General features: G+C 53.9%; 75 protein-coding genes and 1 rRNA gene (1 of these 76 cut by a window edge). 49 read left to right on the plus strand and 27 right to left on the minus strand.

Annotation, left to right across the window (positions count from 1 at the left end; genetic code table 11):
• Nucleotides 1–228 carry the end of a SusC/RagA family TonB-linked outer membrane protein gene (locus tag B051_RS0117735; RefSeq protein WP_018479568.1) on the plus strand. Its footprint begins 2,724 nt before the window's first position, so only the last 228 of its 2,952 coding nucleotides appear in the window; its start codon lies beyond the left edge, outside the window; the stop codon is at nucleotides 226–228.
• Between the two features lie 11 nt (nucleotides 229–239).
• A complete protein-coding gene (locus tag B051_RS0117740; protein WP_157579061.1) occupies nucleotides 240–1,682 on the plus strand; it encodes a RagB/SusD family nutrient uptake outer membrane protein in 1,443 nt (480 codons plus the stop codon).
• A 104-nt stretch (nucleotides 1,683–1,786) separates the two neighbouring features.
• Here the strand turns inward: B051_RS0117740 and aspS are convergent, their stop codons facing one another.
• On the minus strand, nucleotides 1,787–3,547 hold the full coding sequence (gene aspS, locus B051_RS0117745) for an aspartate--tRNA ligase (RefSeq protein WP_018479570.1): 1,761 nt from the start codon (nucleotides 3,545–3,547) through the stop codon (nucleotides 1,787–1,789).
• Between the two features lie 162 nt (nucleotides 3,548–3,709).
• Here aspS and B051_RS0117750 point away from each other — a divergent pair, with 162 nt between their 5' ends.
• A complete protein-coding gene (locus B051_RS0117750; RefSeq protein ID WP_083919474.1) occupies nucleotides 3,710–4,633 on the plus strand; it encodes a retroviral-like aspartic protease family protein in 924 nt (307 codons plus the stop codon).
• Nucleotides 4,634–4,653: 20 nt separating this feature from the next.
• Here the strand turns inward: B051_RS0117750 and B051_RS0117755 are convergent, their stop codons facing one another.
• A complete protein-coding gene (locus tag B051_RS0117755; protein WP_018479572.1) occupies nucleotides 4,654–5,559 on the minus strand; it encodes a glycerophosphodiester phosphodiesterase in 906 nt (301 codons plus the stop codon).
• Between the two features lie 88 nt (nucleotides 5,560–5,647).
• On the opposite strand from B051_RS0117755, the gene B051_RS0117760 reads away from it, so the two are divergent.
• A complete protein-coding gene (locus B051_RS0117760; RefSeq protein ID WP_018479573.1) occupies nucleotides 5,648–7,273 on the plus strand; it encodes a glycosyltransferase family 39 protein in 1,626 nt (541 codons plus the stop codon).
• A gap of 8 nt (nucleotides 7,274–7,281) precedes the next feature.
• Here the strand turns inward: B051_RS0117760 and B051_RS0117765 are convergent, their stop codons facing one another.
• Nucleotides 7,282–7,677, minus strand: a complete 396-nt coding sequence (locus B051_RS0117765; RefSeq protein ID WP_018479574.1) for a GtrA family protein — start codon at nucleotides 7,675–7,677, stop codon at nucleotides 7,282–7,284.
• Nucleotides 7,678–7,912: 235 nt separating this feature from the next.
• Between B051_RS0117765 and B051_RS0117770 the strand changes: the two genes are divergently transcribed.
• Together B051_RS0117770 and B051_RS0117775 are read left to right on the plus strand one after the other, a co-directional pair.
• The gene (locus tag B051_RS0117770; RefSeq protein WP_018479575.1) at nucleotides 7,913–8,824 is read left to right on the plus strand and encodes an ABC transporter ATP-binding protein; all 912 of its coding nucleotides are present in this window, start codon (nucleotides 7,913–7,915) and stop codon (nucleotides 8,822–8,824) included.
• A 57-nt stretch (nucleotides 8,825–8,881) separates the two neighbouring features.
• The gene (locus B051_RS0117775) at nucleotides 8,882–12,514 is read left to right on the plus strand and encodes a M1 family aminopeptidase (protein ID WP_018479576.1); all 3,633 of its coding nucleotides are present in this window, start codon (nucleotides 8,882–8,884) and stop codon (nucleotides 12,512–12,514) included.
• A 101-nt stretch (nucleotides 12,515–12,615) separates the two neighbouring features.
• On the opposite strand, the gene B051_RS21605 is transcribed toward B051_RS0117775, so the two are convergent.
• On the minus strand, nucleotides 12,616–13,059 hold the full coding sequence (locus B051_RS21605) for a hypothetical protein (protein ID WP_018479577.1): 444 nt from the start codon (nucleotides 13,057–13,059) through the stop codon (nucleotides 12,616–12,618).
• A 205-nt stretch (nucleotides 13,060–13,264) separates the two neighbouring features.
• Here B051_RS21605 and B051_RS0117785 point away from each other — a divergent pair, with 205 nt between their 5' ends.
• From B051_RS0117785 to B051_RS0117795, 3 genes are all read left to right on the plus strand, one after another.
• Nucleotides 13,265–13,819 (plus strand): hypothetical protein, encoded by a 555-nt coding sequence (locus B051_RS0117785; RefSeq protein WP_018479578.1) that lies wholly within the window; start codon nucleotides 13,265–13,267, stop codon nucleotides 13,817–13,819.
• 119 nt (nucleotides 13,820–13,938) lie between these two features.
• Nucleotides 13,939–14,388 carry a nucleoside deaminase gene (locus B051_RS0117790; protein ID WP_026236499.1) on the plus strand — a complete coding sequence of 150 codons (450 nt, stop codon included), beginning with the start codon at nucleotides 13,939–13,941 and terminating at the stop codon, nucleotides 14,386–14,388.
• Nucleotides 14,389–14,475: 87 nt separating this feature from the next.
• Nucleotides 14,476–15,084: a superoxide dismutase gene (locus B051_RS0117795; RefSeq protein WP_018479580.1), complete on the plus strand. Its 609-nt coding sequence runs from the start codon at nucleotides 14,476–14,478 to the stop codon at nucleotides 15,082–15,084.
• A gap of 172 nt (nucleotides 15,085–15,256) precedes the next feature.
• Here the strand turns inward: B051_RS0117795 and B051_RS0117800 are convergent, their stop codons facing one another.
• The gene (locus B051_RS0117800) at nucleotides 15,257–17,482 is read right to left on the minus strand and encodes a protein-disulfide reductase DsbD family protein (protein ID WP_018479581.1); all 2,226 of its coding nucleotides are present in this window, start codon (nucleotides 17,480–17,482) and stop codon (nucleotides 15,257–15,259) included.
• A 461-nt stretch (nucleotides 17,483–17,943) separates the two neighbouring features.
• Between B051_RS0117800 and B051_RS0117810 the strand changes: the two genes are divergently transcribed.
• The 3 genes from B051_RS0117810 (at nucleotide 17,944) to B051_RS0117820 (ending at nucleotide 20,246) form a co-directional block, all read left to right on the plus strand.
• Nucleotides 17,944–18,255, plus strand: a complete 312-nt coding sequence (locus B051_RS0117810; RefSeq protein WP_018479583.1) for a hypothetical protein — start codon at nucleotides 17,944–17,946, stop codon at nucleotides 18,253–18,255.
• 207 nt (nucleotides 18,256–18,462) lie between these two features.
• Complete coding sequence (locus tag B051_RS21610; protein ID WP_018479584.1) at nucleotides 18,463–19,794, plus strand: hemolysin family protein; 1,332 nt, start codon at nucleotides 18,463–18,465, stop codon at nucleotides 19,792–19,794.
• Nucleotides 19,791–20,246: a hemerythrin domain-containing protein gene (locus B051_RS0117820; protein ID WP_018479585.1), complete on the plus strand. Its 456-nt coding sequence runs from the start codon at nucleotides 19,791–19,793 to the stop codon at nucleotides 20,244–20,246. Before B051_RS21610 ends, B051_RS0117820 begins: the two co-directional genes overlap by 4 nt.
• A 1-nt stretch (nucleotide 20,247) precedes the next feature.
• Here B051_RS0117820 and B051_RS0117825 read toward each other — a convergent pair whose 3' ends face one another.
• Complete coding sequence (locus tag B051_RS0117825) at nucleotides 20,248–20,769, minus strand: gamma carbonic anhydrase family protein (protein WP_026236500.1); 522 nt, start codon at nucleotides 20,767–20,769, stop codon at nucleotides 20,248–20,250.
• A 110-nt stretch (nucleotides 20,770–20,879) separates the two neighbouring features.
• Complete coding sequence (locus B051_RS0117830) at nucleotides 20,880–21,857, minus strand: radical SAM protein (protein ID WP_018479587.1); 978 nt, start codon at nucleotides 21,855–21,857, stop codon at nucleotides 20,880–20,882.
• A gap of 178 nt (nucleotides 21,858–22,035) precedes the next feature.
• Between B051_RS0117830 and B051_RS0117835 the strand changes: the two genes are divergently transcribed.
• A complete protein-coding gene (locus tag B051_RS0117835) occupies nucleotides 22,036–22,431 on the plus strand; it encodes a RidA family protein (protein WP_018479588.1) in 396 nt (131 codons plus the stop codon).
• Between the two features lie 66 nt (nucleotides 22,432–22,497).
• Here the strand turns inward: B051_RS0117835 and B051_RS0117840 are convergent, their stop codons facing one another.
• Nucleotides 22,498–22,956 carry a hypothetical protein gene (locus B051_RS0117840; protein ID WP_018479589.1) on the minus strand — a complete coding sequence of 153 codons (459 nt, stop codon included), beginning with the start codon at nucleotides 22,954–22,956 and terminating at the stop codon, nucleotides 22,498–22,500.
• Between the two features lie 363 nt (nucleotides 22,957–23,319).
• Here B051_RS0117840 and B051_RS0117845 point away from each other — a divergent pair, with 363 nt between their 5' ends.
• Nucleotides 23,320–23,922 carry a porin family protein gene (locus B051_RS0117845; RefSeq protein ID WP_018479590.1) on the plus strand — a complete coding sequence of 201 codons (603 nt, stop codon included), beginning with the start codon at nucleotides 23,320–23,322 and terminating at the stop codon, nucleotides 23,920–23,922.
• 70 nt (nucleotides 23,923–23,992) lie between these two features.
• On the opposite strand, the gene B051_RS0117850 is transcribed toward B051_RS0117845, so the two are convergent.
• The gene (locus tag B051_RS0117850) at nucleotides 23,993–25,531 is read right to left on the minus strand and encodes an AbgT family transporter (protein ID WP_018479591.1); all 1,539 of its coding nucleotides are present in this window, start codon (nucleotides 25,529–25,531) and stop codon (nucleotides 23,993–23,995) included.
• Nucleotides 25,532–25,694: 163 nt separating this feature from the next.
• Here B051_RS0117850 and B051_RS0117855 point away from each other — a divergent pair, with 163 nt between their 5' ends.
• From B051_RS0117855 to crcB, 5 genes are all read left to right on the plus strand, one after another.
• A complete protein-coding gene (locus B051_RS0117855; protein WP_018479592.1) occupies nucleotides 25,695–26,600 on the plus strand; it encodes a S66 peptidase family protein in 906 nt (301 codons plus the stop codon).
• A gap of 75 nt (nucleotides 26,601–26,675) precedes the next feature.
• The gene (locus B051_RS0117860) at nucleotides 26,676–27,446 is read left to right on the plus strand and encodes an arylamine N-acetyltransferase family protein (protein ID WP_018479593.1); all 771 of its coding nucleotides are present in this window, start codon (nucleotides 26,676–26,678) and stop codon (nucleotides 27,444–27,446) included.
• A gap of 115 nt (nucleotides 27,447–27,561) precedes the next feature.
• Nucleotides 27,562–28,062: a DUF421 domain-containing protein gene (locus B051_RS0117865; protein WP_018479594.1), complete on the plus strand. Its 501-nt coding sequence runs from the start codon at nucleotides 27,562–27,564 to the stop codon at nucleotides 28,060–28,062.
• 357 nt (nucleotides 28,063–28,419) lie between these two features.
• Complete coding sequence (locus B051_RS21615) at nucleotides 28,420–29,940, plus strand: potassium/proton antiporter (protein WP_018479596.1); 1,521 nt, start codon at nucleotides 28,420–28,422, stop codon at nucleotides 29,938–29,940.
• Between the two features lie 46 nt (nucleotides 29,941–29,986).
• Nucleotides 29,987–30,358 carry a fluoride efflux transporter CrcB gene (gene crcB, locus B051_RS0117880; RefSeq protein WP_018479597.1) on the plus strand — a complete coding sequence of 124 codons (372 nt, stop codon included), beginning with the start codon at nucleotides 29,987–29,989 and terminating at the stop codon, nucleotides 30,356–30,358.
• A gap of 10 nt (nucleotides 30,359–30,368) precedes the next feature.
• On the opposite strand, the gene B051_RS0117885 is transcribed toward crcB, so the two are convergent.
• A complete protein-coding gene (locus B051_RS0117885) occupies nucleotides 30,369–31,076 on the minus strand; it encodes an endonuclease III domain-containing protein (RefSeq protein ID WP_018479598.1) in 708 nt (235 codons plus the stop codon).
• 210 nt (nucleotides 31,077–31,286) lie between these two features.
• Here B051_RS0117885 and B051_RS0117895 point away from each other — a divergent pair, with 210 nt between their 5' ends.
• A complete protein-coding gene (locus B051_RS0117895; RefSeq protein ID WP_018479600.1) occupies nucleotides 31,287–31,976 on the plus strand; it encodes an MBL fold metallo-hydrolase in 690 nt (229 codons plus the stop codon).
• 142 nt (nucleotides 31,977–32,118) lie between these two features.
• Nucleotides 32,119–32,778, plus strand: coding sequence for a DUF2238 domain-containing protein (locus B051_RS0117900; protein WP_018479601.1), 660 nt, complete (start codon nucleotides 32,119–32,121; stop codon nucleotides 32,776–32,778).
• A gap of 111 nt (nucleotides 32,779–32,889) precedes the next feature.
• On the opposite strand, the gene B051_RS0117905 is transcribed toward B051_RS0117900, so the two are convergent.
• The 4 genes from B051_RS0117905 to B051_RS0117920 all read right to left on the minus strand — a co-directional run bounded on the left by B051_RS0117905 (nucleotide 32,890) and on the right by B051_RS0117920 (nucleotide 37,052).
• Nucleotides 32,890–33,555: an OmpA family protein gene (locus B051_RS0117905; RefSeq protein ID WP_026236501.1), complete on the minus strand. Its 666-nt coding sequence runs from the start codon at nucleotides 33,553–33,555 to the stop codon at nucleotides 32,890–32,892.
• A 327-nt stretch (nucleotides 33,556–33,882) separates the two neighbouring features.
• Nucleotides 33,883–34,650, minus strand: coding sequence for an OmpA family protein (locus B051_RS0117910; RefSeq protein WP_245539659.1), 768 nt, complete (start codon nucleotides 34,648–34,650; stop codon nucleotides 33,883–33,885).
• Between the two features lie 272 nt (nucleotides 34,651–34,922).
• Nucleotides 34,923–35,822 carry an acetyl-CoA carboxylase, carboxyltransferase subunit beta gene (gene accD, locus B051_RS21620; RefSeq protein ID WP_051080685.1) on the minus strand — a complete coding sequence of 300 codons (900 nt, stop codon included), beginning with the start codon at nucleotides 35,820–35,822 and terminating at the stop codon, nucleotides 34,923–34,925.
• Between the two features lie 171 nt (nucleotides 35,823–35,993).
• Nucleotides 35,994–37,052, minus strand: a complete 1,059-nt coding sequence (locus tag B051_RS0117920) for a class I fructose-bisphosphate aldolase (protein ID WP_018479605.1) — start codon at nucleotides 37,050–37,052, stop codon at nucleotides 35,994–35,996.
• Between the two features lie 351 nt (nucleotides 37,053–37,403).
• Here B051_RS0117920 and B051_RS0117925 point away from each other — a divergent pair, with 351 nt between their 5' ends.
• Complete coding sequence (locus B051_RS0117925) at nucleotides 37,404–38,093, plus strand: DUF4136 domain-containing protein (RefSeq protein WP_018479606.1); 690 nt, start codon at nucleotides 37,404–37,406, stop codon at nucleotides 38,091–38,093.
• Nucleotides 38,094–38,121: 28 nt separating this feature from the next.
• On the opposite strand, the gene B051_RS0117930 is transcribed toward B051_RS0117925, so the two are convergent.
• The 3 genes from B051_RS0117930 to B051_RS0117940 form a co-directional block, all read right to left on the minus strand.
• On the minus strand, nucleotides 38,122–39,129 hold the full coding sequence (locus tag B051_RS0117930) for a M28 family peptidase (RefSeq protein WP_026236504.1): 1,008 nt from the start codon (nucleotides 39,127–39,129) through the stop codon (nucleotides 38,122–38,124).
• On the minus strand, nucleotides 39,119–40,609 hold the full coding sequence (gene cysS, locus B051_RS0117935) for a cysteine--tRNA ligase (RefSeq protein ID WP_018479608.1): 1,491 nt from the start codon (nucleotides 40,607–40,609) through the stop codon (nucleotides 39,119–39,121). Before cysS ends, B051_RS0117930 begins: the two co-directional genes overlap by 11 nt.
• Nucleotides 40,610–40,724: 115 nt before the next feature.
• On the minus strand, nucleotides 40,725–41,858 hold the full coding sequence (locus B051_RS0117940) for an endonuclease/exonuclease/phosphatase family protein (RefSeq protein WP_018479609.1): 1,134 nt from the start codon (nucleotides 41,856–41,858) through the stop codon (nucleotides 40,725–40,727).
• A 310-nt stretch (nucleotides 41,859–42,168) separates the two neighbouring features.
• Here B051_RS0117940 and B051_RS0117945 point away from each other — a divergent pair, with 310 nt between their 5' ends.
• The 3 genes from B051_RS0117945 to infB all read left to right on the plus strand — a co-directional run bounded on the left by B051_RS0117945 (nucleotide 42,169) and on the right by infB (nucleotide 47,140).
• On the plus strand, nucleotides 42,169–42,642 hold the full coding sequence (locus tag B051_RS0117945) for a ribosome maturation factor RimP (RefSeq protein WP_245539660.1): 474 nt from the start codon (nucleotides 42,169–42,171) through the stop codon (nucleotides 42,640–42,642).
• 7 nt (nucleotides 42,643–42,649) lie between these two features.
• Nucleotides 42,650–43,903, plus strand: coding sequence for a transcription termination factor NusA (gene nusA, locus B051_RS0117950; protein ID WP_018479611.1), 1,254 nt, complete (start codon nucleotides 42,650–42,652; stop codon nucleotides 43,901–43,903).
• 120 nt (nucleotides 43,904–44,023) lie between these two features.
• Complete coding sequence (gene infB / locus B051_RS0117955; protein WP_018479612.1) at nucleotides 44,024–47,140, plus strand: translation initiation factor IF-2; 3,117 nt, start codon at nucleotides 44,024–44,026, stop codon at nucleotides 47,138–47,140.
• Nucleotides 47,141–47,288: 148 nt separating this feature from the next.
• Here the strand turns inward: infB and B051_RS0117960 are convergent, their stop codons facing one another.
• A complete protein-coding gene (locus B051_RS0117960; RefSeq protein WP_018479613.1) occupies nucleotides 47,289–47,633 on the minus strand; it encodes a hypothetical protein in 345 nt (114 codons plus the stop codon).
• A 92-nt stretch (nucleotides 47,634–47,725) separates the two neighbouring features.
• Nucleotides 47,726–48,685 carry a DUF3078 domain-containing protein gene (locus tag B051_RS0117965; RefSeq protein ID WP_026236505.1) on the minus strand — a complete coding sequence of 320 codons (960 nt, stop codon included), beginning with the start codon at nucleotides 48,683–48,685 and terminating at the stop codon, nucleotides 47,726–47,728.
• A 194-nt stretch (nucleotides 48,686–48,879) separates the two neighbouring features.
• Between B051_RS0117965 and B051_RS0117970 the strand changes: the two genes are divergently transcribed.
• The 17 genes from B051_RS0117970 to B051_RS0118050 all read left to right on the plus strand — a co-directional run bounded on the left by B051_RS0117970 (nucleotide 48,880) and on the right by B051_RS0118050 (nucleotide 74,818).
• The gene (locus B051_RS0117970; protein ID WP_018479615.1) at nucleotides 48,880–49,662 is read left to right on the plus strand and encodes an enoyl-CoA hydratase/isomerase family protein; all 783 of its coding nucleotides are present in this window, start codon (nucleotides 48,880–48,882) and stop codon (nucleotides 49,660–49,662) included.
• Nucleotides 49,663–49,693: 31 nt separating this feature from the next.
• Nucleotides 49,694–51,187 (plus strand): lipopolysaccharide biosynthesis protein, encoded by a 1,494-nt coding sequence (locus B051_RS0117975; protein ID WP_018479616.1) that lies wholly within the window; start codon nucleotides 49,694–49,696, stop codon nucleotides 51,185–51,187.
• 15 nt (nucleotides 51,188–51,202) lie between these two features.
• Nucleotides 51,203–51,652, plus strand: a complete 450-nt coding sequence (dut, locus tag B051_RS0117980) for a dUTP diphosphatase (RefSeq protein WP_018479617.1) — start codon at nucleotides 51,203–51,205, stop codon at nucleotides 51,650–51,652.
• Between the two features lie 144 nt (nucleotides 51,653–51,796).
• Nucleotides 51,797–52,804 (plus strand): sugar phosphate nucleotidyltransferase, encoded by a 1,008-nt coding sequence (locus tag B051_RS0117985; RefSeq protein ID WP_026236507.1) that lies wholly within the window; start codon nucleotides 51,797–51,799, stop codon nucleotides 52,802–52,804.
• Between the two features lie 5 nt (nucleotides 52,805–52,809).
• The gene (locus tag B051_RS0117990) at nucleotides 52,810–54,582 is read left to right on the plus strand and encodes a tetratricopeptide repeat protein (RefSeq protein WP_157579031.1); all 1,773 of its coding nucleotides are present in this window, start codon (nucleotides 52,810–52,812) and stop codon (nucleotides 54,580–54,582) included.
• Nucleotides 54,575–55,318: a DUF4292 domain-containing protein gene (locus B051_RS0117995; protein ID WP_018479620.1), complete on the plus strand. Its 744-nt coding sequence runs from the start codon at nucleotides 54,575–54,577 to the stop codon at nucleotides 55,316–55,318. Before B051_RS0117990 ends, B051_RS0117995 begins: the two co-directional genes overlap by 8 nt.
• An 81-nt stretch (nucleotides 55,319–55,399) precedes the next feature.
• A complete protein-coding gene (locus tag B051_RS0118000) occupies nucleotides 55,400–56,635 on the plus strand; it encodes a murein hydrolase activator EnvC family protein (protein WP_018479621.1) in 1,236 nt (411 codons plus the stop codon).
• A gap of 747 nt (nucleotides 56,636–57,382) precedes the next feature.
• Nucleotides 57,383–57,595, plus strand: a complete 213-nt coding sequence (gene tatA, locus B051_RS0118005; protein WP_018479622.1) for a twin-arginine translocase TatA/TatE family subunit — start codon at nucleotides 57,383–57,385, stop codon at nucleotides 57,593–57,595.
• Nucleotides 57,596–57,615: 20 nt separating this feature from the next.
• On the plus strand, nucleotides 57,616–57,828 hold the full coding sequence (locus tag B051_RS0118010) for a Sec-independent protein translocase subunit TatA/TatB (protein ID WP_018479623.1): 213 nt from the start codon (nucleotides 57,616–57,618) through the stop codon (nucleotides 57,826–57,828).
• 1 nt (nucleotide 57,829) lies between these two features.
• The gene (gatA, locus tag B051_RS0118015; RefSeq protein WP_018479624.1) at nucleotides 57,830–59,266 is read left to right on the plus strand and encodes an Asp-tRNA(Asn)/Glu-tRNA(Gln) amidotransferase subunit GatA; all 1,437 of its coding nucleotides are present in this window, start codon (nucleotides 57,830–57,832) and stop codon (nucleotides 59,264–59,266) included.
• A gap of 6 nt (nucleotides 59,267–59,272) precedes the next feature.
• Nucleotides 59,273–60,799, plus strand: coding sequence for a lytic transglycosylase domain-containing protein (locus tag B051_RS0118020; RefSeq protein WP_026236508.1), 1,527 nt, complete (start codon nucleotides 59,273–59,275; stop codon nucleotides 60,797–60,799).
• A gap of 298 nt (nucleotides 60,800–61,097) precedes the next feature.
• Nucleotides 61,098–63,371, plus strand: a complete 2,274-nt coding sequence (locus tag B051_RS0118025; RefSeq protein WP_018479626.1) for an NADP-dependent malic enzyme — start codon at nucleotides 61,098–61,100, stop codon at nucleotides 63,369–63,371.
• Nucleotides 63,372–63,965, plus strand: a complete 594-nt coding sequence (gene ruvA / locus B051_RS0118030) for a Holliday junction branch migration protein RuvA (RefSeq protein WP_018479627.1) — start codon at nucleotides 63,372–63,374, stop codon at nucleotides 63,963–63,965.
• A gap of 13 nt (nucleotides 63,966–63,978) precedes the next feature.
• Nucleotides 63,979–71,154 (plus strand): T9SS outer membrane translocon Sov/SprA, encoded by a 7,176-nt coding sequence (gene sov / locus B051_RS0118035; protein ID WP_157579034.1) that lies wholly within the window; start codon nucleotides 63,979–63,981, stop codon nucleotides 71,152–71,154.
• Between the two features lie 56 nt (nucleotides 71,155–71,210).
• A complete protein-coding gene (gene gcvH / locus B051_RS0118040) occupies nucleotides 71,211–71,591 on the plus strand; it encodes a glycine cleavage system protein GcvH (RefSeq protein ID WP_018479629.1) in 381 nt (126 codons plus the stop codon).
• Between the two features lie 69 nt (nucleotides 71,592–71,660).
• Nucleotides 71,661–71,987, plus strand: coding sequence for a VanZ family protein (locus tag B051_RS0118045; protein WP_018479630.1), 327 nt, complete (start codon nucleotides 71,661–71,663; stop codon nucleotides 71,985–71,987).
• A gap of 185 nt (nucleotides 71,988–72,172) precedes the next feature.
• Entirely contained in the window at nucleotides 72,173–74,818 is a 2,646-nt protein-coding gene (locus B051_RS0118050) for a S8 family serine peptidase (protein WP_083919476.1), read from the plus strand.
• 152 nt (nucleotides 74,819–74,970) lie between these two features.
• Here the strand turns inward: B051_RS0118050 and B051_RS0118055 are convergent, their stop codons facing one another.
• The 3 genes from B051_RS0118055 to B051_RS0118065 form a co-directional block, all read right to left on the minus strand.
• On the minus strand, nucleotides 74,971–75,771 hold the full coding sequence (locus tag B051_RS0118055) for a M57 family metalloprotease (RefSeq protein WP_018479632.1): 801 nt from the start codon (nucleotides 75,769–75,771) through the stop codon (nucleotides 74,971–74,973).
• A gap of 314 nt (nucleotides 75,772–76,085) precedes the next feature.
• A complete protein-coding gene (locus B051_RS0118060; protein WP_026236509.1) occupies nucleotides 76,086–76,886 on the minus strand; it encodes a M57 family metalloprotease in 801 nt (266 codons plus the stop codon).
• A 370-nt stretch (nucleotides 76,887–77,256) separates the two neighbouring features.
• Nucleotides 77,257–78,138, minus strand: coding sequence for a YicC/YloC family endoribonuclease (locus B051_RS0118065; RefSeq protein WP_018479634.1), 882 nt, complete (start codon nucleotides 78,136–78,138; stop codon nucleotides 77,257–77,259).
• A 131-nt stretch (nucleotides 78,139–78,269) separates the two neighbouring features.
• Between B051_RS0118065 and purQ the strand changes: the two genes are divergently transcribed.
• Nucleotides 78,270–78,962, plus strand: coding sequence for a phosphoribosylformylglycinamidine synthase subunit PurQ (gene purQ / locus B051_RS0118070; protein ID WP_018479635.1), 693 nt, complete (start codon nucleotides 78,270–78,272; stop codon nucleotides 78,960–78,962).
• Between the two features lie 369 nt (nucleotides 78,963–79,331).
• On the opposite strand, the gene B051_RS22770 is transcribed toward purQ, so the two are convergent.
• The 4 genes from B051_RS22770 to B051_RS0118085 form a co-directional block, all read right to left on the minus strand.
• The gene (locus B051_RS22770) at nucleotides 79,332–79,529 is read right to left on the minus strand and encodes a hypothetical protein (protein WP_211214355.1); all 198 of its coding nucleotides are present in this window, start codon (nucleotides 79,527–79,529) and stop codon (nucleotides 79,332–79,334) included.
• Between the two features lie 270 nt (nucleotides 79,530–79,799).
• A complete protein-coding gene (locus B051_RS0118075) occupies nucleotides 79,800–80,951 on the minus strand; it encodes a serine hydrolase domain-containing protein (protein ID WP_018479636.1) in 1,152 nt (383 codons plus the stop codon).
• 9 nt (nucleotides 80,952–80,960) lie between these two features.
• Nucleotides 80,961–84,164: a WD-40-like repeat-containing protein gene (locus B051_RS0118080; RefSeq protein WP_033317013.1), complete on the minus strand. Its 3,204-nt coding sequence runs from the start codon at nucleotides 84,162–84,164 to the stop codon at nucleotides 80,961–80,963.
• 4 nt (nucleotides 84,165–84,168) lie between these two features.
• Nucleotides 84,169–85,257 (minus strand): NAD(P)/FAD-dependent oxidoreductase, encoded by a 1,089-nt coding sequence (locus B051_RS0118085; RefSeq protein WP_018479638.1) that lies wholly within the window; start codon nucleotides 85,255–85,257, stop codon nucleotides 84,169–84,171.
• A gap of 82 nt (nucleotides 85,258–85,339) precedes the next feature.
• Between B051_RS0118085 and B051_RS0118090 the strand changes: the two genes are divergently transcribed.
• The 6 genes from B051_RS0118090 (at nucleotide 85,340) to B051_RS0118115 (ending at nucleotide 93,403) form a co-directional block, all read left to right on the plus strand.
• Nucleotides 85,340–85,978, plus strand: a complete 639-nt coding sequence (locus tag B051_RS0118090) for an MBL fold metallo-hydrolase (protein WP_018479639.1) — start codon at nucleotides 85,340–85,342, stop codon at nucleotides 85,976–85,978.
• A 9-nt stretch (nucleotides 85,979–85,987) separates the two neighbouring features.
• On the plus strand, nucleotides 85,988–86,692 hold the full coding sequence (gene pssA / locus B051_RS0118095) for a CDP-diacylglycerol--serine O-phosphatidyltransferase (protein ID WP_018479640.1): 705 nt from the start codon (nucleotides 85,988–85,990) through the stop codon (nucleotides 86,690–86,692).
• Nucleotides 86,689–86,940 (plus strand): phosphoribosylformylglycinamidine synthase subunit PurS, encoded by a 252-nt coding sequence (purS, locus tag B051_RS0118100; protein ID WP_018479641.1) that lies wholly within the window; start codon nucleotides 86,689–86,691, stop codon nucleotides 86,938–86,940. The genes pssA and purS overlap by 4 nt, the downstream gene beginning before the upstream one ends.
• Before the next feature lie 108 nt (nucleotides 86,941–87,048).
• Nucleotides 87,049–90,927 carry a type IX secretion system sortase PorU gene (gene porU / locus B051_RS0118105; RefSeq protein ID WP_018479642.1) on the plus strand — a complete coding sequence of 1,293 codons (3,879 nt, stop codon included), beginning with the start codon at nucleotides 87,049–87,051 and terminating at the stop codon, nucleotides 90,925–90,927.
• 50 nt (nucleotides 90,928–90,977) lie between these two features.
• Complete coding sequence (porV, locus tag B051_RS0118110) at nucleotides 90,978–92,099, plus strand: type IX secretion system outer membrane channel protein PorV (RefSeq protein ID WP_018479643.1); 1,122 nt, start codon at nucleotides 90,978–90,980, stop codon at nucleotides 92,097–92,099.
• Nucleotides 92,100–92,116: 17 nt separating this feature from the next.
• Nucleotides 92,117–93,403 (plus strand): M16 family metallopeptidase, encoded by a 1,287-nt coding sequence (locus B051_RS0118115; RefSeq protein WP_018479644.1) that lies wholly within the window; start codon nucleotides 92,117–92,119, stop codon nucleotides 93,401–93,403.
• A 351-nt stretch (nucleotides 93,404–93,754) separates the two neighbouring features.
• Here B051_RS0118115 and rrf read toward each other — a convergent pair.
• Nucleotides 93,755–93,866 (minus strand): 5S ribosomal RNA (gene rrf, locus B051_RS0118120).
• Nucleotides 93,867–93,982: the final 116 nt, after the last annotated feature.

The following is a 93,982-nucleotide window of genomic DNA, read 5'->3' on the forward strand; positions in this document are numbered from 1 at the left end:
GATGGGGACTTCCTGCGCCTACGCAACCTGAACATCTCTTACGCACTGCCTGCAAGCCTTATCTCCCCTTTGAAAATGAGTACTGTGCGGGTGTTTGCTCAAGGACAGAACTTGGTGACCTGGACGGACTTCAGAGGCTTTGACCCTGAGGTGTCAACAGGTGTGCTGGTTGGTTCACAGTACCCTGCCCTGCGCACTGTAACATTTGGTATAAATGTAGGATTCTAAAAACGAAGATGATGAAATTCAAACATATATTTATCGGACTGAGCCTGGGGTGCGCGTTTGTGCTGCCTTCCTGCGACGATATATTGGACGTAGAACCGGAATTCCAGCGGGACGTTTCCGACACCTTCCAGACACTGGAGGATTATGAGTTTGCCTTGACAGGCGCTTATGCCAGATTCCGCCAGAGTGGATACTATAGTACTGGTGGCAATGGCACGGGCTCCTACTCTCAATTGCCGGATATGCTGACTGATAACGTAGCCGAGACAAACGAATCGTTGGCTAACTTCATCTCTCTCACGGACTGGGTATACACGGCAGATAACTCGCTGGTGGAGGAAACCTGGCAAGATGCCTACTCCGTCATCAACCAGGCCAACATCGTATTGCGTGATATTGACCGTTTTGCAGAGGAAGACCCTACCGGCGTAAATAGAATCAAAGGACAGGCGCTGGCCATTAGAGGCTTCGTGCATTTTGATATCCTGAGGTACTGGGGTGTGGAGTTCGAGCGTAACTCATCAGAGCTCGGTATACCTTACAAGACAACTCCAGACTTTGAGGAACGCCCAGCCAGACTGACGGTAAAGGAATCGTATGACAGAATCTATGCTGACCTGGAGGAGGCAGAGGCCCTGTTAGCGGACGTAGACAGGCCAATTAATTCGGCTACAAATAGGTCTCGCATTGACGATGTTGCCGTGAAGGGGATGCTGGCGAGAATCAACCTGTATGCAGAGCAGTATCAGGCAGCTGAGGCCTATGCAACCCAGGTAATCGACTTAGTGCCTTTGGCGACCAGAGCTGAGTTTCCTGGCATCTGGTCAGATGCAAACCAGGCTGAGGTATTATGGGCGGTTGCGTTCAATGCGGGTGAGGGAAGCCCTTCCCAGAACACGTACTTCGCGAGCGGTAACCGCAACACCTATCGCCCTTCGCTGGACCTGCTGCAGGAGTATAACCAGACGGCAGACATACGCTACAGCGCTTATTTCGCTACCAGAAACAGCCGGGGAGGTACTCCTCGAGTGGTTTTGAGTAAATTTATAGGACGAGGCACGGCGCTTGACAACGTAGTCAATTTCAAAGTGCTCCGGGTTGCAGAAATGTATCTGATTCGTGCGGAGGCCCGAGCGATGCAAGGAAACACGGCTGGTGCATTAGCGGATTTAAATGCCTTGCGGGCCGCCAGAATTCAAGGTTACACTCCTGTTGCCTTGACGGGCCAAGCCTTGTTGGATGCCATAGCATTGGAGCGCCAAAAAGAGCTGATTGGCGAAGGCCACAGATGGTTTGATTTGAAGCGCACCACACGCACCATTGTTCGTGAGGATTGTACAGTAGCATCTTTCTGCGAACTGGAGCCTACTGCCCGCGAATGGGTATGGCCTATCCCTCAGAGCGAGCTGATTGCTAACCCTAACATGCAGGGTCAGCAATCGCCTGGTTACTAATCAAGACGCACCGTAAAACAGAAGGGGCTGCCGGTATCGGCAGCCCCTTCTGTTTATACCTGTCCTTACCCGCTTTTCAACAGTTCAAGGTATAGTCGCTATACCTATTTGGCTGGCAGGTCCTTCATCCGGATATGCAGTTCATCCAGTTGGGCATGAGCGATAGGAGCGGGCGCGTCTATCATCACGTCGCGGCCAGAGTTGTTCTTCGGGAAGGCGATGAAGTCACGGATGGAGTCTGCGCCGCCGAAGAGGGAACAAAGCCTGTCGAAACCGAAGGCGATGCCGCCATGCGGAGGAGCGCCGTACTCAAAAGCGTCCATCAGGAAGCCAAACTGTGACTTCGCCTCATCGTTGGAGAAGCCCAACAGGCGGAACATCTGCTCCTGCAAGCGGCGGTCGTGTATACGGATAGAACCTCCGCCCACTTCCACACCGTTGATGACCATGTCGTAGGCATTGGCTCTGATGTCACCTGGTCGGTCATCTATCAACTCCAGGTCCTCTGGCTTAGGCGACGTGAACGGGTGGTGCATGGCGTGGAAGCGGTTGCTGTCCTCGTCCCACTCCAGCAGCGGGAAGTCCACTACCCACAGCGGCGAGAACACGTTTTTGTCGCGCAAGCCCAGTCGCTCTCCCATTTCCAGGCGAAGCTCGTTCAGTGCCTTACGCGTTTTGTCTCGGCCACCGGCTAGCACCAACAGTAAATCGCCGGGCTGCGCGTTGAAGGCAGCGGCCCAAGCCTGCAGGTCTTCGGAGGTATAGAACTTGTCAACAGATGACTTCACGGAGCCGTCTTCCTGCACGCGCGCGTATACCAGACCGGTAGCACCAATCTGCGGACGCTTCACGAAATCGGTCAGTTCATCGAGCTGCTTACGGGTATAGCTGGCGGCTCCTTTGGCATTTATACCTACTACCAGTTCGGCATCGTCGAATACCTTGAAGCCTTTGTTCTTCACCAGCGGGTTCAGTTCCACAAAGTGCATATCGAAGCGCGTATCGGGCTTATCGGAACCGTATAGCCGCATGGCATCGGCGTACGTCATGCGCGGCAGGTGCGGGATGTGTATGCCTTTCACCTTCAGGAACAGGTGGCGAATCAGACCCTCAAAGGTGTTCAGGATGTCTTCCTGCGTCACGAAGGAAAGTTCGCAGTCAATCTGGGTGAACTCCGGCTGGCGGTCGGCGCGCAGGTCCTCGTCGCGGAAGCATTTCACAATCTGATAATACTTATCAAAACCGGACACCATCAGCAGCTGCTTGAATGTCTGCGGCGACTGCGGCAGGGCGTAGAACTCACCTGGGTTCATACGGCTCGGCACCACAAAATCGCGGGCGCCCTCCGGCGTGGACTTTATCAGCACTGGCGTCTCCACCTCAATGAAGTAATGTTCGTCGAGGTAGGCGCGTACGGCGCGCATCATCTGGTGGCGCAGCTCCAGGTTGCGGCGCACGGGTGTGCGGCGCAGGTCCAGGTAGCGGTACTTCATGCGCAGGTCATCGCCACCGTCTGTCTCGTCCTCTATCATAAATGGCGGCAGCTTGGCGGGGTTCAGCACCTCCAATTTCGTCACCTTTATTTCAATCTCCCCTGTCGGAATTTTGTCGTTTTTGGAGTAGCGCTCAATCACACGGCCTATCGCCTTCAGCACATACTCGCGGCCCAGGCCACGGGCCTGCTCAAACAGGTGAGCGGGCGTGACGCCATCCTCGAAGGTGAGCTGCGTGATGCCGTAACGGTCGCGGAGGTCAATCCAGAGCATGCCGCCCTTGTCGCGCAGGCGCTGTACCCAACCTGTCAGTACAACCTCCTCGCCTACGTTATCTATTCTTAGTTCGCCACAAGTGTGTGTCCGGAGCATAGCTTTATATGAGTATGATAGGATGCAAAAGTAATAATTGTTTTACTGTCGTGCGCTAAAAAACAAAGCCTTCCCACAATGGGTTTAGGTATAAGAAACCTAAATTACCTTCTAAAATGTTTTCAAGGCTGCGCCCGCCGCTATTTCTAAATCCAAGAACCCATGAAAACAAGAATCAGAAACTTATCCTTCGCTATGCTGCTGCTGGCGCTGTTGGCCATGCTCGCTGTGCGGGCCACTCCGCCTGCTGCTACTCCACCGGCTACGCCGACTGTGGCCGCTGTCCTGGTGCAGGTGCCCTTTGAGCTAAAGGGCGGATTGGTGTTTGTGAAGGTGAAGGTGAATGGCAAGCCCGCCGACTTTATACTCGACTCTGGTGCCCCTTCCCTGGTGCTCAACTCCCGGCTGGGCGATGTGGCAGGTGACACGATTCGCGGTAAAGGTATAGGTGGCACGTTCGCGATGCAGGAGGTAGTGGTGCCGGAGCTGGAGATTGGCAACCTGAAGCAGCGTCAGGTACCTGCCATCGCCATGGAGCTGTCGCACGTCGAGAAGATGACCAGACGCCCCATCGGTGGCCTGATTGGGTATAGCACATTGAGTCAGTATGAGATGCTGTTGGACTACAAGACCAAGACCTTAATGTTATTTGAGCCGGACGCCACGGATTATCATCGTTCCATCAAGCCCAGCTCTGAGATGCCTTTTGAGTTGCAGGCGCACCTGCCTGTGCTGCGCGTGCAGATAGGGGACCAGACACTACAGTTGGGGCTCGACACTGGCGCTGAGGCCAACCTCCTGGACCTCACCAGCCAGGCCAGGCTCCGCGCCACAGATTACCAGAATGGAAAAAAGATACCTGTTTTAGGGGCTAGCCAAGGTATGACAAGTGCCAGCACGGCCAAGGTGAAAAACACCAAAGTCAACGGCCACAGCTACACCGACATGGCCTATGTGTTTTCGGACATATCGCACTTGAAGAATGGCTATGGGCTGCGCATCGACGGGCTGCTGGGTTACCCTTTCCTGAGCGCCCGCAAAATATCGGTGAACTACCCGCAGCGCAAGGTATACTTCTGGGACTAAGCAGGTATAGCTGTTATAGTCTACTCCCCCACCAGCGCCCGCATGCGCTTCATGTTGTTCACCTGGATGCCGTTTGGCTCCATCTCCAGCATTTTCCGGATACTGGAACCTGACTTGCCCCCGAACAGCATGATTTGAAGCCCCTGCTGCCGGGCACGCTGCACCTGCTCCTTGTTTACTTTTTTGCCGTTGGCCGTCACACCATCTAGTTTCTGGTTGAGCGCCTCCTGAACGGTCACCTCAAAATCATCGCCAGCATCCAAAAACAGAATCGCCTGGGGCTCTTGTTCGCGTATGGCATGGAGTATGTCTGCATTGGGATAGATGAAAGCGATTTTCTCCTGTGGGTACTTGTACTGGCGCAGCAGCTGCAGCACCGATTGGGCGTAGAAGGTATTGCGGGTGGCATCGTGGTTGCGCACATCGATGTGCAGGTATGGGAGCTCCGGGTAGGTCTGGAACCGCTGCAGCACAGCCTCCAGCGTGACGAGCCGCTCATCATGAAACAGGTCGTAGAGGATGCCGCCTTTGTACTTCAGCCCCACCACTTCGGCCGCCGGCAGCTGCTCAATCATGCCGGTGCCTTCGCTCATGGTCTCCAGACTGGTATCGTGGTAGAGGATGGGCACCCCGTCCTGGCTCACGTGCACGTCCACCTCCACGCCATCGGCTCCGTCCTCTTCCATCGCCTGCACAATGGAAGCCATGCTGTTGGCGGGCAAGGGGTTGTAGGGGTTGATTGGGGAGAAAAAGCCCGAGCCAGCGTGGCCTATCACCAATATACCTTTTGCATATTTTCCATCGCCTTCCTGTAGTAAGTTATACAAGCTGACTGCCAGTGTGAGTATTCCGAGCACCAGTAGCAGCAAGGTGGCTTTCTTGCTTTTCAGAAAAGAAGGCCTAGAGGTTTGTTTCGTGAAATTCATACACAAACTTAGCCCCATATAGCTTAAATTTGCAGCAGATTCCCAAAAAAATTACAGGCTACAGGCCGATAGTCAATCATTTATAAAGATGCGAGCAGCCACAGGTACCACTCCAGACACAGACACCTCCGCGATAACGGCAGACAAGGCAGGCATCCACAACCGCGTGATGATTCCGCTGTCCATGATTCTGTTGGTTGCGTTCGTGATTCGGATGCTGGCGGCTTTCTTCTCCAAGGGCTTCGCATTTCATGATGACCACTTTGATGTGATAACGATTGCGCAGAACTGGGTATACGGCCTGCCCTCCTGGCTGAATGAGCCGATGCCGCCGCGCCATAGCATGTTCTACGCCGGCATACACTACGTGCTCTTCTACCTGCTGGAAGGTATAGGCATCACCAATCCTGACACGAAGATGACGGTGGTGCGGGTGCTGCACGGACTGTACTCCCTCCTGATTGTGTACTATGGCTATAAGATTACCGAGCGGCTGTCGAACCAGGCCAATGCCCGCATTGTGGGGCTGATGCTGGCGCTGATGTGGTTCATGCCCTTCATGAGCGTGCGCAACCTGGTGGAGATGGTCTGCATTCCTCCTTTCCTGGCGGCGTTCTACCTGATGCTGAAAGCGGAGGACGGCAAGCGCGCCTGGCGCTATTTCGCAGCGGGGGCCTTGTTTGCCGTGGCCTTTGTATTCCGCTACCACACGGCGCTCTTTCCGGCAGGAGCCGGCCTGGTGCTGCTCTACCGCCGCCAATGGAAAGAGATTCTCTGGCTCAGCCTGGGTTTCCTGGCCATGGCCACGCTCATCCAGGGCACTATCGACTACGTGTTCTTCGACTACCCGTTCCACTCGGTGGTGACCTATTTCCTCTACAACACCGAGAACGCCTACGAGTATAGCACGGGCCCGGTGTATCGCTTCGCCCTGACCATACTCGGGTTCATGGTGCCGCCGCTGAGCGTATACCTGGTGCTGGGGTATAGCCGGACCGCGAAAATAGCGCCTATGCTGTTTTGGGCTGGTGTGGTGTTCTTTGTGGCGCACTCGCTGTTCCCTAACAAGCAGGAGCGCTTCATCCTGCCGCTTTTTCCGCTCATCATGATATTGGGTGTCATCGGTTGGCAGGACTTCGTGCGGCAGTCGCGCTTTTGGCAGGGTCGCAAAAAACTGCTGGCGGCCAGTTGGACCTTTTTCTGGATTCTCAACATCGCGGTAGCTATAGGTATGGCAATCACCTATACCAAGAAAAGCCGCGTGGCCCCGCTGGTATACCTGTCGGAGAAGCAGGAGATGGACGCGATTCTGCTCGAGTTCGGCAATCACAGCCTGAAGCAGCCGCCCCTCTTCTACCTCAACCGCATGGCCGCCGAGTACGAGGACTTCCACCTGAACCGCAAACGCAACTGGGATGCCTATAAAGCCGGCAAGCCGCTCCCACAGGACTTCGTGATGACCTACAGCCTCAACGGTGACAAGTCAATCGACAGTCTGAAATCCGAAATCAGCGGGTATAGCTACAAACCGGACTACGTGGTTGTGGTGGGGCAGAAGGACATGGAGGAGCGTATGGCGAAACTCCACGGACTGTACCCGAACCTGGAGCTGGAGACGACGCTGAAGCCCTCGCTGTACGACGATGTGCTGCACTTCCTCAACCCGCGCGTGCACAAGGACGAGCGCGTGAGCATCTACCGAATCAAAGATTAGTTTGAGTCCTACCTGGTGAAGGTATAGAGGTAGTTGAGCAGGAAGTTCCAGACGAACACCACCACGATGGCGATGAATTTGGCGAGGTAGAAGTTGAGTTTCGCCTTTTCGGTGAGCAGGTATACAATCAGGTTGTTGAGCAGCAGCCCGGCCAGGGCCACCCCCAGGAACTTGGAGAATTGCCAGCCTATATCCGGGTCGGCGCTGTGGAATGTCCAGAGGCGGTTGAGGATGTAGTTGTTGACGCTGGCCACAATAAAGCCCAGGCTGTTGGCGATGTACTTGTTCCAGCGCAGCCGCTCCTTTGCAACAAACGTCACCCCGAAGTCCAGCACCAGGCCAGAGAAACCCACCAGGCCAAACTTCAGGAATTTCAACAGGAAAGCTTCTATACTTTCGGACATGCCGGATGGGGGTCTGTGCTCCTATTCTAGTGTTGTGCGAAGGCGTAAAATTAAGCACTTTCCGGCTCCTACCAAAGCACCAAAGACAACTGCCGTACTATACTTCCAAACACTGTAGCGCCCAAACCCGCCTTTGTCGAGAAAAGCCTGAGGTTAGTATAGTTTATTTTGATGCCACTTGTTGATTAATTTACTTCATAGGCTCAACATCTACTCACGCTAAATCCTTAGTCACATGGAGCTTATCATACAGAACCTTTCCAAGACCTACCCCAACGGCACCAAAGCCCTCCAGAACATCAACCTGACCATCCCGACAGGTATGTTTGGCCTGCTTGGCCCGAACGGTGCCGGCAAATCGTCGCTGATGCGCACCATCGCCACCCTGCAGGAGGCTGACAGCGGCAGCATCATGCTGGGCAATATGGACGTGCTGCGCCAGAAAGAAGATATGCGTAAAGTGCTGGGCTACCTGCCACAGGAGTTCGGGGTATACCCGAAGGTGTCTGCTGAGGAGATGCTGGACCACTTCGCCGTGCTCAAAGGCATTAGTAACTCCAAGGAGCGCAAGGAGGTAGTAGCGTCCCTGCTGCAGCAGACCAACCTGTACGATGTGCGCAAGAAGAACCTGGGTGGCTACTCGGGTGGTATGAAGCAGCGCTTCGGCATCGCGCAGGCCCTGTTAGGCAATCCCAAACTGATTATCGTGGATGAGCCGACCGCGGGTCTGGACCCGGCCGAGCGCAACCGTTTCCACAACCTGTTGAGTGAGATTGGCGAGAACATGATTGTGATACTTTCCACGCACATTGTGGAGGACGTGACGGACCTGTGCCGCAACTTCGCCATCATCAACAAAGGCCAGGTGCTGCTAACAGGCGACCCGCTGCAGGTGATTGACGAACTGAAGGGACGCATCTGGCGCAAGTTCATCCACAAGGACGAACTGGTGGAGTACCAACTGCAGCACGAAGTGATTTCCTCGCGTCTCTTTGCTGGCAAAACCATCATCCATGTGCTGAGCGACGTGCAACCGGGCGCTGAATTCGAACCAGTAGCCCCAGACCTGGAGGATGTGTACTTCAGCAAGATACATGAAGCAGCACGCAGTGAGAAAGACGAGCAGCGCGAACTGGTTGCAAACTAGAAGCACTAACTCCAAGGTCTTTCGGATTCATTCCCCATCATTCCTAATTCTTTAGAGATGTTCAAAGAGATATTCCTGTTCGAGTTGCGGTACCGCATGAAGCGGCCTGCTACTTACATATACTTCGCCCTGCTGTTCCTGATGGCCTTTTTCACCATGCTGGCCCTGGGCAGCGCCTTCGGCGGCGGTGTGATTATCGGCGATGCCAGCGGCGGCAAGGTATACGCCAACTCCCCTTACCAAATCAATTGGATTGTCACGCTTATGAGCTGGTTCGGGGTGCTCATCACCTGTTCCATGATGGGCACGCCTATCTTCCGCGATTTCGAACATAAGACACATTCCCTCTACTACACCACCCCGATTACCAAGGCAGGCTACCTGTTTGGCCGCTTCACGGGCTCGTTTTTGGTCACGCTGTTCGTGTTCCTGGGCGTGGGGCTGGGCGCTATGTTTGCCACCGTCATGCCCTGGATGGAACCTGATAAGCTCGGTCCGTTCAACCTGATGTGGTACATCCAACCTTACCTGACCATTGTTATACCCAACTTGATTCTGACAGGCGCAATCTTCTTCACACTGGCTACCCTCACCCGAAGTGGGCTTTCTATCTACGTGGGTGGCGTTATCTTCCTGGTGCTTTATGGCGTGTCCAGCAGCCTGACCGGCGACCTGGACAACGAGACGCTGGCCAACCTGCTGGACCCGATGGGTGCCTCGGCGGTTTACTACACGCAACGCTACTGGACGACCGCGGAGCGCAACACGCTTATGCTGCCTTTCAGTGAGCACATTCTGATGAACCGCCTGCTCTGGATGGCGATTGGCGGGGCCATTCTGGCCTTCTGCTACTACCGTTTCAGCTTCTCGTTCGCCAACCAGGGTTTCAAACTCTTCCGCAGGAGAAACAGCGCTGAGGCTGCTGGAGCCTTTGTTCCTACCGAGCGCCTGCAGCTGCCTAAGGTGAGCCAGAACTTCTCGTTCAACCTGAGCCTGAGCCAATACTTCAAGCTGACCAAGCTAGAGTTCAAGGGCATTGTGAAGAGCGTCTACTTCCTGGCCATTACGCTGGCCGGTATCATTTTCCTGTTCGTGACCGGCACCCAGATTGGTAAAATGTATGGCACCAACACCTTCCCGGTCACCTCGCAGGTGGTCATGATACTGAGCGGCACCTTCGCCTTGTTCTTCCTGATTATCATCACGTTCTACTCTGGCGAACTGGTATGGCGTGAGCGTGACAGCCGCCTGAACCAGATTTACGATGCTCTGCCTATACCTAACTGGGTGCCTTTCGCCTCCAAACTGTCTGCGCTGATGCTGGTACAGGTCGTGCTGCTGTTCGTCATCCTTTTCTGCGGCATCATCATCCAGACCTTCAAGGGCTACTATACCTATGAATTGGATGTGTACATCAAAGGCCTGTTTGGCATACAGCTCGTCGATTACCTGATGCTTTGCGTGCTGGCCATGCTCATTCACGTCATCGTGAACAACAAGTACATTGGCCACTTTGTGATGGTGGTGTACTACCTGCTCAACATCTTTAAAGGACAGCTGGGCTGGGAGCACAACCTTTACTCCTTCAACTCCGACCCTGGTATCACCTATTCTGCCATGAACGGCTACGGGCATTTCGTGTGGCCTTTCACTATTTTCAAGGTATACTGGGCGGCTTTTGCCATCCTGCTGGCCATTGTAGCGAACATGCTGTGGGCGCGCGGCTCTGAAACCATGCTGAAGTGGCGCTTCAAGCTGGCCAGCCTGCAACTGACCAAGTCCACGCTCTTCGTAACGGCGGCTGCCTTGGCGGTTTTCCTAGTGACGGGTGGCTTCATCTTCTACAACACCAACATCCTGAACACCTACCGCACCTCTGATGAGCAGGAGCAGGAGTCGGCTGATTTTGAGAAGAAGTACAAGCAGTACGAAGGTATAGCGCAGCCTCGCATCACAGACGTGAACCTGAACGTGGACATTTACCCGGAGGAACGGGATTTTAGCTTCAAGGGCTATTTCTGGGTGAAAAACAAGCATACTGCCCCGATTGACTCGATACACCTCATGGTGTCAGATGAGGCGGAAATCCGGCAGATGGAGTTCACGAAGCCAAACAAACTGGTGCTCCACGACAAGGACTTCGGCTACTACATCTACCAGCTGGCCGAGCCGCTGCAGCCCGGCGATTCCATGCGCCTGAACCTTGACTTGTACTATGCCACCAAAGGTTTTCGCAACAGCGGCTCCAACTCAGGTATAGTTTATAACGGCACCTTCATCAATAGCCAGTATCTCCCTCAGATTGGTTACCAGGCCGCTGTGGAACTGAGCGAGGACGACGTGCGTAAGGAGCATGGTTTGGCGCCCAAGCCACGTATGGCGGATGTGAATGATTCTCTGGCCCGCATGAACACCTACATCAGCAACAACGCGGACTGGGTGAATTTCGAGACGACTGTCAGCACTGTGCCGAGCCAGATTGCCATTGCACCGGGCTACCTGCAGCGGGAGTGGACCGAGAACGGCCGCCGTTACTTCCACTACAAGATGGACGCCCCAATCCTCAACTTCTACTCCTTCCTGTCGGCTGACTACCAGGTGAAGAAAGACAAGTGGACTGGTAAGGACGGCAAAGACGTGGCCATAGAGATTTACTACCACAAAGGCCATGAGTACAACCTGGACCGCATGATAAAGAGCGTGAAAAAGTCGCTGGATTACTTCACGGAGAACTTCAGCCCGTACCAGCACCGCCAGGTACGCATACTGGAGTTCCCAGGCTACCAGACCTTCGCACAGTCCTTCCCAAACACCATCCCCTACTCAGAGGCCATCGGTTTCATCGCCGATGTGGACGACAAGAACCCCGAGGATGTGGACTATCCGTTCTACATCACCGCCCACGAGATAGCGCACCAATGGTGGGCGCACCAGGTGATAGGCGGCAACGTGCAGGGTTCCGTGCTGATGTCGGAGACCATGAGCCAGTACAGCGCCCTGATGGTGATGAAGCAGGAGTACGGCGCCGAGCGCATGAAGAAGTTCCTGAACTACGAACTCAACACCTACCTGACAGGCCGCACGGCCGAGAGCAAAAAGGAGATGCCGCTGTACCGCGTTGAGAACCAAGGCTACATCCACTACCGCAAAGGCAGTATGGTAATGTATGCGCTGGCCGATTACATTGGGGAGGAAAAACTGAATGGCTATTTGCAACAATATGTCAAAAAAGTTGCCTTCCAGGAGGCCCCTTATACCAATTCAATCGAATTTATGCAGTATATTCGTGCCGCCACTCCAGATTCGTTGCAGTACCTCGTCACGGACATGTTCGAGAACATCACCCTGTATGAGAACAAAACAACGGACGCCACTTACAAGAAACTGCCGGACGGGAAATATAAAGTCACATTCACTGTGGATGCGAAGAAACTTTATGCCGACTCTCTTGGTTCTGAGAGTGTCGCCGCCATGCATGACTGGGTAGATGTAGGTGTGTTGTCCCGCAAAAAGGTGGATGGCCACTGGCAGGACAAGCCGCTATACCTGCAGAAACATAAGCTCAAGGCGGGCGAAAACAAATTCGAGTTTGTTGTGGATGAGGAGCCGGCCAAAGCTGGCGTAGACCCTTACAACATCCTGATAGACCGAAACCCGAACGATAACACGAAGACATTGTCGGCAAGCTGAGGCCCCGGCAATTTAGGCACACTTGTTTAAGGTGAGATGTAAGTAAGTTGCCAAAGCCCTCCCCTCCCCGGGGAGGGCTTCTTTTTTATGGCTATACCTGTTTACTTGAACAGACCACCCAACTTATCACCCAAGCCGCCTGGCAGCTTGTCCTTCAGGCCACCGCCCAGCATACCCAGGATGTCGCCCTGGCCCATACCGTCCGCGTTCACTTTTCCGGACACCTTGCTCATCAGGAACGACATCACGAAAGGCCCCACCTGGTTGGCCACCTGCTGCGGTATACCTACCTTGGCCGACAGGTCGTTCACAAAGCCTTGTATCATGCTGTTGCCAGCCGGGCTGTCCTGCGGCGCCTTGTTTCCCTTGAGCATGTCCATGATGCCGCTCATGTCGCCACCGCTGGCCTCCTTTTTCAGCCCATTGGTCATGTGCTCCTTGGCCAGGTCCACGGATTGGTTTGCCTGACCCGCGTCCAGCTGGAATTTGTTCTGCAACTCGCCGGTGAGTTGTCCTTTCACGCTGTTGATGATGTCGTCTAACATAGCTTTCTGGTTTAAATATGGTTTCAAATGCAAGCGGCAGGCACTAAAATGGTAGCGCGCCTGTTAAAATATAACGGCATTCCACGGCAGAAGATGTGAAACGACACAATACCATTCTCTTATCGGGCGTTTCTGCATTTGGCAAAGTAATTGCATCATACTGCCTCAGACCCATAATTTTTTTAGCTTTGCTCTACCGAAACCTATGAACATGCGTTATCTAGCCTTCCTAGCTATTATCCTGATTGCCGGCGTAGCCCTTGCCGACACCAAACTGAAGAAAACACAGATTACCAAGGAAATCACCGTAATGCTGCCGCGCGATTTTACGCCGCTGCCTGACGACGGCATCGCCCGTAAATACCCCGCTGCCAACAAGCCCGTGGCCGTGTACAGCAGCCCCAATGGGCAGGTAGACTTCAGCATGACGCAGAAAAGGTCCCAGTTTGGACCTCAAGATTTGAACATGCTGCGCGACGTTTACAAGGCCAACCTGCTGGAGCGTTTCACTAAAGTCGATTTCATACGCGACGAGGTGACAGAAATCAAAGGCAAGAACTACATCGTGTTTGAGTTCGTCTCCGTGATGGCAGATGAGCGCAAGAGCAGCAACCTGGCGCCCGTGCAGAAGTACAGCATCATGCAATACACCATACAGGGCAACCAACTCATGGTGTTCTCGATGCACCTTCCTTTTGCCATGAAGAACGACTGGCAAAAGACAGCCCGCGAAGTTATGGGCTCTGTCAACATCAAATAAGTGATTGCACCTCTCCAGTTAAGCCTCTCCTTTTGCGGAGGGGCTTTTTTATGTAACTTGAGTAAAGGTTCGCAAGTGCAGCCTTTTTTGAATTTCATTTACCATACCTGAACAGCAACGTGGACTTTCTATCAATACACAGCGACGAGCATTTTATGCAGGAGGCTTTCCGACAGGCGAAGTATGCGTTTGAGGAAGGCGAGATACCGATTGGCGCCGTCATCGTGAGCAACAACCGCATCATAGCCAAAGCCTATAACCAAACCGAGAAACTCAACGATGTGACGGCCCATGCCGAGATGCTGGCCCTCACGGCTGCAGCCGAGTACCTGGGCAACAAATACCTCAACGACTGCACCATGTATGTGACGGTGGAGCCTTGCGTGATGTGCGCCGGCGCCAGCTACTGGGCGCAGCTCAAGCGGGTGGTATACGGAGCCCCTGAGCCCAAGCGTGGCTACCGCCGGGTGGGCAACCTGCTGCACCCTAAGACAGAAATGGTCAGTGGCATCATGGCACAGGAGTGCGCCGAACTGATGGCTTCCTTCTTTGCGGGTAAAAGAAATTGAGTAACTTTGAAACTAACACTTTGGTCGCATAGTACACCCTAGCAACTGTCGCTATGCAATTTTGTAACATATAAACTACATAAAACTATGGCTTTCGAACTACCGAAACTACCTTATTCTTACGACGCGCTCGAGCCGCACATCGATGCCCGCACCATGGAAATCCACCATACGAAGCACCACCAGGCCTATACCGACAACCTGAACAAGGCGATTGCAGGCACCGAACTGGAAGGAAAATCCATTGAGGAGATTTTCACCAGCTTCAGCGGCGACAACAAAGCGGTTCGCAACAACGGCGGCGGCTATTACAACCACAACCTGTTCTGGGAAATCCTTTCTCCGAACGGCGGTGGCCAGCCAAGCGGTGAGTTAGCCGATGCCATCAATGAGACGTTTGGCTCATTTGACCAGATGAAAGAGAAGTTCAACGCCGCCGCCGCGACTCGCTTTGGCTCTGGCTGGGCCTGGCTGTGTGTAGCCGGTGGCAAGCTGGAAATCTGCTCTACACCAAATCAGGACAACCCACTGATGCCTTTCGCGGAAGGCTGCGCTGGCATGCCAATTCTGGGTCTGGACGTATGGGAGCACGCCTACTACCTCAACTACCAGAACCGTCGCCCAGACTACATCAATGCGTTCTGGAACGTGGTGAACTGGGAGGAAGTGACCCGTCGCTACAACGAAGCGAAGTAAGGTATAGCCTGAAACATTAAAAAATGCCCTTCCGGAGACGGCGGGGCATTTTGTTTTATGGTGGCTTTTGTGGCGGTTGCTATACCTACGAAAGCAATTCTTTCAGAAACATGTATGCGCTACAGCTTTAAAGACACTCGCGGGAGCTGCACACGACACGAGGTATGCGGCGTTACTTCTGAGCCACCTGTTGCTTTGCTTTGTAGGCCTCCACGCCCGCATCCAAGAACTTGACGAAGTTCTCCACGCTTAGGTCGTAAGCGATGGGCTGCACCAGCATGTTCTCGTTCTCGTCCATCAGCACATAATACGGCTGGGCGTTCACATTGAACTTGGTTATCTGGTAGTCAGCGTACTTCTTGCCGATGGTTTTCTTCTCTTTGCCATCGTAGGAACTGGTATACCACTCACTTTGCGGCAGCTCTGTCCGGTCATCCACGTATAGGGCAGCAATCACGTAATCTTCCTGCAGGCGCTTGAGCACTTCCGGGTGCGACCACACGTTGGCCTCCATCTCGCGGCAGTTCACGCAGCCGTGCCCCGTGAAGTCAATGAAAATCGGCTTGCCTTGCTCAGCAGCGCAACGCTTTGCCTGCTCCAAATCAAAGTAGCCTTGCAGGCCATGCGGCAGGTGCAGGAAATCGGCGTATTTAGGCGTCTCGCACAGCTGATTGGAGGCTACTGTAGTGGCGGCGCTTCCTCCACTGTTCCCCTGCCGCACGATGGAATTCAGGTCAAAATCGTGGGTAGACTGCGGCGGCAGGTACCCAGACAGGGCCTTGAGCGGAGCACCAAACAAACCCGGTATCATGTACACCACAAAACCAAAGGTAGCGATGGCCAGCATCAGACGCGGCACGCTGATGTGCTTCACATCCGAGTCATGCGAGAACTTGAGCTTGCCCAGCAGGTAGAAGCCCATCAGCGTGAAGATGACAATCCAGAGGGCCAGGTATACCTCACGGTCCAGTATGCCCCAGTGGTAAACCTGGTCGGCAATGCTCAGGAACTTGAGCGCCAGCGCCAGTTCAATGAAGCCCAACACCACCTTCACGGAGTTTAGCCAGCCGCCGGACTTGGGCAGGCTGTTGAGCCAGGATGGGAAAATAGCAAATAAGGTAAAGGGGAGCGCAAAGGCCAGGGAGAAGCCAAACATCCCCACCACCGGACGCACCGTCTCACCGCCGGCAGAGGCCACCAATATACTGCCTACAATGGGGCCGGTACAGGAGAAAGACACCAGCACCAGCGTGAAGGCCATGAAGAAAACACCAATAATGCCTCCTTTATCCGCCTGAGCATCCACTTTGGTGAGAAAGGAACTGGGCAGCGTGATTTCGAACATACCGAAGAAGGACATGGCGAAGATGATGAACACCGCGAAGAAAATCAGGTTGGGCAGCCAGTGCGTGCTGATGAAGTTGGCTCCGTCGGCCCCGAACAGCTTCGCCACGATGGTACCCACCAAGGTATAGATGGCAATGATGGAAAACCCATAGAGCAGCGCTTTGAAGATAGCCTGCCCGCGGGTGGCGCTGCCGCTCGTGAAGAAGCTCACCGTCATCGGAATCATAGGAAAGACGCAGGGCGTGAGCAGGGCGCCCAAGCCAAACACAAAAGCCACCAGCATGAAGGTCCACAGGCTTTCGGCCTCTCCGGTAGCACCGCTATCGCCCGTGATAGCCGGTGTTACCACATCGTTTGTCGCCGCGGCCGTATCGCTGAAGGGAGCCGCATCCAGTGAGTCTTCAGCTAGAAGCGATGTGTCCTCGCGTACGTCTTGCGGCAGCGAGGTATCCAAGCCATCGGGTGCGGAGGCCTGTGTGGTGGCTTGCTTAGGCGCCTTCTCTATGGCGGAGGAAGAAGCATCGACGGGGGCATTGGCTGGTGAGGTGACCGCGCCTGTGGCAGCCGTTACCTTGATTTGGGAGTTGGTGAAGCTGAATTCATCATCAAACGGAATGCACTTGCCGTCGATGTCGGTGCATACCTGGTACTCGTAGGTTCCTTTCACCTCCAGGTTGGGCTGCAGCACCTTTACCTTCTGCCGGAACTGGGCTGTACCCACAAAGTAGGTATACTCTCCTTCCCAGAGCTCATCGTACTTCTTCTTCGGGTTGACTGGCTTTGTCTTGCCCACTAGTTGGTAGGACGGGTGCTTGGCGAACTTGAACTCGGTGACCATGGGTCCCAGGTCCGGGTCGAAGTCGGTAGAGTACAAGTACCAGTCCTTGTCAATCTTCACGTTGAAAATCAATTCGACCTCCTCGCCTACTGCCACCTCTTTCTTGGAGACGTCGTAGCTCCAGGAGGCTGGTTTCAGCACCTGGGCCTGCGCAGCAGCGGCCATCAGCACCAGGAACAGGACGGAGAGCAATTGCCTCAGGTTATTTCTCATAGGGTGTTCATCATTTAGGTATGGGTGAGCCTGTTAACGGCTGCACCGGCTCGCGGACAGACTGTTGCGCTCCAACAACTTGTCCTTGTTTTGCGCGTCACAAAAGTAGGCAATTTTAATCGAAAGCGACAGTCGTCTGCCTATACCTTCCCTTTTCTGAAGACATAAAACAGGCTGCCGCCTTCCAATGTTCATCCTGCCGCTATAGATAACACACCGCCCCGCGCTCTGGTTTCTTCGTGTTTCAACTGCATCACCTCTCATCCTCTATACCTCCTGCTCCTCCTTACGGCCTGTACACACCGTATGCTTGCCTACTAAGCCATTGAAAATCAGCATCAGTCCGTTCACCCTCTGTTTGGAGCTGTTCACGAACTAGGAGAAAGATATCCTTTGCTATCGGAATTAATAAGCCTTTCTTTGTGTATATTTTCTACAGGATTAATTATACAACCTAAACTATGAACCCAAACTTTCAGCCACAAGAAACAACGACCCTTAAAACAGAATGCGGGAAGGAGTTTGGCCACTCGTTCAAGGCCATCAAGCTGGTGCGCGACGAGCAGCACAACTTCCATATCGTATATAAGACATTCTCTAACGAGTACATCTACTCTTTTTGCAATCCCTTCCAGGACACTTCCTCAGCGCATCCATACAAGTTGATATCGGAAGAGCAGGCCAAGGCTATTTTCCTAAACCGCCTGTCCCCTGCCAATGCCCGCGAGTTGTTTAGCACCGCCCAGGCACCTACTATGCGTGTTCTTTCCTGAAACCTGAGAAGTGTTTGACAAGAAAAGGTGCCTTGCGGCACCTTTTCTTGTTTACGGGCAGGTATAGGCCACAGCTTTCTATGGTAGGTAAAAGGTGCTATTGTGGCTTCCGGGAGGTATTCTGCCGCGCAGGCTATACATATATAGCAAAAGCACGTATTTTAAGTTAATTTTACGCCGCAGGTAGCAAAACTGCTGAGATACTCTATGATTCTGAACATCTTACTCACTATCTTCCTGGTATTACTCAACGGTTTCTTTGTCGCCGCGGAATTTGCCATCGTCAAGGTCCGGTCCTCCCAGATTGAACTGCGCGCGCAGGCAGGCAGTTCTATGGCCCGCATGGCCCAGCACATGCTCACCCACCTCGACGCCTACCTCTCGGCCACGCAGCTGGGTATAACGCTGGCCTCACTGGGCTTGGGTTGGATAGGCGAGAGCGTGGTATCACAGATTGTCATCAACATAATGGAGCTCTTTGGCTTCAGGGGAGGCGAGGAACTGGCGCATCGCATCGCGCTGCCTATCTCCTTTGCCATCATCACGGTGCTGCACATCGTGTTTGGTGAGCTGGCGCCTAAATCGCTGGCCATTCAGCGCTCCGAGGCCACTACCTTGGCTATTACCCTGCCACTTCGTTTCTTCTACTATCTCTTCCGCCCGTTTATCTGGCTGCTGAACGGCTTTGCCAACCTGGTGCTACGCACCATGGGCATACGGCCCGTGCACGGCTCTGAGGTACACTCTGCGGAGGAGCTGCGCCTCCTGTTTGAGCAGAGCGCCGAAGGTGGGGTGTTGGTGGACTCGCAGCATGAGCTGCTGGAGAACGTGTTTGAGTTCAACGAGCGCATGGTGAAGCAGATTATGGTGCCCCGCACGCGTATGGTGGCCATTGATGTGAACATCGCCGAGGATGAGCTGATGGAGATTATTTTTGAGGAGGGCTATTCGCGCCTGCCCGTGTACAATGGCTCTATCGATAACATTGTGGGGGTGCTGTATGTAAAGGATATCCTGAGTATGATGCGCCTGAATGAGCCGATTATCATTGAGAAACTGATGCGTGCGGCCTACTTTGTGCCAGAGACGAAGAAAATAAACCGCCTGTTGCAGCAGTTCCAGCGCCGCCACATGCACATGGCTATCGTGACGGATGAGTTTGGAGGGGTGTCAGGTATAGCGACCATCGAAGACATCATTGAAGAACTGGTGGGCGAGATACAGGACGAATACGACGAGGAGGCCCCTATTGTGGAGCGCCTCAGCGACTTTGAGTACAGGGTGAACGGTGGCGCCAACGTATCGGATGCGAATGACTACCTGCCTTTCCCGCTGCCGGAAGGCGAAGACTACGAGACTGTGGGCGGATTCGTGACGATGGTGTACGGCCACATACCCGAGGATTTGAACGAGCTGTCTGACTTCAATGAGTACGAGATACGCGTGCTGGAGAAATCGGACAGACGAGTGGAATGGGTGCTTTTCAAGGTGAAGGAGGAGTTCCACGCCAGTATTTCACCACAGACCACAGACCTATGAAGCGGCACGACAGCCTGATTCCCCTCTCCCGGCAGCACCACGGCGGACTCCTGACGGCCAGGCTGCTGCAGCACGGTGCCCCGCCTTACAAAGGCATGCCCGAGTCGGTAGACGGCAAGTTGGCTTACCTGCTTCAGTTCTGGGAAGAGCACCTGCAACCGCATTTCACGTTGGAAGAGGCCACGGTTTTCAAAACAGCCAAGGTCGCAGCGCCCCATTTAGCGCGACAGGCCGAAGGTTTGGAAGCGGAGCACCGGCAGCTGAAACAGCTTATCCTGTCCTTACCCACAGCCCTTACTCCAGAACTGCCGACCCGTCTAGACGAAATTGGACGCCTGCTGGAGCAGCACATCCGCACCGAGGAGCGGATTTTCTTCCAGATGCTGCAGGAAGAGCTCCCCGAGGAGACGCTGCAGCTCCTGAAGGAGCAGATTGAGCAGCACCTGCTCTAGGCTATACCTCCTGCCCCGTAAACCAGCCGCTGTACATCACATAGTTGTTGGCTACTTTGTCCAAACCATATATCTGCTCCTGGCTCAGCTGCTTCACCTTTTTGGCAGGTATACCCGCGTAGATGTAGCCTGACTCACATACGGTTTTCTCCAGTACAATGGCCCCTGCCGCCACAATGCAGTTCTTCTGCACCAGCGCGTTGTCCATCACGATGGCCCCCATACCTATGAGCACATTATCCTCCACAGTGCAGCCATGCACAATAGCGTTGTGCCCGATGGACACGTTACTGCCAATAGTGGTAGCGGCTTTCTGGTACGTGCAGTGGATGACGGCGCCATCCTGAATGTTGGTCTTGTTGCCAATACGTATGGCGTTCACATCACCGCGGATAACGGCATTGAACCACACAGAGCAGGCGTTTCCGAGTACCACATCCCCTACAATGGTGGCGTTCTCCGCCACAAAACAGTCATCGCCCATCTTCGGGGCTATACCTTTCACAGGAAGTATTACAGGCATATTCTGGATTTGAGAGTTTAGAAGTTAGAGAGTTCTAGCATGGCTGCATCTCACAGGCACCTAAAGGGTATGCGTAAAATTAAATTACAACAATTCAGCAATTCAAACAATTAAATCATCCTTTTCCAGGTGCCTTTGTGCAGGTTGTATTTGAGGGTGCTGGGCAAGGCCTTCCAGAAGTATTTGTTCACTTCTACGGCAAAGCTGGGCTGCATGTAGCAGTTGATGGTGCAGCCTTCGCACTCCGGCAGCCTCCCCTCCTGCTGCTTGAGCGCCTCCACCTCCGGGCTCAAGTATAGCTCGCGCAGTTTGCCTTGTATGGAAAAGCTTTTTGCACCCAAGTGGTAACAGGGCAGCACCAGTTCGTTTTCCGGGGAGATGACCAGTGTGGTGCTAGCCGCTTTGCAGACCGGGTCATTCACATGGTTACCGCCGTCGCGGCGCAGCTGTACGAAGCCCTCATTCAGGTATACGCCTTTGCGTTTTCCGAAGTCGCTCAGGTATTTGAGTTCTTCCTCCGTCAGCTGCTCGCCCACAGCCACGGCATTGTATTCAAAGGCCGGGTTGATGATGAGCATGAGCTTGTTGGGCTGCGTGATGGTGCGGTATACCTCCTCCAGCTGGTCCAGGTTGTGCCGGAATACGGTAAACAGGATATCAGGGCGCTCTCCCAGCCGCCTGGCCACTTGTATCGACTCCATCACGAAATCATAGCAGGCCACACCCCGGCCGGCGTCGTGCTCCTCCTTATGGGCGGAGTCCAGCGAGAAGTGCAGCATGTCCACCTTGCCTTTCAGCCGTTCCGCCAGTTTGGGGTAGAGCATGCCGTTGGTGGTGAGGGTGGTGATGAAGCCCATGTCGTGCGCCATACCCAGGAACTGGTCTATCTGGCGGTGCAGCAGCGGCTCGCCGCCCGTGAAGTCAATGACCTGCACGCCCAGCCGCTTCAGGTCGCGCAGGTTCTGAGCCACGTCCTCTAGCGTGATGTAGGGCGAAGGCTTCTCCCAGATGTCGCAGAACGAGCACTTTGCGTTACAGCGGTAGGTAACGTAGTAGTTGCAAAGCACAGGTTTACTGGTCAGGCGCATCTTCTGGGGAAGTTAGGAATGCTAAATTAGGAATTATGGGTGAGTATATTTATCCTTAGTTGCTGATTGCTGCTCGTCTATTCTCAATTGTTGTTTGATATTCGTTGGGTCACTACCTGCAGCATACCTGAAGATGAACGTAATACCTAACTTTCTAACTCCCAAACTCTGAACTTCCATGGAAAGACAGAACGTATCCTCCGGCGCCGTCTGGGAAGACATCATCGGGTATAGCCGTGCCGTGCGCATCGGCAACGTGGTGGAAGTGGCCGGCACTACCGCAACGCATGGAGACGAGATAATAGGGATAGGCAGCCCTTACGAACAGACCAAATACATCCTGCAGAAGATAGAAAGGGCGCTGCAGGAGGCGGGAGCTACGCTGCAAGACGTCATCCGCACCCGCATCTATGTGACTGATATCAGCCAATGGGAGGAAATAGGCCGCGCCCACGGGGAGTTCTTCCGCGAAATAAAACCGGCATCCACCATGGTGGAGGTAAAGGCGCTCATCCACCCGGAGCAGTTGGTGGAGATAGAGGCGACGGCGATAGTAGGAACGAAAGCTGGCTAAATGAAAAGGCCTATGTTTCTGAGGTGAACCAGGGACATAGGCCAAGAGGAGGCTTGTTGAACTTCTTTATTTGTTTCCTGCCTTCACGCGTTTGTATATACTATGCGGGGCATCGCAGGCTAAGCCATTCTCAGATAATACGTCTGTAGACTTCAGAGACAGATAACTATGGTTAGGCTTACAGCTGAGGTCTAATGGGAATCTGTCTGCGCTTTCCTTTATTTCTTCATAGGTAAGTACGGCATACGTCTCTCCATCAATCTGCTGTAAAGTATAGGTTCCTGTGCCCTCCGCTCCTGTCGAGCGTGACTTACGAAAGGTGCCATCAGCGGACAGAGTATAATACTCCTGATAGGTCAAATCCTCTTCACGCACAATTACTCCTGAAAGCCCAGCATCGTACTCCACTAACTGCCAAGTTCCGGTAAAGTCGAGGGGTGTTACTTCATCGTCCTTCTCAGAGTCGCAAGCTGCTGCAAAGGCAATGGCAAAGAGTAGAGTGAATGAGCGTAGTAGTAGCTTCATATGATGCATCTTAAAGGTTGGTTTTATTACATGACCCGCCAATAAACCTGAAGGTTGCAACGACTTAAAAATATTAAAGAAGATACTACCATACTATTGCTAGTCCTTGCCAATTCTATTTGAAGCTTGTCAAAAGTGTGAAACATCATCATTTAAACAATTCCAGCAAGTACAAATAGGACACTTTTTCCTGAGTTCGTCCTGGAATACCTCTACAAGAACACAGCTAATTATTAGCATAATACCACGAAACCACGCATTATACCCTATATTTACAGGGTTACGTACTAAATAGCTATCACCGAAACGTTATACCCTTGCCTGCAGAGGCTGGATAACAATGTTTTACTTAAAAAGATAGCTATGAAGCGTTTCATCATAACCATAATTACCATTTTCGCCTTGGGCACGGCGGCACAGGCGCAGTTTCTGACAGGTGGCGTCAAAGCAGGTGTCGGCTCCTCAAGCGTGGGCGTGCGCGATGTGGCCAATAACCCACTGCAGTATGCTAAAAAAGAGTCTGTGACCAGCTTCCACGCCGGTGCCTTTGCTCGCGTCAACATTTTAGGCCTTTTCCTACAACCAGAGGCCATCTTCACACAGACGGGCGGTAAGCTGGAGTCGAGGCCAGACGCGACCATCGTTAGCCAGGTGTCTGAAATTACCTTCAACCGATTGGATGTGCCTGTGATGGCCGGTGTGAGCATCGGGAACCTGGTGCGCATACAGGCTGGCCCAGTTGCTTCCATGCTGTTGAGTGCGAGGCAGGACGGACAGAACATCAAAAGCTTCCTAGAGAACTCCAACTGGGGCTACCAGGCAGGTGTCGGCTTGGATATCCAGCGCCTTTCTGTGGACTTGCGTTACGAGCGTATCAACAACAGCTACGACAACACCGCTAACCAGAGCAACTACGACCTAGCGAATGAGCAACTCCTCCTCAGCCTCGGCCTGAAGTTATTTTAAGGTATAGCCTAGAAAGAAAAGAGCCGGTGCAGCGATTGCACCGGCTCTGTGTTATTTGGCAGAAATCTAATTAAGGCTGCGGCTGCGGCATGTACATCTCCGCGCCCGGACCTACCGGCAAGCCTAGCAGTATCCAGATGATGAGCAGGATGGTCCAGCCGATGAAGAAGGCAATGGTGTAGGGCAGCATGGTGGAAATCACCGTTCCTATACCTGCTTTCTTGTCGTAGCGCTGTATGAAGGCCACAATCAGGGCGAAGTAGGACATCATAGGAGAGATGATGTTGGTCACGCTGTCGCCAATGCGGTAGGCGGTCTGCGTGAACTCCGGCGTATAGCCCAGCAGCATGAACATCGGGATGAACACAGGCGCCATGATGGCCCACTTGGCCGAGGCAGAACCCATTACCAGGTTGATGGTAGCCGCCACCAGAATGAACATGATCATAAGCGGAATATCACTCAGGCCCATCGTCTGCAGCACGTCCGCCCCGTTGATGGCCAGAATCAGCCCCAGGTTGGTCCAGTTGAAGTAGGCCACGAACTGCGCCGCGAAGAACACCAGCACGATGTAAGAGCCGAGCGTCTCCATCGATTTGGACATGCCGCGCATCACATCGCTGTCGTTCTTGATGGTTTTGGCTCCGATACCATAGGCTATACCTGCAATGGCAGACAGCAGGAAAATGAAGGCCACTATACCTGACATGAACGGTGAGTTCAGGATTTCGCCTGTCTCCGGGTTACGCAGGTAGCCGTTCTCCGGCAGCAAGCCACCCAACACAAAGGCAGTGGACAGAGCGACGGCAATGGTAGCGTAGAGTATACCACGCTTCTCATCGCGGTTGAGGCGGTCAATGCTTTGTGGTTTCTCGTCGCCGGTGTACTCCCCCAGCCGCGGAATCACCACGCGCTCCGTCACCCAAGTACCCAGCGCGGCAATCAGGAAAGTAGACACGAACATGAAGTAATAGTTGGCCGCAGGGTTCACGGTATATTCCGGGTCAATGATGCGGGCCGCCTCCGTAGAGAGTCCAGCCAGCAGCGGGTCCACGGTGCCCAGCAGCAGGTTGGCGCTGTAGCCACCCGACACACCGGCAAAAGCCGCTGCCAAACCTGCCAGTGGATGGCGCCCAGCCGCCAGGAAGATGACCGCTGCCAACGGCACCAGCAGCACATAGCCCACTTCCGAGGCCGTGTTGGACATCACGCCCGCAAACACAATCACAAAGGTGAGCAGGCGCTTCGGCGATGCCAGCACCACGAGGCGTAGCACCGCGCCTATCAGGCCCGTTCCCTCGGCTATACCTATACCCAGCAACGACACCAGCACGGTGCCCAGCGGAGCGAAATCGGTGAAATTGGTCACCATGCGCGTCAGAATCATGTGGAGCCCTTCGGTGGAGAGCAGGTTGACCGGTGTTATGGTCTGGCCGGTACCCGGGTGCACTACCGCCATATCAAACAGGCTGGCAATCCATGACAAGAGAATGATGAGCAGCGCAAAGCCTGCAAACAGCGTGGCGGGGTGTGGCAGGGCATTGCCGATTCGCTCAATCACCGACAGGAATCTATCAATCCCTGACTTTTTCTTCTGAAGTTGCGTCATAAAAAGATTTTTTGGGTTCCTGCCTGCACAGCGCCTGTTCAGGTATAGGCGCCAGGTATGGGTGGGCCCCAGGAAACGAGTTGCCGAATTTGCCCAAAAAATCGGCAACTCGCAAATTTTAGCAAAAAGCCATACCTTCGTTTATCATCAAAACAACCTTACTATGATCACGCCACTCCAGCCCGGTGACAAAGTCGCCATCATCGCCACTGCCCGGCTCATCAGCCACCAAGACATTGCTGCAGCCATTGAGGTGCTGCAAAGCTGGGGGCTGGAGGTGGAGGTAGGCCCTACAGTGGGCGCCCAGTACGGCGTGTTTGCCGGCGACGATGCCCTACGGCTGCAGGACCTGCAACAGGCCCTCGACCGCCCCGACATCAAGGCCATCATCTGTGCACGCGGCGGCTACGGCACCACCCGGATTCTGGACCAGGTCGATTTCAGCCGGTTTGAAAAAAGCCCCAAGTGGGTGGTGGGTTTCAGCGACATCACCTCCCTGCTCTGCCACATCCACAGCCTAGGTATACAGAGTGTGCACGGCATCATGCCGCTGCTTTTCCCAAAGGGCACTGAAGCCGCGCTCGACAGCCTGCGCAGGGTGCTGTTCGGCGAGGAACTGAGCTACAATGCGCCTGCGCACCCCTTCAACAGAGCCGGGTCAAGCGAAGGCGAACTGATTGGCGGCAACCTGGCCTTGCTGCACAATGTCTCCGGCACCCGCTCCGATTTCAGCACAAAAGGCAAGATTTTGTTTCTAGAAGATGTGGATGAATACCTCTACAGCGTCGATCGCATGATGGTGCACCTCGTCCGCGCCGGAAAACTAAATGACCTAGCCGGCCTCATAGTGGGCCATTTCAGCGACATGAAAGACAACGCCATACCTTTCGGAAAAGACGCCTACGAAATAATCGCGGAGCACAGCGGCAAATTCGACTACCCAGTCTGCTTCGGCTTCCCGACAGGTCACGAGCCCGACAACCTGGCCCTAGTCTGCGGCCGAAAAGCAAGGCTGGAAGTGACTCAGCAAGGCACGCGGCTGACGTATATACAGGCTGGTCAGGCGTAAGACTGTGGCGGAAAGCATAAATCGCTCCTCCCGAAGTATAATCGTGTTATAAGAATAGAGCGTAACCCCGACCATATGGACCACAAAGCTTACCTGGAACGCATTGGCTATACCGGTGAACTGAAGCCGACCCTCGAGGTGCTGCAGCAACTGCAGAAAGCCCATTTGCTGGCCGTGCCTTTCGAGAATCTGGACATCCACGCCGGCGTCCCGATTGAACTCGATGTGGAAAGAATCTACGATAAGGTCGTGGGGCGCAGGCGGGGCGGGTTCTGCTACGAGCTCAACGGGCTATTCTTCCAATTACTCACCGCACTCGGGTTTGAGGCCAAACGGATTTCGGCCAAGGTATACGCTGCAGGCGAAGGCACCTATACGCCGGAGTACGACCACATGGCCTTACTCGTGACGATAGCGGGGGAAGAGTACCTGGCCGATGTCGGGTTCGGGGAATTCAGTTTCGCGCCGCTGAAGCTAGTCTTGGGCCAGGTGCAAGCCGATGCGCGGGGCGATTACCGCTTCGACAGGCACGATGCGGACTACTACCGGGTAATCCGCGTGGAGAACGGCGAAGTCCGGCCCGAATACATCTTCCGGAAGGCAGAGAGGGCATTTGAGGAATTCGCCGGCATGTGCCGCTTTCACCAGTCCGATTCCCGCTCCCACTTCCGGCAACGGAGAATGATTACGCTTCCTACCGAACACGGCCGAATCACGCTCACAGAGAACAAACTCAAGCTGAAGGAAGGCAGTATCACCCAGGAGGTCACGCTACAGGACGCAGCCGAATACGAAGCATACCTCTGGAAATACTTTGGCGTGAAACCAGCTGCCGGAGATAGGTAGGGTGACTACACCTCGCGTTCCGGATGCGAGGGTGTCAATTCCGCGTATACCTTACCAGTCGCTTCAGCGACTGGCTTAATACGGTATCCACCTCATTCCACAAACGCAGCAAAGCATGGAAATACTGCAGATTGACCTTCCCAAACTCTTCTCTGTAGAGAAGCCTATCCTAGAACTGATTCTGAGGGGCTCGCTCCTATACCTGGGTATACTCGTTTTCCTCCGCATCCTGCCACGCAGAACCGGCGGAGAATTGGCGACCATGGATTTGATTTTCGTTCTTTTGATAGCAGAGGCAGCTACGCACTCCATGGGCGGTTACAAGTCTATCGCCGAAGGCTTCATCATGATTCTGACCCTGATGGCCTGGAACTATACCGTCAATACGCTCAGCTACCACTTCCCCTTTTTTGAGAGGCTTGTTTCGTCCCCGCCGCTGCAGGTGGTTAAAAACGGCAAACTGCTGCGCCGCAACATGCGCCGCGAGTCTCTCACTGAAGAGGAATTGATGGACCACCTCCGGAGAGAAGGTATAGAGGATATACAAATCATCAAGGCAGCCTTTGTGGAAGGAGACGGGCACATCAGCTTCATCAGCAAAAACGGAGACAGGTAACAATACGCCTTGGCGGCATCGGCTATACCTGTGCCGGCGGTCAATGGTATGGCGCTGCTGTTCAAGCGGATGCTCGGCCTTACGTTAGCACCTTACCCAATCCCTTGCCCACCGACAGGCCCTGCACCACGCTACAGAACACTACCACGAAATAAGTCATCTCCAGAAGCAGCATCAGGCATTCTTTCCCAAACGCTTCGTAGTAGCACTTCGTAGGCCTCAGAAAAGGCTTGTTTCTCCGCCATAGCAGCACCCTGACGGCAGGTCCTTTGGCGATTTCTGATTATATTTGTAGGGGTACGTTGGCAAGCTGTGCCAATTCGGCGTTATTTCTTTCACTGATTAACCTTGTAGTACATGGTCATAAACGTAGAGCTGGTATTATTTTCTATCTCCATCTTGTTTTTCCTGAGCATTCTGGCCGGTAAGGCTGGCCATAAATTCGGGGTACCGGCTTTGTTGCTGTTCCTGTCGGTAGGCATGCTCTCGGGCAGCGACGGATTGGGCATCGAGTTCCAGAACATCCAGATTGCACAAATCATCGGTACGGTGGCGCTTTGTATCATCCTCTTCTCGGGCGGCATGGACACCAAAATCGCCGACATCCGCCCCGTCATCGCGCAGGGAATTATACTGGCCACCATCGGAGTATTACTGACGGCCGTGCTGACGGGCCTGGCCATCTGGTGGGTGTTGGGTATGACCGTGGAGTCGGCGGGTATAGGTTTCACCGCATCGCTGCTGCTGGCCGCCACAATGTCCTCTACCGACTCAGCCTCGGTCTTCTCCATTCTCCGTTCCAAGAGCCTGCACCTCAAGAACAACCTGCGGCCCATGCTAGAACTAGAGAGCGGCAGTAACGACCCGATGGCCTACATCCTCACCATCACCCTCATCAGTATACTTCAGGCGGAGTCCGGCCCCAACTACTGGGCGGCTGGCGGCATGCTGCTCATGCAACTCGTTGTCGGGGGGGCGGCCGGTTACCTGCTGGGGCGGCTGGCTGTGCGCCTCATCAATCGCCTCGACATCGACAACGCCTCACTATACCCCATTCTGGTCTTCACGGTCTGTATCTTTATCTTCTCGGCCACTTACTTCATCAAGGGCAACGGCTATCTGGCCGTCTACGTCGGCGGGCTGGTGATTGGCAATTCCCGCTTCGTACACAAGCGTTCTTCACTCAACTTCTTCGACGGCATGGCCTGGATGAGCCAGCTGATTATGTTCCTCACACTGGGGTTGCTGGTCAACCCGCGTGAACTGGTGCCCATCATCATCCCGGGCCTTATTATCAGTTTTCTGATGATTTTCGTGACGCGTCCGCTGAGCGTGTTCCTGTGCATGCTGCCTTTCCGCAAAATGGGCTTCCGGGACAAAGTATTCATCTCGTGGGTGGGCCTGCGGGGGGCTGTGCCCATCATTTTCGCCATCCTACCCCTGGCCGCGGATGTACCGCACGCCCAGTTCATGTTCAACATCGTCTTCTTCTGCACACTGGTTTCGCTGGTGGTGCAGGGAACGTCCCTACCCAAGGTGGCCGTGTGGCTGGGACTGGCCGAGCACCCGCGGGAGCTCCAGAAACTCAAGGACTTCGACGTGGAGTTCTCCGATGAGATAAAGTCTGTCACCACCGAGGTCACTATCACGGCCCAGGCGCTGGCCAACGGCAACCGCCTCATGGACCTGCCCCTGCCCGACAAGACCCTCGCCGTTATGGTCAAGCGCGACAACAAGTACTTCGTACCGAAAGGCAAAACCGTTCTGAATGAGGACGACAAAGTGCTCATCATAACCGATGACCGCGAAGCACTCATGCAGACCATGCAGAACCTCGGCAACAGCGGCGCTCCAGTACAAACCACACCCATTCTCTGACAAGGAAGCTGTTGCACAGCAGAGCCCATAGAACGAAACAGTCCTTATGACAAGAGAAATCATTCTGGTAGGTATCGGAGGCGGTATCGGCAGCGCTCTTCGCTACCTGACATCCGCATTGGTGGCGAAGCATGTACAGGCCGTTTTTCCGCTGGGTACGTTTGCTGTGAACGTGGTGGGGTGCCTGGCAATCGGTCTGCTGCTCGGCCTCTTCGAACGGCAGGCATGGGCGAACCCGGATGTCAGGTTCTTCCTCGTGACGGGCTTCTGCGGTGGCTATACCACCTTCTCGGCTTTCGCTGCTGAAAACGTGAACCTGCTCCAGTCGGGCCACTCCTTTACGGCCTTCCTCTACATTGCTGCCAGCATTCTGGTGAGCCTCTTTGCAGTTTGGGTGGGTTTGGCCTTGACGAGGTGAGGGCTATACCTTAGGCTGCCCTGTCTATACCTTTCGCCCGCACAGCGTTGTAGTAGTTACAGAGGCCGCTGAGCACGCACTTTTCGCACTTGGGGTAGGACCAGGTGCATACCTTCTGCCCATGCCAGAACAGGTGTTTGTGGAAGTTGAACAGCGTAGTGGCATCTTTTGGCAGCATGTCCAGCAGGATGTCGTGGGCTTTGTTGGCGGTGACTTTCGCCCCAATCAGCCCTACCCGCTGGCTCACCCGGAACACATGCGTATCAACGGGCAGCACCGGCTTCTTGAAGTTGAAAAGCAGCAGCAAGGTGGCAGTCTTCGGGCCCACTCCCGGCAGGCGGGTCAGCCAGGCCATGGCTTCTTCCAGGGGCATGTCCGCCAGAAAGTCGATGTTGATGTCACCCCGCTCCTCTTTGATGATGCGCAGCGTCTGCTGTATCTGCGGCGCCTTCTGGCCCGGATAGCGCGTCGTGCTGATGGCATCAGCCAACTCCTCTTCGGAAGCCTGGAGCACCCCCTCCCAATCACCAAAACGCTCCAACATGGTATTGTACGCATTCACCTCATCGGCGTGGTTGGTCCGGTGCGAGAGCATGGTGGATATGAGCTCGTGCATGGGTGTGCGCCTGCTGTCCAGGGTCAGCACCTTGTATTCCTGGTTCAGCATCTCGTGCGTGCGCATCGTCTTTTCCTGCGGCGGGAGTTCGTGTTCTTCCATCGTTCCAAATAGCCATGGTCCTGCTGTTCCTTAACGGCAGTCTGCACGGTGGCGTTTCCTTTGCTTCAGGTATGGCGTACGGTCGCATACTGAACGGCATCTTCCATACCTATCCAAAGAAATAATATAATATTGCTAAACAAAATATTCCTGTTTCCGCTATACCTGTAGCTTTTAGCAGGTATAGCGGAAAAAAGAAGACACAACTTGATGAAAATTAAATTCTTAGGAACAGGTGGCGCTTTCGACATAGATTATCTCAACTCCGCCGCTCTGCTGACGTTCAGGGGGAAGTGCCTGCTCATAGACTGCGGTTTCACGGTGTACCAGACGCTGGTGCAGAAGAACTTCATGCACCGGGTGAGCCACATCCTCATCACGCACCTGCACAACGACCACTGTGGCAGCCTGGCCAACCTGCTGCTGCACAAAAGCATCGTCGAGAAGGCCGAACGCCCCGTCATCCTATACCCGTCGGAGCAGTTCAAAAACCAACTGTACGAGTTCCTGAAGGTGCAGGTCAAAGACCCTGACAAGTATGCCGATTTTGTGCCACTGGAGCAGTTTGACGGCATCCGGGTGGTGGACACCTACGGACAGCACTCAGAAGGCCTGCAGACCTACGCCTACATTTTTGAGGACGAGTACCGCATCGTGTACTCCGGTGATTTGGGAAAGCCTGAGGCGCTCTTCGATAAGCTGAGCCGGCTCCCCTCCCTTCCTACCTGCGTGTACCACGACATCACTTTCAACCCCGAGAATACGGGCCATACCTATTACAAGAAGCTGCTGCCCTACCTCAACGGGGTAGACATGTTCGGTTACCACTGCGACCCCACGCAGAACCCACCGGACAACCCCATCCGGCTGGTGTTCTACCAGAAGGACCTGATGGCCTAGCGCGGCAGTGTCTTTTTGACTTGGCTATACCTGCCGCTCGTTTCAGGCATGCTTTTCAGGTATAGCCACGTATCAATTTCAGCAAAACTGGTGTACTACTTGAAGGTTAATGCTCCGACAACCTCCAAAGCCCCGAAAGCCGATGACCATCTCAATGTCCGTTGACCCCGACAAGAAGCTGCCTTTCCTGCGCAGGCCACTGCACATGGCGTATGCGGCTCTTTTCGCGACGTTCTGGGCATACTCTGGTTTTACCACCCCTGACCTATCCAACTGGCTTCTGGAAAACGTGCTGACGCTCTCACTGGTGATTGTGCTAGCGGCGTTCTACAATATATTCCGTTTCTCCGACACCAGCTATACCCTTATCTTCCTGTTTCTGCTCCTGCACGTGTATGGCAGCCAATACCAGTACCCGGAGAACCCCTTTGGCGAGTGGCTGAAAGAGCATAACGGCCACGCCCGCAACCACTACGACCGCTTCGTGCACTTCGGATTTGGCCTGCTGCTCACTTTTCCGATGCATGAGGTATCGGCCTATGGTTTCCGGCTGAACCGCATGCTCAATTACCTACTCCCCTTTCTGCTGGTGCTCTCGCTGAGTGCGTTATATGAGATTCTGGAATGGGCAGTGGCTGACCTGGTATACGCCGGCAATGAACAGGGTATGGCCTTTTTAGGTATGCAGGGAGACATCTGGGATGCGCAGAAGGACATGGCACTGGCCACGCTGGGCGCAGCCATCGCTTTGGGGCTGGCGCTGCTCCTCCACAGACACAAGAAGCAACGCGCGGTAAATTGAAGCCTTTCACGCTATATTCTGGTAAGTTGACTAAGCTATACCTTGAGGTATAGACATCAAAAAAGCCCGCTGCACCTGAGGCACAGCGGGCTTTTCCGTTATAGGTTCTGCTTATAGTTCGCCTCTCTCCGCGGCTTTCTTCATCTTCTCATTCGCGAAAATGGCTATCTCTACACGGCGGTTCGCCTGACGTCCGGCTGCAGTTGAGTTGTCTGCCACAGGGTGGTCGAAGGCAAAGCCTTGGGTGGTGATGCGGTTACGAGCCACGCCCTGAGCGGTGGTATAGCTGGCCACAGACTCAGCACGTCGCTCCGAAAGGCGTTGGTTCAACTCTCTTGAACCCGTGTTGTCCGTGTGCCCTTCGATGATGACGTTGGTGTCTTCGTACTTCTTCAGAGTCTCGGCCAGTTGGCGGATGTCTGTCTGCGCAGCGGAGCGAAGCTCAGCGGAGTTCACATCGAACAGGATACCGGCATCGAACGTGATTTTGATACCCTCGCCCACTCGTTCCACCTTCGCGTTCTCCAGGTCGCGGCGCAGTTCCTCGGCCTGCTTGTCCATGCGGCGACCAATGAGGGCACCGGCTGTGCCACCCACCGCGGCACCAATGATGGCACCCGCAGCCGTATTACCAGCCACTCTACCGATCACACCACCTACCACGGCACCGCCACCGGCACCAATGGCACCACCCTTAGCGGTGCGGCTGGCATTACAGGAAGTGAAAAGCACGCAAAGCATGGCAAAGGCTACGAAATAGATTCTAATATTCTTCATGATTTTGTTTTTAATTATCTGTTTACTACTTATCAGATTACGAACATCATACTCAAAAGCCGGCGAAATGTTGTATTCGCCCTTCATTTGTGCCACCCCTTTCCTGACGGTTGCAGGTATTGTGGCTGGCTCACAGCTGATGTACAACACTTTATATCTACTATACTGTATATTTTACGTTGTAAATTTTTTATGGGTTCGCGCTGCAACATGTTATGGGGTAGATGGGCCTCTGCATAACCCAGGGCTATCCGGACTGGGTAAAAAAGAATCGCCTGCCAGGTATGCTGGCAGGCGATTCTTTTACTGGCTATTGAAGCCTTTGGGTTATTTGATTTCGCCGCTCTCAGCAGCTTTCTTCAGCTCTTCGTTCGCCACGATGATAACTTCCACGCGACGGTTCTGCTGACGGCCTTCTGCCGTTGTGTTATCTGCAATCGGTTGGTCGAAGGCGTAGCCTTTGGCCTCCATACGCGAGGCATCTACACCAAGCGTGCGGGCGTAGTTGGCAACAGACTGCGCGCGGCGCTCAGACAAACCTTGGTTCAGCTCACGGCCACCGGTATTGTCCGTATGGCCCTCGATGATGATGTTTGTTCCTTCGTACTTCTTCAAGGTCTCGGCCAGTTTGCTGATGTCTTTCTTGGCGGCAGCACTCAGTTCAGCAGAGTTCACGGCGAACAGTATACCTGAGTCAAAGTTTACACGGATAGCCTCGCCTACGCGCTCTACGTTAGCGTTCTCCATGCTCTTCTCCAGCTCCTCGGCCTGCTTGTCCATGCGACGACCGATTACGGCGCCTGTGGCTCCACCCACGGCGGCACCGATGATGGCACCCGCAGCCGTGTTGCCCATTCTGTTACCGATCACGCCACCAATCACTGCACCGGAGCCGGCACCGATGATACCACCTTTGGTGGTTTTGTTCATGCCTTTCTTCTCTTCTCCGGTTGTGCTTGTATTGGTGTCAGTTCTTGTTCCTGTGGTGGTTGACGTGTCGCCGGTACCGGATGCGGTTGGGCGTGTGCTCTGGCAGGAAGAAAACAGCATAGTCACTGCGAGCATGGATGTCAACGATAGTTTTACGAATTTCATAGTGTTGGATTGTGTTAATGATTGATTGTTTAGTTGATAGTAGTGCCCGAAAGGCGGTGCCACACAGCACCAGTCGCCTGTTTGCAATACTAATGCCAAACTTAGGCACAATATTGTGCTTTACCCAAACTATTACTTCTCTCACAGAAAAAAGTTCATATACAAGCTTCCCAACTGGCTTGCTATTTTAGCAAAAACCAGCCTGTAATCAGCAAAAAAGCCTGCCATCTGGTGAGGGCAGGCTTTTTTGCTGAGCCGTGTTCAGTGCAATTCTAAGAAGTCTTGACAGACTTTTTAGCCTTAGCAGCGGCTTCATCCTCTGGTTTCGCAGTGGCCAGCATGCCCAGCAAATCATTCAGTCGCTGCTTCAGCTCTTTGCGGTTCACGATGAAGTCCAGGAAGCCGTGCTCCAGCACGAATTCCGCGCTTTGGAAGCCCTTCGGAAGGTCTTTCCCGATTGTCTCTTTGATGACGCGCGGGCCGGCAAAGCCAATCAGCGCACCCGGCTCTGCGATGTTGAAATCGCCGAGCATGGCGTAGGAGGCTGTCACACCACCCGTTGTCGGGTCTGTGAGCAGTGATATATAAGGCAGTTTCTCTTCGGAAAGCAGCGCCAGTTTGGCAGAGGTCTTGGCCATCTGCATCAGCGAGAAGCCGGCCTCCATCATACGCGCGCCACCTGACTTGGAAATCATGAGGAACGGAGTGCGATTCTTGCGGGCGTGGTCAATGGCGCGGGCAATCTTCTCCCCCACCACAGAGCCCATGGAACCGCCGATGTAGGCGAAATCCATACAAGCGATGGTGATGTCGATACCGCCTGACTTACCGTAGGCCGTGCGCACAGCGTCTTTCAGACCTGTCTTGCGCTGCGTGGCGACGGTGCGCTCCGGGTATGGCTTTGAATCCACGAAGTGCAGCGGGTCGCCAGAGGTCATGTCCTCGTCCATCTCCGTAAACTTGTTGTCGTCGAACAGGATGGCGAAATACTCTTTGGAGCCGATGCGGTCATGGTGGTTACACTTCACGCATGTGTTCAGGTTTTTCCGGTGCTCGGCCATGCTGGTCACCGTCTTACACTCGGGACATTTGAACCACAGCCCATCCGGGGTTTCTTTCTTCTCCTCCGTTGGCGTGTTAATTCCTTTCTCTACTCGTTTGAACCAAGGCATCATAATAATTCGGGCGTGCATGCAGCACTTTAAATGGTTGCTCCGCCATACGCTGCAATACTTATACCTACAGCAGTATGCAATACAATATGGCCTGCCCCGGAGCGCCAGAAAAGGGCGTTTCCAAAGCAGGCCATAAAATTAGTTAATTATCAGCAGTTCTGCTACAGCTTAGGCAAGTGTAATATCATTTGCCAGGTAAACGTCCTGAATCGCGTTCAGCAACTCCACGCCAACCTTCATGTCTTTCTGGAACGCTTTACGGCCTGAAATCAGTCCCATACCGCCTGCGCGCTTGTTGATAACGGCTGTACGAACGGCATCAGCCATGTCTGACTCGCCTTTGGACTCACCACCGGAGTTGATGAGACCCGCACGGCCCATGTAGCAGTTGGCCACCTGGTAGCGGGCCAGGTCAATTGGGTTGTCAGAAGAAAGATTGGAGTACATCTTCTCGTGCGTCTTGCCGAAGCCTACTGCCTTGAAGCCGCCGTTGTTCTCAGGCAGTTTCTGCTTGATGATGTCGGCCTGGATGGTCACGCCCAGGTGGTTGGCCTGCGCCGTGAGATCAGCCGCCACGTGGTAGTCTACGCCGTCTTTCTTGAAGGCATTGTTGCGGGTATAGCACCACAGGATAGTGGCCATACCTAGTTGGTGGGCTCTCTCGAAGGCCTCTGCCACCTCAATGATTTGGCGCGAGGACTCCTCAGAACCGAAGTAAATGGTAGCACCTACGGCCGTGGCACCCAGGTTCCAGGCCTCATCCACAGAACCGAACATAATCTGGTCAAACTTGTTCGGGTAGGTCATCAGTTCGTTGTGGTTGATTTTCACCACGAACGGAATGCGGTGCGCATACTTTCTGGACATCATGGCCAGGTTACCGAAGGTAGTAGCCACTGCGTTGCAACCGCCTTCAATAGCCAGCTTAATGATGTTCTCAGGGTCGAAGTAGATAGGGTTTGGGGCGAAAGAGGCACCCGCTGTGTGCTCAATGCCTTGGTCAACCGGCAGGATGGACAGGTAACCGGTACCAGCCAGACGACCTGTGTTGAAGAGTTGCTGCAGGCTGCGCAATACCTGCGGGCTACGGTTAGACTGAATAAAGACTCTGTCCACGAAGTCAGGGCCTGGGGCGTGAATCAGGTCTTTGGAAATGGTTTTGCTTTCATACTGCAGCAGGTTTTCTGCTTCAGAGCCTAATAGGGAAACGATGTTATCGTACGTCATTAGTTTTATTAATTAAAATAAAGGGAAGATTGGATTAGCGATACAAATATATAATGGTTTTTCAATTCTTCAGACATTCCGCCGGCTGTTTCAGGTAAACGCCTCCTAAGGCACTGCCAATGCGCATTCAGGGAGCTGCGACAACATGGGCTGCCAACTCTTACCCGGTACCTCCGCAAAAGGTTTCTTGAAAACGGCAGTTACTTCGATTTTGATATAAACCTACGTGTAGGCTGTGTTTCCCTAGGTATAGCGATACCAAATGGTGGCATCAAACAAGCCTTTTGACGTCCTATCATCCAGTATCATCCCAAAATCGTTACAATGACAATATAACCAGTTGTGACACAGATGAATGAGAATGCAATCAACCTCCGGCAGCTGATTTTGTTCCTGGCTGTGCTGGTAGTAGGTATAGGAGCATACAGCTGCGCCTCCTCTACCCAGATTATGGGTTCCTGGAAAAGCCCGGAGATAGAGGCGCAGCAATACAAGCGCGTGGTGGTGGCGGCCCTGACAGACAATGTGCTGGCCAGGCAGGAGGTGGAGCGCGACCTGCAGGCCCAACTGCAGATGCGGGGTATAGCAGTCACCAAGAGCATTGACCTGTTCCCTCCGTCGCTTGCAGGCAAAGCCGCCCCAGACGTAAACCTGCTGATGGAGAGGATACGCAAAGACGGCCACGACGCCATTCTGACGGCGGCCCTGGTGGATGAGCAGACAGAGACGCGCTACGTTCCCGGCAGAATGGGCTATCGCCCCATCACCCGCTTCGGGTGGTATGGCAGCTTCAGAGGCTACTATACTTATTGGTACCCCACTCTATACGAGCCCGGCTATTACACCGAGGACAAGGTATACTACCTGGAGACGAACCTCTACGATGTACAGACGGACAAGCTGGTGTGGTCAGCCCAATCCAGGTCTTACAGCCCCAGCAGCCTGAGGCGAGCCGCGGCACGCTTTGCGGAGCTAACGGTCCAGAAAATGGGCGAGGACAATGTGATACCGTCCTGTCAATCCAATAAAAAGGCGCCATGAAGGCGCCTTTTTATTGACTCAGGTATGGCTATTCATTGTACAGCACATGCAGCACCGTCTGCCCCACTGCCTTCAGCGTGTTTTTGCTGATGATGTCCATGGTGTCGGTGTGGCGGTGGTGGTATGGCCCGAAGTAGTCGTCCGGGTTGGCCATGTTGTACTCGATGATGTCAATCATGCGGATGCCTGCCACCGTGTTCACATAGTAATGGTCATCCGTTATGCCCGGTGCGTTGGTGTACACAAAGTAGTCCGAGTACCCAATCCGGTTGCCGGCCCGCCATACCTTGTCCACGATGTTCTTGGCGTACTGCATGGAGGTACCCTCACGGGCGAACTTGGCATTCTCGGCTCCCACCATATCCAGTAGGATGCCGTACTGCGGCTTGTAGTTGGCCACGTGTTTGTTCTTGCTCCAGTACTGCGAGCCCAGGCACCAGGTATCGTCCTGGAAAGGAAAATCGCTCTCATCCGGCTGGCCATAGTCTTCCCCGTCAAACAGGATGATGTCTACGCCTATACCTGGTTTATGCTCTGCCGCCTGTATGGTGCGCGCTATCTCCAGCAGCACCCCCACGCCACTGCCACCGTCGTTGGCGCCGTCTATGGGTTTGTTCTGGTTCTCGTCGTCTTTGTCAGCGAAAGGGCGTGTGTCCCAATGCGCCGCCAGCATCACCCGCTTGGCCGCCCCTGGGTTGATGGTAGCGATAATGTTGCGCAGGTTGAGCATTTTGCCATCAAAGGCCCTTGCCTGGAAACTCTGCACCTGCACCTCAGCCCCATAGGAGCGCAGCGTCTCAATCAGCCATTCGCCTGTCTTGTAGTGCTCTGCCGTGTTAGGCACCCGCGGACCGAAGGCTACCTGCCGCTCCACAAAATGATAGGCTGAGTCGGCATTGAACTCGGGTGCCTGCACAATCGCCTCCTCTTCCACAGCCACTCGGTTGCTGGTCTCCGCTTTCTCAGTGGAGTCGCAACTGTTCAGGCTCAGGGCGGTAAGCAGCAGGAGGGCCAGGCTCTTCATACTATTCTTCATAGGCCCAGTCTATTCCGGTTTTCAAATCTTTGATGACGATGCCCTGTTTCTTCAACTCCGCCCGGATGGCATCCACTTTATCATAGGCTTTGTTCTCCTTCGCCTCTTTGTAGAATCCGAGCACAAGGTCTAGCATCTCCTCCAAATCCCCTGCCGGCTCTTCTTTCAGCCCCAGCACATCCAGCACCAGTTCCGTGTAAGCAGCCCGAACAGTATCGAAGGTGCCACGAGTCAGCGCGCCAAGCGGCAGTTGCCCCAGGTATAGGCTGTTTATTTTCTTGAGCAGGTTGAAGAGAGAGGCGATGGTACGCGCCGTGTTCAAGTCGTCGTTCAGCCCACGGAAGCAGTCCTCGGCCAGCTTCAGCAGTTCCTCGTTCAGCTTCTCGTCTGGCGTGGCGGGCTCGTCCGGGTATACCAGTTTATCGAGCACGCGCAGGCCGTTCATCAGCTTCCTATACCCTTTCTGGGCCGCCTGCAGCGCCTCGTTGCTGAAGTCGAGGGTGCTGCGGTAGTGCGCCTGCAGGATGAAGAAACGGATGGTCATGGGGCTGTACGCCTGCTCCAGCATTTTATGGTTGCCGCTGAAGAGCTCGCTCAGGTTGATGAAGTTACCCAGCGACTTGCCCATTTTCTGGCCATTCACGGTAATCATGTTGTTGTGCACCCAGTAGCGAGCGGCATCGGAATGGCTGTGGCTGGCCTGGCTCTGGGCTATCTCGCATTCGTGGTGCGGGAACATCAGGTCCAGTCCACCACCGTGTATATCAAAAGTCTCACCCAGGTACTTGCGGCTCATGGCTGAGCACTCCAAGTGCCAGCCTGGGAAGCCATCGCTCCACGGCGAAGGCCAGCGCATGATGTGCTGCGGCGATGCCTTCTTCCACAGGGCGAAGTCTAGCGGAGAGCGTTTCTCCTCCTGCCCCTCTGTCTCGCGGGTGTTGCTCAACAGGTCCTCAATAATGCGGCCCGACAGCTTGCCGTAGTTGTTGTTCTTGTGGTAGGCAGGCACGTCAAAGTACACCGAGCCATTCACCTCATAGGCCATCCCATTCTCCAATATTTCCTGAATCATCTGGATTTGCTCGATGATGTGGCCGGAAGCGCGTGGCTCAATGTCGGGTGACTTCGCGTTGAGCGTCGCCATGTCCTTCTGGTAGATGTTGGTGTAATGCTGCACGACCTCCATCGGCTCCAGGTGCTCCAGCTTCGCTCTTTTCTGGATTTTGTCCTCGCCCTCGTCGGCGTCGTTTTCCAGGTGGCCTACGTCGGTGATGTTGCGCACATAGCGCACTTTGTAGCCGAGGTACTTGAGGTAGCGGTACAGCACATCAAAGGTCACGGCACTGCGTGCATGGCCCAGGTGCGGCTCTCCGTATACGGTCGGGCCGCAGACATACATGCCCACGAAAGGCGCGTGCAGCGGCTCGAACACCTCCTTTTTGCGCGTGAGTGTATTGTACAGGTTGAGTTTGTGTTGCATGGTATAGCTAACTAGATAACACCCTTAGGGTGCTCCCTCTGTTAAGTTTTTATAATATGGCGTCGCCTATGGGCTTGGCTCTATGGACAAAACTAGGCATTATCCCTTAAAAGGCCTATTCCTCCCTCTTGGGCTTTATCACATAGGTGGCCGAGATGGGGTAATGGTCGGACAGACTCATCTCGGAGTGCGTCTTGAAATCGTAGGCTTCCAGGCCTTCGCTGTAGAACTGGTTATCAATACGCAGAAAAGGCAATGGACCGTTGTACGTAGCCCCTACTCCCGTGCCCGCCTCCTCAAACGAGTTCTTCAGTTCTTTAGCTAGTTGGCTGTAGGTATAGCTGAACGGAATGTCGTTGAAATCGCCGGTGACGATGACCGGGTAAGGAGACGTGTCCACATGTTCCAGCAGCTGCTGCACCTGCATGGCCCGCGCCTTGAAACCCATGCGCAAACGGCGGGCCAGGTTGCGGCCTTCCTTCTTGAAACTCGCCTCATCGCCTATGGCTGAATACGTGTTCTCAATGTCTTCCGCCTTGATGCTCATCGACTGCAGGTGCACGGCATATATGCGCACCGTATCGCCTTCTACATTCACGTCCACCCACGCAGCACGGTTGGCGCTGCGCTCCGGCGTGTTTGGGAAACGGATGGTGTTCCCCCGGATGATGGGGTATTTCGAGAAGATGGCTATACCTAAATCCGCCTTGATACGGTCGCCCTGGTAGGTGGAGGCGTAGACATGCCGGTTATACCGCTTGCCAATGCGGTTGAAGTTGTTGAACTCGGTGGAGTTGACACGGCTATAGAACTCCTGCAGGCAGAACACATCGGCTGGGTGTGTGGCTACCCAGTCTACCATCTCCTCGGACACCTGCGGCACCCCTTTCACAATCTTCTCGTAGGCGTTGAAAATATGCACATTGTAGCTGAGCACCTGCAGCGTCTTGGCGCCCTGCGGCGGGTCCTGCTCCCAATGGAAGGAAACCAACCGTCCGTAGTACCCCCATCCCAAAGCCAGCACGGCCAGTGGCAGCACCACATACCACGACCGCTTCAGGGACCAGTAGATAAGGAACAAGAGGTTGAGCACCAAAGCACCTGGCAGCGAAAAGGCCACAAATCCGGCAGGCCAGAACTCATAGGGAGGCACGCGCAGGCACAACACCCCCAGCAGCACCCAGAGCGCCACCAGGATGTTCAGAATAATCCAGATTTTCCTGCGTATTTCTTTGAACGTACCTGCCACGGTGGCAAACTTACAAATTATGCGTGTAGGATTTTCACGTGGGGGCTTAGAATATCTTCCTGCAAACCACAGATAGTGGCAGGNATACAGAACTTTTGGAAGCCCCCCTTTTGTTTACCTTCTGACACCCCTCCTACACAGCCTGAGCCCTTGCCTCTGAACCTGCCCGAATTCACTTGAAACTATATATTTACAAGTCACCTGAACACATGTTGTTGTTTATATAATGTTTTTATAGTAAATTTGTGACATTATTTCCAGGGAGATGAGGGGACACGAGGTCCCCTTCTTTATTTTCTTAAAATTGACTATGGCAATAACGGCCCAAAGTATACGCGCTATGGCGGAAGCCAGCCTTCCGGAAAGCGACCTGTTCCTTGTGGATGTGGCGGTGTCTGACTCGGCTGTGCGCCCAAAAATCACGGTGCTGGCAGATGGGGAACAGGGCATTACCATAGACCAGTGCGCTACCATTAGCCGCCGCGTCAATGCCAAGATTGCAGAAACGTATGGCGAGGAGGTTTCTTATGTGCTGGAGGTAAGCTCGCCGGGAGTGGATTTCCCGCTTACGCAGCCGCAGCAGTTCAAGCGCAACATCGGCCGCAACCTGAAGCTGAAAATGCAGGACGGTACTGAGAAAACCGGCAAGTTGGAAGAAGTCACTGAAGCAGGCTTAAACCTGACAGAGGAAATCAAACAAAAAGGCAAGAAGGCAACGTATGTGCCTGTGCAAATACCTTTCGGGGAGATTGTGAAAGCAAATGTTGTAATATCTTTTAAATGATAAAATAATGAACAGTTCAGTCCTGATCGAGTCGTTCGCCGAATTTGCGAAATTCAAGAACATAGACCGCCCGACCATGATGCGCATCCTGGAGGACGTTTTCCGCACCATGATTCGCAAGAAGTGGGGTACCGACGAGAACTTTGACATCATCCTGAACGTGGAGAAGGGTGACCTGGAAATCTGGCGCAACCGTGAAATCGTAGACGACAACTCCGAGGACATCTGGGACCACGATAAGATTGCCTTATCAGAGGCCCAGAAGATAGAGCCCGATTTTGAGGTAGGCGAAGAGGTATCAGAAGAAATCCAACTGGAGGACTTCGGACGCCGCGCCGTGCTCACCGCCCGCCAGACGCTGATACAGCGCATCAAGGACATGGAGAAGGAACTGCTGTTCCAGAAGTACAAGGACCTGGTGGGTGAAATCATCTCGGGAGAGGTATACCAGGTATGGAACCGCGAGGTGCTGCTGCTGGACCAGGAAGAGAATGAACTGCTCATCCCAAAGAACGAACAGATACCCAAGGACCGCTACCGCAAAGGAGACGTGGTTCGTGCCGTGGTGCAGCGCGTGGAGATTGTGAACGGAAACCCAAAGATTATCCTTTCCCGTACTTCACCTGCCTTCCTGGAGCGTCTGTTTGAGAACGAAGTGCCTGAGATTTACGACGGACTGATTGCCATCAAGAAGATTGTGCGGGAGCCAGGCGAGCGCGCCAAGGTGGCCGTGGAGTCATTCGACGACCGCATCGACCCGGTAGGCGCCTGTGTGGGCATGAAGGGTTCCCGTATACACAGCATCGTGCGCGAGCTGGAGAACGAGAACATCGACGTCATCAACTTTACCGACAACCTCGAGCTATACATACAGCGTGCGCTTAGCCCTGCTAAGATTACCAACATGAAGATAGACCATGAGAACGGTAGGGTTTCCGTATTCCTGAAGCCAGATCAGGTGTCGTTGGCTATCGGCAAAGGCGGCCAGAACATCAAGCTGGCCAGCAAGCTGGTGGATATGGAAATCGACGTGTTCCGTGAGTCCGAGGTATATGAAGAAGACATCAGCCTGGAAGAATTCACGGATGAGATTGAGGACTGGGTGATTGCCGAACTCAGACGCATTGGTCTGGACACAGCCAAGAGCGTTCTGGCCATCACCAAAGAGGACCTCTTGCGCAGAACCGAACTGGAAGAGGAGACGATTGACAGTGTGCTCTCTATCCTGCGCGAAGAGTTGGAAGAAGAAGACAATCAATAGTTGTGAGTTGCGCTCTGTTCGTATAATTTTGAAAGAGATTCGGACGGAGCGCAGCCCCTACCCGCTGATGGGCAACTATAGTACCCATATTAAAGAATAAAAAAGACAGCATATTAGAACATGGCAGAAGACAAAATAAGGAGGCTTAAACAGGTTGCAACTACTTTAAACATTGGTACAGCTACCATTGTAGATTACCTCTCTGCTAAAGGCTTTGACGTGGAAAACAGACCCACTACCAAAATCACGGCAGAGCAGTTCAGTATGCTGGCAAAAGAATTCGCCTCCTCTATGAAGGATAAGATAGAGGCGGAGGAACTCAACATCGGCAAGAAACCACAGAGCAACCAGGTTATCGAGTCGGAGCAGCATCATGAGGCAAAGAAGCCAACTGAGCCTGAACACGAGATTTTAATCAAGAACTCGTCTCAGCCGAAGACTGAGGCGGCTGCACCCAAGCCGGCCGCGCCTAGCGCGCCTGCGCAGTCTGCCCCTGCACCGGTAGAGGCGAAGCTGCCTGGCATAAAAGTGCTTGGCAAAATAGAATTGGACTCCAAAGGGCGTCCTATACCTAAGCCGGCACCTGCAGCACCGAAACCAGAAGAGCCCAAGGCACCTGTGGCAGAGCAACCTGCTGCGCAAGCGCCTGTACCTGCTCCGGAACCCAAGGCTGTGGAGCAACCTGCCGCACCTCAGGCCCAGGCGCCGGTTGAGAGACCGGCACAGCCAGCCCCCGCTCCGGTGGCCCCGCGTACTGAGGCTCCTGCCGCCCCTGTAGCGGAAAGCCCTAAGGCAGAAACACCACAGCAACCGGTGACGCCTCCTGCACCAGCAGCGCAAAAACCGGCTCCTGAACCAGAAAAAGCTCCTGCGCAAGCAGCGGCACCACAGGCGCCTGAGCAGCCTGTAACTCCTGCAGAAAAAGGACCAGAACAAATAGAAACAATTACAGCAAAAGCCGACCAGCTGAAAGGCCTAACGGTGCTGGGCAAGATTGAATTGCCAGACAGCTCCCGTAGAAAAGGCACCAAGCCGGTTGCGTCTTCCGATGACAGGAAGGCCGGCAAGAAAAAGAAGCGCAAGCGCATCATCGTGGCGAGCCCAGAACAGGGTGGCCAGGACCAGAAACCAGGAACACCTGGGCAGCAGGGTCCGCAGCAAGGCAACAACCGCCCTATACAGGGAGCAGGTTACCAAGGCAACCGTCCGCAAGCTGGCGGAGGTGGCTACCAAGGCAACCGCCCGGGTGGGCCACGTCCTGCCGGTGGGCCGGGTGGCAACCGAGGACCACGCAATGCCCCTGCCCCACGCGTTGAGAAAGCGGAGGTGACCGACAAGGAAATCCAAGAGCAAATCAAGGCGACACTGGCTAAACTGAGCGGTGGCAAAGGAGGCGGTGGCAACCGTGCGAAGTATCGTAGAGAAAAACGCTCCGCTATAGCCGATGCCACTGAAGAGCGCAGAATGCAGGAGCAGGCAGAGTCGAAGACGCTGCGTGTGACGGAATTCGTGTCAGCCAATGACCTGGCCGCGCTGATGAACGTGAGCGTGAACGAAGTCATCAAGGTGTGTATGCAGCTGGGTATGTTCGTTTCCATTAATCAGCGCCTCGATGCGGAAGCCATCACCATCATTGCAGATGAGTTTGGCTACGGCGTGGACTTCATCACATCAGAGGATGAGCAGGCCCTGGAGGAAGTAATGGAAGAGAATGAGGAGGATTTGGAAGAGCGTGCGCCAATCGTGACCATCATGGGCCACGTTGACCACGGTAAGACCTCCCTCCTAGACTATATCCGAAATGCCAACGTAACAGCCGGTGAGGCCGGTGGTATTACGCAGCACATCGGTGCCTACAAGGTGAAGACGGAAAGCGGACGTACCGTCACCTTCCTAGATACACCGGGTCACGAGGCCTTTACAGCGATGCGTGCCCGTGGTGCCAAGGTGACAGACGTCGTTATTATCGTGGTAGCTGCTGACGACTCGGTGATGCCGCAGACAAAAGAGGCTATCAACCACGCACAGGCGGCAGGTGTGCCTATCATCATCGCCCTGAACAAGATTGACAAGCCATCTGCCAACCCAGACAAGGTTCGCGAAGAGCTCGCTCAGATGAACATCCTGGTGGAAGAGTGGGGTGGTAAATACCAGTCGCAGGAAGTTTCCGCAAAATCAGGTATAGGTATACCGGATTTGCTGGAGAAGGTATTGCTGGAAGCCGAGTTACTCGAGCTCAAGGCGAACCCAAGCAGAAACGCGGTAGGTACCGTGATTGAAGCATCGCTGGACAAAGGCCGTGGCTACGTAGCCACGGTACTGGTACAGACCGGCACGCTGAAAATAGGTGACGTTGTATTGGCGGGCTCTCACTACGGTAGGGTTAAAGCCATGACAGACCACCGAGGCAGAAAGATGAAAGAGGCGGGTCCGTCTACTCCGGTACAGTTGTTGGGTCTGGATGGTGCGCCACAGGCCGGCGACAAATTCCAGGTGATGGAATCTGAGCGCGAGGCGCGTGAAATCGCCACCAACCGGGCACAGGTGCAGCGTGAGCAAAGCCTGCGTACCCGCAAGCACATCACCCTGGATGAAATAGGTCGCCGTCTGGCAATCGGTACTTTCAAGGAGCTGAATGTGATTGTGAAAGGTGACGTGGACGGTTCGGTGGAAGCACTCTCCGACTCCCTGTTGAGGCTGTCTACCGCCGAGGTGCAGGTGAACATCATCAGCAAAGGTGTGGGTGCCATCTCTGAATCAGACGTGTTGCTTGCCTCTGCATCGGATGCCATCATCATCGGTTTCCAGGTGCGTCCTTCGCAGAACGCCCGTAGACTGGCAGAGCAGGAACAGATTGACGTTCGCCTGTACTCCATCATCTACGACGCCATCAACGAGGTGAAAGACGCCATGGAAGGTATGCTGGCCCCAACCGTGAAGGAGGAGATAACCGGTAACGCCGAGGTTCGTGACGTATTCAAGATTACCAAAGTGGGTACGATTGCAGGTTGTATGGTGACAGATGGCAACATACACCGCAACGCGAGGGTGCGACTGGTCCGCGATGGCATTGTAGTACACGATGGCTCAATCCTAGCATTGAAACGCTTCAAGGATGATGTAGCGGAAGTGAGACAAGGCTACGAATGCGGTATCAGTCTGAAAGGCTACAACGAAATAGAGATAGGCGATATCATCGAAGCCTACGAGGAGAAAGAAGTGAAGCGAACGCTTTAAAAATTCCCTTAAAAAAAGAGAAAGGCCGCCGGGAAACCAGCGGCCTTTCGCTTTTTTTAAGGGAGCCGCTATACCTGCTCGCTACCTAAAAAGCAGAAAAGCCCCCGCTATATGTAGCGGGGGCTTTTCTGCTTTTACTTTCTATACCTTACAAAGACATTCTAGCCAAACGGCGCTTATCGCGCTTGTGCTTCCTGTGCATTTGTTTCTCTTTCTTTAGGATAGCCTCCATACGTTTGCTACCCTTTATGTTGTCTTTGGTGAAACGCTTGCGGTTTGGGTTCTCGTAGGCGTTCCAGCGGGTATCCATCCCTGCGGCGCGGGCGCCAACGGCATCCTCACCCGTCCCTTTGTCCGGCGTGCGGCTTGTGCCCCAGTATTCATCCTTGCCCGAGTTCAGGGTGGTGCTGGAAGAGGTAGAGGACTGAGCCTTTGCCTCTGAAAAGGCCATAATCAAACCCAGGCAAAATATGGATAAAAACAGCTTCTTCATAAAATCATTTTTGTGTTGTAGGTATACAACGTACAGAGCCTGCTAAAGTATACATTTTTAGCCAATAACAAGGAAAGTTATATAAAAGTTTACTAATCGAATTTATAGGAAAGTCCTATTCCAAGGGTCTCCTTCAACTGCAAACGCGGCCCTTTGCCGTCCATTGTACCATCCTCATCCCGGTCGACGTCTATCCGGATGTCGTCGTCGTATATCATGTGCACGAAAATGCTGGCCGAAAGAAACTTGTTGACTTTGAAATCGATTAGGTTCTCCCAGTTGACATCGATGTTCTGTGGGTTATGGAGGTAGTTGGAGAACAAATCGGCCTTTGACTGCAGCGTCACGTTCTTAAGAATCTCGTGCCGGAAACGCACGTTGACAAAGCCACCAAACTCCTCGCGCAGCCGCTCGCCCGTACCTGCAATGGGATTGCCTTCCTGGTCGAGTTCAGCGGGCTGCACGCCGTGTGCACCCAAATCGGCCAGGCGCTGGCTGTTGACGTAGGTGAACTTACCGGTGAATGGCGAGATGAAGACCGACAGCTTCGGGTTGGGCTTGTAGTCCATACCTACGGAGGCGAGCATGAAAGCCGGCGTCATGAAANCAGAGAGAATAGAGTCGCGCTCAGGCGTGAAAGTGGGCATGAGTTGCGTGCGCAAGTTGAACTGCCCCGTATAGAACCACTTGCTGGAGGCCTGCCGACCGTACTTGATGTTGAGCTCCAGGCGGTCGTCGCTCTTGCGAAGGCGCTGGTCCTGCAGCTTCACGCTGCCGTACGTCAGGTCCAGGGTGTTGTTCCAGGTGTTCTTACCTTTCTTATAATTGCTGTACACGTTCAGGATGCCCAGCACCGAGAAAGAGTTCTGGCCTCCCGCCGCCCAGTTGTTCAGGCTTACCTGGCTGAAGTTGACCGTGCCGGTGCCGCCAAAATCCCAGATGTTCGGCGCAGCGGCCGTATCGGGCGGGGTGTCCTGCGCTAGGGCAGGCAGCATGCTAAGGTTGATAAACAGAGACAGTAAAACGGCGATTCTCGTACAAGATTTAAACATGAAACAAAGTATAGGTAAACATCAGGTAAAAATTGGAGCCGCAAAGATAGCAAAACCAAAGCGGCATGCACAGTGCAACCCCAGAGACCACCACATTGAACAGGACCTTTGCCGGATTGGACTTTAGGGATTTACCTAAATCACTGTTATATTTGCGGCTGTAAAAAATACATCTACAAGAGCTGAATAAAACTATGTCGCTATACGAAAACCTTCTGCTGCAACTGGACAATGGCATTCTGACCATCACCATCAACAGAGCCGACAAACTCAATGCCCTCAACATTGACACCGTGAGGGAGATAAAGGCAGCCATACAGCAGGTATATGACGACCCGGCTGTTCGGGGCGCCATCTTTACAGGGGCAGGCGAGAAAGCTTTTGTGGCAGGGGCTGACATAGCCGAAATAGCGGAGTTGAGCGACGTGAACGCCCGCAGCTTCGCGGAGCGTGGCCAGGAGGTTTTCAGCATGATTGAGCACTGCACCAAACCCGTGATAGCGGCTGTGAATGGCTTCGCGCTGGGCGGCGGCTGCGAACTGGCCATGGCGTGCCACATGCGCGTGGCCTCTGAGAACGCCCGCTTCGGCCAACCCGAGGTGAACCTGGGTTTGATACCAGGCTATGGCGGCACGCAGCGCCTGACCCAACTCATCGGCAAAGGCAAGGCCATGGAGCTGATGATGACCGCCGACATGATAGGCGCCGCCGAGGCCAAGGCCCTTGGCCTGGTGAACCACGTGGTGACGCCGGAGGAACTGCTATCCAAGTGTCTGGAGATACTCAGCAAAATAACGTCAAAGGCCCCACTGGCGATAGGCCTGGTGATAGACTGCGTGAACGCGGTATATGACAAGGACGAGGACGGTTACCAGACGGAAGCCAACTCTTTTGCACGCTGCTGCAGCTCCCAGGATTTCGTAGAGGGTACCAACGCCTTCCTGGAGAAACGCAAGCCTGTATTCAAAGGCCTTTAACCTATACCTTACCCGACCCCGCATTTAAAGCATGAGCATCGCCAAGAAACTGGTCGGGCAAACGGCTGCCTATGGGTTGAGCAGTATAGTGGGCCGCGCGCTCAACTACCTGCTCGTGCCTGTCTATACCCGGGTTTTCCTGCCGGAGGAGTATGGCATCGTGTCTTACCTGTACGCGTTCGTGGCCTTCTTCAACATTGTGTATACCTACGGAATGGAGACGGCCTTCTTCCGATTTGCCAACAGGCCGGAGGCTGACCCAGAAGCCGTGTATAACCGGGTGCTGAGCGCCATACTGGTCAGCACAGCGGTCTTTACAGGTATACTGTTGCTCTTCTCTGACAGCATCGCCCACTTCATAGGATATCCGGAACACAGGGAGTATATTGTATGGCTGGCGCTGGTGCTGGCCATCGATGCGTTGGTGGCTATACCTTTCGCTTGGCTGCGGCACCAGAACAAGGCCATCAAGTTCGCCTCCATCAAGCTCTCTAACATTCTCATTACGGTAGGCGCCAACCTGCTCTTCCTGGTGGTCTTCCGGCAGATTTACGAAGGGGAGTATCTGCAGAGTCTGCGCCCGCTGGTCAGCTTCCTGTACAACCCTGACTTCGGGGTTGGTTACATCTTCCTTATCAACCTGGTAGCCAATGCGCTGCTGCTGCCCATGCTCTGGAAGGAACTCCGCATCTTCCGTTTCCGGCTGGATGTAGAACAGCTGAAACCGATGCTGACGTACGCTTATCCCCTCCTGTTTATGGGGCTGGCCGGTATGGTAAACGAGGTGATTGACCGTATCCTGCTGGAGCGCTGGCTGCCGGAGGGCTTCTACCCAGGTACCAGCAACATGGCGGCCGTAGGTATCTACAGCGCCTGCTACAAACTTGCTATTTTCATGACCCTCACCATACAAGCGTTTAGGTATGCCGCTGAGCCTTTTTTCTTTTCGCAGGCGCAGGAAAAGGATTCGCCGCAGGCCTTTGCTATGGTCATGAAGTGGTTTGTGGTCTTCTGCGCGTTCATATTTATTTTCATCTCGGCCAATCTGGAAGTTTTCGCCCACTTCATCGGCCCTGAGTACCATGATGGTTTAATGGTCGTGCCGGTGCTCCTGCTGGCGAACCTGTTCCTGGGCGTGTACTACAACCTGACGGTGTGGTTCAAGCTGACGGACAAGACGTATTTCGGCACCTACATCAGCTTTGGGGGGGCAGCTGTCACCATCCTGTTCAACCTGCTGCTTATACCTGTACTGGGCTACATGGGCTCCGCCATCGCCACACTCATCTGCTACTTCGGTATGGCGCTGGTATGCTACCTCTTGGGCAACCGCCACTACCCTATCCCCTATCCTGTCGGCAACATCACGAGCTATGTACTATTGGCCATCGTGCTGGTAGTGGCGGCGCTGTACGTGCCGGTCGAGAATTTCTGGCTGCGGCAGGTATACCACCTCACGCTTTGCGGCGTTTTCTTGGCGGTGGTTTGGTTCCGAGAGGGGCGCTATCTTCTTTCTAAGAAATAATCCTTATTTTTAAAGATGAACAAAACGAACATATCGGTCAACGTTATCAACCAGTCCCGGCATGCGCTGCCCTCGTACCAGACGGAGCATTCGGCAGGTATGGACCTGCGTGCCAACCTGGAGACCCCTGTCACCCTGAAGCCCTTGCAGCGCGCACTCATCCCCACCGGCCTCTTCATAGAGCTGCCCGAAGGACACGAGGCGCAAATCAGGCCGCGCAGTGGCCTGGCCTACAAACACGGCATCTCCATTGTGAACAGCCCCGGCACCATTGATGCGGATTATCGCGGCGAAATCAAGGTGTTGCTGGTGAATCTCTCTGACCAGGATTTCGTGGTGGAGGACGGCGAACGTGTGGCCCAGATGGTGGTAGCCCGCTACGAGCGCGTGGCGTGGGCAGAGGCCGAAGCCCTCACCGACACCGAGCGCGGCGCAGGCGGCTACGGCAGCACCGGCACCAAATAGCCAGCTGTCTCAGACAGGTATAGCCCGCCTGCTTTCTCTTTTATAGGGCCGCTATAACCAAACGCCGTAAATCAAGTATTAACCAAAACCAATAGTTGCAGGGTTACACGCCAGCAACATTCTTCAATCAAAAACCAATTAGCTATGAGGATTATTATACCTATGGCAGGTATGGGCAAACGCATGCGCCCACACACTCTCACTGTTCCGAAACCACTTATTCCTATCGCAGGCAAGCCCATCGTGCAGCGCCTCGTGGAGGATATCGCCAAGGTATGCCATGAGCCCATCGAGGAGGTGGCTTTCATCATCGGCCACTTCGGCGACGCCGTGGAGCAGGACCTGAAAAACATCGCCGCTTCGGTAGGAGCCAAGGGCAGCATCTATTATCAGGAGGAAGCGCTGGGTACGGCCCATGCCATTATGTGCGCGCAGGACTCGCTGGAGGGCAAAGTGGTGGTGGCTTTTGCTGATACCCTGTTCAAAGCCGACTTCAAATTGGACACCGAGGCGGACGGTACTATCTGGGTGCAGCGCGTGGAGGACCCACGTCCGTTTGGCGTCATCAAACTCAACGAGAAGAACGAGATAACCGACTTTGTGGAGAAGCCGCAGGAGTTTGTTTCTGACATGGCCATCATCGGCATCTATTACTTTAGGAACGGTGCCTACCTGCGCAGCGAGCTGCAGTACCTGCTCGATAACGACATCAAGGACAAGGGCGAGTACCAGCTGACGAACGCGCTGGAGAACATGAAAAACAAAGGCACGAAGTTCATTCCTGCCGTGATTTCAGAATGGCTCGATTGTGGCAACAAAAACGCAACTGTTTTTACCAATCAACGCTATTTAGAGTATATCAAGGACCAAGATGGGCTAGTGGCTTCTTCGGCGCAGCTGCAGAACTCCGTGATTATACCTCCGGTGTATATCGGAGAGAATGCTGTCATCCACAATTCGGTAGTAGGGCCGCACGTTTCTATAGGAGACAACACCCGCGTGCAGGACTCCATCGTGAGCAACTCCATCGTTCAGAAGGACTCTACCATCAAAAACGGGAACATAGCAAACTCAATGATAGGTAATTTTGTTTCCTTCGAAGGACGCCAATCGGATTTGAGCCTCGGCGACTACAACACGCTCACAGAATAGCATACATGACCCGATTCAGAAACATTGTTCTCGCCGCATGCTGCCTTGCCTTGGTTGCTACGGGCGAAAGCCAGGCCCAGTCTTCCAAGAAAAAGAAGAAGGCCAAGGCGAAAAGCGAGCAGGTGCAGGCACCTATGCCTGTACCGCAGCCCGAGCCGAGCGAGCAGGAAAAGCAGCTCAGCGAAGCATTGTTTCTGGACGGTCTCAAGCAGTTCATGCTCGAGGATTACAAGCAGGCCCTGGCACTGTTCCAAAAGGCCTACACCGTAACACCCAACAACGCAGCACTGAACTACAAACTGGCCGAGACCTACCTGCTGCTCGAGAATCCCGCATCGGGAATGCCTTTTGCACAGGCAGCCATCGCCCAGGACCCGAAGAACACTTATTATTACCTGCTGCTCGCGCAGCTCCATACCGAACAGAAGCAATACACCGAGGCCGCACAGGTATACAACGACCTGATGCGCAATGTACCGGACACTGAGCAGTACCTCTTCCACCTGGCAGACCTATACCTGTCGCAGTCCAAGTACGACGATGCGCTGAAGACCTATGACCGCATCGAGAAAAAGTATGGTGCCCTGGAGCAGCTCCTAGTAAACCGCCAGCAGATATACCTGCGCCAGAAGAACGTGGGCAAAGCCATTGCCGAAGGGGAGAAACTGATTGCCAACAACCCCACCGAAATCCGGTACCTGTTGGCACAGGCGGAGCTATACAATGCCAGCCAGAAACCTGACGTCGCTATTGAAACCCTGAACCGTGCGCTGCGCGTGGAGCCGGAGAATCCCTTCGTACACCTCATGCTGTCGGACCTACACCGCCAGAAAGGCAACCACGCGGAGTCAGAGAAACAGGTGAAACAGGCCTTTTCCAGCCCAGAACTAGACATCGACACGAAAGTGCGCATCCTGGTCGACTTCATCCGCCAATTGCCTAACCCCGCCATAGAAGGCGTGGCGCTGGAACTGGTGGACCTCACCATTCAGTCGCACCCGGAAGAGGCCAAAGCCTATGCCGTGGCCGGTGACCTACAGACGATAGTGGGCAAAAAAGACAAAGCCCGTGGCAACTACCTGAAAGCCGTGAAGCTGGACGATTCCCACTTCAAGATATGGCAGCAAATCGTGTTGCTAGATGCCGAGCTGTCGCAATCCGATTCACTGGTGCTCCATTCAGAGCAGGCACTGGAGCTTTTCCCCAACCAGGCTATCTTCTGGTTCTACAACGGCACGGGCCATTTGATTGAAAAGAACTACGAGAAGGCGGTCAAATCGCTGGAGCATGGCAAACGGCTCTCAGCCAGTGAGCCGGAGCTGGTAGCCCAGTTCAACTCCCAGCTCGGAGACGGCTACAACTCCCTCAAAGATTTCAAGAAGTCCGATGAGGCGTATGAGGCCGTGCTGACCTTCGACGCCGACAATGAGCATGTGCTCAACAACTACAGTTACTTTCTGTCGCTGCGCAACGAGCAGCTTCCCAAAGCCAAATCCATGGCCAAGCGCCTGGTAGACAAGCACCCCACCAATCCCACTTACCTCGATACCTATGCCTGGGTGCTGTACAAGATGGGAGAATACGATGGCGCACTCAAACACCTGGAGCAGGCAATTGCCCTTTCTGAGGATGCCACCATTGTGGAGCATTACGGCGATGTCCTGTTCAAGATGGGTAAGCGGGACGAGGCTGTCCGGCAGTGGGAAAAGGCGAAACTCAAAGGTGAGGCCTCCGCTTTCATTGACAGGAAGATAAAAGAAAAGAAACTCTATGAATAAACAGCTCCTGCTTTGCCTGCTGGGCATGCTCCTGTTTTCTGCCTGTAAAAAAGAAACCATACCTACCGCCGCCTCCACCGTCACCGAGACGGTGGGCAACGTCACCGTCCAGAACCTGGACTTTACCTACCTCAACGCACGGGGCCAGCTCAAGCTGGAAGACAAAGGCGAAACCACCTCTTCCGGCTATGCCCTCCGCATGAAGAAGGACAGCATCATCTGGGTATCGGTGCTCCCTGGCCTGGGTATAGAGGCCGCACGCTTCAAGATGACCCGCGACTCCGTGTATGTGATGAACCGCATCCACAAAGAGTACACCGCCACCAGCTACGACTTCCTGAGCAAGCGCCTCAACGTTTACATGGACTTCAATGTGGTGCAGGCCATCCTGCTGGGCAACTACCAGGCAAACGGCACCGAGAAGGCTACCACCGAAGGGCAGCTGCAGCACGTACAGCAGCTCCGCGAGAACCTGCTCTTCGACTACTTTATCAGCCACCAGAACCTGAAGCTGCAGCAACTCAACGTGAAGGACCAGGCTACCGGCAACACCATCACGGTGACTTACGACAGCTTCCAGCCCATTGGGGAAGTACCATTCGCCCATGCGTTGGTAGCCCAAGTGCTGCAGGCGGGGCAGGTATCCGATTTCAGCCTCACCCACTCCAAAGTAACTGTCTCTGACGAGGTGCTGGAGTTCCCTTTCAGCATACCTTCTGGTTACAAACGCCTTTAAATGAATAAAAAGCAGAGGGCGCTGGTTCCGGCCGTTTAGATTTGCCATATTTGCAAGCTAAGCGTCGAAGAACCTATTTTAATGAAGGCCCTTTACAAATCTGCCTTTTTCCTGATTCTGCTCCTGTTGCCTCTGGCCACCGTGGCCCAAAAACAGAAGTCGAAGGCACAGCTCCAAAAGGAAAAGAACGAGAACCTCAAGCGTATCAAAGAAGCTAACCGAATCCTGCAGCAGACAAAGGTGCAGAAGGAGGCTTCTATTGGCCAACTGAACGTGATTCAGGAGAAGATTGCCGTACAGAAGGGCGTCATCAGCACCATATCACGCGAGATACAGCTTCTTAATTCAGGCGTGAAGGAGACGGAAGGTATAGTGGGCGAGCTGCAGGCCGACCTGGAAAGCCTCAAAGCTGAGTATGCCACCATGGTATACGCTGCCTCCAAAACTGCCAACAGCTACAACAAGCTCATGTTCGTGTTTGCGGCCGACTCTTTCAACAAGCTGGTCATGCGCCTGCGCTACCTGCAGCAATACTCCGAGGCACGCAAGAAGCAGGTGGAGCTGATAAACAAGGTGCAGGCAGCCCTGACAGGACAACTGCGCATGCTGGAGTCACAGCGGCAGGAAAAGAAAAGCCTTCTTGACAAGCAGGTGGTGGAGAACAAGAACCTGCTCTCCCTGCGCTCGCAGCAGGACAACATGATTCAGAAGCTCAGCAAGCAGGAAGAAACCCTTAAAAAAGAAGTGGCCCAGCGCCAGCAGGCAATTAAGAAGCTGGACAACCTCATTGCCGATATCGTGCGGGAGGAGATAGCCCGCGCGGCACGGGCAGCCCGTGAGGAAGGCCGCGCCACCAGTGGCAGCTCCAGCAAAATCACCCTCACGCCTGAGGCAGCACTCATTTCTTCTTCCTTCGCTGGCAACAAAGGTCGGCTCGCTTGGCCGGTGGAGCGCGGCTTCATCTCCCAGAAGTTTGGCCGCCACAGCCACCCCGTGCTGAAAGGCGTGGTGATTGAGAACCGGGGGATAGACATACAGACCGGACAGGGAGAGTCTGCGCGCGCCATATTCGAGGGCAAGGTGCTGACGGTGGCCAGCGTGCCGGGTATGAACAACATCGTGATGGTGCAGCACGGCGAGTATTTTGCCGTATACGCCAAACTACGAACGGTGAATGTTACGGAAGGGCAGACAGTGAAACCCAAAGATGTGATTGGCACCGTCTATACCGATGCCAACGGCACCACAGAGCTGCAGTTCCAGATTTGGAAGAACAACAACAACCTCAATCCAGAGAGCTGGATAAAATCAAAATAAGAGAGGCCCTTTGTTATAACAAAAAGCGCAGACACCTTCCTGAGGTGTCTGCGCTTTTTAGTAAGGGGGAAGTCTGCTTCCGAAATGGCCTTAAAAGAAAAAACACCCTACAAAGCAGGGTGCCTTTCCAAGCTATGAAAACAAACTTAAAATTATATTTCAATCACTGCTCCCTGTTTGAGGGGCCTGTGTTAAAATTCTACGTTTAATTTACAACCTTCCTGCTAGATAAGCAACAAGAACATTAAAAAAATCGGATATTTATTTAAGGCTTGTTTATCAGCGTCACCTGCCAGGTATGGCACCGGCGACTCCAATTGGTTGCACGTTCCTTATAACAAGTAGCGGGCCAAAAATCAAAAGATAACCAAGTGACTGATTTTCACCACAAAACGTTTTACAGCAATGCACATATTTCCCGTTTATGGAACATTGATTTCCATATTGGGAAATAACAGCCGGAAATGTTCCGGCTAGCGTAAAGAACCTTGAGCCTTGCCTGGTAGTGCGGCTAACGTGTGAGACTCCTGCAGTTTCTACGAAAGCGCCTCCGCTAAAGTTTCTAACCACACAAGCATACCTGCAGCCTTCGCTTTTTGCTCAGTCCTTGCCTTGTAACGCTATCTAAAGTACCAGCTCTATACCAAGCGAACAGAAAATACGGCAATTAAACTAAAGTGTTGTTTTGTGAGTTTAATTAAAATATAAGCTTTATTTTTGCAGCGATTCATCTTAAATTTTAAGACCATGGTTTACACCAACATTTTTGCATTTATCGGAGGTTTGGGCGGCACAGAGGTTATCCTGATTCTGTTTGCTATCCTCTTATTGTTCGGTGCCAAGCGTATTCCTGAGCTGGCAAAAGGCTTGGGCCGCGGCATCCGTGAGTTCAAAGATGCCACCAAAGAAATCAAGACTGATATTGAGAACTCCGTAAAAGACGACAACCGAGCGAAGTAATCCATACAGCATAAGCATTTATGAATATTAGTACAATTCTCCTCTTCCTGGCAGACCTAGGGGGAGGAGAAATACTTGTTGTACTAACAGCAGTACTCCTCTTATTCGGCACAGACAAGCTCCCAGGTATGGCCCGCTCAGTTGGGCGCGGCATGCGTGAGTTCAATGACGCCAAGAAACAAATCAAGGACGAGATAGAGCGTTCCGTCAAGGACATTAACAAGCCCGAATAGTTTGAAACCATACAACTCGCTACGTGACATCCGTGCCGACATTGCCGCTGGGCAGCTGTCGTGCAGCCAATTGGTAGAGCACTACCTGCACAACATCAAGCAAAAGTCTGAATTGAATGCCTTCCTGGAGGTTTTCGAGGAAGGGGCAAGGGCACAGGCCGCCGCTGTGGACAAAAAAATGGCTGCAGGTACCGCCGGCAAGCTGGCAGGCATGGTCATTGGCTTAAAAGACGTACTGGCTTATGAAGGCCACAGCTTGCAGGCCTCCAGCCAGATTCTGGACTCCTTCAAGTCGCTCTATTCCGCTACCGCTGTACAGCGCCTGCTTGCCGAGGATGCCATCATCATCGGCCGTCAGAATTGCGACGAGTTTGCCATGGGCGCCTCTAACGAGAACTCCTCTTTTGGTCCGGTGTTGAACGCCGACGACCATACCCGTGTACCGGGCGGTTCGTCGGGCGGCTCAGCTGTGGCCGTGCAGGCAGACCTTTGCATGGCCTCCATCGGTTCCGACACGGGTGGTTCGGTGCGTCAGCCGGCCTCTTTCTGCGGTGTGGTGGGCCTCAAGCCTACCTATTCCCGCATATCGCGCTATGGCCTCATCGCCTACGCCTCCTCCTTCGACCAGATTGGAATTCTCAGCAAGAACGTGGCAGATGCCGCCCTGCTGCTGGAAGTGATGGCCGGAAGCGATGAGTTTGACAGCACCGTGAGCCACCGCGAAGTGCCGCCTTACAGCCAACTGCTGCAGGCCGACAAGAAATACAAAATAGGCTATATCCGGGATTGCTTCGAAAGCGAGGGACTGGATACAGAGGTGAAAAATAGCATCCTGGGCGTGAAAGACATGCTCCAGGAGGCAGGCCATGAAGTCGAGGCGGTGGAGTTCCCATACCTAGACTACATGGTGCCGACCTACTACATCCTCACCACCGCCGAGGCCAGTTCCAACCTGGGCCGCTTTGATGGGGTGAAATACGGCTTCCGAAGCAACAATGCGACAGACCTTACCTCTCTTTATAAGAAGACGAGAGCTGAGGGCTTCGGCCCTGAGGTGCAGCGACGCATCATGCTGGGCACCTTCGTACTGAGCGCCGACTACTACGACGCCTACTATACCAAGGCGCAGCGCGTACGCCGTCTTATAAAAGAGAAGACCGACGAGTTGCTCAAGAATTATGATTTTCTTATATTGCCTACCGCTCCTACTACGGCTTTCAAAATAGGAGAGAATACGGCGAATCCGTTGGCCATGTACTTGGCTGACATCTTTACGGTTCAGGCCTCGCTTGCCGGCGTTCCAGCCATCTCTATACCGGTTGGTCGCGATGCGAATGGTCTTTCCATCGGGTTGCAACTGATGACCCGCTCATTCGAGGAGCCGCAACTGCTTGCTTTCTCGAATTACATCTTGGACAAGATAACCGTTGAAGCATAATTCATAATGACTCACATTAAGTTCTTTACAATACTTGCGGCTATTGTTAGCGGCATGTGGGCGAACCATGCCCAAGCCGCCAGCCCCAGCCTCAGGTTTGACAGGCCCATTCTGGAAGATTCCCTGAAGCCAAAAGCAGACACCACCTTCCCTTCTGAAGAAGACTTGGCCCTGCTGGTGGAGCACATTCCCTATGAGCCGGACGATGTCATCCTGGACAGACTGAGCTGTATTGAATCCGATATTCCCTTGGTGTTCAATAAGTTCGTTCGAAACCATATTGATTACTTTACTGTCCGCAACAGGAAGTATACCCGCACCATGCTCTCACGAGAAAACGTGTATTTCCCGCTGTTTGAGAAGTACCTGAAAAAGTACAACATGCCGCAAGACATGAAGTACCTCGCCATCGTGGAGTCAGGCCTGAACCCCAAGGCGGCATCCTGGGCAGGCGCAGTGGGCTTGTGGCAGTTCATCAAAACGACTGGCAAAGAGCACGGACTGGACCAGACCCAGTACATTGACGAGCGGATGGACCCTGAGAAGTCCACGGATGCGGCCATGCGCTTTCTGGGCCGTTTGTACCGCAACTACGGCGACTGGGAACTAGCTATGGCAGCCTACAACTGTGGTCCTGGTAACGTGAACAAAGCCATCCGGCGTGCAGGCGGCGGCAAGAAGACCTTCTGGGAAATCTTCCCATACCTTCCAAAGGAAACCCGCAGCTACGTACCTTCTATGACGGCCGTCATCTATGCCATGAAGTATGCGGCGGAGCACAACATCTTCTCCGACTCCATTTTGTATGCACCGAGCTATACCCACTTGGAAGTGAACCAGGCGCTTGACCTGGAGAAGCTGGCAACAGAGTTGCACGTGGACACGAAGGATATTCTGGCTCTCAACCCGGAGATAAAGAAGTCTGCTTTGCCTCAAGGCACCCGTAATTACAAACTACGCGTTCCGGCAAACCGTGCCGCCTTACTGGCGTCCACTACAGATGCAAGCTGCATCCTGCTAGCTGCCGCCCCTACCCCACCGCCAGCCAGGCAAACCGCACCGGCTGACGCTCCTGTGTTGCTGGCAGCAACAGCGCCTGCGGGCAAGGATAGCCTGGAGCAAAAATCTTACACGGTGCGCCATGGCGACAACCTCATGAAGATTGCCAACAGACACGATGTGACAATAGACCAGCTGAAGGAGTGGAACAACCTTTCCGGCTCTATGATAAAGGCCAACCAGAAGCTTGTTGTATGGCAACCTGCCACACAAGCCGCCCCTACTTTACTGGCCTCAGCAGAGCCTGCAACAGCCAAAAAGGCCAGTGCTCATGCTCCTGCCAAGGCAGCGGTTAACAAGGCACCGGCAAATGCCCAGCCAAAGCAGGATAACTTTATCTATCATGTACAGCCGGGAGACACCCTTTGGACCATATCTCAGCGCCATGAAGGCCTTACGGTTGAGCAAATCAAGAAGCTGAATAAACTCAAGAACAACTCCATCAAGCCTGGCCAACAGCTCATACTTGGTTAGCAAAACATGTTGCAAAACAAAAGAAGCACCTTCTCTCAGGAGGTGCTTCTTTTGTTTTATAGGCTTGCCTTCTAAACTAATTTTTGACATACCAAGTGGTATGCAGACAGCAGAACCAGCACGGCACATCAAAAATCCTGCGCTTCTGCTGCATTAAGCACTTTCACCTTGTATCTTTGAAGGCTACAGCTTTGATTAACCATAAAATCTTATGAAATTGGCTTTTAGCCCATGCCATATATAGTTTTATTTTAATAAAGCGGGCAACCATACCTGATACGACACAACAACGCATACGATGATTAAAGTAAACAAAGAAGATGCCCTTAACTACCACATGCAGGGGCAACCCGGTAAGATAGAGGTAGTTCCTACAAAAATGCTGAGTACACAGCATGACTTGGCTTTGGCATACTCTCCTGGAGTTGCTGAGCCCTGCAAAGAAATCGCCGCTGACAAAGAAAATGTATATAAATATACTGCTAAAGGAAACCTCGTTGGTGTTATCTCCAATGGAACTGCTGTACTCGGCTTGGGCAACATAGGCCCCGATGCCTCCAAGCCTGTGATGGAAGGGAAAGGCGTACTTTTCAAGAAGTTCGCAGGTATAGACGTTTTCGATATTGAAATTGACTGCACCGACCCGGAAGAGTTCATCCGTATCGTCAAGTCGCTGGAGCCTACGTTTGGCGGCATCAATCTGGAAGACATCAAAGCACCTGAGAGCTTCAAGATAGAGAACGCGCTGAAGGAGCAGATGAACATCCCGCTTATGCACGATGACCAGCACGGCACCGCCATCATCTCCTCGGCGGCACTGCTCAACGCGCTGGAGCTGGCGGGCAAAAGAATCGGGGAGATTCAGATTGTGATAAACGGCGCGGGTGCCGCCGCCATCGCGTGCACCAAGCTGTATGTGGCGTTGGGAGCCAAACTGGACAACATCGTGATGTTCGACAAGGACGGCATCATACGCCCGGAGCGTAACGATTTGGATATTTACAGAGCACAGTTCGTGACGCTACGCAAGATAACCACGCTGGCGGAGGCTATGGAAGGCGCTGACGTGTTCATTGGACTGTCGGCTGGTAACGTGCTGGCCCCAGAACTGGTGAAGCTGATGGCTCCTAATCCTATCATTTTCGCGCTGGCTAACCCAGACCCGGAGATTCCCTATGACGTGGCCATGGAAACCCGCGATGATTTGATAATGGCCACTGGCCGCTCCGACCATCCGAACCAGGTGAACAACGTGCTTGGCTTCCCCTATATCTTCAGAGGGGCATTGGACGTGCGCGCCACTGAAATAAACGAGGCGATGAAACTGGCGGCCGTACGGTCGCTGGCAGCGCTGGCCAAAGAGACAGTTCCTGACATTGTGCACAAAGCCTATGGGGACAACACCATTGCTTTCGGCCGCAACTACCTGATTCCGAAGCCGCTTGACCCACGTTTGATTACCACCGTGTCGCCGGCAGTGGCCTTGGCGGCTATGGAGAGTGGTGTGGCCCGCCGCCCTATCACCAATTGGGAAGCTTATGAGGAGGAGCTGCAGGAGCGCATCGGCATTGACCAAAAGCTGATGACCCGCATCACCAACCAGGCCAAGGAGAATCCGAAGACGGTGGTATTCACCGAAGCCGACAACTACAAGATTCTGAAGGCCGTGCAGATTGTGAAAGAGCAAGGTATAGCCAACCCGATTCTGCTGGGTAACAAGGCACGAATCGCGGCTATCATCCAGGAGACCAACCTGGACCTGCACGATTGCCCCATCATCGACCCATACGAGGAAGATGCCAAGCGCGAGGAGTTCGCCCAACTGCTATACCTGAAGCGCCAGCGCAAAGGCCTTACTTTGTTCGACAGCCGCCGCCTGTTGCGCGACCGCAACTACTTCGGCAGCATGATGCTGGAGACAGGCGAGGCGGATGCGCTCATCTCCGGCCTGACGCGTGATTACTCCAAAACGATACTCCCGGCGCTGCAGGTGATTGGCGTGGAAGAAGGCATCAACAAGGTGGCTGGTATGTATATCATCCTGAGCAAAAAGGAGCCTTATTTCTTTGCCGACACCACCGTGAACGTGAACCCTACGGCCGACGAACTGGTGGATATCATTGGCTTGACCGCACGCGCTGTCCGCTTCTTCGACACGGAGCCGCGTATGGCCGTTCTCTCCTACTCCAACTTCGGGTCAGTGCAGGGCGATATACCTAACAAAGGGGCAGAGGCCGTAAGAAAGGCGAAGCAGCGCTATCCTAACCTGTTGATAGACGGCGAGATGCAGGCCAACACGGCTATGAACCGCAACCTGCTGCGCGAGCACTATCCATTCAGCGAACTGGCTGAGAAGGGCGCCAACACGCTCATCTTCCCAACGCTGACCTCCGGTAACATTGCCTACAAACTGCTGCAGGAGATTGGTGGCGCCGAGGCCATCGGTCCAATCCTGATGGGTATGCGCAAGCCGGTGCACATTCTGCAGCTCGGCAGCTCAATCCGCGAAATAGTCAACATGGTAGCCATTGCTGTCGTAGATGCTCAAAACTATAACAACCAACATATATAGATGATAGCCTATATCGACGGGAAGCTTACGTTCAAAGACCCAACCTATGTCATCATCGATGTGAATGGCATAGGCTATCAGATAAAGATATCGCTGAGCACATATTCTGCTCTGCCAGAGGGTGAGCGCTGCAGGCTGCATACCTACCTGCACATCAAGGAGGATGCCCATACCTTGTATGGCTTTATGACGGCGGCGGAGAAGGATATTTTCCTGCACCTGATTTCCATTTCGGGGGTTGGCCCCAACACCGGTCTGATGATTATCTCCTCCCTATCCGTGGAGGAGATACAGCAGGCCATCGTGCGGGAGGATGTGCGTACCATACAACATGTCAAAGGTATAGGAGCCAAGACGGCGCAGCGCATCATATTGGAATTAAAGGATAAAATAAAGAAAGAAACATGGATAGCTGATAGCACTGCGGTTCCTGTTTCTGCACACAATACGATACGTGCAGAAGCGTTATCAGCTTTAGTTACACTGGGTTTTGCCAAGAACGTGGCCGAGAAAACGCTGGATACCATCATCAAGCGCGAAAACAGAAACCTGAGCGTAGAGGAGCTTATTAAATTTGCCTTAAAGTCTTCTTAACGGTAGAGTCCACTTGATTCGGAATAGTAAAAAAAACAGCCTGCTGTTTGCAACGGTTGTTGCTATCACTTTGCTTGCTTGGTGGTCGCACGCGGAAGAGGTGCGTTCTGCCGGCAGATTTGAGTCCCTGATTCTTCCAAACTTATTATTCCAGGATACCATACCCGGTGACTCGGCCAAGCTGCAACCCTATATACCTAGCCGCAGACCGACCTTTGTGCCTAGCGATAGGATTGGTAGCCCCTTCGGCACCCGCTCCAGCTCCTCCCCTCTCCTGCTCGGCCCTCCTTCCAACCTCGAACTCGAGATAGAATTGGATGACAGCCTGCGGCAGTACAACATCAACGAGCGGATTGGCGAGGTAGATTACCGCCTGCCTTCGGCCATGACCTGGGAAGAATACTCCAGATGGCAGCGGCAGCAGGCCATCCGCGACTACTGGCGCAGCAAATCCGCTGGCCTGGACGGGGAAAGCGTGGTGACGGGGCGCCGCCTGGTGCCCAAGATTTACATCAGCCCGATGTTCGACAGAATTTTTGGGGGCAACTTCGTGGACATACAGCCCAACGGCAACGTGTCGCTCAAGTTTGGGGCCCGCTTCAACCGCAACGAGAACCCCTCCATACCGCTCCGCCAGCAGCGCACCGGCGACTTCGACTTCGACCAGAACATCTCCCTGAACCTGGTGGGCAAGATTGGCGAAAAAATGCGCCTCAACTTCAACTGGGACAACAACGCCAACTTCGAGTTTGAGAACAACATGAAGCTGGACTATACCGGCTTCGATGAGGAAATCATCCGCAAGGTGGAGGCCGGTAACGTCAGCCTGCCACTCAACAACTCCCTCATCACGGGGGCGCAGAACCTGTTCGGCATCAAGACGCAGCTGCAGTTTGGCCGCTTGGGCGTGACGGCCATCGCTGCGAACCTACGCGGACGTAACGATGAGGTGGTAATTCAGAACGGTGCCCAGAACAAGCCTTTCGAGATACGGGCCGACCAGTATGACCGCGACCGTCACTTCTTCCTGTCGCACTTCTTCCGTAATCGTTACGACAAAACGCTCCAGAACCTGCCGCTGGTGAACTCTGGCATCGTGATTAGACGCCTAGAGTTGTATGTGACCAACAACAACCGCAGCACCGAGAACCTGCGCAACATGGTGGCTTACATGGACTTGGGCGAGGCGGACCCCTACCGCAACCAGTTCGAGCAGAACCCCAATGCACCGGCCTCCAACGATGCGAACACGCTATACAGCCTGATTGCCAACAACGGCCAGGCCCGTAACAACGACCAGGTGGATACCTACCTCAACAGCCTTGGCCTGCAGAAGGCGGTTGACTTTGAGCACGTGCGCGCCCGCCGCCTGGACCCCCGCGAGTACAAGTTCAACCCACAGCTGGGCCACATCTCCCTGACTACCGCTCTGCTGCCTGACCAGGTGCTGGGCGTGTCGTTTGAGTATACCTACAATGGCAGGACCTACAAGGTGGGCGAACTGCTGGAGGATTACCAGAACCTGCGTGATGACCAGGTCATCCACATGAAATTGCTGAAGGCGACCAACCCGGCACTGGAGTTCCCCACTTGGGACCTGATGATGAAGAACGTCTACAGCCTGGACGCGACGCAGGTGAACCGGGAGAACTTCCAGTTGCAGGTCATCTACAAAGATGATGAGACTGGCGTGGACATCACGAGTTTAAAGGAGCCGAGTCCAATCCAAAACCTCCCGCTGATTGAGGTGCTCAACCTCGACAACGTGAACAGCAACAATGACAAGCCCCGCGACGGCAACTTTGACTTCCTGTCCGGCATTACCATCGACCCGGAGACAGGCCGCATCTTCTTTCCGGTCGTGGAGCCGTTCGGTAGTTATCTGGCCACAAAGTTCGCAGGTCGCCAGGATTTGATTGACAGGTATGTGTTCCAGGAACTGTACGAACAGACGCAAACCGATGCGCAGCAGAACACCATCAAGGCCAAGTTCTACTTGAAAGGACGCTTCCAGGCCAGCTCCACGGATGAGATTATACTTCCAGGTTTCCGCATAGCAGAGGGTTCCGTAGCCGTATATTCTGGAGGTACGCGCCTGGAGGAGGGAACAGACTATCAGGTGTTCTATGACTTAGGGCGTATCAAAATCCTGAACCCGAGCTACATTGCCTCGGCCAGTGATTTGCGCGTGACCTATGAGAAGGCCGAACTGCTCAACATCCAGCCGCGGTCTTTGCTGGGTGCCCGCTTCGACTACCGAGTGAACAATGACCTTAACCTGGGGGGTACGGTGCTGCACATCAACGAGCGGCCCTATATCAACCGGGTGAGCATCGGCGATGAGCCGACCAACAACACCATCTACGGATTGGACGTGAGCCTGAACAAGGAGTCCCGCTTCCTGACCCGGATGACGGACAAGATTCCGTTCATCCAGACCAAAGCCCCTTCCAGTGTCACGTTCAATGGCGAGTTCGCGCAGCTGGTACCGGCCAATTCCAAGTCGCCCGTGAACGAGGATGGCACCTCTTACCTGGATGACTTTGAGGGCGCCGAGACGCCTTTCAGCTTGGGCGGCTTCAACAACACCACGTGGCGCCTGGCGGCTACGCCTGCCCCACTGGCGACCGGCACTGGTCTGAATTACGCCTTCAACCGAGCCCGCGTGGCCTGGTATACCATCGACCAGATATACTACCGTGACAGTGAAGGGCTGCGGCCTAGCAACATCAGCAAAGAAGAGCTCGCCAATCACTACGTTCGCCCGGTTCAAAGGTATGAAGTGTTTCCGGGCCGGGACCGCGAGATTGCCAATGCCTATGAGTATACCTTTGACATGGCCTATTACCCGCAGGAGCGTGGCCAGTATAACTACAACCCAAATGTGGATGCGCAGGGCAGGCTGACGGGCGACCCACGCAAGAACTGGGGCGGCATCAGCCGCGAAATAGCCTTTGACACGGACTTTGACAATGCCAACATCGAGTATGTAGAGTTCTGGCTGATGGACCCTTTTCTGGAAGGAGAGAATGGCCGCAAAGATGAATTCGGCAACCCGATTGTGAGCAATGAGGGCGGCGAACTGGTTCTGAACCTGGGCAACGTGTCCGAAGACATCCTGAAAGACAACCGCTACTCCTTTGAGAACGGCCTGCCCACCTCCGCCACGGATAACCAGAACACACAGCGCACGCCTTGGGGCCGCGTCACCACCCAGCAGTTCCTGACAGATGCCTTCTCAGGTGTGCCGGGCGCTAGGAACTTCCAAGATATTGGCCTTGATGGTTTGGGCGATGACGGGGAGCGCGAATATTTCCAAAGCAGTTTCCTGGGCCTTATCCCGGGAGGAGCACCACAGTCAGTACTCAGCGACCCTTCGGCAGATAACTTCCTGCACCACCTCGATGAGTCGTACGACCAGCAGAATGCAGGTATACTGGCCCGCTACAAGCGCTTCAACGGTATGGAGAACAACTCACCGGAGCAGAGCCGCTTCTCCAACTACGCCTTCCCCGACAAAGAAGACCTGAACCGCGACAACGTCATCAGCGATTTGGAGCAGTACTATGAGTATAAAATAAAGCTGCAACCAGGCGAGATGAGTGTGGGTCAGAACTACATTGTGGACCAGATTGTGCAGCCCGACATCAACGGTGACCGGGTGACCTGGTACCAGTTCCGCGTGCCGGTGCGTCAGCCAACGGGCAACGTGGGCAACATCAGCGGCTTCAAGTCCATCCGCTTCATGCGCATGTACATGACCGAGTTTGCCGACCCGGTGGTGCTTCGTTTTGTGCAGTTCCAGTTTGTGGCCAACCAGTGGCGCACGTTCCTGCAGCCGATAACGGATGGCAACCCCTGCCTGTCCTGTACCGACGACGCCCGTTCTTTCACGGTCTCTACGGTGAATATTGAAGAAAACAGCGAGGTAAGCGGCTCCACCATACCTTATGCGATGCCGCCAGGTATAGAGCGCCTACGTGACTACGCCGCCACCAACAACCGCCGCCAGAACGAGCAATCGTTGCAGCTGTGCGTGGACGACCTGAAGGATTCCTTCTCCAAGGCCGTGTACAAGAACCTGTCCATCGACATGCTCATCTACAAGCGCCTGAAGCTGTTCCTGCACGCGCAATCCAGCGACCCGAATACCCGCGACAACGACATGCAGGCGTTCATCCGAATTGGCACGGACTATACCCAGAACTATTACGAGTATGTGGTTCCGCTGAAGCTGACACCTCCGGGAACGACCAGCCAGGAAGGTATATGGCTGTCAGAAAACCAGATTGACGTGGCGCTGGAGGATTTCGTAAACGCCAAGGTGGCCCGCAACAAGATTGTGGGCTACGACAACCGCCGCCCTTATGAAGTGAACGTAGGAGGCAAAATCATACGCGTGGTGGGCAACCCGGATTTCAGCGAGGTGCAGAGCGTGATGATTGGCCTGCGCAACCCGGCTTCTCCAGGCGAGGATGCCCAGCCGAAGTCCATTTGCATGTGGGTGGACGAACTGCGCGTGACCGATTTCCGCAACCAGTCTGGCTGGGCCTCTAACGCCCGCCTCAACACCAAACTGGCCGACTTCGCCAACATCACTGCCACCGGCAGCTATACCACTGTCGGCTTCGGGGCGCTGCAGCAGAAGATAGCGCAGCGGGCCCGGGAAAACACGGCCCTTTTCGACGTGAGCGCCAATATTGTAGCTGATAAGTTCCTGCCCGAAAAGTTAGGCATCAAAGTACCGGTATCGGTGCAATACGGTACCCTCAACAGCCAGCCGCAGTTCGACCCGCTGGACAAAGACGTGCTGCTGGACGAGTCGGTGACCAGGTATGAGACACGTGAGGCGCAGCGGGAGTACCGCCAGGAAGTGAGCACACGGGAGACGCGCAAGAGCGTGAGCCTGCTCAACGTGCGCAAGGAGCGGACCAACCCGGAGGCGAAGGTGCGGCCGTATGACGTCGAGAACCTCTCCTTCTCCTACTCCTACGCCGAGCGCCTTTTCACCAACATTGAGACGGACCGCGACTATACCAAAACCTATACCGGGGCAGTCGCCTATACCTACAACAACACGCCGCGCAACTACGAGCCGCTAGCCAAGGTGGAGGCGCTCAAGTCGCCATACCTGCGCCTCATCCGGGACCTGAACTTCACGCCGCTGCCAAGCCGCTTCTCCTTCCGTGCCGATTTGGACCGCAGGTATAACGAGACGTTCCTGCAGCGCCGCGACCCAGGTACCGGGCTCATCACCTCTCGCGGCATAGACCCTACGTTCCAGAAATACTTCTTCTTCAACCGCATCTACGACCTGAAGTGGGACATCAGTAAGAACCTGTCGCTGGACTACACCGCCACCAACCGTGCCGTGGTAGACGAGCCGGACGCCCGCATTGACAGAGATGTGGATTCGCTTCGCTACAAGAACAAGGTGATTTGGAACAACCTGCGCAACTTCGGGCGCAACACCAACTTCAACCAACTCATAGCCGCCAATTACAAGGTGCCGCTCGATAAGTTCCCGCTCACCGACTGGCTGGGCGCTGAGACCCGCTACGCCGTTACCTACATCTGGACGGCCGGCTCCACGGCCCTCAACCAGGATGCCAACTTCCAACTGGGCAACACGGCCGAGAACAGCACCGAGTTCAGCGTGAACGGCCGCGTTGATTTGGTGAAGCTCTACAACAAGGTGAAGTTCCTGAAGGATGTGAACACGCCAGCTGCGCCACAGGCAAGGCCAGCTACTCCGGGCGACACCACGGTGCAGAAGTCGGCGTCAGGTATGGGAGTGGCCAAAGGCCTGGCCCGCTTCCTGATGATGACGCGCTCCATCAACTTCACATACCTGCAGAACCAGGGCACCATGCTGCCGGGCTACCTGCCGCGCACCAAGATGTTCGGCTTCGACGATGGCTTTGACGCGCCTGGGCTGCCGTTTGTGCTGGGCCGCCAGTATGATTTGGATGAGTTGTACTACCGTGCCTTCAACAACGGCTGGTATACCGACAGCAGCCAGTACTTGAACACGCCCTTCAGTGGCATCCTGACAGAGACATTTACGGCAAGGGCTAACCTGGAGCCGTTCCGCAACTTCAACCTGCAGTTGGACGCGCGCCGCAACATGTCTGAGATTGAAGAGGTGTTCTACCGCAAGCAGTTTGATGATTTTGGGAATATTGGCACGGCCAATGAGCGTCAGAACCCTATCAACACGGGTTCCTTCAGCGCCTCGTTCTACGCCCTGAACACCATGTTTGAGTCTACATCAGGAGGCACATCGGCTGCCTTCGACAACTTCATCCGGAACCGCCACGAGATTCGCGAGAAGCTCACCAATGCCAACGCCGCCGCCGGCGACTCAGGCTATTCTCTGAACTCACAGGATGTTCTGCTGCAGTCGTTCCTGTACGCGTACCAGGGCCGCGACGCAGACGGATTCCAGGCCAAGGGAGGAAACCCGTTCAAGCGACTGCCTATCCCGAACTGGCGAATCGATTACAATGGACTGTCGCAGTTGCCGTTCTTCCAGCGCTGGTTCAGCCAGGTGAACCTGACGCACTCCTACAACTCCAGCTACAACGTGACCAGCTTCACCACGTCACTGGCCTACGAGAACAACCCAGGCGATTTCCCGACGAACAAGAACGAGTTCGGGCAGCTGATACCGTACTACATTCTGAGCCAGCTCACGGTGGCGGAGCGACTGGAACTGCTAGGCATCAACTTCCGTACGAACACCAACCTGACCGGCCGCCTGGGCTACAAGCTGGAGCGCAACCTGTCCCTGAACCTGACCAATGCGCAGGTGACGGAAACGAATGTCAAGGATTATACCTTTGGCTTCGGGTATAGCACCAACAACTTCCGTATACCTTTCCGGATACGCGGGGAGCGCAAGGTGCTGGAGAACGAGCTGACCATGCGCATGGACATGTCGGTGCGGGACAACCAGACCGTGCAGCGCGCCATCGCGCGGGATGAGCAGGGCAACGAAATCAGCCAGAACCAGATAACGAACGGCACAAAGCAACTGCAGCTGCGCCCCACGGTGGACTATGTGCTGAGCCAGCGCGTGAACATCCAGTTCTACATGCTGCGCACTGTTTCAGACCCTCAGATATCCACCTCGTTCAGGAACAGCGTGACAGAAGGAGGCGTGCAGCTGCGAGTAAGTCTGCAATAATTTTTAGCATTGCGAAAAAGACCGTATTTTTGATCAGACATTAAACCAACGATAAAATGAATCTACCTGAGACTTTAAAGTATACGAAAGACCACGAGTGGGTGCGCGTGGAAGGTGATGTGGCCTATGTGGGCATCACTGATTTTGCACAGAGCGAACTGGGCGACATTGTGTATGTGGATATCGACACAGTAGACAAGGAAATCAGCCAGAACGACGTATTCGGTACGGTAGAGGCCGTGAAAACGGTTTCTGACCTGTTCAGCCCACTCAGCGGCACGGTGCTGGAGTTCAACGAGAAGCTGGACGGCAGCCCTGAGTTGGTGAACTCTGATGCGTATGGCGACGGCTGGATCATCAAAATGTCTATTGGCGACACCAGTGAGCTGGAAGGCTTGTTGTCAGCAGACGCTTACCGCGAACTTATCGGCCAATAACCTCTCCGTATAGAAGCAGGTTTGATACTCCGGTATAACCTTTTTACCTTACTTTGGGCAGCAGTGATCATGATAACGACGCTGCTGCCCTCTTCTTCTATGCCCTCCCTGTCTATCTGGGAGCTTTTCTCATTCGATTCCTTTGCCCACGCTTTCTTGTTCGCAGTGCTCACCTACCTCATGATTGTGGGCCTCAAGAAGCAGTATACCTATCCTAAACTACAGTACTACGCCATCCGGACGGCCTTCTTTGTGAGTTCCATGTTTGGCGTATGCATCGAACTGATTCAGCACTACTTCATACCCGGCCGGCAGGGTGACATCATCGATGTGCTGAGCAATACCATCGGCTGCCTGTTGGGCATCCTCCTCTTCCGCTGGATTTACCAGCAGTAGTCTAGGCTGCTGGCTATACCTCTCCTGCGCAAGACAATACCGCTACGAAATGCTACAGGGTATTTTGCTGAATTTCAGCTGCCCCACCTCCTCCGGCTATTGCCTATGTGGTTGCTATTGGTTAGCTTTAGTACAATTTCCCCTAAACTTTTAGCTAGGCTTTCACCCTTTAGCATTGCGCTTCTATGTGGCCTTTTTACAGACTTAACCATACGCTCCGGCTGCCTGCCCTTTGGCTCCTGTTTCTTTTACCGTTGGGGCTAGAGGCGCAACAGGCACCACTGCAGAAGCAACACGCGCAAAAGCTAGCACCACACCTCCATCAGATTAAGAACCGCACAGCCGCTTCGTACCGGGTGCAGGTACAGGACAAGGACGCGTTCCGTTCATGGCTCCAGCAGCAGCAACTTAACCTTGGGATAAAAAACGTAACCTCCGATGGCCGCATCCTGCTCGTGTCTGGCCTGAACCCGAAGCAGCTCCGGTTACTGCTCACCTCCCCCGCCGTGCTGTATGTGGATAAACCGAACCGCGTAGCCAAGGAAGAACTGGAACTGAAGGATGCGGACTATGTGGCCAACAACATCTATGCGGCGCAGGCCCGCAATCCCCAGCTGAAGGGACAAGGGATGGCCGTGTCCGTGAAGGAAAGCCCGTTCAACCCAACGGACCTTGATTTAAAGGGGCGGGTTATGGCCCCGGAGACTTTCGGTAGCACCACGAGCCAGCATGCTACCACCATGGCCACCTTGGTGGCAGGTGCGGGAAACTCGGGCCCCAATGGCAGAGGCGTAACCCAAGAAGCGAAGATAGCCTACTCCGACTTTGCCGAGTTGTACCCTGACGACAGCCAGCAACTTCTGGGCAAGGGCATCAGTGTACAGAACCATTCCTACGGGGTGAGTGTGGAGAACTACTACGGTCTGGAGTCGCAGGCTTATGACCGGTCAAGTTACCAACACCCGCAACTCCTGCACATCTTCTCGTCGGGTAACAGCGGCGACAAAGCTGAAACCACCGGCACCTACGCCAACATCCCGGCCATGGCCAACCTGACTGGCCAGTTCAAGACTTCCAAGAACACCATGAGCGTGGGGGCGCTGGAGCCGAACGGGCAGGTAGGGGTGCGCAGTTCCAGAGGCCCGGCCTACGATGGCCGTGTGAAGCCGGAGCTTGTGGCGCATGGCACAGGGGGCACCTCGGAGGCCGCCGCCGTGGTATCAGGTATAGCACTGCTGGTGCAGCAGGCGTACAAAGAAAAACACAATGGGCAATTGCCTCCTGCCTCGCTGGTGAAGGCAGCGCTTATCAACAGCTCAGAAGATGTGGGCCGTCCTGGGGTAGATTTTGAAACTGGGTATGGCAACGCCGATGCACTCGGTGCCATCCGAACCATACAAGAAAGCCGCTTCATAGTAGATGCCCTAGCCCAGGGGCAGGAGAAGACCATTCAACTGACTGTGCCGGCTGGTGTGCAGCTTCTGAAGACCACCCTTGTCTGGCACGACCCGGAGGCTGCTCCCAATGCTGAGAAGGCGCTCCTCCACGACCTGGACCTGACCCTGCACAGCACAGCCAGCAGCCATACCTGGCGTCCTTGGGTGCTCAGCACCTTCCCACATCCTGATTCGCTGCGGCTGCCCGCCAGGCGCGGCACAGACCGGCTCAACAACGTGGAGCATATTACTCTTAACACTCCTGCAGCCGGCACCTATACCTTGCGGGTCAAAGGACATACCATTCCGCAGGGACCACAGACCTTCAGCCTGGTGTATGAATATGAACGGGGAGTGGAGTGGCTGTACCCAACGGTTGGCACCACCCTGCTGGCCGGCGAGCTGAATAGGATAACCTGGCAAGGTACTCCTCCGACGGGTAAGGGAAGACTGGAATACCGCCTGGCGGGGGAGCAGGTATGGCACAGCATAGCCAGCGACCTTGACTTGGCCAGTTCCAGCTTTCAATGGGAAGCGCCTGACACGGTAGCGATGGCGCAGTTGCGCCTCTCGGTAGGCGGTGTCCATACCTTATCAGATGAGTTTCTGCTGGCACGGCAGCTACAGTTACGGGTGGGTTTCAACTGCGCAGAGCAGGTCCTGCTCCACTGGCCAAAGCTTCCCAATACGGAAAACTACCGCCTCTATTACCTTGGCGATACCAGGCTTCAACCACTCCTCACAACGGCTGACACCCTGGCCGTACTCGACAAATCCGCTCTTCCCGGAAGCGCCGACTTTGTGGCTGTCGTGCCTGTCGTGCAGGGCCTTGAGGCACAGTATAGCCCTTCCATCCCTTTCGGGCAGACAGGCGTAGGCTGCTACATCACCAGCTTTCTGCCCAGGCAACTGGTCATGGACACCGTGGAGTTGGACCTGGAGCTCGGCACCCGCTTTCAACTCGCCTCCATCACCCTGGAGCGGCAGGAACAGGGAGTATTCAAGCCTATAGAGACCCTAGCGTCCGTCACGCAGTTGCGGCATCAGTTTACAGACCCTCTTCCATCCTCCGGCAGAAACCTGTACCGCGTGAAAGTCACGACCACGGAAGGGAAAGTTTTTTACAGCCAGGAGGAGGAAGTGATTTTCGCCGGAGCCGGCTACATGCGGGTATACCCTAACCCAGTGGCGGCAGGCCAGCCCTTCCACGTGGCCGTAGGAAGCGATGAGGCCCAGATTCAGCTGTATGACCAACTGGGCAGGCTGGTACTGGAGACCATCGAAATAGGCGTACTCAAGGAGGTGCAGACCTCCGGCCTCACCCGCGGGCTCTACATCATCCGCCTTAAAACGGACACAGGCAGCAAGGTGATGGGGAAGGTGCTGGTGCTGTAGCGCGTCCTGCGCTTCTATTAATAGATTTGAACGCTCGCTTCTGTGCCACAGATTCCCCCGCAATATGTATACCTGTTGCAGGGAGCATAAAAAAGCACAGCCCCCGCCGAGGCAGGAGCTGTGCTGTATAAGGCGTATAGAAGGACGTAATCCTAGTACAGGTAATCCAATGCGATTTTGTCGTTTGAGTTGAACGGACGGTTCTGGCCGCTGCCGATACAAGCCAGCATCCAGGAGTTAGGATCCTGTGCTGTTGGCGTACCAGGCACGTGTACCGCACCTACCGTAGAGGCACCTTCGTTGGTATAGCTACCGCCGCAGCTGTACGCTCTGTCCATGTAATCGGTGTGACGGAAACCGATGCAGTGGCCAATCTCGTGGGCCAGGATGGTAGCGAACCAAGACTGGTTAGGAGTTGAGCCAATGTAACGGGTAGCCACTTTGATGCTGTTGTACGGGTTACCGCTGGTTGGGAAACCAGCCGAAGCCAGGTACTGCGCTGACTTAGGGGCAGCCACGATGTGGATATTACCGCCTGAAGCGACACGGCTCATCGTGATAGTCAGACCTTCGGCATTGTAGCGGGCAATCGCCTCGTCCAGAGCCGTCGCATAGGAAGCCGGCAGTTTCGGGTCAATGGAAAGGGTGATGTTACGGCCAGTGCCCGCGTTCACCAGGTTAGTGGTGCGGTATTGCTCTGCCTCGCCTACGCGAAGTGCGTTGGTGTTGTGCGCGCTGGTCAGGTCCTTCTCTGACAAGAAAATGTCACCTTCCACGATGTATCCGCCTTCTGTGCGCTCCACGTTCTTGTTATAGAACCCCAAGTTGGAAATCTGGGTAAGCACTTCCTGTGATACTTCTTCTTTGGTGGTAACTTCTGCATCCTGCTGGCAAGATGTAAAACCAAGCGCAACCACAAAGGCTGGCAGTAAGAGTAAGCGGGTTAATTTCATAAAAGTTTAATGTTTTTTAGTTAGACATCTTGAAATATAGAGAAATGAAATACACTAAAACAAATCTTTTAGTAACTAATTTTCAGGTGTTTAAACACCAACGTACTACTCGTAAAAGGTTTATATATATGGAAATTACTTTTGTGATTTTTACATGATTGTCATAGTTGAAACATCAAGTTCCGACTCCGTATAAACTCCTTATACATATAAAGAGCCAGTGCCTTACCCTAGCCTATACCTTGACAGGGCACCAACAAAAAAGCCCCTGCCGGTAGAGGCAGGGGCTCCCTTGCAATGGGGCACTGAGAGACCTAGTAGATGTATCTCAAAGCGGTTTTGTCGTTGGCGTTGAAGTAGCGGTTTGAACCAGTACCGATACAAGCCAACATCCAGGAGTTAGGGTCAGCACCTGTCGGTGTGCCCGGGATGTGAATAGCACCTACAGTAGAGGCACCTTCGTTGTAATAAGAACCGCCGCAGCTATACGCTCTGTTCATGTAGTCAGTGTGGCGGAAGCCGATGCAGTGGCCAATCTCGTGCGCCAGGATGGTGGCCAGGTAGTTGGTGCCCGGGTTGGTGCCCAAGTAGTCAGAGTTCACCTTCACGCTGTTGTACGGGTTGCCACCGGAGGGGAAACCGGCAGAAGCCAGGTAGGTAGAGCCCGATGGCGCCTTGGTAAGCAGGATGTTGTAGCCAGAAGACACACGACGGAACTTGATGAGCAGGTTCTCGGCGTTGTAGCGGCGTATGGCCTCATCCAGAGCCGTCACATACGAAGAAGGCAGACTGGTAGTGATGGCCACATTGATGGTACGGCCAGAGCCTACGTTCACCAGGTTAGAGGTGCGGTACTGCTCCTCCTCGCCTACACGAAGCGCCTGTGTCTCCAGTGACACGTTCAAATCGCTGTCAGACAGGATGATGTCACCTTCTACCAGGTAACCTCCCTCTACGCGCTGTACATTTTGGGTGTTGAAGCCCATGTTAGAGATTTTGGCCAAAGTCATGGCTGAAACCTCAGTTGCGGAAACTTCGCCCTCTTCTTTCTGGCAAGAGGAAAAACCAAGAGTGACTACAAGAGCCAGCAGACTTAGTAAGCGTGTTGTTTTCATTAGGTATATTTTTTAGTTAAACATTTCGAAATATAGCCGAAAGCAATATTCAGCGCAATAGGCATATATGTCTATAAATCAATGTTTTAACCTCAATACACCCTCTTAAGAAAGGTTCTAGCTAAAAGAAACATAATATATAACTTATATAAGAAAATTTACATATTAATGATACCCAGTTGCAGAAATAGTCAAAAAATATTTTGAAAAAATTTAAAATTATTTTCTGAGAGGCTGTAAAATTGCTCATCCAGTGGCCAGACAAGGCTGCTAACCAGCTAAGTATCAAACTTATTGTGGCGTAAAACAGTAGCGCCCGTCACTTTTTCTAGTGACGGGCGCTTATTGCTAAGGTATAGCGGGATGAGATTTACAATATATTGTTGATTTGCTCTTTTATCTTCTCCAGTTCCTCCTTCATCTCTACCACATGGTGCTGTATGGTGGCATCGTTGGCCTTGGAGCCGATGGTGTTTATCTCGCGGCCTATCTCCTGTGAGATGAAGCCCAGCTTTTTGCCGGTTGGCTCTGGCAGGTATACCGTCTCTGTGAAGTAGTGCAGGTGGTTGATGAGACGGACCTTCTCCTCAGCGATGTCGAGTTTCTCCATGTAGTAAATCATCTCCTGCTCGTAGCGGTTTTGGTCAAACTGCTCCGCAGTGGACACCTCTGCAATATGGCCTCTGATACGGGTCCTGATTTGCTCCATGCGCACCGGGTCATGCTTCTCCACCTCAGCCAGCAGAATCCGGATGCGGTCGATATAGGACATGATTTCGGTGGTGAGGGCTTTGCCTTCGTCTGCCCTGAACGAGTTGATGTTGTCGAGCGCCTCCTGCACCAGTGGCTGCACCACCTCCCAATCGGCATCGCCGGCATCGTCGTCGCCTGCGTCCTGCTGCAGCACATCGGGCATGTGCAGGGCCAGTCGGAACAAATCGCTCTTGGAGCCGCCCACCATGTCGGCCGCCTCGTTGAGCTCATTGTAATAGGCTTTCAGCAGTTCTTTGTTAATGTTGCTCTTCGCCTTCTGTGCCTTGTTTCTGGTGTAGTCCACGCAGACGCTCACCTTGCCGCGCACTAGGGCCTTGGTCAGCATGGTGCGTATCTCATACTCCCGCTCCGACAAAAAGCGTGGCAGGCGCACACTGAGGTCCATACCTTTGGAGTTGAGCGATCGGATTTCGACGTTGAGAGAGAATTGGTCAGTGTCGAGGCGGGCACTGCCATAGCCTGTCATGGACTGCAACATAAGCACTAAATAGAATGATGTTCGGCAAATTAAGTATAATCCATCACTTATACGCAGTTGTGGCGTCAAAAGCTTCTGAAAGAAGTAGCGCAAATGTGATGACCGAGTATATTTTTGTTTAACTTTGAGGCATGAAATTCGGTGTAGTCGTATTCCCAGGGTCCAACTGCGACCAAGACCTGGTTGATGCCATTGAAGTTGGCATGGGCCAGGAAGTTGTAAAGCTGTGGCACAAAGACCATGACCTGCAAGGTTGTGATTTCATCCTGTTGCCTGGCGGTTTCTCTTACGGAGATTACCTCCGTTCCGGCGCCATCGCCCGCTTCTCTCCTATTATGCAGGAGGTGGTGCAGCACGCCAACAAGGGGGGCTATGTCATGGGCATCTGCAATGGCTTCCAGATTCTGACGGAAGCAGGTTTGCTACCGGGCGCACTGCTGCGCAACGTGAACCAGAAGTTCATCTGCGACAACGTGTACATCAAGCCGGTGACAACCAACCTGCTGCCTACACGCCTGCTGGACCTGGACAAAGCGTACAAGATTCCGGTGGCACACGGAGAAGGCCGCTACCACGCTGACAAGGAGACGCTGCGCAAGATGGAGGACAACGACCAGATTATGTTCAAGTATAGCAGCAATGTAGCCGATACGCATGAACTATACAACATCAACGGCAGCTTGCTAAACATTGCCGGTGTGAGCAACGAGCAGAAGAACGTTTTCGGGATGATGCCACACCCAGAGCGCGCCGTGGACCCCGAACTGGGCAACACAGACGGCCGCGCCATCTTTGAGTCGATTCTAGATATGGTGAATGCCTAAGAAGGTATAGGCGACACAACTGCATAAAACAGTCCCCTCCTGTGATTCAGGAGGGGACTGTTGTTTTTTAGGTATAGGTGAGAGAGATTATCTGTGGGAGAGTGTTTTTTATGGCTTCTGCCGGTTCCGGTGCTTTCCTACCATTTGTTTCATAGCTTTGGCCTATGCGCTCAAGCTGCGGGACTCCGCCAGAGGACTGGGTAGGTCACTCCTTGGCTGCCGCTGCTGGTGACGCTGCCGTGCTATACCCACCCCCGCCCCTCCGAGAGGGGAATCGCTTCTCCACCTGTCATTCCGACGAAAGGAGGAATCTTATACCTTTCGAGCCGTACATCCAGCGCCAGCGCAGATGCGGCTTTTATGAGGACACTAGCGAGGAAAGTAGGAATTATACCAGGTACAGACTGGCTCGCATGTTTCGCCGCCGGTTCCCGCTGTGCTCGAACCGGCGGCGTCAATGGTAACAGATTCCTCCTTTCGTCGGAATGACAGGAGCGTGAGCAGGTATAGCAGGCGAAGACCAGGTATAGGTATGGCTGACAGGTATAGCCAAGCATACTTGCACACAAGCCACGCAGCAGCGGCATCACCAGGTGCACCTTCTGACGCCCCGCTGTTTAATAGTTCAGCGAGTTCAAAAGTGTCTTGACTCTTTTGCCTTTGGGGTAGGGGGCCTCGATTTGTGTCAAGAGAAAAAGTGAGGCCCCACCGGCGAGGCGAAGCGATGAAACAGCAGAGGTATAGGTATAAGAACAACCGCAACTACGGAGCAGTACACAGGAGAACAATAGCCACAAAACAGAGACAAAAGTTCTTACGCTACCTATACCCTATCCACTACGGTAGTATCTCATTCACAGCATCCACCATCGTCATAACCTCACTGGGGTGGTTGCCTATGCGTTCGCCCCGCTGTTTCCCCAGCCGCACCATGACCAGTTCTTTCTCAGGTATGACGATGATGTACTGACCCAGTATGCCGCGCGCGTAGAAAATAAACTGCCCTTTATAATCGGGGAGCAGCCACCATTGGTAACCGTAGAAATCGGTGGTTTCGCCGGTGCTGGCGGTGGGCATGCCACTGGGAGTGAGCGAGGCTTGCACATAGTCAGGTGACACAATCGTATCCCCGCGCCACACGCCCCGGTTCAGGTATAGCTGCCCGATTCGGGCGAAGTCGCGGGCGTTGGAGAAAAAGCAGCAGTAGGCTTTCTCGTTGCCTCTCGGGTGGTCAACGCTCCACTCCGCGTTATGGGCAGCTCCCAAGGGCTTCCACAGTTTTTCCTCAGCGTAGTCTGCCAGGCTTTTTCCGGTGGCGGCCTCCAATACGAAGCCCAGTATCTGCGTGTCCCCGCTCTTGTACTCAAACTTCTGACCCGGTTCCTCCACTACTTCCAGCCGATTGATTACCTTTTTCAGGTTGGAGCCATAGTAAGCCTCCGTGGTCACTGAAAGCGGATTCACATACGACTCCTCCCAGTTCAGGCCGGAGCTCATCCAGAGCAGGTGACGCAGCTTGATTTTCGATTTAGCCCCTTCCCTGAACTCCGGCAGGAAATCGCCCACCGGTTGGTCTACACTTTGTATGGCGCCTTCCTGCAACGCTATCCCTAGCAGCACGCTCACAATGCTTTTAGCCACGGAGAAGGAGTTGCTCAGCGATTCTTCTGAATAATCGTCCCAATACTGCTCATATAATATAGAGTCGCTCTTTACAATGAGAAAAGCCACTGAACCGAGGTCCTCATGGAGCTTTTGCAGCTCGGCAGGCAACTGCACTTTGTTGTAGCTTCTGGACACAGGCCAGGGTATAGGATTGGCGGGAGCCTTCACCTTGCGCTGGTGAAAGATGAGGTGGTCATCGATGTCAGCGAAGTTGTGGACCAGGGCCTTGTACACATAGTTTTTGTCGGCCATGTGCAGCCAGGCGGCCAGGAGCCCCAGCACCAGCAGGGTGCCAAAGCCAAAGCGCTTTGCTTTTCGGTTCATGCAGGGTGCTTAGAAGTCGTAGCCCAACGTCACGTAGAACTTAGGCCCTTTGCGTGAATTGTCTTCCTCGCTCCAGGCCATGTCCACTTTGCCGTACACCCCAAACAAGGTGGTGCGGGCTCCGAAGCCGTAACCCAGCAGGAACGGATTGCGGTAGTTGATGACCGTGATTTCGAAAGGATTGGTAGACGTCTGGTTGATTCTGCCGCCTATCACACGCGTGTTGATGGAGTTGTTCCCGGTAAATGGATTGGAGCCGTTGTAGGCGGAGCCCGCATCGGCAAAGGCCGTGAGCTGCAGGTTCCGGAAGAAGCCGGAAGGTATAGGCGCATTGTACAGGTACTGCACAATAGGCACCCGCAACTCCAGGTTACCCAGCAGGTACTTGAACCCACGGCGCGTGTTGAAGTTGAAGCCCCTAAGTGGCGTGGCATACTCCATGTAGAACAAATCGGCGGGGGAGCGCACGGTGACTGCGTTGCGGTCTGTCGGGTCGTCCTCGGATGCGAACAGCCAGTTATCCATACCGCCAATCAGGAAGTTTTTGGGTGCGTTGCCGAAGAAGGCTCCATAGCCGATGCGGCCGGCGAGAATAATCTGGCGGTGCACTTTCTGGTAGTGGCGCAGGTCCACGTAAAACTTGTTAAAGTTGCCGGCGGAGTTACCGAAGCTCTTCAGGGAAAGAATGCCTGCCTTCATGCGGGAACCCTCCAGCATGTTCACGCCCCGCACAACGGAGTTGTCGAACACGAACTCTATCTGGCCTCCGCCAAAGTTGGTCACGCTGTCCGGCGTCACGAAGCTGTTGACATAGGTGAAACGGGTGTTCACGAACTTGGGCTGCATGCGTATGCTGGTGCTGTAGCTGAGTGGGTATACCAGCGTTGGCGAAAACTCATGTTTTCCGAAGCGCACTACCGAGCCTGGCACTTCCTGTACCTCTCCTACAATCACATCGCGGCGGTACTGCATGCCTATGTCGAAGCGGTTCTTCAGGTTCATGTACTCGGCGAACATGCGGCTCGTCTCCAAATCGGTGCGCAGGAATGCGCTGCCCTTGATGTGGTGGTTCTCAAACAAATCACTCATGTTCACGCCGCCCACCAAACCGAATCCCAGTTGCGGGTCTGCGTATACCGACGTGATGACTTCCTGCACACTGAAGCGGAGGTCGTAGTCCACTGGCCCGGCTATAGGCACGCCTCCTTCGGTGGTGCGGGTGCGTGGTGCCGCTGGTTTTTTGGCGGCTGCCTCTTGCTGTTGCTCCTGCTCCTTCTGGTCACTTTCAAACTGGTAGTTCTCGATATCCACCTCGCCTTGCCGCTGTGTCTTCTTGCGGGTAGCGCCTTCCAACAGCTTCCGGTTACCGGCGGTGGCGGCGCTCACCGGATTACGGGCCCGCGTCTCCAGGATGATTTGCCGCGAGGTCTTGGGAAGCGAATCAGGCACGGTGGCGGAGAACTCCGGGAACAGGTATACAAAGCTGGCGGCGTTGTCAATCGCGGTCAGCGCCAGCGTATTGGTGCTCCCTTTGAAATCGTAGCTCTCTATGTCCTGAATGAAGTTAGAGATAGGGTTCTTTGCTCCGGTTGCCAAATCGTACCGGTACAGGCTGCGTACGCCGGTCTCCTCGCTCAGGAACACCAGGTTGCCATCGTCAGTGGCGCGGGGGCGTGTCTCACTGGCAATGGAGAAGGTGATTTGCTGCGCGCTGCCGCTCACCCCATCGCGGGGCAGCAGGAAAATGTCGTAGTTGTTCACCACGCTACCGAAAGTAGCCTCTGAATCGGCGGAGGTGGTATCCACAAAGCGGTTAGAGCTGAAGGCAATGGTGCCGCTTCCTTTGAGGAACACCGGGTGGATGTCGTCATAGATGTCGCTGGTGAGCTGCTGTTGCATGCGCCCACTGCTGGTGAGCAGGTATAGGTCGGTCTGCCCATCGCGCACGGCGCTCACCACAATGGAGCTCCCATCTTCTGAATAGCTCATGTCGCGCACCTGCGAGAACTGGCTCAGGGTAGTGGCGGCGGTGCGGAGGTCATCGAACATAGGGATGCGGGAACGGCGTCGGCTGGCGTTAATCTGCCGCAGCGTCATCTGTCCGCGACGAGCCTCCACAAAGCCCAGTTGAGAATTGGAGCGCCAAGCCAGCACAGGCAGTTTGTAGTCCACGCGCTGGTCCACGGTTTTGTAGCCGCTCTTCCAGACCACACGGCTGCGGTTGCTGCGCACGTCCCTCACGATAATCTGGTAGCTGCCGTTCTCGTTCTCAGCATAAGCCAGCAGCGTGCCGGCGGGGTTCAGCACAGGCTCGGTATACCGTATGTCTTTCTTGTTCTTTTGGAACAGCTTTCTGTCACTAGGCAGGCTTACCAGCGGGTTTTCGGAGCGGGTGTTTATCTGCAGGTAATAGTTGTGCGCGTCCTGCAGGAAGCGCTTGTAAGGTATGTTAAGGCTGCTGGTGATGCCCACCTCTATGTCGCGGGTGATGCGGGTCAGGTTGAGGATGTTCTGGATGGAGGTATAGCCGTAGCGCTCGGCTATGTAATTCCAGATGGCCTGCCCGGCTAGTTCCTGGTCACGTGCGAACATATCCTCCAGCCGCGGCTTTGCGTTCACCTGCAGCATGTCGCGCACAAAGTTGTCCATGCGCAGGCTCCAGCCTTCAGCGGTATACGCTGCCACGCCGCTGACAAACCAATCCGGCAGGCGCAACAGGTAGCTGCTCTGCAGGGCCTCCTTCAGGCTGCCGCCATACATCATGTCGTTGAGGAGCAGCTCGGTGAGTTGGTAGCTTAAATCACGTTTATAATCGGTCTGAGTGCCATCGAAAGCGAGCTCCAGTTTGTTTTTGAGGAAGAGCGTCTCGCCGCCGGTCTGGAACTGGTCGCGCTGCAAGCCGATGTTGCTCTGCTTCAGGTCCGTGACGGAGTTGTAGACGATGATGGTGATTTTGGAGTAGGGATAGTAGCCCACAAAGCTGGTGATGCGCCGCAGCTCGCGCTCGGCATACTCGGCGGCGTTTCGGGCGGCCTGGTCACCGCCGGCGTAGAAATAGATGTTGAAATTTTGGGTGCTGTAGAGCTTCCAGTCGAAGTTCTTATACTGTATCCGGCTTCTGCCGAAGGTCTGCGTGTTGGGCTGGGCATACACAGACTGACCCAGCGTGAGGCAGAGCAGGAACAGCAACAATAACCTTGTAGTAAAACGCATGCGCTTATGATTCTTGGTTATGGTGTTTTAGGTAGTCGTAATATAACGAATAATATCTTGAAATCTGTACGTCGGGCAGCACTTCCGCCTTCCCTGCCAATGCCTTCGCGAACATATCGGCCAGGAAAGGAGCCATCAGCACGCCCTTGGAACCCATGCCGTTGAAGACGCTGAGCTGCGCATGCGCCGGGTGCCTGCCAATCAGTGGCCTGCGGTCGCGCACGGCAGGCCGTATACCTGCCCAATGGTTTTTCACTTGGTATGGTTGTGTGGTAATCTGCTCGAACCGCTCCGTCAACTCTGCCTCCCCTTCGGGGGTAGGCTCTTCATCGGCCTGGCGCCAGTTGTAGGTAGCACCTATCTTGAAGCGGCCCTCTCCTACCGGAACAACGTAAACGGCTTTGTTATAGATGCATTCAGGGTTAAAATTCTCAGTATGCACCTCCAGCACCTCCCCCTTGGTAGGCTGCAGCGGCAGCCACTGGAAGTACGGGTTGTGCACCGCCTGCCAGCCTTCGCAGAAAACCAGGTGCCCTGCCGTGATGCCTTTGTAGGACACCCCCTGTTCTGTGAGCTGCAGCTGTGCCACATCAAAACGCTCCGGCAGCAGCAGCCCCGCCTCCAGCAGCTCCTGGGTGAGCAGGTCCAGGGTATGCGACACAAGCAGGTAGCCGCCCTGCTTTATCAGGATACCGCCGTACTGGTCCTGCACCGTTTCCATACCCGTGCTTTGGGTATAGGTGGCGCCAATGTACTCGCTCCAGCTGTCGCCGGCGCTCTTGGCCATCCAGTTGTTCTGCTCCTCTATGGTGGAAAAGACCTTGTAGATAGGTTTATGGAAGAAAAGCGGCTGTTGGAAGTGCGCCTCCAGCTCATCGTAGAAGGCATCCGCGAAAGGCAGCAGCGTGTCCACGAGCCAGGACTTGGCAAAGCGCTTGCCGGCCACCGGGTTCACCAGGCCTGCCGCCACACGGGAGGCGGAGTTCTGCTTCGGTTCGTCAATCACCAGCACCCGCTGGCCCTGCTTGCGTAAGGTATAGCCTAGTATGGCGCCAGCCAGGCCATGCCCCACCACGATGTAGTCATAATTCATACAGCAATTTACGACTTACGCCTGAAGTTCGTAACTTAGAACCCTGATTTGTGGGCTCCGATGCCCTCTGACAAGAGAAGAAATGAAGATAACACGCCTTACATTCAACCCTTTCCAGGAGAACACCTACCTGCTGCACGACGACACGAAGGAATGCGTGGTGATAGACCCCGGATGCTACGAGGAAGCCGAGCAGCAAGAGCTCAAGCAGTACATTGAAAAGCACGACCTGAAAGTGGTGCGCCTGCTCAACACCCACTGCCACATAGACCACGTGCTGGGCAACAAGTTCGTGTCCGACACCTACGGCGTGGAGCTGGAGATACACGAAGAGGACCTGCAGACGCTGCGTTCCGTGCCGGTATACGCCCCCAACTACGGCTTCCCGAAATACGCAGATGTGACTCCTTCTGCTGCTTATCTCAAAGAGGGCGATTCCATCAAGTTTGGCAACACCGAATTGAAGATATTGTTTGCGCCAGGCCACGCGCCTGGGCATGTAGTGTTCTACAGCGAGGCAGATAAGGTATGCATTGGAGGAGATGTGCTGTTCCAGGGCAGCATCGGCCGCACCGATTTGCCAGGCGGCGATTTCGACACCTTAATCAGCAGCATCAGAACAAAGCTTTTCACGCTGCCGGATGAGACGGTGGTATACCCGGGCCACGGGCCGGAGACCACCATCGGGTACGAGAAGAAGCATAACCCTTTCCTGCGCTAAGCCCTCCTGATGAAGAAACACATTCCCAATGCCATCACCTGCCTCAACCTGTTCTGCGGCTGCCTGGCCCTGTATTTCGCCTTCAATCACCGACTGGAGTATGCGGCCTACCTGATAGGTATAGCGGCCATCTTCGACTTCCTGGACGGCATGCTGGCGCGTGTGCTCAAGGCTTACTCCGAAATTGGAAAACAGCTCGACTCGCTGGCGGACATGGTGTCTTTCGGGGCGGTACCCGGCGCGATTATGTTTAGTCTGCTGACGCAGGCGGAGGCTTCAGTGTTGGGTATACCTGCTGACATCCTTCCTTTCTTCGGCTTCCTGATTACCATCTTCTCGGCGCTGCGCCTGGCCAAGTTCAACATCGATACGCGGCAGGCGGAGTCTTTCATTGGCGTGCCCACACCGGCCTGCTCCATGTTCATCGGCTCGCTGCCGCTCATACTGGCTACCTCCGGCAGCCTCTACGACGAGATTATCCTCAATCCCTATTTTCTGCTGGTGGTGACGGTGGTATTCTCGTTCCTGCTGGTGGCTGAACTGCCGCTGTTCGCGCTCAAATTCAAGAACCTGACCTGGAAGGATAACTCCATCCGGTTTATTTTCCTCGGGATTTCGGTAATCTTACTGGCTCTTGTTAAATTCGCAGCCATACCACTGATTATCGTGTTATACGTTTTATTGTCTATCGTTAAAAAAACCTCAACCTCATGAAATTTACTGCCGAAATCAACGTAATGCCACGTCCGGAGCTGTTGGACCCGCAAGGAAAAGCCGTGCTTCTGGGCCTGGAGCACCTGGGTCTTGACCAGGTAGACGATGTGCGCATCGGGAAGCACATCACCTTGCAACTGGAGGCGGAGAACGAAGAGATTGCCCGGGAGAAAGTGGAGAAAGCCTGCAGCAAACTGCTGGCCAACCTGATTATGGAATCCTATACCTACGAGCTGCAGCAGCGCTAACCTGACCGGTTGCCGCTCTAGATTTTATAGCATTTTTATTTAGGGAGAGGATAATGTTCTGTAAATTTATACAGCGCGTTATCCTCTACTTTTATACCTGGCCTTTCTATGCGGCGTTTTCTGCTCCTCTATACCTGCCTACTGATTACCTTGGGCTCGCCTGCAGGAGGAGCACTGGCGCAGGATGCCGCTGAGGTGGTCACGCTGCAGTGGCAGGGCTACGGGAAGGTGCCGCCAGCCGATGGACTCAACGGTACAGTACCCACATTCGTAGGCGCGAGCCTGGACTATGAGAAAGGGCTGCCTTATTTCCGGCTACAATTGCCGGGTACGCACGTCAGCAGCTTCCAACTGAAAGACACCCGCTACGAGCCGTTCCCCGCCAACGACCTGAGACTGTTCCGGAAGCAGGACATCGGGCAGGAGCCAACCATCCACATCAACAACGCCACTCAGAACAAGACACCGCAAGGTATAGTCACTATACTTCCTATCAGGCTTAATCCGGGGTCAGGCCAACTGGAGAAACTTGTCAGCTTCGGCTATACCTATACCTCCGAGAATGTGGCTACGCAGGGTATAAGCAACGCTCCGGGAGAGTCGGCTACTTCTTCGGTCCTCAGCACCGGCAACTGGTATAAAATCGGCGTCACCGGCTCGGGTATTCACAAAATTGACCGTGCGCTGCTCCAGGCACTGGGCATCAGTACCCAAAACCTGGACCCACGGACGCTGCAGCTCTACGGCAACGGCGGCGGTATGCTTCCGCAGCCTAACAAAGCTCCTCGCCCAGACAACCTCATCGAGAACGCTATCTGGGTGGCAGGCGAGGCCGACGGCCGCTTCGATGCCGCAGATTATGCCCTCTTTTATGCGCAGGGGCCGCATACCTGGCAGTACAATGCGGGTCAGCAACTCTTCCAGCATACCCAGAACATCTACTCCGACACCGCATACTATTTCATTCGGGTGGGCGCTGCCCAAGGCGCCCGCGTTACTTCCCGTGGACAGGCAACGGACGCCAGCCAAACCATCAGCAGCTACAACGAGCGCCTGTACCACGAGCGCGACCTCAAAAACATGGTGTACTCCGGCCGGGAATGGTATGGCGAGGACTTCAGCACCTTCACTACCTCGCGCGATATCACCTTTGCCGTGTCAGACTTGGTAGCAGGCTCTACCGTCAAACTCACCGCTTCGCTCATGGGCAATTCGCCTACCGAGAGCTCCTTCGCGCTCCGCCTCAATAACCAGACGCTGGGCACGCAATCCATCAGTGGCCGAGGCACCTATCCTTATCATCCAGAGGGCGTGAACAGCAGCGCCACCTATACCTTAGGCCAACAGACGCTGGGGCATCCTACGGAGCTCAAAGTCTCGCTGGCTTTCAGCACAGGGGCCAGTTCTACGGCACAGGGTTTTCTGAACTTTCTGGAGGTGAACTACGAGCGCCAACTCAAGCTGTACAGCGACCAGACCAGCTTCCGCTCCATCTCCAGTCTGACGGCACCAGTCAGCATCTTCCGGATAGCAGGAGCGCCCGCTACGGCCCAGGTATGGGACGTGACTAACCCGCTGCAGCCGGTGGCACAGCAAACCATACCTGGAGCCGACCTCAGCTTCAGCGCGCCAACTGATGTGCTGCGCGAGTTTGTGGTGTTCCGCCATGATGCCGGATTGAGACCCGTGCCTTTCGGTCAGGTAGCCAACCAGAACCTACGCAGCCACAACCTCGACGGTACTCTTGACTTCGTCATCCTGACACACCCGCGTTTCCTGCAGGAAGCTAACCGCCTGGCCGCACACCGCCGCCAGCACAGCAACATGAACGTAGCCGTCGTCACCACCACGCAGGTATACAACGAGTTCTCTTCCGGTGCACAGGACGTGACGGCCATACGCGACTACATGCGCCTACTCTATACCCGAAGCGCCAAGCGCGGAGAGGATGTGCTCTACCTGCTCCTATTCGGCGACGCCTCCTATGACTACAAGCAGCGCCTTATCGGCAACACCAATTTTGTACCGGTATACCAGTCGCGCCAGTCCCTGCACCCTATCACCAGCTATTCCTCCGAAGATTACTATGGTTTCCTGGATGAGCACGAAGGCGAATGGGCAGAGAACAGCTCCGGTGACCATTTAATCGATATAGGTATAGGTCGCCTGCCGGTCAAGACCACGCAGGAAGCGGCCGCCGTGGTAGACAAGATTATCGCCTACGACAGCCCAAGCCACTTTGGCAAGTGGCGGAGCCAAATCTCCTTTGTGGCCGATGACGGCGATTACAACGAGCACCAGAACGACGCCGAGTACCTGACTGAGTACCTCGAAAACAACCACCCGCTCTACAACCCCAACAAGGTATACCTGGACCTGTTCCGGCAGCAGGCCGAGGGCAGCAGGCAGCGCTCCCCTGAGGCGGTCGCGGCCATAGACAAGGCGGTGGAGCAAGGGTCGCTCATCGTCAACTACACCGGGCATGGCAATGAGGTCAGCTGGGCCTGGGAGCAGATACTGACCGTTCCGCACATGGACAACTGGAGGAACAAAGACCGGCTCACTTTTCTGCTGACCGCCACCTGCGAGTTTGGCCGCTACGACGACCCCAACCGTTCTTCCGGTGCTGAGGTAGCCCTGTTGAAGCCACAGGCGGGCGCCGTTGGCCTGCTGACAACCACCCGCCCCGTTTTCTCCAGCGATAACCGGGTACTCAACCGCAGTTTCTTCCGTACCGCCTTTACGCCTATCAATGGGCGCATGCCCCGCCTTGGTGATTTGGTGCAGCGCACGAAGAACAACAGCATCACAGACCATATGAGCGGCTCGCGGGGCGTCAACAACAGGAACTTCACCCTGCTGGCTGACCCTTCTCAACAACTGGCATACCCGCAATTGCAGGCGCTAATCACCAGTATAAAAGAGCAGGGGGCAGCGACTGACACACTAAGTGCCCTCAGCCAGGTGAGCATGGCAGGTATAGTCGCCTCCTCCGCAGGTATAGCGGAGAGCAGCTTCAATGGCAATTTGCACGTGACGGTGTATGGCCAGCCACTGACACGCCAGACCTTGGGAGACAAAGGCGATCAGAGTGGCGCTGGCAGCATACCTGTGCCAGTCAACCTCCGCGAAAACATTGTTTATGCCGGTCAGGCGAATGTAAAGGCGGGCGAGTTCGAAGTGAGTTTCGTGGTACCCAAAGATGTGGGTGCCAGGTATGGCAACGGCAAAATCAGCCTCTATGCATACAGCCCCCTGCACGATGCTCTGGGTGCGAACACCGAAATCACCTTGGGTGGCACAGCCAATGCGCCACTCATAGATAACACGCCGCCTACCATTCGTCTGTATATGGATGACGAGTCTTTTACCTCAGGTGGCCATACCAACCAGAACGCGACGCTACTGGCCAAACTATTTGATGAGAGCGGTGTTAATACAGCAGGAATTGGTTCAGGGCGTGAGTTGGTGGCTGTGTTGGATGAAGGCACTGAAAACCCCATCGTGCTGAACGATTTCTATACCTCCGACACCGACACGTATAAGTCAGGTAGCGTGCGGTATCCGTTCAAAGACCTTTCTGAAGGGCCTCACACCCTGAAGCTGAAGGCATGGGATACACACAACAATTCATCAGAAGAATTTGTAGAATTCATTGTATCAAATAATGAAAAATTAGCGTTATCCCATATATTGAATTACCCTAACCCATTCTCTACAAGTACGACCTTTGCGTTCGACCATAACAGGGCAGGACAGAATCTAGATATCCATATACAAATATTTACCGTATCAGGTAAATTGGTAAAAACGCTGAAAGCAACCATTCCCTCCAGCCAAGCACACGTAACAGGCATCGATTGGGATGGGCGTGATGAATATAACGATGCATTGGCGCGTGGAGTATACGTTTACAGAATCATTGTACGTTCTCAGTATGATGGGGCAAGTACAACTATGACAGAGAAACTTGTGCTCTTGAAGTAGTAAAATCCTCTAATATTTCTATATTTGATTTTAGCATCAACACCCTTTATATGTATAAGAAAAGTTTACTTGTAAAAGCCGCTTTCTTTGTGGCTGCTTTCGCATCCGCGCATGTCGCTTCCGCACAGACCACCATCGGTCAGGACACTAGAACCGTTACGACAGCCGTACCCATTCTGACAGTTGCACCTGATGCGCGCTCTGCCGCATTAGGAGACGCCGGCGTGGCACTCAGCCCTGATGCCAACGCACCGCATTGGAACCCTGCCAAGTTAGGCTTCGTGCAGAATGACATGAGCGTAAGCTTTTCCTATTCGCCATGGCTGCGCAAAATCGTAGACGACATGTCGTTGAGCTACCTTTCTGGTTACAAGAAGCTGAGCGAAACCTCCGCCATATCCGCCTCTCTGCTATACTTTGATTTGGGTGACATACAGTTCATCGATGCACAGGGCCACGACATCACCGAATTCTCCCCTAAAGAGTATGCTTTGTCAGTGGCTTATGGTCAGGCGCTGAGCGAAAACTTCAGCTTAGGTATAGGTGCCCGTTTTATACGCTCTAACTTAGCTGGCAACGTGACCATAGGAGGTGGCGCCCAGCCGTTTGAGTCCAAGCCAGGCAACACAGCCGCCGTAGACGTGGGCGTGTACTACAACCGCGATTTGTCTCAGAACCTGAACCTGGCCTTGGGAGCCAACATCGCCAACATTGGTGGTAAGATTGCCTATACCAACGGCGACCAGAAGGACTTCCTGCCGACTAACCTGAAACTGGGAACGGCCATCACCTATAGCCTGGACCCAGCTAATACCTTGACATTTGTACTGGATGCAAACAAACTGCTGGTGCCATCTCCTGGCGCCGACAGCACGCAAACTGTACTGAGCGGTATCTTCACTTCCTTCGGAGATGCTGAGGGAGGTTTTAGCGAAGAGCTTCAGGAGATAAACTTTTCAGGAGGTATAGAGTACTGGTATAATAACCTCTTTGCAGCGCGCGCAGGTTACTTCTATGAAAGCCCCGAAAAAGGCAACCGCAAATATGTATCCTTAGGTCTTGGCTTGCGTTATCAGAAGTTCGGAATTGATGCCGCATATCTGATTCCAAGTGAACAGGGCAACCCTTTGGCTGAGACCATGCGTTTCAGTATTGCGCTGAACCTAGATTAGTAAAAGCTTAAATTAAAATGCTTGATAGACACAAAGCTCCAGAAATACACGAGATAGAAGCAGTCACGCTACAAATAGCTGAAGTAACACACCTAAGCAACGGAGCTAGACTGCATTATATAAAAAGCGAAACCCAGCCTGTTGTCAGGCTGGATTTTGTTTTTAAAGCGGGTAAGTGGTACGAACCCAAGCCCGGAGTATCTGACTTGGCCGGTAAAATGCTGTTCGAAGGAACGGTCAATCATACCGCTAAACAAATAGCAGAGAAGGTAGCTTTCTACGGGGCTACTTTCGACAACAACCAAGGCTATGACCGAACAGAGTTCACGCTCTACTGCCTCAGCAAGTATATGCCTGAATTACTGCCGCTAGTGCTGGACGTACTGCAAAATCCTATCTTTCCCGAATCAGAATTTAATCTGCTCAAGAAGAGGAACCAGCAGAACCTGAAGGTACAGCGTCAGAAGAATAGCTACCTAGCTACACATAGTTTCACAAAGCTTATCTATGGCGACGGTCATCCTTATGTCTTTGGACTAAACGAGAACGGCCTAGATAATATAAGCCGTGAAGAATTAGAAGGCTTCTATAAGAGCAGGTTCAGCACAAAGAACCTAGAGGTATTTGCCTGTGGCAGCATCGATGACTCTATGCAGATACTGCTTGAAAAAGAAATCCAAGACTTAAACCTGCAAGGCAGTACAAGTGAAGGAGACACTGGAGCATCAATCTCTGCGAAAGAAAAGAGTGCTTTTGTTGATATGCCAGAAAGTATACAATCTTCCATACGGATAGGCAAGCGATTCCCTAAGATACAGCATGAAGATTACCATCGATTGGTTGTGTTGAATGAAATACTAGGAGGCTACTTTGGCTCCAGATTGATGCGGAACATCCGGGAGGACAAAGGCTATACCTATGGCATCTACTCGGCAATTTCGCCAAAGGAGCACGACAGCTTGTTCTACATTGGCACAGACGTAAACTATCAAGTTACAGATAGTACTATAGAAGAGATTAGGAAGGAGATACATCAACTACAGTCGGAGCCGGTGCCTGAAGATGAACTGCATGTTGTCAAAAACTACATGTTAGGTAAGTTCTTAAACGATATAGCTACCATCTTTGAGCAATGCGACCGATACAAGCGTATAGTGCTGCAGAACTTACCTTATGAACACTATAACAATTACATAGCTACTGTTAGAGCTGTAACAGCAGAAGAACTTAAAGAGTTAGCGCAACGGTATCTACAGCCAGATGAATTGAAGACAGCAGTAGCCGGTAAAAAGGCAGGCAAATAATACTTCATAAAACAAAAAGCGGCAGGGGCCAGCAATATTGCTGGCCCCTGCCGCTTTTTGTTTTATGATAACCTGAACGAAACTTATATGTTCAGAGACAATTAAAAAGTAAACCTAAAATCAATTAATAGAACTATGGATAATAACTTATAAAGAATGTCTCATCTTCACAAAGAAATTTCGTCATAGACAACTTAATCAAAAGCTTCATACTGCTCTAATGAGTCCGACTATGCCTCATACTATTCCCTCTTCATACCCCGTCATCTCCCCTGCCTCGCCCCTGCTACTTCTTTAAACGCGGACGGCCCCCGCGTCCATGTCGGATGCGGGGGCCGTCTCGTCTGTTGGGGTTGGCGGCCACCTACTCTCCCGGGTGTGACCCCAGTACCATCGGCGCAGCCGGGCTTAACTTCTCTGTTCGGGATGGGAAGAGGTGGACACCGGCGCCATAGCCGCCATTGTCTTGGCCCGGTTTCTGCGCGGGCGCCAATGGCTGATAAAGCTCTTTTACGTTTTGACTAGCTGGGAGAGAAAAAGCAAGGGTTTGCCAGGGGGCGGGCCGGCTCTGACCGGCCG

It is taken from the genome of Pontibacter roseus DSM 17521 (assembly GCF_000373265.1).
Lineage (GTDB): Bacteria > Bacteroidota > Bacteroidia > Cytophagales > Hymenobacteraceae > Pontibacter > Pontibacter roseus.

Excerpts from the sequence above, each read along its gene's own strand:
- B051_RS0117740 (WP_157579061.1), top strand. The coding sequence starts at position 240 with ATGAAATTCAAACATATATTTATCGGACTGAGCCTGGGGTGCGCGTTT.
- aspS (WP_018479570.1), bottom strand. The coding sequence starts at position 3,547 with ATGCTCCGGACACACACTTGTGGCGAACTAAGAATAGATAACGTAGGC.
- B051_RS0117750 (WP_083919474.1), top strand. The coding sequence starts at position 3,710 with ATGAAAACAAGAATCAGAAACTTATCCTTCGCTATGCTGCTGCTGGCG.
- B051_RS0117755 (WP_018479572.1), bottom strand. The coding sequence starts at position 5,559 with ATGAATTTCACGAAACAAACCTCTAGGCCTTCTTTTCTGAAAAGCAAG.
- B051_RS0117760 (WP_018479573.1), top strand. The coding sequence starts at position 5,648 with ATGCGAGCAGCCACAGGTACCACTCCAGACACAGACACCTCCGCGATA.
- B051_RS0117765 (WP_018479574.1), bottom strand. The coding sequence starts at position 7,677 with ATGTCCGAAAGTATAGAAGCTTTCCTGTTGAAATTCCTGAAGTTTGGC.
- B051_RS0117770 (WP_018479575.1), top strand. The coding sequence starts at position 7,913 with ATGGAGCTTATCATACAGAACCTTTCCAAGACCTACCCCAACGGCACC.
- B051_RS0117775 (WP_018479576.1), top strand. The coding sequence starts at position 8,882 with ATGTTCAAAGAGATATTCCTGTTCGAGTTGCGGTACCGCATGAAGCGG.
- B051_RS21605 (WP_018479577.1), bottom strand. The coding sequence starts at position 13,059 with ATGTTAGACGACATCATCAACAGCGTGAAAGGACAACTCACCGGCGAG.
- B051_RS0117785 (WP_018479578.1), top strand. The coding sequence starts at position 13,265 with ATGAACATGCGTTATCTAGCCTTCCTAGCTATTATCCTGATTGCCGGC.
- B051_RS0117795 (WP_018479580.1), top strand. The coding sequence starts at position 14,476 with ATGGCTTTCGAACTACCGAAACTACCTTATTCTTACGACGCGCTCGAG.
- B051_RS0117800 (WP_018479581.1), bottom strand. The coding sequence starts at position 17,482 with ATGAGAAATAACCTGAGGCAATTGCTCTCCGTCCTGTTCCTGGTGCTG.
- B051_RS0117810 (WP_018479583.1), top strand. The coding sequence starts at position 17,944 with ATGAACCCAAACTTTCAGCCACAAGAAACAACGACCCTTAAAACAGAA.
- B051_RS21610 (WP_018479584.1), top strand. The coding sequence starts at position 18,463 with ATGATTCTGAACATCTTACTCACTATCTTCCTGGTATTACTCAACGGT.
- B051_RS0117820 (WP_018479585.1), top strand. The coding sequence starts at position 19,791 with ATGAAGCGGCACGACAGCCTGATTCCCCTCTCCCGGCAGCACCACGGC.
- B051_RS0117825 (WP_026236500.1), bottom strand. The coding sequence starts at position 20,769 with ATGCCTGTAATACTTCCTGTGAAAGGTATAGCCCCGAAGATGGGCGAT.
- B051_RS0117830 (WP_018479587.1), bottom strand. The coding sequence starts at position 21,857 with ATGCGCCTGACCAGTAAACCTGTGCTTTGCAACTACTACGTTACCTAC.
- B051_RS0117835 (WP_018479588.1), top strand. The coding sequence starts at position 22,036 with ATGGAAAGACAGAACGTATCCTCCGGCGCCGTCTGGGAAGACATCATC.
- B051_RS0117840 (WP_018479589.1), bottom strand. The coding sequence starts at position 22,956 with ATGAAGCTACTACTACGCTCATTCACTCTACTCTTTGCCATTGCCTTT.
- B051_RS0117845 (WP_018479590.1), top strand. The coding sequence starts at position 23,320 with ATGAAGCGTTTCATCATAACCATAATTACCATTTTCGCCTTGGGCACG.
- B051_RS0117850 (WP_018479591.1), bottom strand. The coding sequence starts at position 25,531 with ATGACGCAACTTCAGAAGAAAAAGTCAGGGATTGATAGATTCCTGTCG.
- B051_RS0117855 (WP_018479592.1), top strand. The coding sequence starts at position 25,695 with ATGATCACGCCACTCCAGCCCGGTGACAAAGTCGCCATCATCGCCACT.
- B051_RS0117860 (WP_018479593.1), top strand. The coding sequence starts at position 26,676 with ATGGACCACAAAGCTTACCTGGAACGCATTGGCTATACCGGTGAACTG.
- B051_RS0117865 (WP_018479594.1), top strand. The coding sequence starts at position 27,562 with ATGGAAATACTGCAGATTGACCTTCCCAAACTCTTCTCTGTAGAGAAG.
- B051_RS21615 (WP_018479596.1), top strand. The coding sequence starts at position 28,420 with ATGGTCATAAACGTAGAGCTGGTATTATTTTCTATCTCCATCTTGTTT.
- crcB (WP_018479597.1), top strand. The coding sequence starts at position 29,987 with ATGACAAGAGAAATCATTCTGGTAGGTATCGGAGGCGGTATCGGCAGC.
- B051_RS0117885 (WP_018479598.1), bottom strand. The coding sequence starts at position 31,076 with ATGGAAGAACACGAACTCCCGCCGCAGGAAAAGACGATGCGCACGCAC.
- B051_RS0117895 (WP_018479600.1), top strand. The coding sequence starts at position 31,287 with ATGAAAATTAAATTCTTAGGAACAGGTGGCGCTTTCGACATAGATTAT.
- B051_RS0117900 (WP_018479601.1), top strand. The coding sequence starts at position 32,119 with ATGACCATCTCAATGTCCGTTGACCCCGACAAGAAGCTGCCTTTCCTG.
- B051_RS0117905 (WP_026236501.1), bottom strand. The coding sequence starts at position 33,555 with ATGAAGAATATTAGAATCTATTTCGTAGCCTTTGCCATGCTTTGCGTG.
- B051_RS0117910 (WP_245539659.1), bottom strand. The coding sequence starts at position 34,650 with ATGAAATTCGTAAAACTATCGTTGACATCCATGCTCGCAGTGACTATG.
- accD (WP_051080685.1), bottom strand. The coding sequence starts at position 35,822 with ATGCCTTGGTTCAAACGAGTAGAGAAAGGAATTAACACGCCAACGGAG.
- B051_RS0117920 (WP_018479605.1), bottom strand. The coding sequence starts at position 37,052 with ATGACGTACGATAACATCGTTTCCCTATTAGGCTCTGAAGCAGAAAAC.
- B051_RS0117925 (WP_018479606.1), top strand. The coding sequence starts at position 37,404 with ATGAATGAGAATGCAATCAACCTCCGGCAGCTGATTTTGTTCCTGGCT.
- B051_RS0117930 (WP_026236504.1), bottom strand. The coding sequence starts at position 39,129 with ATGAAGAATAGTATGAAGAGCCTGGCCCTCCTGCTGCTTACCGCCCTG.
- cysS (WP_018479608.1), bottom strand. The coding sequence starts at position 40,609 with ATGCAACACAAACTCAACCTGTACAATACACTCACGCGCAAAAAGGAG.
- B051_RS0117945 (WP_245539660.1), top strand. The coding sequence starts at position 42,169 with ATGGCAATAACGGCCCAAAGTATACGCGCTATGGCGGAAGCCAGCCTT.
- nusA (WP_018479611.1), top strand. The coding sequence starts at position 42,650 with ATGAACAGTTCAGTCCTGATCGAGTCGTTCGCCGAATTTGCGAAATTC.
- infB (WP_018479612.1), top strand. The coding sequence starts at position 44,024 with ATGGCAGAAGACAAAATAAGGAGGCTTAAACAGGTTGCAACTACTTTA.
- B051_RS0117960 (WP_018479613.1), bottom strand. The coding sequence starts at position 47,633 with ATGAAGAAGCTGTTTTTATCCATATTTTGCCTGGGTTTGATTATGGCC.
- B051_RS0117970 (WP_018479615.1), top strand. The coding sequence starts at position 48,880 with ATGTCGCTATACGAAAACCTTCTGCTGCAACTGGACAATGGCATTCTG.
- B051_RS0117975 (WP_018479616.1), top strand. The coding sequence starts at position 49,694 with ATGAGCATCGCCAAGAAACTGGTCGGGCAAACGGCTGCCTATGGGTTG.
- dut (WP_018479617.1), top strand. The coding sequence starts at position 51,203 with ATGAACAAAACGAACATATCGGTCAACGTTATCAACCAGTCCCGGCAT.
- B051_RS0117985 (WP_026236507.1), top strand. The coding sequence starts at position 51,797 with ATGAGGATTATTATACCTATGGCAGGTATGGGCAAACGCATGCGCCCA.
- B051_RS0117990 (WP_157579031.1), top strand. The coding sequence starts at position 52,810 with ATGACCCGATTCAGAAACATTGTTCTCGCCGCATGCTGCCTTGCCTTG.
- B051_RS0117995 (WP_018479620.1), top strand. The coding sequence starts at position 54,575 with ATGAATAAACAGCTCCTGCTTTGCCTGCTGGGCATGCTCCTGTTTTCT.
- B051_RS0118000 (WP_018479621.1), top strand. The coding sequence starts at position 55,400 with ATGAAGGCCCTTTACAAATCTGCCTTTTTCCTGATTCTGCTCCTGTTG.
- tatA (WP_018479622.1), top strand. The coding sequence starts at position 57,383 with ATGGTTTACACCAACATTTTTGCATTTATCGGAGGTTTGGGCGGCACA.
- B051_RS0118010 (WP_018479623.1), top strand. The coding sequence starts at position 57,616 with ATGAATATTAGTACAATTCTCCTCTTCCTGGCAGACCTAGGGGGAGGA.
- B051_RS0118020 (WP_026236508.1), top strand. The coding sequence starts at position 59,273 with ATGACTCACATTAAGTTCTTTACAATACTTGCGGCTATTGTTAGCGGC.
- B051_RS0118025 (WP_018479626.1), top strand. The coding sequence starts at position 61,098 with ATGATTAAAGTAAACAAAGAAGATGCCCTTAACTACCACATGCAGGGG.
- ruvA (WP_018479627.1), top strand. The coding sequence starts at position 63,372 with ATGATAGCCTATATCGACGGGAAGCTTACGTTCAAAGACCCAACCTAT.
- gcvH (WP_018479629.1), top strand. The coding sequence starts at position 71,211 with ATGAATCTACCTGAGACTTTAAAGTATACGAAAGACCACGAGTGGGTG.
- B051_RS0118045 (WP_018479630.1), top strand. The coding sequence starts at position 71,661 with ATGATAACGACGCTGCTGCCCTCTTCTTCTATGCCCTCCCTGTCTATC.
- B051_RS0118050 (WP_083919476.1), top strand. The coding sequence starts at position 72,173 with ATGTGGCCTTTTTACAGACTTAACCATACGCTCCGGCTGCCTGCCCTT.
- B051_RS0118055 (WP_018479632.1), bottom strand. The coding sequence starts at position 75,771 with ATGAAATTAACCCGCTTACTCTTACTGCCAGCCTTTGTGGTTGCGCTT.
- B051_RS0118060 (WP_026236509.1), bottom strand. The coding sequence starts at position 76,886 with ATGAAAACAACACGCTTACTAAGTCTGCTGGCTCTTGTAGTCACTCTT.
- B051_RS0118065 (WP_018479634.1), bottom strand. The coding sequence starts at position 78,138 with ATGTTGCAGTCCATGACAGGCTATGGCAGTGCCCGCCTCGACACTGAC.
- purQ (WP_018479635.1), top strand. The coding sequence starts at position 78,270 with ATGAAATTCGGTGTAGTCGTATTCCCAGGGTCCAACTGCGACCAAGAC.
- B051_RS0118075 (WP_018479636.1), bottom strand. The coding sequence starts at position 80,951 with ATGAACCGAAAAGCAAAGCGCTTTGGCTTTGGCACCCTGCTGGTGCTG.
- B051_RS0118080 (WP_033317013.1), bottom strand. The coding sequence starts at position 84,164 with ATGCGTTTTACTACAAGGTTATTGTTGCTGTTCCTGCTCTGCCTCACG.
- B051_RS0118085 (WP_018479638.1), bottom strand. The coding sequence starts at position 85,257 with ATGAATTATGACTACATCGTGGTGGGGCATGGCCTGGCTGGCGCCATA.
- B051_RS0118090 (WP_018479639.1), top strand. The coding sequence starts at position 85,340 with ATGAAGATAACACGCCTTACATTCAACCCTTTCCAGGAGAACACCTAC.
- pssA (WP_018479640.1), top strand. The coding sequence starts at position 85,988 with ATGAAGAAACACATTCCCAATGCCATCACCTGCCTCAACCTGTTCTGC.
- purS (WP_018479641.1), top strand. The coding sequence starts at position 86,689 with ATGAAATTTACTGCCGAAATCAACGTAATGCCACGTCCGGAGCTGTTG.
- porU (WP_018479642.1), top strand. The coding sequence starts at position 87,049 with ATGCGGCGTTTTCTGCTCCTCTATACCTGCCTACTGATTACCTTGGGC.
- porV (WP_018479643.1), top strand. The coding sequence starts at position 90,978 with ATGTATAAGAAAAGTTTACTTGTAAAAGCCGCTTTCTTTGTGGCTGCT.
- B051_RS0118115 (WP_018479644.1), top strand. The coding sequence starts at position 92,117 with ATGCTTGATAGACACAAAGCTCCAGAAATACACGAGATAGAAGCAGTC.